107 protein-coding genes, 2 tRNA genes and 1 other RNA gene (2 of these 110 only partly in view) are annotated in these 115,343 nt (G+C 45.3%); 85 read left to right on the forward strand and 25 right to left on the reverse strand.

Going from position 1 to position 115,343, the window contains the following annotated elements; genetic code table 11:
* Positions 1 to 33 carry the 3' end of a hypothetical protein gene (locus tag IH982_02900; protein MCH7828778.1) on the forward strand. It extends 276 nt beyond the left edge of the window, so the window shows 33 of its 309 coding nt (coding positions 277-309); the start codon falls outside the window, past its left edge; it ends in the stop codon at positions 31 to 33.
* A 109-nt stretch (positions 34 to 142) separates the two neighbouring features.
* Here the strand turns inward: IH982_02900 and IH982_02905 are convergent, their stop codons facing one another.
* The gene (locus IH982_02905; protein ID MCH7828779.1) at positions 143 to 2,065 is read right to left on the reverse strand and encodes a transglycosylase domain-containing protein; all 1,923 of its coding nucleotides are present in this window, start codon (positions 2,063 to 2,065) and stop codon (positions 143 to 145) included.
* Positions 2,066 to 2,167: 102 nt separating this feature from the next.
* On the opposite strand from IH982_02905, the gene tyrS reads away from it, so the two are divergent.
* Entirely contained in the window at positions 2,168 to 3,337 is a 1,170-nt protein-coding gene (gene tyrS / locus IH982_02910) for a tyrosine--tRNA ligase (GenBank protein MCH7828780.1), read from the forward strand.
* Positions 3,338 to 3,647: 310 nt separating this feature from the next.
* Here the strand turns inward: tyrS and IH982_02915 are convergent, their stop codons facing one another.
* The 6 genes from IH982_02915 to IH982_02940 form a co-directional block, all read right to left on the reverse strand.
* A complete protein-coding gene (locus IH982_02915) occupies positions 3,648 to 3,884 on the reverse strand; it encodes a hypothetical protein (protein ID MCH7828781.1) in 237 nt (78 codons plus the stop codon).
* A gap of 88 nt (positions 3,885 to 3,972) precedes the next feature.
* Entirely contained in the window at positions 3,973 to 4,449 is a 477-nt protein-coding gene (gene ruvC / locus IH982_02920) for a crossover junction endodeoxyribonuclease RuvC (GenBank protein ID MCH7828782.1), read from the reverse strand.
* 61 nt (positions 4,450 to 4,510) lie between these two features.
* Positions 4,511 to 5,233 (reverse strand): YebC/PmpR family DNA-binding transcriptional regulator, encoded by a 723-nt coding sequence (locus IH982_02925; GenBank protein ID MCH7828783.1) that lies wholly within the window; start codon positions 5,231 to 5,233, stop codon positions 4,511 to 4,513.
* Between the two features lie 75 nt (positions 5,234 to 5,308).
* Entirely contained in the window at positions 5,309 to 6,298 is a 990-nt protein-coding gene (ruvB, locus tag IH982_02930) for a Holliday junction branch migration DNA helicase RuvB (GenBank protein ID MCH7828784.1), read from the reverse strand.
* A 246-nt stretch (positions 6,299 to 6,544) separates the two neighbouring features.
* The gene (locus IH982_02935) at positions 6,545 to 7,861 is read right to left on the reverse strand and encodes a type II/IV secretion system protein (GenBank protein MCH7828785.1); all 1,317 of its coding nucleotides are present in this window, start codon (positions 7,859 to 7,861) and stop codon (positions 6,545 to 6,547) included.
* On the reverse strand, positions 7,858 to 8,391 hold the full coding sequence (locus tag IH982_02940) for a hypothetical protein (GenBank protein ID MCH7828786.1): 534 nt from the start codon (positions 8,389 to 8,391) through the stop codon (positions 7,858 to 7,860). Before IH982_02940 ends, IH982_02935 begins: the two co-directional genes overlap by 4 nt.
* Positions 8,392 to 8,417: 26 nt before the next feature.
* Here IH982_02940 and tsaE point away from each other — a divergent pair, with 26 nt between their 5' ends.
* The 6 genes from tsaE to holA all read left to right on the forward strand — a co-directional run bounded on the left by tsaE (position 8,418) and on the right by holA (position 14,376).
* The gene (gene tsaE / locus IH982_02945; GenBank protein ID MCH7828787.1) at positions 8,418 to 8,924 is read left to right on the forward strand and encodes a tRNA (adenosine(37)-N6)-threonylcarbamoyltransferase complex ATPase subunit type 1 TsaE; all 507 of its coding nucleotides are present in this window, start codon (positions 8,418 to 8,420) and stop codon (positions 8,922 to 8,924) included.
* Positions 8,925 to 8,942: 18 nt separating this feature from the next.
* Positions 8,943 to 11,159: a hypothetical protein gene (locus IH982_02950; GenBank protein ID MCH7828788.1), complete on the forward strand. Its 2,217-nt coding sequence runs from the start codon at positions 8,943 to 8,945 to the stop codon at positions 11,157 to 11,159.
* A 78-nt stretch (positions 11,160 to 11,237) separates the two neighbouring features.
* Entirely contained in the window at positions 11,238 to 11,843 is a 606-nt protein-coding gene (locus IH982_02955; GenBank protein ID MCH7828789.1) for a HAMP domain-containing protein, read from the forward strand.
* Positions 11,803 to 12,990, forward strand: coding sequence for a PAS domain-containing protein (locus tag IH982_02960; protein MCH7828790.1), 1,188 nt, complete (start codon positions 11,803 to 11,805; stop codon positions 12,988 to 12,990). Before IH982_02955 ends, IH982_02960 begins: the two co-directional genes overlap by 41 nt.
* Before the next feature lie 54 nt (positions 12,991 to 13,044).
* A complete protein-coding gene (locus tag IH982_02965) occupies positions 13,045 to 13,413 on the forward strand; it encodes a response regulator (protein MCH7828791.1) in 369 nt (122 codons plus the stop codon).
* A 9-nt stretch (positions 13,414 to 13,422) separates the two neighbouring features.
* On the forward strand, positions 13,423 to 14,376 hold the full coding sequence (holA, locus tag IH982_02970; protein ID MCH7828792.1) for a DNA polymerase III subunit delta: 954 nt from the start codon (positions 13,423 to 13,425) through the stop codon (positions 14,374 to 14,376).
* Here the strand turns inward: holA and rpsT are convergent.
* Positions 14,373 to 14,639 carry a 30S ribosomal protein S20 gene (gene rpsT / locus IH982_02975; GenBank protein MCH7828793.1) on the reverse strand — a complete coding sequence of 89 codons (267 nt, stop codon included), beginning with the start codon at positions 14,637 to 14,639 and terminating at the stop codon, positions 14,373 to 14,375. The genes holA and rpsT overlap by 4 nt on opposite strands.
* Before the next feature lie 3 nt (positions 14,640 to 14,642).
* Entirely contained in the window at positions 14,643 to 16,604 is a 1,962-nt protein-coding gene (uvrB, locus tag IH982_02980) for an excinuclease ABC subunit UvrB (GenBank protein MCH7828794.1), read from the reverse strand.
* Between the two features lie 94 nt (positions 16,605 to 16,698).
* Here uvrB and ruvA point away from each other — a divergent pair, with 94 nt between their 5' ends.
* The 8 genes from ruvA (at position 16,699) to IH982_03020 (ending at position 21,826) form a co-directional block, all read left to right on the forward strand.
* Entirely contained in the window at positions 16,699 to 17,274 is a 576-nt protein-coding gene (gene ruvA / locus IH982_02985; GenBank protein MCH7828795.1) for a Holliday junction branch migration protein RuvA, read from the forward strand.
* A 41-nt stretch (positions 17,275 to 17,315) separates the two neighbouring features.
* Positions 17,316 to 18,599, forward strand: a complete 1,284-nt coding sequence (locus IH982_02990) for a UDP-N-acetylmuramoyl-L-alanyl-D-glutamate--2,6-diaminopimelate ligase (protein MCH7828796.1) — start codon at positions 17,316 to 17,318, stop codon at positions 18,597 to 18,599.
* A 44-nt stretch (positions 18,600 to 18,643) separates the two neighbouring features.
* Positions 18,644 to 18,874 (forward strand): hypothetical protein, encoded by a 231-nt coding sequence (locus IH982_02995; protein ID MCH7828797.1) that lies wholly within the window; start codon positions 18,644 to 18,646, stop codon positions 18,872 to 18,874.
* Complete coding sequence (locus IH982_03000; protein ID MCH7828798.1) at positions 18,871 to 19,806, forward strand: NGG1p interacting factor NIF3; 936 nt, start codon at positions 18,871 to 18,873, stop codon at positions 19,804 to 19,806. Before IH982_02995 ends, IH982_03000 begins: the two co-directional genes overlap by 4 nt.
* Positions 19,807 to 19,815: 9 nt before the next feature.
* Positions 19,816 to 19,890 (forward strand) — tRNA-Arg (locus IH982_03005).
* A gap of 231 nt (positions 19,891 to 20,121) precedes the next feature.
* On the forward strand, positions 20,122 to 20,355 hold the full coding sequence (locus tag IH982_03010) for a hypothetical protein (GenBank protein ID MCH7828799.1): 234 nt from the start codon (positions 20,122 to 20,124) through the stop codon (positions 20,353 to 20,355).
* 45 nt (positions 20,356 to 20,400) lie between these two features.
* Positions 20,401 to 21,546 (forward strand): amino acid permease, encoded by a 1,146-nt coding sequence (locus tag IH982_03015; GenBank protein ID MCH7828800.1) that lies wholly within the window; start codon positions 20,401 to 20,403, stop codon positions 21,544 to 21,546.
* Positions 21,536 to 21,826, forward strand: a complete 291-nt coding sequence (locus IH982_03020) for an acylphosphatase (protein MCH7828801.1) — start codon at positions 21,536 to 21,538, stop codon at positions 21,824 to 21,826. The genes IH982_03015 and IH982_03020 overlap by 11 nt, the downstream gene beginning before the upstream one ends.
* A gap of 120 nt (positions 21,827 to 21,946) precedes the next feature.
* On the opposite strand, the gene IH982_03025 is transcribed toward IH982_03020, so the two are convergent.
* Positions 21,947 to 23,014: a quinone-dependent dihydroorotate dehydrogenase gene (locus tag IH982_03025; GenBank protein MCH7828802.1), complete on the reverse strand. Its 1,068-nt coding sequence runs from the start codon at positions 23,012 to 23,014 to the stop codon at positions 21,947 to 21,949.
* 108 nt (positions 23,015 to 23,122) lie between these two features.
* Here IH982_03025 and IH982_03030 point away from each other — a divergent pair, with 108 nt between their 5' ends.
* The 7 genes from IH982_03030 (at position 23,123) to argG (ending at position 28,541) form a co-directional block, all read left to right on the forward strand.
* A complete protein-coding gene (locus IH982_03030; protein ID MCH7828803.1) occupies positions 23,123 to 23,503 on the forward strand; it encodes a hypothetical protein in 381 nt (126 codons plus the stop codon).
* Positions 23,504 to 23,505: 2 nt separating this feature from the next.
* Positions 23,506 to 24,297: a VIT1/CCC1 transporter family protein gene (locus tag IH982_03035; protein MCH7828804.1), complete on the forward strand. Its 792-nt coding sequence runs from the start codon at positions 23,506 to 23,508 to the stop codon at positions 24,295 to 24,297.
* Positions 24,298 to 24,299: 2 nt separating this feature from the next.
* A complete protein-coding gene (locus tag IH982_03040) occupies positions 24,300 to 24,611 on the forward strand; it encodes a hypothetical protein (GenBank protein ID MCH7828805.1) in 312 nt (103 codons plus the stop codon).
* 170 nt (positions 24,612 to 24,781) lie between these two features.
* Positions 24,782 to 25,522, forward strand: a complete 741-nt coding sequence (locus IH982_03045) for a PD-(D/E)XK nuclease family protein (GenBank protein ID MCH7828806.1) — start codon at positions 24,782 to 24,784, stop codon at positions 25,520 to 25,522.
* Positions 25,519 to 25,866 carry a hypothetical protein gene (locus IH982_03050; protein ID MCH7828807.1) on the forward strand — a complete coding sequence of 116 codons (348 nt, stop codon included), beginning with the start codon at positions 25,519 to 25,521 and terminating at the stop codon, positions 25,864 to 25,866. Before IH982_03045 ends, IH982_03050 begins: the two co-directional genes overlap by 4 nt.
* 74 nt (positions 25,867 to 25,940) lie before the next feature.
* Complete coding sequence (locus IH982_03055) at positions 25,941 to 27,200, forward strand: DNA helicase UvrD (GenBank protein ID MCH7828808.1); 1,260 nt, start codon at positions 25,941 to 25,943, stop codon at positions 27,198 to 27,200.
* Positions 27,201 to 27,275: 75 nt separating this feature from the next.
* Positions 27,276 to 28,541, forward strand: a complete 1,266-nt coding sequence (gene argG / locus IH982_03060; GenBank protein ID MCH7828809.1) for an argininosuccinate synthase — start codon at positions 27,276 to 27,278, stop codon at positions 28,539 to 28,541.
* Between the two features lies 1 nt (position 28,542).
* Here argG and IH982_03065 read toward each other — a convergent pair whose 3' ends face one another.
* Together IH982_03065 and IH982_03070 are read right to left on the reverse strand one after the other, a co-directional pair.
* Positions 28,543 to 30,027 carry a UDP-N-acetylmuramoyl-L-alanyl-D-glutamate--2,6-diaminopimelate ligase gene (locus tag IH982_03065; protein MCH7828810.1) on the reverse strand — a complete coding sequence of 495 codons (1,485 nt, stop codon included), beginning with the start codon at positions 30,025 to 30,027 and terminating at the stop codon, positions 28,543 to 28,545.
* Between the two features lie 16 nt (positions 30,028 to 30,043).
* Positions 30,044 to 31,006, reverse strand: coding sequence for a hypothetical protein (locus IH982_03070; protein ID MCH7828811.1), 963 nt, complete (start codon positions 31,004 to 31,006; stop codon positions 30,044 to 30,046).
* A 128-nt stretch (positions 31,007 to 31,134) separates the two neighbouring features.
* On the opposite strand from IH982_03070, the gene hisG reads away from it, so the two are divergent.
* From hisG to IH982_03105, 7 genes are all read left to right on the forward strand, one after another.
* Positions 31,135 to 32,289, forward strand: a complete 1,155-nt coding sequence (gene hisG, locus IH982_03075) for an ATP phosphoribosyltransferase (protein MCH7828812.1) — start codon at positions 31,135 to 31,137, stop codon at positions 32,287 to 32,289.
* Between the two features lie 364 nt (positions 32,290 to 32,653).
* Positions 32,654 to 33,127: a GreA/GreB family elongation factor gene (locus tag IH982_03080; GenBank protein MCH7828813.1), complete on the forward strand. Its 474-nt coding sequence runs from the start codon at positions 32,654 to 32,656 to the stop codon at positions 33,125 to 33,127.
* An 8-nt stretch (positions 33,128 to 33,135) separates the two neighbouring features.
* Positions 33,136 to 34,533, forward strand: a complete 1,398-nt coding sequence (locus IH982_03085; GenBank protein MCH7828814.1) for a hypothetical protein — start codon at positions 33,136 to 33,138, stop codon at positions 34,531 to 34,533.
* 66 nt (positions 34,534 to 34,599) lie between these two features.
* Positions 34,600 to 35,517, forward strand: coding sequence for an isoaspartyl peptidase/L-asparaginase (locus IH982_03090; protein MCH7828815.1), 918 nt, complete (start codon positions 34,600 to 34,602; stop codon positions 35,515 to 35,517).
* A gap of 79 nt (positions 35,518 to 35,596) precedes the next feature.
* A complete protein-coding gene (locus tag IH982_03095) occupies positions 35,597 to 36,586 on the forward strand; it encodes a flippase-like domain-containing protein (GenBank protein ID MCH7828816.1) in 990 nt (329 codons plus the stop codon).
* Positions 36,587 to 36,591: 5 nt separating this feature from the next.
* On the forward strand, positions 36,592 to 38,319 hold the full coding sequence (gene polX, locus IH982_03100; GenBank protein MCH7828817.1) for a DNA polymerase/3'-5' exonuclease PolX: 1,728 nt from the start codon (positions 36,592 to 36,594) through the stop codon (positions 38,317 to 38,319).
* Between the two features lie 4 nt (positions 38,320 to 38,323).
* Positions 38,324 to 38,770 carry an NUDIX domain-containing protein gene (locus IH982_03105; GenBank protein ID MCH7828818.1) on the forward strand — a complete coding sequence of 149 codons (447 nt, stop codon included), beginning with the start codon at positions 38,324 to 38,326 and terminating at the stop codon, positions 38,768 to 38,770.
* A gap of 12 nt (positions 38,771 to 38,782) precedes the next feature.
* Here the strand turns inward: IH982_03105 and rplT are convergent, their stop codons facing one another.
* From rplT to smpB, 5 genes are all read right to left on the reverse strand, one after another.
* The gene (rplT, locus tag IH982_03110) at positions 38,783 to 39,133 is read right to left on the reverse strand and encodes a 50S ribosomal protein L20 (protein ID MCH7828819.1); all 351 of its coding nucleotides are present in this window, start codon (positions 39,131 to 39,133) and stop codon (positions 38,783 to 38,785) included.
* Between the two features lies 1 nt (position 39,134).
* Entirely contained in the window at positions 39,135 to 39,335 is a 201-nt protein-coding gene (rpmI, locus tag IH982_03115; protein ID MCH7828820.1) for a 50S ribosomal protein L35, read from the reverse strand.
* Between the two features lies 1 nt (position 39,336).
* Complete coding sequence (gene infC / locus IH982_03120; GenBank protein ID MCH7828821.1) at positions 39,337 to 39,846, reverse strand: translation initiation factor IF-3; 510 nt, start codon at positions 39,844 to 39,846, stop codon at positions 39,337 to 39,339.
* A gap of 119 nt (positions 39,847 to 39,965) precedes the next feature.
* Positions 39,966 to 40,321, reverse strand: a transfer-messenger RNA (tmRNA) gene (ssrA, locus tag IH982_03125).
* 91 nt (positions 40,322 to 40,412) lie between these two features.
* Complete coding sequence (smpB, locus tag IH982_03130; protein ID MCH7828822.1) at positions 40,413 to 40,859, reverse strand: SsrA-binding protein SmpB; 447 nt, start codon at positions 40,857 to 40,859, stop codon at positions 40,413 to 40,415.
* 41 nt (positions 40,860 to 40,900) lie between these two features.
* Here smpB and argS point away from each other — a divergent pair, with 41 nt between their 5' ends.
* The 11 genes from argS (at position 40,901) to IH982_03185 (ending at position 56,405) form a co-directional block, all read left to right on the forward strand.
* Positions 40,901 to 42,658, forward strand: a complete 1,758-nt coding sequence (gene argS, locus IH982_03135; GenBank protein MCH7828823.1) for an arginine--tRNA ligase — start codon at positions 40,901 to 40,903, stop codon at positions 42,656 to 42,658.
* A gap of 58 nt (positions 42,659 to 42,716) precedes the next feature.
* Entirely contained in the window at positions 42,717 to 45,596 is a 2,880-nt protein-coding gene (locus IH982_03140) for an isoleucine--tRNA ligase (protein MCH7828824.1), read from the forward strand.
* 120 nt (positions 45,597 to 45,716) lie between these two features.
* Positions 45,717 to 46,355 carry a hypothetical protein gene (locus IH982_03145; protein ID MCH7828825.1) on the forward strand — a complete coding sequence of 213 codons (639 nt, stop codon included), beginning with the start codon at positions 45,717 to 45,719 and terminating at the stop codon, positions 46,353 to 46,355.
* 179 nt (positions 46,356 to 46,534) lie between these two features.
* A complete protein-coding gene (recO, locus tag IH982_03150; GenBank protein ID MCH7828826.1) occupies positions 46,535 to 46,996 on the forward strand; it encodes a DNA repair protein RecO in 462 nt (153 codons plus the stop codon).
* A complete protein-coding gene (locus IH982_03155; GenBank protein MCH7828827.1) occupies positions 46,993 to 48,657 on the forward strand; it encodes a hypothetical protein in 1,665 nt (554 codons plus the stop codon). The genes recO and IH982_03155 overlap by 4 nt, the downstream gene beginning before the upstream one ends.
* A 3-nt stretch (positions 48,658 to 48,660) precedes the next feature.
* The gene (locus tag IH982_03160) at positions 48,661 to 49,998 is read left to right on the forward strand and encodes a glycine--tRNA ligase (GenBank protein ID MCH7828828.1); all 1,338 of its coding nucleotides are present in this window, start codon (positions 48,661 to 48,663) and stop codon (positions 49,996 to 49,998) included.
* The gene (locus IH982_03165) at positions 49,982 to 51,244 is read left to right on the forward strand and encodes an insulinase family protein (protein ID MCH7828829.1); all 1,263 of its coding nucleotides are present in this window, start codon (positions 49,982 to 49,984) and stop codon (positions 51,242 to 51,244) included. The genes IH982_03160 and IH982_03165 overlap by 17 nt, the downstream gene beginning before the upstream one ends.
* A 40-nt stretch (positions 51,245 to 51,284) precedes the next feature.
* Complete coding sequence (locus IH982_03170; protein MCH7828830.1) at positions 51,285 to 52,316, forward strand: AI-2E family transporter; 1,032 nt, start codon at positions 51,285 to 51,287, stop codon at positions 52,314 to 52,316.
* Positions 52,317 to 52,406: 90 nt separating this feature from the next.
* Positions 52,407 to 53,087 carry a 16S rRNA (cytidine(1402)-2'-O)-methyltransferase gene (rsmI, locus tag IH982_03175; protein MCH7828831.1) on the forward strand — a complete coding sequence of 227 codons (681 nt, stop codon included), beginning with the start codon at positions 52,407 to 52,409 and terminating at the stop codon, positions 53,085 to 53,087.
* A 327-nt stretch (positions 53,088 to 53,414) separates the two neighbouring features.
* Positions 53,415 to 54,857 carry a methionine--tRNA ligase gene (locus IH982_03180; protein ID MCH7828832.1) on the forward strand — a complete coding sequence of 481 codons (1,443 nt, stop codon included), beginning with the start codon at positions 53,415 to 53,417 and terminating at the stop codon, positions 54,855 to 54,857.
* 609 nt (positions 54,858 to 55,466) lie between these two features.
* Positions 55,467 to 56,405: a TatD family hydrolase gene (locus IH982_03185; protein MCH7828833.1), complete on the forward strand. Its 939-nt coding sequence runs from the start codon at positions 55,467 to 55,469 to the stop codon at positions 56,403 to 56,405.
* 31 nt (positions 56,406 to 56,436) lie between these two features.
* Here IH982_03185 and IH982_03190 read toward each other — a convergent pair whose 3' ends face one another.
* Positions 56,437 to 57,246: an A/G-specific adenine glycosylase gene (locus IH982_03190; protein MCH7828834.1), complete on the reverse strand. Its 810-nt coding sequence runs from the start codon at positions 57,244 to 57,246 to the stop codon at positions 56,437 to 56,439.
* A gap of 56 nt (positions 57,247 to 57,302) precedes the next feature.
* Between IH982_03190 and IH982_03195 the strand changes: the two genes are divergently transcribed.
* The 11 genes from IH982_03195 (at position 57,303) to IH982_03245 (ending at position 69,928) form a co-directional block, all read left to right on the forward strand.
* Complete coding sequence (locus IH982_03195; GenBank protein MCH7828835.1) at positions 57,303 to 59,714, forward strand: leucine--tRNA ligase; 2,412 nt, start codon at positions 57,303 to 57,305, stop codon at positions 59,712 to 59,714.
* Between the two features lie 47 nt (positions 59,715 to 59,761).
* Positions 59,762 to 61,594: a glutamine--fructose-6-phosphate transaminase (isomerizing) gene (gene glmS / locus IH982_03200; protein ID MCH7828836.1), complete on the forward strand. Its 1,833-nt coding sequence runs from the start codon at positions 59,762 to 59,764 to the stop codon at positions 61,592 to 61,594.
* A gap of 51 nt (positions 61,595 to 61,645) precedes the next feature.
* Positions 61,646 to 62,113: a GNAT family N-acetyltransferase gene (locus tag IH982_03205; GenBank protein MCH7828837.1), complete on the forward strand. Its 468-nt coding sequence runs from the start codon at positions 61,646 to 61,648 to the stop codon at positions 62,111 to 62,113.
* A gap of 61 nt (positions 62,114 to 62,174) precedes the next feature.
* Complete coding sequence (locus tag IH982_03210) at positions 62,175 to 63,290, forward strand: hypothetical protein (GenBank protein ID MCH7828838.1); 1,116 nt, start codon at positions 62,175 to 62,177, stop codon at positions 63,288 to 63,290.
* Positions 63,287 to 64,261 carry a phosphotransferase gene (locus IH982_03215; protein MCH7828839.1) on the forward strand — a complete coding sequence of 325 codons (975 nt, stop codon included), beginning with the start codon at positions 63,287 to 63,289 and terminating at the stop codon, positions 64,259 to 64,261. The genes IH982_03210 and IH982_03215 overlap by 4 nt, the downstream gene beginning before the upstream one ends.
* Positions 64,262 to 64,292: 31 nt before the next feature.
* On the forward strand, positions 64,293 to 64,985 hold the full coding sequence (locus IH982_03220) for an NTP transferase domain-containing protein (protein ID MCH7828840.1): 693 nt from the start codon (positions 64,293 to 64,295) through the stop codon (positions 64,983 to 64,985).
* 437 nt (positions 64,986 to 65,422) lie between these two features.
* Positions 65,423 to 66,013 (forward strand): threonylcarbamoyl-AMP synthase, encoded by a 591-nt coding sequence (locus IH982_03225; GenBank protein MCH7828841.1) that lies wholly within the window; start codon positions 65,423 to 65,425, stop codon positions 66,011 to 66,013.
* Between the two features lie 6 nt (positions 66,014 to 66,019).
* Positions 66,020 to 67,222 (forward strand): MFS transporter, encoded by a 1,203-nt coding sequence (locus IH982_03230; GenBank protein ID MCH7828842.1) that lies wholly within the window; start codon positions 66,020 to 66,022, stop codon positions 67,220 to 67,222.
* On the forward strand, positions 67,215 to 68,549 hold the full coding sequence (locus IH982_03235; protein MCH7828843.1) for a serine hydroxymethyltransferase: 1,335 nt from the start codon (positions 67,215 to 67,217) through the stop codon (positions 68,547 to 68,549). Before IH982_03230 ends, IH982_03235 begins: the two co-directional genes overlap by 8 nt.
* Before the next feature lie 94 nt (positions 68,550 to 68,643).
* A complete protein-coding gene (locus IH982_03240; protein ID MCH7828844.1) occupies positions 68,644 to 69,480 on the forward strand; it encodes a bifunctional 5,10-methylenetetrahydrofolate dehydrogenase/5,10-methenyltetrahydrofolate cyclohydrolase in 837 nt (278 codons plus the stop codon).
* Positions 69,473 to 69,928 carry a phosphatase PAP2 family protein gene (locus IH982_03245; protein ID MCH7828845.1) on the forward strand — a complete coding sequence of 152 codons (456 nt, stop codon included), beginning with the start codon at positions 69,473 to 69,475 and terminating at the stop codon, positions 69,926 to 69,928. The genes IH982_03240 and IH982_03245 overlap by 8 nt, the downstream gene beginning before the upstream one ends.
* A 265-nt stretch (positions 69,929 to 70,193) precedes the next feature.
* Here IH982_03245 and IH982_03250 read toward each other — a convergent pair whose 3' ends face one another.
* From IH982_03250 to topA, 3 genes are all read right to left on the reverse strand, one after another.
* On the reverse strand, positions 70,194 to 72,233 hold the full coding sequence (locus tag IH982_03250; protein MCH7828846.1) for a fibronectin type III domain-containing protein: 2,040 nt from the start codon (positions 72,231 to 72,233) through the stop codon (positions 70,194 to 70,196).
* A 10-nt stretch (positions 72,234 to 72,243) separates the two neighbouring features.
* Positions 72,244 to 72,327: transfer RNA gene (locus IH982_03255), tRNA-Leu, on the reverse strand.
* A 12-nt stretch (positions 72,328 to 72,339) separates the two neighbouring features.
* On the reverse strand, positions 72,340 to 74,436 hold the full coding sequence (gene topA / locus IH982_03260; GenBank protein ID MCH7828847.1) for a type I DNA topoisomerase: 2,097 nt from the start codon (positions 74,434 to 74,436) through the stop codon (positions 72,340 to 72,342).
* A 135-nt stretch (positions 74,437 to 74,571) separates the two neighbouring features.
* Here topA and IH982_03265 point away from each other — a divergent pair, with 135 nt between their 5' ends.
* Positions 74,572 to 75,765, forward strand: coding sequence for an aminotransferase class I/II-fold pyridoxal phosphate-dependent enzyme (locus IH982_03265; GenBank protein ID MCH7828848.1), 1,194 nt, complete (start codon positions 74,572 to 74,574; stop codon positions 75,763 to 75,765).
* 44 nt (positions 75,766 to 75,809) lie between these two features.
* Here the strand turns inward: IH982_03265 and IH982_03270 are convergent, their stop codons facing one another.
* The gene (locus IH982_03270) at positions 75,810 to 77,774 is read right to left on the reverse strand and encodes a DEAD/DEAH box helicase (GenBank protein MCH7828849.1); all 1,965 of its coding nucleotides are present in this window, start codon (positions 77,772 to 77,774) and stop codon (positions 75,810 to 75,812) included.
* A 133-nt stretch (positions 77,775 to 77,907) separates the two neighbouring features.
* Here IH982_03270 and IH982_03275 point away from each other — a divergent pair, with 133 nt between their 5' ends.
* A complete protein-coding gene (locus IH982_03275; GenBank protein ID MCH7828850.1) occupies positions 77,908 to 78,471 on the forward strand; it encodes a hypothetical protein in 564 nt (187 codons plus the stop codon).
* Positions 78,472 to 78,537: 66 nt separating this feature from the next.
* On the opposite strand, the gene IH982_03280 is transcribed toward IH982_03275, so the two are convergent.
* Complete coding sequence (locus IH982_03280; protein ID MCH7828851.1) at positions 78,538 to 79,098, reverse strand: aminoacyl-tRNA hydrolase; 561 nt, start codon at positions 79,096 to 79,098, stop codon at positions 78,538 to 78,540.
* Between the two features lie 207 nt (positions 79,099 to 79,305).
* Between IH982_03280 and lepB the strand changes: the two genes are divergently transcribed.
* The 7 genes from lepB to IH982_03315 are packed head-to-tail and all read left to right on the forward strand — an operon-like array spanning position 79,306 to position 85,318.
* Positions 79,306 to 79,875 carry a signal peptidase I gene (gene lepB, locus IH982_03285; GenBank protein MCH7828852.1) on the forward strand — a complete coding sequence of 190 codons (570 nt, stop codon included), beginning with the start codon at positions 79,306 to 79,308 and terminating at the stop codon, positions 79,873 to 79,875.
* 7 nt (positions 79,876 to 79,882) lie between these two features.
* Entirely contained in the window at positions 79,883 to 81,223 is a 1,341-nt protein-coding gene (locus IH982_03290; protein ID MCH7828853.1) for a histidine--tRNA ligase, read from the forward strand.
* Positions 81,220 to 81,570: a histidine triad nucleotide-binding protein gene (locus IH982_03295; protein ID MCH7828854.1), complete on the forward strand. Its 351-nt coding sequence runs from the start codon at positions 81,220 to 81,222 to the stop codon at positions 81,568 to 81,570. Before IH982_03290 ends, IH982_03295 begins: the two co-directional genes overlap by 4 nt.
* Positions 81,567 to 81,791, forward strand: coding sequence for a hypothetical protein (locus tag IH982_03300; protein MCH7828855.1), 225 nt, complete (start codon positions 81,567 to 81,569; stop codon positions 81,789 to 81,791). Before IH982_03295 ends, IH982_03300 begins: the two co-directional genes overlap by 4 nt.
* A 37-nt stretch (positions 81,792 to 81,828) precedes the next feature.
* A complete protein-coding gene (locus IH982_03305) occupies positions 81,829 to 82,323 on the forward strand; it encodes a GatB/YqeY domain-containing protein (protein ID MCH7828856.1) in 495 nt (164 codons plus the stop codon).
* Between the two features lie 59 nt (positions 82,324 to 82,382).
* Positions 82,383 to 84,842, forward strand: coding sequence for a peptidoglycan-binding protein (locus tag IH982_03310; protein ID MCH7828857.1), 2,460 nt, complete (start codon positions 82,383 to 82,385; stop codon positions 84,840 to 84,842).
* An 11-nt stretch (positions 84,843 to 84,853) separates the two neighbouring features.
* A complete protein-coding gene (locus IH982_03315; protein ID MCH7828858.1) occupies positions 84,854 to 85,318 on the forward strand; it encodes a hypothetical protein in 465 nt (154 codons plus the stop codon).
* Here the strand turns inward: IH982_03315 and IH982_03320 are convergent.
* Together IH982_03320 and IH982_03325 are read right to left on the reverse strand one after the other, a co-directional pair.
* Positions 85,288 to 86,289 (reverse strand): CapA family protein, encoded by a 1,002-nt coding sequence (locus tag IH982_03320; protein ID MCH7828859.1) that lies wholly within the window; start codon positions 86,287 to 86,289, stop codon positions 85,288 to 85,290. The two genes, IH982_03315 and IH982_03320, sit on opposite strands and share 31 nt — an antisense overlap.
* A gap of 83 nt (positions 86,290 to 86,372) precedes the next feature.
* The gene (locus IH982_03325) at positions 86,373 to 88,097 is read right to left on the reverse strand and encodes a hypothetical protein (GenBank protein MCH7828860.1); all 1,725 of its coding nucleotides are present in this window, start codon (positions 88,095 to 88,097) and stop codon (positions 86,373 to 86,375) included.
* 101 nt (positions 88,098 to 88,198) lie between these two features.
* Here IH982_03325 and ybeY point away from each other — a divergent pair, with 101 nt between their 5' ends.
* From ybeY to IH982_03445, 24 genes are all read left to right on the forward strand, one after another.
* Positions 88,199 to 88,591, forward strand: a complete 393-nt coding sequence (ybeY, locus tag IH982_03330; GenBank protein ID MCH7828861.1) for an rRNA maturation RNase YbeY — start codon at positions 88,199 to 88,201, stop codon at positions 88,589 to 88,591.
* On the forward strand, positions 88,588 to 89,790 hold the full coding sequence (gene ftsA, locus IH982_03335; protein MCH7828862.1) for a cell division protein FtsA: 1,203 nt from the start codon (positions 88,588 to 88,590) through the stop codon (positions 89,788 to 89,790). The genes ybeY and ftsA overlap by 4 nt, the downstream gene beginning before the upstream one ends.
* The gene (ftsZ, locus tag IH982_03340) at positions 89,787 to 90,734 is read left to right on the forward strand and encodes a cell division protein FtsZ (GenBank protein MCH7828863.1); all 948 of its coding nucleotides are present in this window, start codon (positions 89,787 to 89,789) and stop codon (positions 90,732 to 90,734) included. Before ftsA ends, ftsZ begins: the two co-directional genes overlap by 4 nt.
* On the forward strand, positions 90,734 to 92,176 hold the full coding sequence (locus tag IH982_03345; GenBank protein MCH7828864.1) for a ComEC family competence protein: 1,443 nt from the start codon (positions 90,734 to 90,736) through the stop codon (positions 92,174 to 92,176). The genes ftsZ and IH982_03345 overlap by 1 nt, the downstream gene beginning before the upstream one ends.
* 98 nt (positions 92,177 to 92,274) lie before the next feature.
* The gene (locus tag IH982_03350; GenBank protein MCH7828865.1) at positions 92,275 to 93,582 is read left to right on the forward strand and encodes a hypothetical protein; all 1,308 of its coding nucleotides are present in this window, start codon (positions 92,275 to 92,277) and stop codon (positions 93,580 to 93,582) included.
* Between the two features lie 21 nt (positions 93,583 to 93,603).
* Positions 93,604 to 94,311, forward strand: a complete 708-nt coding sequence (locus IH982_03355; GenBank protein MCH7828866.1) for a class I SAM-dependent methyltransferase — start codon at positions 93,604 to 93,606, stop codon at positions 94,309 to 94,311.
* Positions 94,312 to 94,332: 21 nt separating this feature from the next.
* Positions 94,333 to 95,313, forward strand: a complete 981-nt coding sequence (locus IH982_03360) for a beta-galactosidase (protein MCH7828867.1) — start codon at positions 94,333 to 94,335, stop codon at positions 95,311 to 95,313.
* Between the two features lie 10 nt (positions 95,314 to 95,323).
* Entirely contained in the window at positions 95,324 to 95,920 is a 597-nt protein-coding gene (locus IH982_03365; protein ID MCH7828868.1) for a class I SAM-dependent methyltransferase, read from the forward strand.
* Positions 95,917 to 96,669, forward strand: a complete 753-nt coding sequence (locus IH982_03370; GenBank protein MCH7828869.1) for a glycosyltransferase — start codon at positions 95,917 to 95,919, stop codon at positions 96,667 to 96,669. The genes IH982_03365 and IH982_03370 overlap by 4 nt, the downstream gene beginning before the upstream one ends.
* A complete protein-coding gene (locus IH982_03375) occupies positions 96,666 to 97,847 on the forward strand; it encodes a cysteine desulfurase (protein MCH7828870.1) in 1,182 nt (393 codons plus the stop codon). Before IH982_03370 ends, IH982_03375 begins: the two co-directional genes overlap by 4 nt.
* A gap of 15 nt (positions 97,848 to 97,862) precedes the next feature.
* A complete protein-coding gene (locus IH982_03380; GenBank protein MCH7828871.1) occupies positions 97,863 to 99,191 on the forward strand; it encodes a trypsin-like peptidase domain-containing protein in 1,329 nt (442 codons plus the stop codon).
* Between the two features lie 114 nt (positions 99,192 to 99,305).
* The gene (locus IH982_03385) at positions 99,306 to 102,014 is read left to right on the forward strand and encodes an AAA family ATPase (GenBank protein ID MCH7828872.1); all 2,709 of its coding nucleotides are present in this window, start codon (positions 99,306 to 99,308) and stop codon (positions 102,012 to 102,014) included.
* Positions 102,015 to 102,734: a serine protease gene (locus IH982_03390; GenBank protein ID MCH7828873.1), complete on the forward strand. Its 720-nt coding sequence runs from the start codon at positions 102,015 to 102,017 to the stop codon at positions 102,732 to 102,734.
* A gap of 262 nt (positions 102,735 to 102,996) precedes the next feature.
* Positions 102,997 to 103,422: a hypothetical protein gene (locus tag IH982_03395; GenBank protein ID MCH7828874.1), complete on the forward strand. Its 426-nt coding sequence runs from the start codon at positions 102,997 to 102,999 to the stop codon at positions 103,420 to 103,422.
* A 269-nt stretch (positions 103,423 to 103,691) separates the two neighbouring features.
* A complete protein-coding gene (locus IH982_03400; GenBank protein ID MCH7828875.1) occupies positions 103,692 to 104,825 on the forward strand; it encodes a hypothetical protein in 1,134 nt (377 codons plus the stop codon).
* Between the two features lie 241 nt (positions 104,826 to 105,066).
* Positions 105,067 to 105,699 (forward strand): hypothetical protein, encoded by a 633-nt coding sequence (locus tag IH982_03405; GenBank protein ID MCH7828876.1) that lies wholly within the window; start codon positions 105,067 to 105,069, stop codon positions 105,697 to 105,699.
* Between the two features lie 170 nt (positions 105,700 to 105,869).
* Positions 105,870 to 106,049 carry a hypothetical protein gene (locus IH982_03410; GenBank protein ID MCH7828877.1) on the forward strand — a complete coding sequence of 60 codons (180 nt, stop codon included), beginning with the start codon at positions 105,870 to 105,872 and terminating at the stop codon, positions 106,047 to 106,049.
* A gap of 223 nt (positions 106,050 to 106,272) precedes the next feature.
* Positions 106,273 to 108,162 (forward strand): GerMN domain-containing protein, encoded by a 1,890-nt coding sequence (locus IH982_03415; GenBank protein ID MCH7828878.1) that lies wholly within the window; start codon positions 106,273 to 106,275, stop codon positions 108,160 to 108,162.
* Positions 108,163 to 108,364: 202 nt separating this feature from the next.
* On the forward strand, positions 108,365 to 108,583 hold the full coding sequence (locus IH982_03420; GenBank protein MCH7828879.1) for a DUF2007 domain-containing protein: 219 nt from the start codon (positions 108,365 to 108,367) through the stop codon (positions 108,581 to 108,583).
* A gap of 331 nt (positions 108,584 to 108,914) precedes the next feature.
* Positions 108,915 to 109,718: an MBL fold metallo-hydrolase gene (locus IH982_03425; GenBank protein ID MCH7828880.1), complete on the forward strand. Its 804-nt coding sequence runs from the start codon at positions 108,915 to 108,917 to the stop codon at positions 109,716 to 109,718.
* A gap of 221 nt (positions 109,719 to 109,939) precedes the next feature.
* Positions 109,940 to 110,872 carry an NADP-dependent oxidoreductase gene (locus IH982_03430; GenBank protein MCH7828881.1) on the forward strand — a complete coding sequence of 311 codons (933 nt, stop codon included), beginning with the start codon at positions 109,940 to 109,942 and terminating at the stop codon, positions 110,870 to 110,872.
* A 122-nt stretch (positions 110,873 to 110,994) separates the two neighbouring features.
* Positions 110,995 to 111,423, forward strand: a complete 429-nt coding sequence (locus tag IH982_03435) for a hypothetical protein (protein ID MCH7828882.1) — start codon at positions 110,995 to 110,997, stop codon at positions 111,421 to 111,423.
* Positions 111,424 to 111,715: 292 nt separating this feature from the next.
* Entirely contained in the window at positions 111,716 to 112,378 is a 663-nt protein-coding gene (locus IH982_03440; GenBank protein MCH7828883.1) for a hypothetical protein, read from the forward strand.
* Between the two features lie 20 nt (positions 112,379 to 112,398).
* Positions 112,399 to 115,343, forward strand: partial view of a lamin tail domain-containing protein gene (locus IH982_03445; GenBank protein ID MCH7828884.1) — the 5' portion only. It continues 1,465 nt past the right edge of the window; the window shows 2,945 of its 4,410 coding nt (coding positions 1-2,945); the start codon lies at positions 112,399 to 112,401; the stop codon falls past the right edge of the window.

The raw sequence follows: 115,343 nt of genomic DNA on the forward strand, positions 1-115,343 counted from the left end.
ATTGGAATTATACGATGGAAAAGAGGCCCTTAAGGAAGAACAAGTTTTCCGAACTCTGAATATTTTCAACTCACCCAAAAGCCCAAAAGCTTGAAGGCCGTCCCACCCGGGGAGTCGTTACTGCTTAAACGAAATTTAAGCACTATTTATTGAAGCCAGTAGTTATGAGGGGGAGCGCCTCTTTCATGAACTGGTTCCAGATGGGAGAGGCAACAACAACCCCAGGAGCCTCTCGCATTGCCGTGTTATCATTGTTGCCGACCCACACGCCAGCAACGAGAGCGCTGGTGTACCCTATCGTCCAGGCATCTCGGTACTCTTGGGTGGTGCCGGTTTTTACTGCGGTTTCAAACCCCGGGACCAAGAGCCAAGACTTGCTTCCAAACACCGGGGCCCGTGTCTCATTGTCTGAAAGGATATTGGTAATGAGCCTTGCAACCTCAGGCTCCATAATCTGGAATGCCCCGTTCTCGTTGCGTAAAAGCTCTCTTCCCCTAGAATCTTCCACCCAAAGAATGCTCAAGGGGTATACCCTTTTTCCCTCGGAAGCGAAGACGCTGTAGGCTACTACCATGTCTAGTAAATACACCTCACCTCCTCCCAGCACCAAAGAAGGCCCATAGTTTGAGGGATCTTTGAGTGTGGTAATGCCGAGTTCTTTTGCCCTGGCAATAGCATCCTCCAATCCAGCCAATCCAAGCAGCACCTTTACGGAAGGAACATTCAAAGACTGTGCTAGGGCCTGCCTCAGAGTCACTGTGCCCCGAAACAGCCCGTCATAGTTTTGTGGGATGTATTCTTCGTTTCCCCATACTCCAAAGTTGGTTTCCACGTCTTCTACAACAGTTTCGTCGTCAGCGCCTTTTTCAAAGGCAACAGCGTACACAAAGGGTTTGAACGCAGACCCGGGCTGGCGCCCTTGAAGATACATTGCAACATTTACCTTTGGGTCAAACAGGCAGTTCTTCCCCGGAGCACATCCTTTAGGATATGGCTCCCCCGACCAGTTCTTGGAGCCCACCAGAGAGAGGATTTCTCCCGTAGAGGGGTTTATTGCAACCAAGGCTGCGTTGTACGCGTTAAAAAACTCGTTTCTTGCGGTATATGCATCCACCGCGTCCTCTGCTGTCTTTTGAAGCTCCCAGTCCAGGGTTGTTATAACTCTCAAGCCGTTCTCTCGCAAAAACTCTTCCCCATACCTTGAAAGCAGGGAGTCTAACACGGAAAGCACAAAGTGGGGGGCCTTAATACTGGCTCTCGATTCCGCAAACGCAACCTCTTTGCTCCTTGCTTTTAAAAGCTCCTCTTTTGAAACAAGATCAAGCTCTGCCATGCGAGAGAGCACAAAGTCCTTTCTCAAGAGAAGCTCGTCTTGGTGAGGGCCAAAGGGGGAGTAATAGGTGGGAGCCTTGATCATGGCAGCAAGCACCGCAGACTCTTCTAAGGTAAGGTCTGAGGCCGGCTTCTCAAAGTATGCTTGAGCTGCCGCTCCCACCCCGTAGGAGTTTCCTCCCCAGGGAATCTGGTTTAAGTAGAACTCCATGATTTCATGTTTGGAATACCGGCGCTCCAACTCCAAAGTTAAGATAAGTTCTCGCACCTTTCTGCCCAATGTTTTCTCTCTGCTCAAAAGGGTAGAGCGTGCTAACTGCTGGGTGATGGTAGAAGCCCCCTGAGCAGGTTTAAGCAAGGAAAGGTTTCGCAGCACGGCCCGCACCACGGCCTTCATGTCTACCCCAAAGTGAGAATAGAAGTTCTGGTCTTCAGCGGCAATGACGGCCACGGAGAGAAAGGGAGAAATATCATTGAGGGGGACAAACTCCCGCTTTTCATCTCCGTGTATTTCATACAAGAGTACTTTTCCTGTTCGGTCGTAGATTTTGGTTGGCCTCGCAAAGGAAACCTCGCTTAAGTTCTCTGGCCGAGGCAAATCTTTTGCGTAGTACAAAAAGACTCCACCCCCCAAGAGTAAAAGCAAAAGAAGAGAAAAAAAGAGTACCTTCCCAATGCGGAGAGCAAGAGAGGAGTTTTTTTGGTATGTTTTTTTGTAGTGGCGCTTTGCCATGGGGGTTTTAAGATGTAAGATAGCATGAAATTGCCTCTTTTACAACGAGAAAAAGTATCCTACAATAAGAGAACAAGGCCACACAGCTTCCAAAGAAATTTTATGAAAAAACTGACAACAAACGAAGTGCTCACGCGGCAGGTGGCAGAGATTCTTCCTACCAAGAAAGGCCTCGCAGCTGTAATGAAAAAGAGAAAGATTCGCCTCTATCTCGGTATTGATCCTACCGGGGGGAACCTTCACTTGGGGCATGCCATTGCTTTAAGAAAGCTCCAGCAATTTGCAGACCTTGGGCATGAGGCAATCCTGCTTGTGGGGACCGGGACCGTTCTTGCAGGAGACCCTTCCCAGCGGGATACTGCCCGCCCAACGCTTACAAAAAAAGAAATAGAGAAGAACACGAGAGATTGGAAGAAACAGGCGGGAAAGGTAATTGATTTTTCCAAGGTAAAGATGAGATACAACGGGGATTGGTTGCTTAGGCTTAAGCTTTCGGATATTTTAGAGATAGCGTCCAATATTTCTGCGGTGCAGCTGTTTCAGCGAGATATGTTCCAGCGAAGAATCAAAAGAGGAGACACCGTATGGATGCATGAAACCTTGTACCCCCTGCTGCAGGGGTATGATTCCGTTGCCTTAAATGTGGACCTGGAAATCGGAGGAACCGATCAGGTGTTTAACATGCTCATTGGGAGGGAACTTGAGCGAAAGATGAAAAACAAAGAAAAGTTTGTACTCACAGTTTCTATGATCCTTGGGTTAGACGGAAGAACCATGAGCAAGACCTCGGGCAACACAGTGAACATTGCAGACCCCCCAAAGGAAATGTACGGCAAGTTAATGACCCTGCGAGACGAGCTTGTATCGCAGTACTTTGAGTTGGCAGCCGATGTCTCGCAAAAAGAAATCACGAAGCTTAAGAAAAGACTTTCTCCGAGAGACTTTAAAGCTCGCCTTGCCAAGGAAATCGTAGCCCTGTACCACGGGGTGAAAAAGGCACAAGGAGCAGAAAAAGAGTTTGTGCGGGTGTTTCAAAAAAAGCAGCTGCCTTTACGCATACAGAAGGCAAAAATAAGCCGCCAAGGGCCCCTTCCCCTGTACAAAGCCACAGCAGAATTGTTTTCTATTTCTGGGTCAGAGGCGCGTAGAGTCATAGAGCAGGGTGGAGTAAAGATTGACGGTATGGTACAAAGAGATCCCAGCCTGGTTCTCAAGCCAAGATCCGGAATGATTATTCAACTGGGAAAAAGAAGAACTTTTCAAATTATGTAGGAGTGTAGGATCCGAACAAAATCAATTGAGCGGAACGAATTTGGTCAAGCTTCAAGGCACGAGGAGCGATGCGTATCTTTAGATACATGAGCGACGAGAAACGCAGAAGATTGGTCAAATTCGCCCGCCCTGCGGGAAGCTCGGAAATGGCCGATTTCTTCGTTGCTCCTCCTCAACGTACCTTATAGGTACACTTTTGTCGTCGCGCCTTGAAATCGTCTCATTTCCGAGCTTCTCAAGCTGATTTGTGTTCGGATCCTACACTCCAGGCGTTGAACAAAAAACCCCGGAAAATCCGGGGTTTTTTGTGTTAGTTAGCCTCTCCTCCTTCCTTGGGAGACTCAGATCCTTCCTTGGGAGACTCAGAAGAGTCGTCGCCGTTCTTGTCCTCTTGCGTGGACGTTTCGGCGTCTCCATCTCCGTCGCCATCCAACAGGGTGGCAGAAGCTGAGGATTCCTCAGAAGAAGAAGGAGTTTCCCCTTCGGGCTTCTCTTTTTCCTCTCCGTCCAAGACGGTGGAAGCCAATTTTGTTTCGTCGAGAATCATGTTTTTTTCGGTTTCCGTTTTTAGTTTTTATTAAAAGGGGCATAGCCCCCAATGTAAACGGTCAGACCTTTCACCGTCCTAGTGTATGCTATTTGTCCTTCCTTGTCAAGACTGACGAGGCAATAGCAAGGGATAGGGCATCGGCAGCATCATCTGGCCGGGGCAGGGTGTTTAACCCCAGGATGTACTGCACCATGCGCTGCACCTGTTTTTTTTGCGCCCTCCCATACCCGGTCACCGCCATCTTAGCCTGCAAAGGGGTGAGTTCTTCTAAAAGAACCTTGTTTTTGGCAGCTAGCAAAAGCACAATGCCCCTGGCTTCAGATACTGGGAGAGCAGTCTTGATATTTTTGAAAAAGTACAGTCGCTCAACACATAGGAGTTCCGGCTTGTATTTCTTGAATAACTTTTTTAGTCCCTGCTCCAAAAGCAAAAGGCGTTCCTGGCTGGGCTTGTCTTTGGGAGTATCAATGGTTCCGTGGGCGACCCAACACAACTTTGGAGTTGTTTGCACAACACCAAACCCCGTGGTCGCTGTTCCTGGGTCTATGCCAAGTATTATCATGAAACGCACAACGTAAAACGCGCAATATGAAAGCAATCAACAAGGTTTTGCGTTCCAGGTTTCATGTTGCGAGGTTTGCGTAGATTTCCTGTACCGTATCGCTTTCGTCTAAGGCCAAAAACAGCTTTTCTGCGGATGCCGTGTCTTTCTCTGAAAGGGCGACCCGCTCTTTAGGAACCCATTGGAGCGAGGCAGATTCTACCAGAATACCCCGCTCTTCCAACACTTTTTTTACCTGTTCTACTTGAGTGGGTTTTGTATAAATCTCAAGCGTACCATCTTCTCGCCAGTACATATCTTCTGCACCAGCTTCAATAGAGAGGAGCTCAAGGGCATCTTTGGGTTTATCTCCCGGGGGGAGGCTGAGGGTTCCTCTCCTTGCGAACATCCAGCGTACAGCTCCTTCTCCTGCAAGCTTTCCCTGGTTTTTCTCAAATGCCCGCTTTACCTCTCCTAAGGTTCTGTTCTTGTTGTCGGTGATGCCCTCTACCAAAACAGCAATGCCGCCCGGGCCATATCCCTCAAAGAGCACCTCTTCTAAAGCAGCTCCTTTTTCTTCCCCGGTTCCTCGTTTTATTGACCGCTCAATATTGGCGGTGGGCATGTTAACTGCGCGCGCCCTGTCTAAAATGTGCCGGAGTCGGGGATTTGTTCCAGGATCTCCGCCCCCCTCTTTTGCCGCAATATACAGTTCACTTCCAAGCTTGGAAAATATCTTTGAGCGCTGCGCCGCGGTAGCCTCTTTCTGATGCTTTACTTTTTTTGCGTGAGAATGACCGCTCATGTTTGTAGTTTGTATTCTGTAGTTTTTAGCTTGTATTCAGAGCTAGTATACAAGATATGAGATACAAAATACAGGCTAAAGAAGACCTTTTTGAGGCAGGGCAATGTTAAGGTGTTGGTATGCTCTCTTGGTAGCAATCCTCCCGCGTGGGGTTCGCTCCAGAAATCCCAGCTGCAGGAGATAGGGTTCGTACACATCCAGAATGGTTTCTTGCTCTTCTGCAACCATGGCGGCTAATGCCTGGATGCCAACCGGCCCCCCAGAGAACTTCTGGATAATGGCCCGCAGAATCTTTCGGTCGTCCGGCTCCAGCCCCAGCTCATCAATCTCAAGGAAGCCAAAAGCTTGCTCTGCAACCTTTTCATCAACCATTGGAATGTTTTTAACGGTCGCAACGTCTCTCACCCTCTTGAGTATTCTGTTCGCCACTCTTGGGGTAAAGCGGGAACGTGAAGCAATGGCAGCTATTGCCTGCGGGGAAAGCTGAACCCTAAGAATGGCAGCAGATCTTTCCACAATCCTTTCAATGTCTTTTTGCTCGTAGAAGTTGAGCTGGAAAATGGCGCCAAAGCGGTTGCGAAAAGGAGAGGGGAGCTGCGCCATCTTAGTGGTTGCAGCAATCAGTGTAAAGCGGGGGAGAGAAAGCTCCATGGTTCTTGCCATGGGGCCCTTCCCCAAGACCAAGTGAAGTTTGTAGTCTTCCATGGCAGAGTATAGGGTTTCTAGGGTTGCTCTTGGCAGGCGATGGCATTCGTCAATAAACAATACTTCTTTGTCTTGAAGATTGGTGAGCAACGAAGCAACGTCTCCCGCGCGTTCCAAAGAGGTCCCAGAGCAGAAGGTCATCTTGGCTCCCATTTCCCTTGCTATCACCTGGGCAAGCGAGGTTTTCCCAAGGCCAGAGTTGCCGTACAGTAAAAGGTGTTCTAAGGACTCCCCTCGTTTCTTTGCAGCTTCAATAATCACCCGAAGTGTTGTCTTGAGCTTTTCTTGGCCAATGTAATCTGACCACGTCTGGGGGCGGAGCGTGGTGTCGAGAAATTGTTCGTTGTCGTGTTTTTCCATATCTCTTGACCCCGCACATAACTTGTTTATATGCGGGGTTGACAGTCATTACATTATATATTATACTAGATTCGATAAAGAAACAGAAGAATCTAGATATTTATATCCATACGACCAGAATGTCAATTCAGCTGGGGACCTGGAGTTATCCGTCTTGGAGGGTGGCTCGGGTCATGCTGAACCATACCCCGGGGTAATTTCACATTTGCGTTCCAAACACCAAATGGTCCCCAGCTGAGATGACATTCATTCTGCAGTCACGCGCTCCACCTCCTGGAGCGTTGTTGTTTTCTCCAACACTTTAAGCAGGCCGTCTTGGTACATGGTCACCATTCCGGCTTTTTCTGCATACATCCGGAGTTCTGCGATGGAAGGTGACTTTGTCACAAAGGTTTCTAGGGCGTCATCTGCCACAATTGCTTCAAAGATGCCAACCCTACCTTTGTACCCGGTATTGTTGCATTCTCTGCATCCTTTGGGTTCTGACACCTCAAAAGCCGCAGGAATCTTTGGCCTAATCTCCTTGGGGAGATTTTTTAATCCCTTCTTTACTGCATCAAGTTCTTTTGCACTCGCCTTCCTGGTTTTGCTGCATGCACCGCACACTTTTCTCACCAAACGCTGGGCAATGATAAGGTTTAAGGCGGCAGAAACATTTGCTGCATTTGCCCTAAGAGAAAGAAGCCTGGCAATGGTTCCGGCAGCATCGTTCGTGTGCAGAGTGGAAAAAACCAGATGCCCCGTTAATGCTGCCTGAACGGCAATGGCAGCGGTCTCTTCGTCTCGAATCTCACCCACCAAGATAACGTCTGGGTCTTGGCGCACAATGGCTCGAAGCCCCAAAGCAAACGTGTATTGCTTGCCGGACGAAACCTGGGTTTGAGAGATTCCCCCCAAACGGTATTCAATAGGGTCTTCAATGGTAATAATCTTGATCTTGGGACTCTGCACTTCTTTTAAAAAGGCATAGAGGGTAGTGGTTTTCCCAGAGCCCGTTGGCCCAGTTACCAAAATCATGCCGTTTGGTTTTTTGATTTCTTTTTGAAACAGCAAAAGCAGATCCTCTCTTAGCCCAAGGTCTTTGACGGTTTTTAAACTCTTTGGGTTGAGCAGGCGAAGCACCAGGGATTCTCCGTGTTCAGATGGCAGAGAAGAAACCCTGATCTCAACAGGCAGAGTTTCTTTAAAAAGAAAGGTGAATCTTCCGTCTTGGGGACGGTCTGAAACATTGAGTTTAATCCCCGACAGCAGCTTGATGCGAGAAAGCAGGGCTTCATAGGTGGTTTGTGAAAGTTCAGCCACGTCGTGCAGCATGCCGTCAATCCTTGCCCGGAGTTTTGCACCCTGTTCCTCTGCCTCCAGATGAAGGTCTGAAACCGCAAGAAAGACAGCTGAGCCCAACAAGGTCATGACAAGGTGGCTTGTGTCGGCCGTTTCCCAGGAGGGGAGCTTTTCAGCTAGGTCTTTTAAGTTTTGTACTTCCTTTTGAAGTTTAAGGGCAAGTTCTTTGGGGAGAGAGATTTCCCCGGTAATCTTTTTTCGAGTTCCTACAGACGGACTCATAGCTTTGCCTTGAACGTTTCCCGCAGAGAAGCAAGGGTACCCGTGGCCGCAAACAGTACCCAGTTCCCCTTCTCTGTTCCTTTGTTGAGCGCTTTTACTTTCTCTCTGATCTCAGGCCTCTTTGACCACAGGAGCCCCCGAGTTCCCCCAGCTGCTTCAAAAAGTATGAGCAGAGAAGAGTTTTCTCCTCCACATTGTTTGAGCTCTTCCACAGCGCCCTTTAAAGCAAGAGAGGTTGCGCGGCATTCTTCAAAGTCTTTTCTTTGAAGCGAGGTAATGTACAGGTCTGAGTTTGGTTTGTATTCAACGTTGGAGATGAGTTTTTGCGAAAGAGGAGCTAAAGGAGCTGCAATCGGAGAAAGCAGCTTGCCCCTTGTCTTGCCATCTTCTACAATAATGTTGACTTCAGCATTTTTCTTGAGCGTAAAGTAGAGGGTAAGGTCCAACTCCTCTTTTTCGTACTGGATTTCAGAAATCCAAGGAGCCAAACCCTTGAGTTTTACCGCAAATGTTTTCTTTTGCTGCCCCATAATATATTCCAAACTAGCTTGTTTTCATGAAAAAGTCAATCCAAACCTTGAAACATAAAACGCAAAACATGAAACGTCCCACAAGGCATAAATCCTTTCAGAGCGTTTCTGTCCAGCAGACAAAAAAACGCGCAGCTGAGCTGGGGCGCAGAATTCTGCAGGGGCCTCTGGGCAATCACGCTCTGGTCATTGCGCTGCGGGGGAATTTGGGTAGCGGCAAGACAACGTTTGTACAAGGACTTGCAAGGGAGTTTGGGATAAAAGAAAAAGTTTTAAGCCCAACGTTTCTTATCATTAAGAGGTTTCACGTTTCACGTTCCAGGTTTCGGGAATTTTATCATATTGATTGCTATCGTTTAAAAAGCGCAAAAGAGCTTCTGGGGCTTGAGTGGAAGGAAATCATACAGAATCCCAATAATATTGTGGCAGTAGAGTGGGCAGACCACGTAAAATCCATCATTCCCAAACACGCCCTCTGGATTTCTTTCTCCCACGGAGGGAGAGAGAAGAGAACAATTCGTTTCGGACTATGAGAATGGTAGAATGAATCCATGGCACAAAAGAAGCGTCTGCTTATCATTGACGCAAACTCCTTAATTCACAGGGCTTTTCATGCCCTGCCTCCTTTAAGCACAAGCAAAGGGGAGATGGTAAATGCGGTGTATGGCTTTTTGCTGGCTTTTTTTAAGGCCATCAATGAGTTTCATCCAGACTATATTGCAGCTGCCTTTGACCACCCTGCTGTAACGAAGCGAGAAAAGAAATTCAAGGAATACAAGGCAAAGCGGGAGAAAGCGCCAGATGAGCTGTATGATCAGATTCCCAGGGTAAAAGAGGTGTTGGAAGCATTTCACGTCCCTGTGTTTGAGAAAGCAGGATTTGAGGCAGACGATATCATTGGAACCGTGGCAAAACTCGCCCCCCAAAGGCAAGCAGTTCCTCCATTGGAAACCATAATTCTTTCCGGAGACATGGATTTGCTGCAGTTGGTTGATAAAAACACCAAGGTGTACGCCATGCGAAAAGGGATTCAGGATTCTGTGCTCTTTGACATTAAAAAGGTGCAAGAACGCTTTGGTGTGGGCCCCGAGTTGGTTGCAGACTGGAAGGGGCTACGCGGAGATCCTTCAGATAACATTCCGGGTGTAAGGGGAGTAGGAGAAAAAACCGCAACCCAACTGCTTTCTTCTTTGGGCTCTTTGGAATCTTTGTACTCTGCCTTGAAAGCAAAAGAAGAGATTCCCGGTGTTTCTGCAAAGCTTAGAGAAACTCTTTTGGGAGAGAAAGACATTGCTTTTTTAAGCAAGGAGTTGGCCATCATTGAACGGGACGTTCCCCTGGATTTTAGCTTGCCGGATCTTGCCTGGCAGGGGTTTGACAAAAAAGAAGCAGAAAAGGTTCTGTTACGTTTTGAATTCCGCACGTTAGCCTTGCGCATACCAGACGTTGGAGAAAAAATAGAGAAACAAAAAGAAGCTTCAGAAGAGGACCGCGTTGAAGAGAAGCTCAAGCGCTTGTATGAGGAAGGCGTCTTTTCAGAAAAGGTGTATGAAATGGAGCAGGAACTTTCTCCGGTACTCCGAATGATGGAGAAAACCGGAATTCAAATTGACAAGAAGTTCTTTGAAAAGCTTTCAAAAGAGTTAGATAAGAATTTGCAGAAGCTGGAAGCCAGCATCACAAAAAAAGCAAGAACTGCGTTTAACATCAACTCCCCAAAGCAGCTGTCTGAAGTATTGTTTGAAAAACTCGGGCTTTCTCCGAGAGGATTGCACAAAACTCCAGGCGGGGTTGTTTCCACTGCATCCTCTGAGTTAGAGAAACTCAGAGACAGCCATCCTGTGGTGGCAGAAATCCTCAGCTACCGGGAGTTAGCAAAGCTCCAGAATACGTACGTTGTTCCTTTGCCTCAGCTAGCTGACAAGCAGTCGAGAGTGCACACGCATTTTGACCAGCTGGGAGCTGCAACCGGGAGATTGTCTTCTGCCAACCCAAATCTCCAGAACGTTCCTTTGCAGGGAGAATGGGGGCAGAAGATACGTCGCGGCTTTGTTGCAAAGAAGGGATTTGAGCTTGTTTCCCTGGACTATTCTCAGGTAGAGCTTCGCATTGCATCTCACATTGCAGGAGAGGAGAAGATGCAGAACGCCTTTCTGGAGGGGAGAGACATTCACCGGGAAACCGCCGCAGCGGTGTTTGGAGTAAAAGACAAGGATGTTACTCATCAAATGAGATTTAAGGCAAAGGCCTTAAACTTTGGGGTTCTCTACGGCATGGGGGCCCGCGGCTTTTCCCAATCAGCCGGCATCCCATTTGAGGAGGCGCAGGATTTCATTGAAAACTACTTTGTGCAGTTTCCCCACATTGCAAAGTACATGCAAGATACCATTGAGTCAACACGAGAGCTCGGGTATGCAGAAACCCTGTTTGGCAGGAAGCGCTATCTTCCCGACATTCATTCCAACACTCCGCATATTCGTGCTGCTGCAGAACGGGTTGCCATCAACCACCCGATTCAAGGAAGCCAAGCCGACGTCATTAAGATGGCCATGGTGAAGATTGTAAAAGAGCTCTCTTTGCAACAAGAAGAATGCCGCATGCTCCTGCAGATTCATGATGAATTGTTGTTTGAGATACGCAGTGATATAGTAAGAAAGCGAGCAAAAGAGATTAAAGCGCTCATGGAAAAAATAGTTTCCCTCAAGGTCCCGTTGGTAGTAAAGGCAAGTTCGGGGCAAAGCTGGGGAGCCCAAAAAAGCATTCCATGACCCCTGTTAGAAGTTCAGCCACAAAAACACAGAGACCATCTATGAACAACAATACTAACAGTTTTAACTTCTAACAGGGTGAAATTCTCCATTCAACTTGCAGTCATCCTCATCATCGGCCTGTTGTTCTTGGCCTCGTTAATTTCCATCTACTTTGCCCTGGGCGAAGAACAGACCATACCCCTGATCTTAGTGGCATCAGCCAACATCGTGGCCGTCATTTTTCTTACTTTTTTGATTACCAGGGGGATCATGCAGCCCTTAAAGCACATTCGGGAAATTATGAAACGGGTAGGAGAGGGAGATCTCACCAAGCGTATTAACTTTAGGGCCACAAAGGAGATGGAGCAGGTTGGAGGGGCCTTCAACGACATGATCTCCAGGCTCTCCAACGCGAGGCAAGAAATTGAAGATGCTAACAAGATTTTAGAACAGCGGGTAAAGGAGCGCACCCGGCAGCTCCGAGAGCTCGCCCTTTCCTTAGAAGGAAAAGTGCAAGAGCGCACCAAAGAACTTGAAGAGAAGGTAAAGCAGCTTGAGCGCTTCCAAAAGCTTGCCGTGGGGAGAGAGCTGCGCATGGTGGAGCTTAAAGACGAAATTCGCGCGCTTGAAGAGCAGCGCTTAAAACACAAACCTTCAAATAATGGTTCAGCAACAAGAAAAAGAGAACCCAAAAACACTTAAGGACCAGACAAAAGAGCTTGAGGAAACCAGGGCTGCCCTCCTTAATATGTTAGAGGACACCGAGGAGGCTAGGCGTGAGGCCGAGGAGGGCAAGAAGCGAACGGAACTCATTATTAAGAATCTGTCTGACGGGCTTTTGGTATTTGACGCAAAAGGCACCCTGGAGATTATGAACCCCTATGCAGAGCACCTTTTTAAAACAGAACAGGCAGCAGTCCTTCAAAAGAGCGTACAAGACCTCAAAACCTTCCCTGCCTTCAAGGAGTTAGCAGAGCTCTTAGGGGAGAAGCGAGGCCAGATTTTCAGAAAGGCGCTGAACATTGGAGAACAGACCGTAGTTGAGGCAACAAGCACTCCTTTTCAGCTAGGAAGAAGAGCTCCTGGCGTCATGGTTACGCTTCACGATATAACCCGCGAGCGCGAGATTGAGAGAATGAAAAGCGATTTCGTGTCTCTGGCAGCCCACCAGCTTAGAACCCCACTGACCGCCATTAAGTGGTCGACGCAGATGCTCTTGGACGGAGATGCAGGCAAGCTTGCAAGAGAGCAAGAAGAACTTTTGAGAAAGTCCTCTCAGTCAACAGACCGTATGATTCACCTAATCAACGATCTCTTGAATGTGACAAGGATTGAGGAAGGCCGCTATCTCTACCAGCCCTCATTTGAGCAGCTAGGCGACATTGTCAAAAGTATGGTACGATCATATCGGGACACGGCAAAACAAAAAAAGATACGTCTTGAGCTTAAACTCCCCAAAAAAGAGATTCCTCTAATCTTGCTGGACGTGGAGAAAATCCGGCTGGCAGTGCAAAACCTTTTGGAAAATGCCCTCCACTACACCCTTCCAGGGGGCAGGGTGACAGTACGGGTTTCGCATGATACAAAAGAAGTGCTGGTTTCTTTAACGGACACGGGTATTGGTATCCCCCAAAAGCAGCAGCCTCGGGTTTTTGAGAAGTTCTTTCGGGCAGCCAATGCGCGCAAGGTAGATACGGAGGGCTCGGGCCTCGGGCTCTACCTGGTGCACAACATCGTGGAGGCGCATGGAGGAACAATATGGTTTGAATCAGAGGAAGGGAAGGGAACCACCTTTACCTTTTCTTTGCCCATCAAAGAAGAGACTACTAAGTTTAAAAAAAAGTTTTAACATATGAACCATTCGCGTAGCTTAAAACCATATATTTCTTACTAGCGCGCAAATATGGCAAAGATTCTCATTATTGAGGACGACAGGTTTTTGAAAGAACTCATCACGCAAAAGGTGAGGCAAGCAGGGTATGAGGTGGTGGGAGCAATGGATGGGGAAGAGGGGCTTACATTGGCAGGTGAAGAGCTTCCCAACCTCATTCTTTTAGACCTTATCTTACCTACCATGGATGGGTTTGAGGTATTGCGTAAACTCAAGGAGCAGGAAGCCACAAAAAACATTCCTGTCATTATCCTTTCTAACCTGGGACAGAAAGAAGATATTGATAAAGGAATGCAGCTTGGGGCTATAGACTATATGGTAAAAGCGCACTTCACTCCTGGGGAAATCACTGAAAAGATAAAAAGCATTGTGAAGCAGTAGATAGATTCCATGCTTCTCTTGCTGTATGGTCCCGAGACCTATCTTGCCAGAATAAGACTCCAGGAACTCAAGGAACAGGCTCGGGCCCAGGGCGCATTCATTTTTAACATTGACTGCAAGGAAGCTAATCTAAGAGAGGTATTCCAAGAATTGAATACCCCTTCTCTTTTTGATTCTAAAAAGTTCCTGGTGCTGCGACATCCTTTTGGACTAAGCCAATGGGGAGAAAAAGAATTTCAAGATGCTCTTTTAAAAACAGATCCTCATACCCTAGTTTTTATGGCAAGAGAGGAGAAGAGGACCGACCCCTTATTCAAGTTTCTTTTAAAGCACGGGAAACTTGAGGAATTCCCAAAGCTCAAGGGTTCACAACTCAAGAGTTGGATAGCAGGCGAGCTTAAAAAACATACGGTCTCTTTTGCACCCGGAGTAGATGATCTTTTGCTGTTCTCTTGCGGGGATGATTTGGAGCGCCTTTCCAGGGAAGTTGCAAAGCTCGCAGCTTTCAGGCGTTTCTCTTTAAAAAAGCAGATAACGAAAGACGATGTGCTATTGCTTGTAAGCCAACAGCTAGAACCGAAGATTTTTTCCACCATTGATGCGATTTCAGCAAAAGACAAAAAAGGTGCAACCAAGCTACTCCAAGAGCACTTGAACAAGGGAGAGGCGCCCCTCCAACTCCTTTCGATGTTTGCCTGGCAGTTTCGCCTGCTTCTTTCCATAAAAGACTTGGAGGCAAGGGGAGTTTCAAGACAGGAGATTACAAGGAAACTCAAACTTCAAGCATTTGTGGCTCAAAAGAGCTTTGCTGCAACACAACGTTTTTCTTTAGAAGAATTAAAAGAGTTATACAAAAAAGTATTCTCCTTGGATCTGGCATTTAAAACCAGCAAGGGGAATCCAGACCAGTTGCTCTATCTATTCGTAGCAAGCGCTGGTGCAAAAGAAAAACAGCGGCCCTAACCGCTGATTTTCTGGAGGAGCTTGGTCAGGCGCGACTTCTTTCTGGCAGCAGTGTTCTTTTTGATGATTCCCCGCTTTGCTGCCTTGTCAATTGCTTTGTAGAGTTTGGGGAGAAGTTTTACTGCCTCCTCTTTTTTTTGTGCACTGGCCAGTTTCTTTGTTTGCTTCACCAGGGCCTTCATGGCGTTCTTTCGTTTTAAGTTTCTGATTTTCCCCCTTACATTCTGGCGCAGCGCCTTTTTCGCAGACTTTGTTATTGGCATATTTTACAAGGTAGCATCTTTCCTCTCCTTTATCAAGTCCCGAATCTCGGCTGCACGTTCAAAGTCCAGATTCCCTGCAGCAATCTTCATTTCTTTTTTAAGGAGCTGAGGGTCATCAAGACCCGCAAATTCTGCTGCAACTTCTTTTTCTTTTTGCCCAATCTTCCAGTCTCGAATTTCTTTTACGATAGGCAAAGGGGTTATGGCATGTTCTTTGTTGTATTTCTCTTGGATGGCCCGCCTTCGTTTTACTTCCTGTATGGCATTTTTCATAGACAGAGTTGTTTTGTCTGCGTACAAGATGACCCTTCCTTCCTGGTGTCTTGCTGCTCTTCCCATGGTTTGAATTAAGGTGGTCTCGTTTCTCAAAAACCCTTCTTTGTCTGCATCCAAAATGGCAACCAGGGCAACCTCTGGGAGATCAAGGCCTTCTCTTAAAAGGTTAATGCCGACAATGGCGTCGAGCTCTCCCTTTCTCAAACTCTGAAGAAAGGCAGGACGCTCCAAGGTTTTTACTTCTGAGTGGAGCCATTGGATTTTGAGGCCCTGCTCTGCAAGGAAACTTGCGATTTCCTCTGCCAACCTCTTGGTTAAGGTGATAACCAGGGCGCGCTGTCCCTTTGCTTTTAACTCTTTTAATTCTTTGGTCAGGTCTTTAAGCTGGTTCTTGGTTTTTTTGATTTCAATCTCTGGTTCCAAGAGGCCGGTGGGGCGGATGAGCTGCTCCACAATATATTCCTGGCCACCCTCCTTAATGGCGAGATCCTGTTCAAACTCTCCCGGGGTGGCAGAAACATGGATTCTCTGTTTTGTTTTGCCAAAGAATTCCTTGAAGTTTAAAGGCCGATTATCCACCGCAGAAGGAAGGCGAAACCCAAAGTTAATCAACGATTCTTTTCTTGCCCTGTCTCCCACCGACATGGCGCGCAGTTGGGACAGAGTAAGATGGCTTTCGTCTAAAAATACAAGGAAGTCATCTGCGAAGTAATCGAGCAAGGTGAAAGGAGGCTCTCCCGGGGCGCGAAACTCCATGTGCCGAGAGTAGTTCTCAATGCCGTGGCAGTACCCGGTTTCCTCAATCATTTCCAGGTCATAGTTTGTCCGTTGCTCCAAACGTTGTGCTTCTAGGAGCTTGTTTTGTTTTTTTAGTTCGGCCAACCTGTCTTGCAGCTCTTTTCTAATATTCTGCATTGCAATCTTGAGCTTGTCTTCTGAAGTAATCCAGAACTTTGCAGGATAGAGCTGGTAGGTTCCCTCCCACGCTTGGTATACTGGATTGAGATGGTCTTCGGCGGTTACAATACTCTCTATGGTGTCGCCGCCAAACTCCACCTTGAGGACTTCTTTTCCTGTAACCAAGAAAACTTCAACAACTGGGCCACGGACCCGGAACTTGCCTGGGGTAAAGTCAATATCGTTTCTCTCATACTGTAGGGTTGTTAAAGCAAAGAGAAACTCTTTTCTTTTGAACCTTTGCCCCTGCGCAATGCCCAAGGAAACTTTTTGGTATTCTTCTGGGTTTCCAATGTTGTAGATGCAAGAGACCGAGGCCACTACGATAGAGTCGCGGCGACCCAAGAGATCCTGTACTGTCTCGTGTCGCATGCGATCTAGGGTTTCGTTAATCTGTGCGTCTTTTTCAATGTAGGTGTCGGTCTGGGGGATATATGCCTCGGGCTGGTAATAGTCATAGTAGGAAACAAAGTAATGGACTGCATTGTTGGGGAAGAACTCTTTGAATTCTTGGTAGAGCTGGGCAGCCAAGGTCTTGTTGGGGGAGATGATAAGGGCGGGTCTTTTTGTTTTTGCAATAACATTTGACATGGTAAAGGTTTTGCCACTTCCTGTTACGCCCAAAAGCACCTGGTTTTTAGCGCCAGACTTAAGGTTCTTTGCCAGCTTTGCTATGGCTTGCGGCTGGTCGCCGGTCGGACGGAATGTTGATTGTAGGTTAAACTGTTGCATGAAAGAAGCTATGGACGGTTTGCCTGCCCGCCGAAGCCCGAGGGCGAAGGCGGGAAATTGGAAACTAACTGAAAATCCATGCTAGAATAGAACCATGATTTCTTACCTTAAAGGAAAAGTCATAGCCCAAGGCCCAGATTATATCATAACAGAGACCGGGGGGGTAGGGTACAAGGTTTATATAGCAGAGAGCCGCCTTTCTTCTTACCCCGTGGGCAAGGAGACGGAGCTGTACTGTCATTTGCATATGAAACGAGAAGAAACCTTAGAGCTTTACGGCGTGGAGTCGCCTCAGGCGTTGGAAGTGTTTGAAACTCTAAACAATATTTCTGGTATTGGGCCAAAAGCTGCTTTGAACATTGCTTCCTTGGGTACCATGGAGCAGTTAAGGGGGGCAGTTGAAAAAGGGGATGCAAGCTATTTTGCCAAGGTTCATGGGATAGGGCAAAAAAGGATACAAAAGATTATCCTGGAGCTTACCGGAAAGCTAAAAAGCCTGGACCAACAAAAGAATGGCAGACCAGAAGAAAAAGAGGCAGTAGATGCCTTGGTTGCTTTGGGATTTTCTCGGAAAAAGGCAAAGGAAGCGCTCTCTGAGATTTCTTCTGAAATCTCCCCTGTGGAAGAACGGGTGAAACAGGCCTTACGCCACATTCGCATATCTCCTTAATGAGATTAAGGATGCCTTAACGAGAGTAAGGATAGCTTTGCATGCTGAATATTCTTAGAAAAGTTACCCCAAAGTTTCTCTTGAGCTGGTACCATTTTGTGTGGGCGTTAGCCGGGGCTTTGGTGTTCCGCTTTCCTGCCCGTGGCATGGTTGTTATTGGTGTGACAGGAACCAATGGGAAGTCTACCACTGTGGACATGATTTCCCGTATTTTTAAGGAAGCTGGTTTAAACAGCGCCTCCATGTCTTCGGTTCGTTTTCAACTGAAAGATACAGAGTGGCGAAATACCATGAAAATGACCATGCCAGGGCGTTTTGTCATCCAACAGTTCTTGCGCCAGGCAAAGACTAAGGGATGCACTCACGTGGTTTTAGAAGTGACGTCAGAAGGAATGCTCCAACATCGCCACCGCTTCATACCCTTTCACACCGCCGTCTTTACCAATCTTTCGCCAGAACACATTGAACGTCATGGTTCTTTTGAAAACTACAAGAAAACAAAAGGCAAGCTCTTTTCTCTTGCACAGGGAGTGCATGTTATCAATATAGATGATAAGCATACCCCATTCTTTCTTAAGTTCCCCGCACAAGAGATATATACCTATGGCATATATCCTAAACGAGATTTAGGAATTCCTAAATCTCGTTTGAGCACCACACATATTCAAGGAGAAGATGTGAGAGAAAATGGGGGGCTGGATTTTAAAGCGCTGGGAACTAAATTTCATTTAGGACTTCTTGGTAGGTTTAATGTGTACAATGCTTTAGCTGCAATTGCAGTGGCACGATCTCAGGGAATCTCTCTTAAAGTTTGCAAAAATGCCCTAGAGAAAATGCAGGTGGTTCCAGGAAGAATGGAAGAAGTGATTTCTTCCCCCTTTCGGGTGGTGGTAGATTACGCCTTTACCCCGGCTGCCTTAGAAAAAGTATACGAAACGCTTAAGCCCGCTTCTGGAAAGTTGCTCTGTGTTTTGGGAGCAGCCGGCGGAGGACGGGATGCTTGGAAACGCCCTATCTTGGGTAAGATTGCATTGCAACATTGCAACACAGTCATCGTAACAGATGAGGATCCGTATGAAGAAAACCCAGAGAAAATCATGGATGAGGTGATTGCGGGGGCCAAGGGAGAAGCAGAGAAGGTGCAAGATAGAAGGCAAGCTGTTGCAAAGGCATTGAGCATGGCACAAGCGGGAGACACCGTTGTTATTACCGGAAAAGGGTCTGAGGATTCCATGGCAGTTAAGGGAGGAAAGAAAATTCCTTGGGATGATAGAGAAGTGGTTAAAGAGGAGTGGACGAAACTCAAAGAACGTGGTACGCTTTGAAGGTATTATTATGCGAGAAATGATAATATTTGCCGCATTTTTCTATGACAAAACCTCTCTTTTCAAAGAGCATACGAAAGCATATTCGTTTTCAGAAGGCCCATATTCGGAGGGAGATTTTGGATTTTAAAAAGCAGCAAGAGCTTATACAAGAACTCTATCAGAGATTTGTTAGGAAACCCGAGAAGAAGGAAGAAAAGGTAAAAGAAGAACCCGCCTCATCGGCGGGGGTGCAAAAGAGGCGCAAAAAAGAAGCAGAAGCTGTTGTAAAATGAAAATACAAGACATCTACAATAAAGCTATTCAAATGGGCATAGACGCTGACTTTCGCAGCAATGAGTACGTTGCTAAGCTTTTAGAAAGAAAAAAGCAGAAGTTTGAAAAGCTTTCTGACAAAGAAAAAGAAGAGTTTGACCGAGAGTCCTTAGCCAACCCCTATTCTGACACCAGAGTTTTACATATTGCAGACGATAAGGAGATAAAGAAAGTTCTTGTCGGCATTGATATTGATGTAGCTGAACTTCTTTTAGCAAAAAAGTTGGGAGATATTGACCTTGTTATTTCGCACCATCCAATGGGTAGGGCTCTATCTGATATGCATGAAGTAATGGAGCTTCAGGCAGATGTGTTTAACCAGTATGGAGTGCCTATTAATGTTGGTGAAGCTTTAACGCGAGAAAGGATTGGAGAAGTTGAAAGAGGATTTAATCCGAGGAATAATTGGCGCGTTATTGACGCAGCAAAACTTCTAGGAATTAACCTTATATGCCTCCATACTGTTGCAGATAATATTTCTGCAAAGGTTGTGAGAGACAAGCTAGCTAAAAGCAATCCAGAACGTATAGAGGACTTGATGGGGGCCCTTGGAGAAATTGGAGAATATAAAGAAGCAATATCGCGAGGAGTAGGTCCGAGGATTTTTGTCGGTAGCTCAGAAAACCGTTGTGGTAAGATTTTAGTTGAAATGACAGGTGGCACGGAACCTTCCCCAAAGGTGTTTGAAAAGATAGCGAGCGCTGGCATTGGCACCATTGTAGGCATGCATATCGCAGAAGAAGGGAAAAAAGAAGCTGAAGCAGTTTACCTCAATGTAGTTATTGCGGGGCACATGTCTTCTGATTCTATTGGAATGAATCTAATTTTAGATGAAATGCAAAAGCAGGGAGTTGAGATTGTGTCTTGCGGAGGACTTTTTAGTGTTTCTTGAGCGAAGTAAGCTCTCGTAGTTTAACGGATAGAACGCGGGCCTCCGGAGTTCGCGATACAGGTTCAATTCCTGTCGAGAGCACCATTGATGTTTCGTTTTTCCTTCTTTCCTGGTGTGGTATAATTGGAGTATATGAAAAAGAAAACAACAAGGGCAAAAAAGTCTACCAAAGTTGCCTCAACGGTGACCCGCCGAAGAGGCGGGAAGGTGGCGCCAAAGAAAAAGAAAAATCTAGGCCCGGGGCGCTCTTCGACCTCTCGCCGCGGAGGGCTCAAGGCACGCGCCCGCGAGAGACAAGCAGTTGTCTCTCGCCCCATCGGCAGGGTTTCTCATTATTTTGACAACATCAAGGTGGCAGCCATAAAACTCAAGGCCCCCCTAAAGAAAGGAGACACCATTCGTATTGAAGGGGGGACTACCCTGGTAAAAGTAAAGATTTCTTCAATGCAAAAGAACCACAAGCCCGTGGCCTCTGCCAAGGCCAGAGACGAGATTGGCATTAAGGTTTCAAAGAAAGTCCGTGAGGGGTACCGCGTCTTTAAGGTGTAACTAAATCTCATTTAGTTGTTAACAACTAAATGAGATTTAAGCAACGTGAATCATTCTTTTGTTCTGGCGCTCTCTGTCCTGATGGGCACGATTATTGGAGCTGGTATTTTTGCTATCCCTTTTGTGGTGGCAAAGAGCGGGTTTTTGCCCGCTATTTTTTATTTCCTTGTTTTGGGGGGAGCTGTTATGTTGTTGCACCTGTTCTTTGGGGAGGTTGTTTTAAGAACAGAGAAGAAAGCACGGCTTATTGGGTATTGCGCGACCTATCTTGGAAAACCAGGAAAGATTGCAGCTGTTTTTTCTACCCTTTTTGGCATTGTTGGAGCTTTGCTTGCTTATACCATTATAGGGGGAAGCTTTTTGCACATTTTGTTCGGTGAGTTTTCTGGCATTTCTACAACTTGGTTTTCTATTCTGCTTTGGGCATTCCTATCGTTGTTTATCCTGCGTGGCATTCAGCTCATTGCCCGGGCTGAATTTTTCATGAACATTGCATTGTTTGCTGCGGTCTTTCTCATCTTTTTCTTTGCTGCTCCTCATGTAAAGTTAGAGAACTTTTCTCTCATTAACACAAGCAACCTCTTTTTGCCCTACGGCGTCATTTTGTTTGCTTTGGCTGGATGGACTGCCATTCCTGAGATTGCAGATTTCTTCAAGAGCAGCCGCGACAAGAGAACCTTAGACAACCTCATTGTCTGGGCTGGCATTATTACCACCCTGCTCTTTCTTCTGTTTGCCTTCTTTGTGGTGGGAGTTTCAGGAGCGGCGACTTCTCCCGATGCCTTGCAAGGATTAATTCCTTTCTTGGGCAAGGGGGTGGTTGCCTTGGGAGCTGTGTTTGGGCTGGTTGCCATCGCAGCTTCCTTCTTGGTTTTGGGTAACTACCTAAAAAACTCTTTGCGATACGATTTTCGTCTTCCGTACCGTGTTGCAGCTGGCATTGCAATCTTTTTCCCCATAGTTTTGTTCTTGCTTGGGTTCCGAGAGTTCATTGTGGTGTTGGGTTTGGTGGGGATTGTCATTGGGATAATTGAAGGGACTCTTATTGTATTGGTATACCACAAGGCAAAGCGCATGGGAGACAGGGCTCCCGAGTATAGTTTGCGCCTTCCCCGAGTTCTTCCCTACCTTGTTTTGTTTATCATTGTAGGGGGAGCCATGGCCGAACTCTTTTTCTCCTATGTTAGATAACAAAAGAGTTCACCTCTTGATTTCAGGAAGGGTGCAGGGAGTATTATTTCGCCAGCATGCCAGAACAAAGGCGTTAGAGCTTGGTTTAGCGGGCTTTGCAAAGAATCTTATTGACGGCAAAGTGGAGATTATTGTTGAAGGCCCAAAAGGAAAAGTGGAGGAGTTTGTAGAGTGGGCAAAGAGCGGACCTTTACTCGCCAGGGTGGACAATGTGGAAATGGCAGAAGAGGAATATACCGGGGAGTTTGAGGATTTTGTTGTGCGTGAGTTTGGCTTTTAACCAGAGAAACGCAGTTCTCCTAAATGAAATTAAAGAATCCTTAATTTCATTTAGGAGGTATTGGCATAAAAAAAGAAGAGGGACGTGTTCTTATGGGAACATCCCTCTTTTCGTTGCGCCCTAAAGACTCGGCGACGCGATTCTAGAAGGAGCAAACTTTACTCCCCGTGCTATCTTTCGCGGAAGGGAGGGCCCTTCGTAGATCAGCCCTGTGTAGAGTTGCACGAGGTCAGCTCCCGCAACTTCTATCATGCGTCGGGCATCGTCAATAGTGAAGATGCCCCCAACGCCAATGATGAGAAGATTGGGAGCTTGTCTCCGTACATGGCGCACTACCGAGAGTGCCTTGTCTGTGAGAGGTCTCCCGCTCAAGCCACCAGAAACGTCGGTTGGAGAACTGAGCCCTTCCCTGCTCAGGGTGGTATTGGTTGCGATTATTCCTGGAACGCTCTCATCCGCACACACCTGGAGCACATCGTCTATGGCATCTGGCGTGAGGTCAGGGGCAATCTTGACGAGCAAGGGCTTTGGCTGTTGTCCTTGCGCCAAGGCAATCAACTTCGCTTGGAGGGCTTTAAGGAGTGTTGAGAGCTGTTCTTTGCCCTGGAGTCCTCTTAAGCCCGGGGTGTTCGGAGAGCTGACGTTTAAAGCGAAGTAATCCCCGAACTGGTGGAGCAGCAGAAGCGAGTAGAGGTGGTCTTCGATAACTGCCCCCAGGTCTTCTGGGTCCACCACCTTTGACTTGCCCAAGCTGATGCCTATGGGAATGAGTGGTTTTCCCGAGCGAGACAAGGTTTGCATCATCTTTGCTGCTCCATGGTTGTTGAATCCCATGGCATTGATGAGTGCCTCGTCTTTCGGGAATCTAAAGATGCGTGGCCTCGGGTTCCCCGCCTGCTCCTTTGCAGTTACGGTGCCAACTTCCAAAAACCCAAACCCAAGAGCTGAGAGCGCCCATATGGCACGGGCGTCTTTGTCAAGACCCGCTGCCAGGCCCACGCGGTTCGGGAAGCGAATCCCGAGCAGCTCAACAGGGTCATCTACCCTGAGGAAGTTTCCTACGGCCTGGGAGAGCACATGTGGCGTCCCAAGGTAGTGAAGCAGGGTGATGACCAGCTTGTGTGCCCTCTCTGCATCTCCTGTTGAGAGCGCAAATAGGAGCGGCCGGATCAGTAATTTGTACAGCATGACTCTCCTCTCTATAGTTTTCAGGGTGCTTACTCTGTGATGGAGTTCTAGCAGGCGGCAAGGTTGCTGTCAACTTGACTATCTGGTACAATAGGGGGTGCAGGAAACATGAGGAGGATTGTTGCGAAAATATCGCGAGGGCAGATTATGCAAACCGTTCCCAAGGCATCTTTGGGAGTTTTGCCCATGCTTATTTCCTTTGAGCTGGGGTTTGCGTTGTTTGCAGGATACTTTGCAGCGTACTTTTTTGCAGGGCAAAAGACCTCAGAGCAAGGACGCATTCCTTCACTGGTTTTTGACATGGGGGACTGGAGGGTGCACCTTCATCACTGGCTGGTGTTTTTAGGTATTTTTGTTGGAGCAGCCATAGCAAGCTTTTTCATTGTTTCTCCTTTTTTGTTCTACGGATTCTTGGGTGGAGTCATTGTGCAGGGGCTTTTGCACTACGATGACTGGCCTCGCATTGTGAGTAAGCAAGAAAAGACATAATCATGGCGGGGGACAAAGACCAGCTTCGCTCCGAAGAAAAGAAAAAGAAGCAGTACTTTAAGTTAGTAGAGAACAAACAGTACCAGGAAGCAGAGAAGGTATGGCACAGATTGCACCAGGGTACCTATATTGGTGATCTGGTGTTTGGGGCCAATGACGGCATCATTACCACCTTTGCTGTGGTTGCGGGAGCTGCGGGAGCCCTGCTTTCCCCGGGGATTATTATCATTCTTGGGTTGGCAAACCTCATTGCAGACGGGTTTTCCATGGGAGCTTCAAATTTTCTTTCCCTGCGTTCACAGCGGGATTTTGTGAAGCTCCAGCGCAAAAAGGAAGAGTGGGAAGTGAAGCATTTCCCTGAGATTGAGCGGGAAGAAATTAGGAGCATCCTGCTCCACTGGGGGATTCCGAGAGAGCATGTGGAACCTGCCACGAACGCCATCACAAGAGACGAGAAACGCTGGGTTGATTTAATGATGCGAGAAGAGCTGGACCTCAAAGAAGAAGAGCCCGGTTCTCCTGCACAGCATGGGTTTGCAACTTTTCTTGCCTTTATCATTGCAGGATTCTTTCCCCTAATCCCCTACCTTTTGCCGCAGGTTCCCAACCAGTTTTTGCTATCAAGTGTGGTAGCGGGAGTCGCCTTTTTTGGAGTGGGAGCTGCCAGGAGTTTGGTGACTGCAGCCCCACCCTTGAAAGCAGGATTGGAAATGCTTTTGATTGGAGGACTTGCCGCTGCCGTGGCATTCGGCATCGGGTTTGCGATAAAGACACTATTTGGCATTGTGGTATAACTATGGAAGCTGTACTGCTTGCAGGATTTGGCGGAGGAGTGATAAGAGGATTGGTGGGATTCTTAAAACACAAGTATTCCTACAAAGAGACTTCTTTCTCTTTGCCAAGCTTTCTTTCCACCGTGTTGATTGCAGGAGGTATTGGTGTGGTAACAGCTATTACGGTTAGAGAACTGGGATTAACCTTTCTTGGTTCTCCCCTGACTCCTGCCATGGCTCTTATCGTGGGCTATGCCGGAGGTGACTTTTTGCAAAACGTTTGGAAAATCATTACCAAAAACCCAGAACTCTATTCCTTTTCAAAGAAGCAATAAAATTTACTACATAAATTTTCAGTTTCCCCCGTGTAGGAAATTATTCAAAACCGAGGGGTCAGAGTGAACTACTTCACTCTGACGGGCGATTTCACGAGGCGTCCCTGCCGAGTGTTAAAAATCGCACCGGGTCTGGATAGTAAAGGGGGGTCGGGGGAAACTGTGTGACCATGACTCTTGATTATTTCAAGCACAAGTATGGATACGAGGTGGAGGGCGTATGGATGCCAAGGGTGACCGCCATTACCTCGCTTACGTCCAGGCCTTTTTTTGTTGGAAGTTATCGTTCAGCCGACTGGGGGAACATGGTGCACTCTGCCATTGAGAAAATCTTAAAAGGAGAACCTCATGATGGTGAAAAGAAGATTGGGCCTTCCCTTCACGCTTTTGAGAAGTGGAGAAGGGCACACGCAGTACATATTACAAACCCCGCAGCAGACATTGAATGCAGGGTATATGACTTTGAGAACGGGTATGCAGGAACCATAGACATGATAGCTGAGGTTAAGGGGAAAAGAGGTATTGTAGATTTGAAAACGGGAAATGGCATAAGAGACGAGTATTCTTTGCAGACCGCGGCTTATCTTAACGCGTATAACAAAGGGGCCTTAAAAAAGCTGCAGGCTACTACAAGATGGATTCTCAGAATTGATCAGTACGAAGAATGCAAAGGATGTTTTGCAAAAAAGAAAGAAAAGGATGGGAAAGAGCGAATTTCCGGAGGAAATGAATGGTGTAATCATCAATGGTCTCTTCCAACCGGAGAAGCCGAGTTTCTGGAACTGGAGGGGCAGGAAGAAGACCTTAAAGCATTTCTGGCAGCAAAGGAGGTATGGGAATGGTACCACCGCTCCTTCTTGAGAAAAGTTGCAAACTATCCAAAAAACAGCGTGCAAAAGGTACTAATATGATAACGCAACGGATTCTTGGTTTTTTACTCCTTGCAGCAGGCCTTGCTATTATCTTTGGCACCCTCTTTTTGTCCTACCAGATTTTCACGGGAGTGAGCCCCGCGCCAGAACTCTTTTCTCCTACTCAGACAGAACGCGAGGGTTCTTTGCCCCTTTTGCCCGGATCTCTTCAAGATTTGCAAAGACAACTGCCAGATCTTTTGGGAGAACAGTTGCAGGGGTTGCTGCCAGCTGACGTCATTCCACAAATGCTCAACTTCGCTATCTGGTCTATGCTAGCAGGCCTCTTTTTGTTCGGCGGTTCTTTGGTTGCCGGCATTGGAGTAAGGTTGTTGAAGGGATGAGATTAAGAAACAATCCAATAGTTCTTAAATGAAATTAAGGAATCCTTAATTTCATTTAGGAGATATGTTGTAGTATGCGAATTGTTGCTGATTTCCACATTCACTCTCGTTTTGCGAGAGCCACCTCAAAGAGCATAAACCTGGAGAATCTTGACCTGTGGGCTAAAAAGAAGGGCATTTTAGTCATGGGGACTGGGGACTTTACCCACCCCATGTGGATTAAAGAGTTAAAGGCAGAGCTGGAGCCAGCAGAGCAGGGTCTGCAGAAAAGAAAAGGAGGAGGAGAAACAAGGTTTGTCTTTTCTGCTGAAATCAGCTGCATCTACTCAAAGGGAGGACAGGTAAGAAAGATTCATCTTCTTTTGCTTGTTCCCTCGCTTTCTGCGGTAGAGAAAATCAACACGCAGCTTTCATGGATAGGGAATCTAAGGAGTGACGGCAGACCCATCTTGGGCATTGATGCAAAGGAAGTGGTAAAGATTGTCTTGGATGCTGACCCCTCTTCTTTGGTAGTTCCGGCTCACGCTTGGACCCCCTGGTTTTCGATATTTGGGTCAAAATCGGGATTTAACTCGCTTAGAGAATGTTTTGATGAATATACCAAGTATATCTATGCCATTGAGACCGGGCTTTCCTCAGATCCCGCAATGAATTGGAGGTTGTCTGCGTTGGATACTATCACCCTGCTTAGCAATTCAGATTCACATTCCTTAGAAAAGATTGGAAGGGAGGTGAATGTTTTTGATACCGAACTAAGCTATCCTGCAATAAGGGAAGCTATTGTAAAGAAAGACCCAAAGAAATTTTTGTTTACTGTTGAGTTTTTTCCCGAGGAAGGAAAATACCATTATGACGGACACCGTCTATGCAATGTTTCCCTGAGTCCAGAAGAGTCAAAAAAACAAGGAAACCAATGCCATGTATGCAAGAGGCCTTTAACCATTGGGGTATTGAACCGAGTGGCGGAGCTTGCTGATAGGCCCGCCTTCAATAAATCTTCGGCGGATAAACCAGAAGGTGCAATACCGTACAAATCCCTCATTCCTCTACAAGAAATTATTGCAGATGCACTGCACCAAGGGGTTGGCACCAAGCAAGGAAAGACAGAGTATGAAAAGCTTATCTTGAGATTTCAAACCGAGTTTGCAGTGCTTTTAGATGCAAAGGCAGGGGAATTAAAAGAAGCAACGCTTCCTGAAATTGCAGAGGGCATTGTATGGGCGAGGGAAGGAAAGGTGCAAATTGAACCTGGGTATGACGGGGAGTTTGGCAAGATTAAGATTTTTAAAGATGACGAGCAAAAGGACAGTGCCATCCAAAAAAGTTTGTTTTGAGATTCTGTTGACAACGTTTTGCTTGCATAATATGATAAATGCGCCTTTTTAGTTTAAAAAAATAAACTCATTATGATAACGGTAGCGGATTTAAAGGGTAAAACAGTAGCAGCTGCGGTCTCCGGAGGGCTAGACTCCTGTACTTTAACCCGTTGGCTGACAGATAACAGTGTTACGGTTATCTGTTTTGTAGTTGATCTCGCGCAACCAGATGAGGTGAACTTTGATAACGCGAAAAAGAGACTGTTAATAGCGGGTGCCAAAGAAGTTGTAGTTGTAGATGGGAAAAATGATTTAGCGCACATTGGGATTTTGGGAGTACAAATGCAAGCAAAATATGAGGGGGGGTATTGGAATACCACAGGTTTAGCTCGCTATGTAATCACAGAACTGGTACTTCGGGAAATGAAAAAAAGAAGAATAACTATTCTTACCCATGGTGCAACTGGAAGAGGAAATGATCAAGTGAGATTTCAACTTATCGCCAATATGCTTGACCCGAACATCGATGTTTATGCGCCCTGGAGAGACGATGCTTTTCTCGATGCCTTTGGGGGAAGAAAAGAAATGATTGCCTTTTGTAAAAAGCGAAATATCCCAATTACAGCAACCATACACAAGTCCTATAGTACAGACGCCAATATGCTTGGCCTGACTCATGAGGCAGGAAAGTTAGAATCACTAGCTACCCCCGCTGACTTTGTTGTTCCCGAAATGGGAGTTCTTCCCCAAAATGCTCCAGACAGAGAGGAGAAGTTTTACGTGACATTTAAGAAAGGATTTCCGGTCAAAGTGAATGGCAAAAAAACAACGCTCCTTGAAGCATTTCTCCTGGCGAATAAAGTTGGGGGAAGAAATGGAGTAGGTATAGGAATTCATGTTGTAGAAAATAGGTTTGTGGGTATAAAATCGCGAGGGGTTTATGAAATGCCAGGCATGGAGCTCTTGGGGAATTGTTATGAATTTCTTCTGCAGCTTGTTTTAGAACGCCGTTCTCGAAAACTCTTTCAATCTCTTTCGGGATTCCTTTCTGAACAAATTTACCAAGGTTACTTTTACGACCCCGCATCTCAAGCTGCAATGTCTGCGGTCAAGTACATTTCCTCTCTTATCAGCGGCACTGTATACGTAAAGCTTTATAAGGGGAATGTTTTCTACCAAAAAATCGAAGATGCAAGGCACTCTCTTTACTCAGAAGAAACAGCCTCTATGGAAAAGATTGGGACCTTTAACCATGCTGATTCTGAAGGACTTTTGAATATACTCGGTATTACTGCAAAGGCTCAGAGCGTGGCAAAACAGATTAATCTTACGCCCACAAAGGCAAAGCCCGGAGCTTAGATTAGATTTGGTTTAGATAGTTAGTAACTACTTGTTCGTCACTCCATTTAAATTGTTTATCTCTAATCTCAAGAAACTTTTCGTCACCCTTTCCCGTAATAACCACAAAATCTCCTTCTCTCGCATACTCTAAACCCTTTTGTATTGCTTTTTTTCTATCAATTTCTACCATGAAATTGTTCTTTTTTATTCCCCTCACTATCTCTTGAACGATCCTTCTTGGATTTTCATTGCGGGGATCTTCAGATGTAATGATTGAAAAATCTGCTAATCTGGTAGCGACCCCTCCCATCTCTGCTCTTTTTTTAGGATCTCTATCGCCGGCACAACCAAAAATTACTATCAAGCGCTTGGGAGAGTTCTTTTTCAGTGTTTTGAGACAAACCTCAAGGGATTCGGGCGTGTGGGCATAGTCTATTAGTACTCTGAACCCCCTATTATTTTTGACTTCTTGTGCCCTACCTGGTACCCCAGAAAATCTCGCCAAGGAATTCTTGATTTTTTTGTAGGAGATTCCAAAATGAGAAGCAACGGCGATAGCAGCACATACGTTATAAACGTTATGCAGCCCAATCAAAGACGATTCGAATGTTTGGTTGCCTACTTTGAACACTGTTCTGTTGTTTTCTATCTTAATCGATCTGGCGTTAATATCTGCGTGATTACGAACTCCGTAAGTTATTATTTTTGAGGTCACTCTCTTTTTTAGAAACTGGCAACTTTGCATGTCATTATTTATCACGGCACACTTTTCAAGGTTTTTGTTTTGGGACGTAGATAACAAATCAAAAAGTTTTGCCTTCGCGAGATAATAGTCCCTTTTGCTTTTATGGAAGTCAAGATGTTCGCTTTGCAAGTTGGTTATGACGGCAACGTCATACTGGCACTCTTCAGCTGCTCTGCATAGTTTTAAGGCGTGCGAAGTAGCCTCGATTATGGCAACCTTTGTACCCAGCTCCACCATTCGTTTGAGGCTTTTTTGGAGCTCTGGTGCTTCGGGGCAGGTTAGGTGCGTTTCATTGACTTTGTCTGTGTAGTTTGAGATTGAATGTGCCCCTATTTTAAAATCAGCAGTTGAAAAAAACCCTGTCTTTATTCCTGCGTCTTCTAGCAGGTGACTTATTAAATACACTGTTGTAGTTTTGCCTTTTGTTCCGGTTACACCTATCGTAAAGAGCTTTTTTGCTGGGTAAGAATAAAAGAAAGCAGAGAGTCTTTCTAAAACTTTTCTAGGGTTTGAGTTAATAATCTGACAAACATCTTCATTGATGTTCTGTCTCTTTTTGAGAATTAAAGCTTTTGCCCCATTTCTTATAGCTTTCCTAATGAATACATGACCATCTCTTTCTTTCCCCTGATGGTTAAAAACGTCGATTGCGGCGTAAATATTATTGGGTCTTACTTTACGGTAATCATAACTCACCCCACTAACCCTGAAGTCTTTGTAGTTTAAAATTAAAGAGTCTTCTCTTAGAACAGATGACATGACGCTAAATCTCATTCTAGAACGCAGGAATAAAAGCTCTTTTAAGGGACGATGACCTCCGAATTGCTTTTGAGAGCCCGAGATTAGCTATAAGACGCACAAAGGGAAGGACTTGTTTGCTATACCTTTTTGAGCATTTTAATGGCGCAAGTCCTGGAAGGCTATATATGCACATGTGGTAAATTTCTCTTCCGTTAATACCCACAGAGTAATAAGGCTTATCGAGGGTGGTTGGCCTGCAGGTTTCAATACAGCTTATAGGGTCCGCAGAGAGGTCTAAGACCAAAGATTCTTTGTTTAAAAGCACGAGTTGCTCTTTTGTTATCAAGTATTTCCCAACTTCCTCTGCTTTTCTAAGAGTAGCGTTGACGACCACCTCTGCGTTTTTTAGGTGCTTGCCCATATTTTTCTTAGACGTTTGTTTTTCTCCAAGAACCGTTACTGAGGCCCCAAACTTACAAGCCGTTTGTATCGCTGGAATTGCCAAGTTGCCATACCCCATGATTACAATATTTTCAGGAGTTTTTTTATAGATTTTTTCAAAGAGTTTAAAGCCTGTTTTTATGCCTTCTGAACCAGAAATTTCAAAGGCTTCTACGAGCCTTTTCCCATCACTATTCTTAATCTCGTTTAATTCAATGACGTTTATCCTTCTTTTTTTGAATTCTGCAACCATTTCTGGATGAGTGTCTCTATGAACCATGCAGATAAGGACACTATTTTTTTTCATGAGGTCTAATTCATCAAGGGTAGGGATTCTTATTCTTAAAACAATATCTGAGGAATACACCTCTTTTTTTGAAGATATTATGGCCCCGGCCCTTTTATATTCTTCGTTTGTAAACTTAAGTTTCCTGCCAGCATCTTTCTCTACTCTCACGGTATGGCCGTCTTTTACAAGACGTTGAACAAATTGGGGGAGTAAGAGTACTCTTTTTTCTGTTTTTTCTCTATTTTCTTTTGAAACACCAATAAGCATATTAGTAACTCTAGTAAGGCCCCTATATCTCGTACTGTAAAGGCATGAATACTTTTGTCAATGCTGTACTTTAAGGCAAATTGACATTGCCCCCCTTTGCACATTAGAATGAAACGGTAGGAAGAATCATGGCAAAGAAAAACAAGCTAAACTTTGGCTTTCCATTTGGTGCGCTCCAAGATGAGATAATAGAGCTTTTTGAGGCCGCAGGGTACAAGGTAAAAGTTGATCAGACGCTCCAGAAGATTGAAATCAGCGACCCCGACATCACATGCCTTTCTGCCCGTCCCATTGCCATATCCTCCATGGTTGAGAGGGGAATTTTGGATGTGGGCATTTCTACGGAAGCATCGGTCATAGAGGCAAAGACAAAAAGGGTGAAAGAAGTATGTGATCTTGAGTATGAAAAATCCCTTTGGGGAAAGACCAATGTGGTGTTGGCGGTCCCCAAGGATTCCAAGATTGCAAGCGTGAAAGGCCTTCGGGGCAAGAAAATCATCACCAGGATTCCCGAAATCACCAAAGAGTTTTTGCGAAAAAACAAGATTCAGGCTGAAATTCTGTATTCTGACTCCCTGGTGAACGAATCTAAGGTTGGGGTGACTGCAGATGCCATTGTGGAGTTTTCCAGAAGGGGGGATGTGCTGGCAGCCTACAGCTTAAAAGTCCTCAAAACCCTGTTTGAGAGCTCGGTGATTTTGATTGCAAACCCAAAGGCGCTGCAGGATGCCACAAAGAAAAAGAAGATTCAAGAACTCGCAACCCGTCTCAGGAGAGCCCGTTCTCAGCAGGAGCAGATGGTGAGTCCCTACACTCCATCTGGGAGTACAACTCATCTTGATGATATTGACCTCAAGATTCTCCAGGAGCTTTTTGAAGATGGGAGAAAGTCCTTTGTGGAAATCGCCAAAGATACAAAACTGAGTTCGGTTGGTGTTAAAAAAAGAATAGAGAAACTGCTGCGAGAAGATATTGTACAGGTTCGGGGGTTCATGAACATTGAGAAGATGTATGCCATGAGTGCTGTAATCGGGGTGGAGGCAGACAGCAAGACTTTAGCAGAGCTTGTAGAGCGGTTCCAACGCTCTCACTTTGTATATATGCTTGTGAAAACTTCGGGGAGATACAACCTTGCTGTGGGAGTGCTTGCCTCAGACCTCGGGAGTCTTGAGAGTTTCATCACGAAAGAGATCCGGGAGAAGAAAGGAGTAAAACAAGTAGAGGTGAGTGTTGGAGAACTGCCCCTTATCCCCAAGTGGGTTTCCCCACCTTTTTATAAATAGTAAGGCAGGGCTTGACAAGGATCCTTGCCACGAATATAATATACTCTGGTAGCAAAGTCAGATATTGAACAGTATTTACAGGATTGGTTAATATTTTAAACTCTTTTAGAAGATTTGGTTCAGAAAGTAAACCGCTAGCCATTGACAAGGTTGTTTGATAAACATACAATAAACTCCCCAGGACTGGGAGAACTATAGAGAAAAAATATGAAATTTAAATATCAATTATTCGGAACCTTTGTAGGATTGATTTACGCCAAGAAGATTATTGGCCGGATTTATTGACCCATTCAGCAGTTCAGTGGAGGAATGTCAATAAATCTGGTCCCCGCAAAGGACTAGTTTTCATCACAACAACATTACCATGACAGAAACCAAATACTACGTTACAAAGCAAGGGCTCCAGAAGATTGAGAAGGACTATCAGAATCTTTTGGAATTCAAGAAGAAAAAGACCACGGGAGAGGGGGTGCCGAGCATTTGGCATTCAGAGGAAGTAAATCCAGATTATCTTGCCTTCCAAGAAGACATGAGTCTTTTGGAGACAAAGCTGACAGAGCTTGAGGTTATCTTAAAGAATATTGAAATCATTACAGTCCCCAAAGGGGAAGAACGTAACCTTGTTGGCCTGGGAGCTACCATTACCGTTGACCTAGGAGGAGAAATTGATGAGTTCACCATTGTGGGGACTCTTGAAGCTGACCCTCTGCAAAAGAAAATCTCCAACGAGTCTCCTCTTGGAGGTGGGTTATTGGGAGCAGAAGTAGGAGACGTAGTGAAGGTGAAAACTACTCTGGTAAACCACGACTGCAAGATACTGAAGATTGTCTACCGTTGATAGATAGAATGAAGGCGTTTTTGCGGTTTTCAAAGGGGCACCCGAAACTCTCCCCGCAGGAGAGGAAAGTTGTTCAAAAACTTACCGAAGCGGCAAAGATCATATCTTCTCTCTATCTTATGCAAAAGAACCCCAGATACCTGGGGGCGAATTTTTATCCGCATGATGCAACAAAAAAGGAAATTCAAGAGGCAGCAAAGAACAATCCTGATATCCTCAGCCCCTACACCTTTGTGGAGCGGAAGAAAGGAAAACTTATTGCTGTTTTCTATCACGTAAAGTTCAAAAAGGAGGTTGGGCAGATTGCAAAGCTGCTTCGTGAAGCGGCCGCCTTGAGTTCTGACAAAAAGCTTAAGGCGTACCTGAAAGCAAGAGCAGAGGATTTTCTGAAGGATAACTATGACAAGAGCAACATTTTGTGGTTGCAGACCGAGTACTCAAAAATTGGTGTGGTGATTGGCCCTTTTGACCGATACCTTGACCAGCTCTTTTTTAAGAAGCGAGCCTATATGGCATGGGTTGGAGTGTTAGATGAGAAAACGACCAATGATATGACAGCGTTCAAAGAACTCATTCTCACGAGTGAACGTATCTATCTCCCAGGTTCCAAACGTGTGAAGATTTCTCAGGTGAAGGTCCGAATTGAGGATACTCTGCTGTTTTCCGGGCTTGTAGCAGACTTTGTTTTTGTTGGAAACAACCTCCCCTCTTCTGCCGACACCTCTCTTATTAAGAAATACGGCACTATCTTTACAGTCTTTGAGCCGACGCTTGCGTGGCGTTTTGAGCAGTCGGTTCTCCCTATTTTTCGGCGGGTATTCGCTCCTGCAGTCCAGCAAAAATACTCGTCTGAAGAGATAAAGAAAGCATTCCTTCAGATTTCCGTGCTCCACGAGGCCTGCCATTCTTTGATGAGATACGAGGATGCCCCAGCGAGGCTCGAGGAACTCTTCCCGTACTTTGACGAGCTTTTTACGAATCTCCTGGGAATTAAGGGATGCGGTGCTCTTATTTTAAAAAATGCGCTCACCGAACGAGAGCTGGAACTCATTACGCTTGTTGCCATCTGTCAGAGTCTGTATTTTTATGCCTCTCTTCAAGAGCGACCCCATATTAAGGCTTATGCAACGGGTGGAGCCCTCATGTTGGAATTTTTGCAAAAAGGGAAAGCGCTTTCGAAACGCCCCGACGGTTTTCACTTTGATCCCTACCGTGCCCTCATTGCGCTCAATCAGCTCACCTCAATCATTGAGTACTACATTGCCCTTGGGAATCACAACGAGGCGGAAGAATTCTTAAAGAAATTTCCTCTTGGCAGAATCTTTTCTCCCTTTAAACCATACTTGAAAGGCATTCCAAGAAAGAAGATACTCTTGTTGACAAAAAAGAAAAGTGATATAAAGTAGCAACACCTTCAAGAAGAGAAGGAAACTAGCTCTTACAAAAGAGCAACAATAGAGGGGAGGGGAACTATGAGATACGGCATCGTCGTTCATGGCGGTGCTGGCGGCATCTCTCCTCCAACAAGGAAGGGATGTCGTCAGGCTGCCGAGGTTGGTATGGAGACTCTCCGGCAAGGAGGTTCTTCCCTGGATGTTGCGGTGGCAGCGGTACGCTGGATGGAAGACAGCGGTCGTTTCAATGCAGGCACGGGTTCTGTTCTCCGGATTGATGGAACCATTGAGATGGATGCAGTGGTCGCAACCTCCCAAGGACTTCAGGGAACGGTGAGCGCTGTGCCCGAAGTCAAGAACCCAGTACTGCTTGCCCTTGAGGTGGCTCGCAGCAACATGCGGCACATCAGTGGACCCGGAGGCAGTCGCTTCGCACAGGAACAGGGCTTGGAATCTCATCCAGGAGCAACCCGTAGGGCGCGACAGCGCTTGGGGGTGCTCAAGGCAGAAATCAGACAGGCCTTGGCCAAGGGCGAGGTTCCTCAGGGGTGGACAGAAGAGGAACTCCGAAGATTCGTTGGATCCGATGGGGCACATCCTTCCCGCTGTCTCCAGGCTGTAGAGATGCAGCACGATACCGTAGGCGCAATTGCGCTTGACAGGAATGGTGTAGTTGCACTGGCAGCATCCACCGGCGGAAACGGTCTCATGCGGAGCGGAAGAACAGGAGACGTATCGCACCGAGGCGATGGATGGGACATTAAACCAGAAGAAGGTGTCCTTGCCACCGGTGTTGGGGAGGCGATCATTGACGAAAGAGGTGCCGACGTCGTGCTAGGGCTCTTGGGTCTTGGCTTTACGCCACAGCAGGCGTGTGAACAGGCACTGGAGCGCTTTTCGCCCCAAACCAACGTTGGGTTCATCGCCCTCGCAAGGGATGCCATTGGGATAGCAGCAAACTGCCCCATGGCGTCTCACAGCATAACAGAGGGATAACAACTCTGTGTGCTTAGGTCCTTACCTGCCAGGTAAGGACCTTTCTCTTTGTTTTTCTTGCGTGATATAATGGCAGATTATGAAACGGCTCCTGGCATTCGTTGTATTCCTTGTCTTGGGGATTATCCTTTTTTCAAGCGTGGTGCGGGCTGTAGGATGGAGTGAGGTGTGGAGTGCCGTTCAGGAGTTCTGGGGAGGAAAGGGGGTGCTGCTTTTAATTCTTACGTTTTTGATTCTCGCCTTGGGGAATTGGCGCTGGAAAGAAATCTTGAAGTCCCAAGGATATCACATTCCTTTCTTTTCTCTTTTTAAGGTATATCTTGGAGGGTTCTCCGTGGCTTTTTTTATCCCTACGTTGCCTTTTGGATCAGATCTGCTCCGGGCGTATACCATACAAAAAACATATAACATCCCCTTTTCAAGGATTTTTGTTTCTGCTCTCATAGAACGAATTTTAGAAATCACGGCATATCTTGTTGTGATTCTGGGAGGGGTTACCATTTTTCTCTTTTCCACGCAGATTTTCCATACCATGGTTTTGATTTTATTTGGGGCGGCTTTACTGTTTATAACAATTCTCTCTCTTTTTTATTTCAAAAGTTTCAAAAGAGAAAGCATTGTCAGAATGATTCTGCCAAGTATTAAAAAGACAAACAACATTCTTGAGATAGAAAGGGGGGTATTTAATTTTTTTAAGTTGCGCAATTCTGCGCTATGGAAAGGATTCCTATTCTCTTTTCTTAAGAGCTTGAGTGCCTTGTTGCGTGCCTGGGTTCTGGTATTCTTTCTTTGGAAAACCATAGGATTTCTTCCCACCCTTTCTGTTTTAGGGTTTTCATACTTAGCTTTGTTGGTGCCCATTCCAGCTGCGCTCGGTTCTCATGATGCGCTTCAGGCCCTACTCTTTCAATCGTTGGGAGCGGGCGCTCATATGGGAGCTGCATTTGCTCTCCTCATTCGTGCAGCAGAATTCGCCTTTGCGCTGGTTGGCATACTCTTCCTTATATGGCTGGGTATAGTATTATTCAAAAACACAGTGGTAAAAAAAAGAGAGAGATTCCTCTCTTGAGCTATATGAAAAACCAAGAACTCAGTCATCTTTTTTCTCAACTCGCAACGTACCTCAGAATGGATGAGGTTTCTTTCAAACCCCAGGCCTTTTTGAAAGTTGCAGAAACCCTAAAAGTTCTTGGAGAGGATGTGGGGGAGATATATGAAAAAGCAGGACTCAAGGGATTGGAAGATATCCCCGGTGTGGGGAAAGGCATTGCAGGGAAGATGGAAGAATATTTGAAGACCGGGAAAATCAGGGAACTTACGGCGTACAAAAGAAAGATGCCAGTGAATATTGAGGAGTTGACTCTCGTAGAGGGCATTGGCCCCAAAATGGTAAAGGAACTGTGGAAATACCTTAAGATAAAAAACCTCAAAGATTTAGAGAGAAAAGCGAAAGCAGGGAAGGTGGCAAAACTTTCCGGGTTTGGCGCAGTAAAGGAGCAAAATATTCTTGAGGCCATTACCTTTCTCAAGCGCTCTTCCGGAAGGGGGCTGCTCGGGGAAATCTATCCCATTGCGCAAAAGTACGCGGAAGAGCTGAAAGGTTCAGGGTTGGTGCAGCAGGCAATTCCTGCCGGCTCCCTTCGGCGTATGAAAGAAACTATTGGGGACATAGATATTCTGGTTACTACAAAGCAGCCAGAAAAGGTCATGGACTTTTTTGTGCACATGATCCCCCATGAGAAGGTGTGGGGCAAAGGAAAAACCAAGACGTCCTTGCGTAGCAAAGAAGGGTTTGACGTGGATGTGAGGGTGGTTGAAGAGAAAGTGTTTGGGGCCTCACTTCAATATTTTACCGGCTCAAAGGAGCACAATGTGAAAATAAGAACCCTGGCTGCAAAGAAAGGGTTCAAGCTGTCTGAGTATGGATTATTCAAAGGCAAAAAGCTTATTGCCTGCAAAACTGAAGAGGCAATCTACAAGGCCCTGGGTATGGAATACATAGAGCCAGAACTCAGGGAAGACCGGGGAGAAGTGGAAGCTGCTCTCAAAGGAAATCTTCCAAACCTCATTTTGTATGATTCCTTGAAAGGGGATCTTCAGGTGCAGACCAACTGGACCGACGGGAAACATTCCATTGAGGAAATGGCAAAAGAAGCAAAAAAGCAAGGGTTAGAATACATTGCCATTACCGACCACACCAGAGATCTTGCCATGGTAGGAGGGGCAGACGAGAAAAAGCTCATGGCGCAAATGGCAGAGATAGACAAGGTGCAAAAGAAGGTATCTGGCATCAAGATTTTGAAAGGGGCTGAGGTGAACATTCGAAAGGACGGCACCTTAGATATTGAAGACAAAGCACTAGCAAAGCTGGACGTGGTGGGAGTTGCTGTGCACTCATACTTTAAGATGGCAAGAAAAGATATGACCAAGAGGATCATTCAGGCAATGGAAAACCCCAACGTGGATATTCTTTTTCACCCAACAGGAAGACGTCTACTCTTGCGCCAAGAATATGATATAGATATGGACAAGATTATTGCAGCGGCAAAAAAGACTGGGACAATTCTTGAGGCGAACGCTTCCTCGCGCATGGACCTGAGTGATATCAACATTAAAAAGGCAACGTACGCCGGAGTAAAGCTCGCTATCAACAGTGACGCCCATGACAAAAGCCATTTTGCATTCCTTAAGTTTGGCATTGCACAGGCAAGGAGAGGCTGGGCAAGGCGGGAGGATATCATCAACACATGGTCTCTGGAGAAGATGCTGTCGTTTTTGAAAGACCGAAAAAATAAAAAGTAGGATTATGCCAAAAGAACAATCAGCCGGAGCTGTCATATTCCGCATCGAAAACAAAGAACCTCGTTATTTATTACTTCATTATCCTACGGGGGCACGCACCAAAAAAGAGTATTGGGATTTTCCCAAAGGACACCTAGAAAAAGGAGAAACCGAAAAACAGGCTGCGCTAAGAGAGGTTGCAGAAGAGACTGGGTTGCGCGACGTCTTCTTTGTACCTGGGTTCAAACAGCGCATTCAATACTACTTTCGTATAGAGGGGAAAACCATATTTAAAACGGTGGTGTTCTTTCTTGCCTTTACCAAGAAAAAGAAGGTGAAGATTTCTTTTGAACACAAGGGATTTATATGGTTGCCTTTTGAGGAGGCAATGAAGAAACTCAAGTTTACCAATGCAAGAAGAATTCTTACCAGGGTGCACCACTTCTTGAAGAAGCAAAAACAGGACTTGTAAGTCCCGCTTTTGTTACTTCTCCTTTACCTGCTCCACAATCTTTTGGAAGACTTGAGGATGTTTTTCTCTGAGTTCTGCAAGTATCTTTCGGTCCAGGGCAATACCCTGTTTTTTTAACAGAGGGAGGAATTTGCTATAGGTCAAGCCCTGCTCACGTACCCCTCCTGAAATCTTGGTTTCCCAGAGCTTTCGGTATGATCTCTTTTTGGTTTTTCGGTCGCGGAACGAATACACCCAGGCGTGACGGAGGGCGTCTTTTGCCAGACGGTACTTTTTGCTTCGGCCCCAGCGAAAACCCTTGGCCTTTTTTAAGATATTCTTTCTCCTCTTTTTTGCGGTGGTTCCTCGTTTTACCCGTGCCATGTTATGAAGTCAACAAGCTCTTGATTTTTTTTGCGTCAGGTTTACTTAAGGCTGTCCACTTTTTCATGTGACGCCGCTGCTTTCCGGTGCGTTTCATTCGGTAGTGGTCTTGTCCCGCAGAGCGCTTCAAAATCTTTCCACCTTTAGTGAACTTAAAACGTTTTATAATGGATTTCCTCGTTTTTGTCTTTTTCCTTGCCATACTACTTTTTTGTGATAACCATGGTAAGTCCCCTTGGTTCCAACTTCATGTCGCGTTCCGTTCGAATGGGAATTAAGGCGTTGAGTTGTTCTGTGAACTTCAGGATCTTTTCTTTTGCGTGTTCCAGTAATGCTTTCTGTCGTCCCCTCAGCCTTAGGTTGATTCTGACGTTGTCCCCTCGCTTTAAAAACTTTGCTGCCTGTCTTACCCTTGTCTCAAGGTCGTGGTCTGAGATGTTGAAAGTGAGACGGATTTCTTTTAAATCTCCCCCCGTGTGCTTTTTTGCCTCCCGTTCCTTCTTACCCTGCTGGTAGAGATACTTTCCGTAGTCTGCAATTCTTACTACGGGAGGGGTTACCTTCTCGGTTACCTGAATGAGGTCGAGCCCAGCTGCCTCGGCCCGTTGTATGGCCTCCGCCAAGGGAACCATGCCTACCTGAGTTCCTGCCTCGTCAATTAAGCGAACTTCGGTTGCCCGTATTTGGTTGTTTATGTATGTTTGTTTCGGCAATATAATTTGTCGCGAGTGTCAAACTTGTTTTGCACGAGCGACACCTTGGTGTTCTTTTACGGTTGGAACTCCCCTCCAAATTTGCAAAAGCAAATTTGGAGAATAAAAAGGGTCCAAATTAGTGGAGGTGGGGGCGGTGAAGCCCCGTCTAGAAGATATTCTACCAGTACTTCTACAGGCATAGTCCCATTGAAAGAGAAAGAAGGCGGGAATGGGACGAAGTTCTTCTTTCTTATGATTCTGTTTGTGTCGCAGCGTTCCCGAATCGCGAAACGATGCCTTTCTCGATGGTTGACACCTGTTTTGCCTATCGAGAGTCAGCAAACAGATGGCTTACGGTATTATGCGTAGGCAAACGCCGGTTGTGCCGGCTTGAAAACGTTGGCATTTGTGGTGCCCCAGGTTTTTTTATGAGGAGCCTGGAACCTCAGCCTGCATACTGGTGTCCTTTCCTCTATCGAAACAATTCACCCCCGTCCTTCGCTTTCCTTCGTCAAGCTTCGGACGGCAAGCCGTTCAATGCATAAGGGCGAAGGACGCCCTTTCAAAGCTTTAGCGAAGGAGGGCTATCTTCTTTTCAGTGCCCGTTCCATCTCTCTTTGGGCTTCTCTTTTTTTCAAGAGTTCTCGCTTGTCTCCTTTTCTCTTTCCTCTGGCAATACCAAAGGCAAGCTTAAGCTTTGCCTTGCTAGTATACACCCTTAAGGGCACAAAAGTCAATCCCTCCTGCTTTGATCTTCCGTACAAAGAGCGCAGCTCTTCTTTCTTCATTAAGAGCTTTCTTGCCCGGTCAGGATCGTAGTCAGACCCTGCGTTCTTTGGCTGGTACGGAGGTAGGGTAGAGCCCAAAAGATAGAGTTCTCCGCCCCGAAAGGAAACAAAAGAGCCCGCCAGCTGCAGCTTCCCTTGACGTATTGCCTTTACCTCTTGGCCTTTCAGCACCAACCCTGCCTCCAGGGTTTCAAGGATTTGGTAGTCGTGATGCGCCTTTCTGTTTTCAGCTAAAGTTGGCATAGCTTCATTCTAAAGGAAAATGTGCTACATTAAAAACAGGTATGATAGTTAAGCATCTAGAAAAACTTGTCCAGAGTGCGCTCAAATCCCTTAAAACCGAAGGTCTCCTTAATGAGATTAAGGATTCCTTAATTTCGTTTGAGCATCCGGAGAACCCAGAACACGGGGATTATTCCACCAACGTTGCCCTGGTGCTAGGGAAGCAACTGAACCAAAACCCAAGGAAAATTGCAGATTTAATACACTCAAGACTAAACATCAGAGACACAGGGTTTGTAAGCGAAATTAAGGCAGAAGGCCTCGGCTTCATCAACTTTTTCTTAAAGCAAGAGTACCTTATAGGAGAGTTGCAGGAAGTGATTAAGAAGAAAGAAAAGTATGGTCAAGGCGATGCTCAAAAGAAAAAGGTAATGGTTGAGTTTACCGACCCCAACCCCTTCAAGGAGTTTCACATTGGGCATTTGTACAGCAATACCGTTGGGGAGAGTTTGTCTCGACTCCTTGAGGCGCAGGGAGCTCAGGTAAAGCGGGTGAACTATCAAGGAGATGTGGGGTTGCATGTTGCAAAGGCAGTCTGGGGCATGCAAAGGAATCTTGAAGAACAGCATCTCTCCCTAAAGGAGTTGGCGAAAAAAGATCTGTCAGTAAGGATGAAGTTTCTCGGGCAGTCATATGCAAAGGGGAACCAAGCGTATGAAACAGGAAACGCAAAAGAGGATATTGAAAGCTTGAATGCAAAAATCTTCGCCCTAGACAAAGAAATTAAGGAGCTTTATCAGCAAGGCAGAAAATGGAGTCTTGAATATTTTGAACAAATCTACAAGCGCTTGGGAACCAAGTTTGACTATTACTACTTTGAAAGCGAAGTAGGAAAGGTAGGGGAAAAGCTTGTAGAAGAAGGAATGAAAAAAGGAATCTTTGAGAAAAGCCAGGGAGCAGTTATTTTTCCTGGAGAGAAATACGGCCTCCATAGCAGGGTATTCATTACTTCTCAGGGATTGCCAACCTATGAGGCAAAAGAGCTTGGGTTGGCTCCCACAAAATACAAAGACTTTAAGTATGATCTTTCCCTCATTATTACTGGGAATGAAATCATTGATTATTTTAAAGTACTACTGGCCGCATTAAAGGAAATAAATCCAGAGCTTGGGAGAAAAACCAAGCATCTTTCCCACGGCATGGTACGTCTGCCAGAAGGCAAGATGTCGAGCCGTACCGGAAACGTTGTTACAGGGGAAGAGCTGATTGAAGAGGTAAAAGGCAGAGTACAAAAGATTATGAAGTCCTCGGGAAGCGAGATTCCCGAAAAGGAGCAGGAAGCTGCAACAGAAAGCATTGCAGTTGGGGCAGTAAAATATTCTTTGTTGAGGATCGGTCTTGGTAGAGATATCACTTTTGATTTTGATAAATCTCTGAGTTTAGAGGGGGAAAGTGGTCCATATCTTCAATACACGTATGCCAGATGCCGCAGCATCCTCCGCAAGGCAAACTTAAAGAGACTAAGTTATTCACACCTTAAAGAAACTAAGTTGCTCCCAGAGGAGATGGCTTTGTTGAGGTTGCTGTATAGATTTCCAGAAATTGTTAGAGATGCAGCAGACAACTTTTCTCCTAATCTTGTTTGCAGCTTTGTGTTTGATATTGCCCAGGCCTACAACAACTTCTACAACACCCACCGGGTTTTGCAGGCAGAAATTGAGGAGCAAAAGAACTTTCGCCTTGTGCTTACTGCAGCCACAGCCCAGATTATTCAGAATTCTCTCAAACTCTTGGGCATTAAAACCCCAGAGCGCATGTAAACTTAGTTTAACTAAGGACGCATTGAAAAGCGCCTCAAAAGGTGATACTTTACTATATATGGAAGTGAATTTTCCCAAGCTGGAAGAGCAAATCCTCAAGCGCTGGAGACGAGAAAAAACCTTTGTAAAATCCGTGGCAAGGAGAAAAAACTCTCCTCGCTTTGTGTTTTACGAAGGTCCTCCCACCGCCAACGGGAAACCAGGTTTGCACCATGTGGAGTCCCGGTCTTTTAAAGACGTTGTGCTCCGCTACAAAACCATGCGGGGATTTTTTGTTCCGAGGCGTGCTGGGTGGGATACCCATGGTCTTCCTGTGGAGCTGGAGGTGGAAAAACAACTGGGGCTAAAGTCCAAAAAAGACATTGAAAAGTACGGCATAGCAAAGTTTAACGAGGAGTGCAGAAAGTCGGTGTGGAAATACAAGAAAGAGTGGGAAGAGCTCACAAACAGGGCGGGAGTATGGCTGGATACGGATAATGCGTATATTACCTATGAAACCCCGTACATTGAAACCCTGTGGCAGATAATCAAAACCTGGTGGCAAAAAGGTCTCTTGTACAAAGACTACAAGGTAGTGCCTTTTTGCACGAGGTGCGGCACTCCCTTGTCTTCCCATGAGCTGGCCCAGGGGTACAAAACCGTAAAAGACCTTTCTGTCTATGTGAAGTTCAGGGCAAAAGGAAAGAAGCTTCCGCAAAAGACCTTCTTTCTTGCTTGGACCACCACGCCCTGGACCTTGCCTGGTAACGTTGCCTTGGCAGTAGGCAGGAATATTTCCTATGTCTTGGTAAAAAAAGACAATGAGCATTATCTCATGGCTAAAGGTTTGGCAGAGAAAGTGCTTCTAAAGTATGACGTTGTCAAAACGTTTTCTGGCAAAGACCTTGTGGGAATGAAATATGAGCCCCTGTTTTCTTTTAAAAAGCCAGAACAAGGAAAAAAGGCATGGGAAGTTGTTGCAGCAGACTTTGTTTCTACTAAGGAGGGAACCGGCATTGTGCATACCGCAGTTGCCTACGGAGTAGAGGACTTTGAGCTGGGGAAAAAAGAAAATCTTGCCATGCTCCACCTTGTGGACGAGCAAGGGAAGTTTGTAAAGGAAGCCACTCCTTTTAAAGGAAAGTTTGTAAAGGATGCTGACCCCTTGATTATAGCCGACCTGAAAAAGCGAAACCTCTTGTTCAAAGAGGAGTGGTATGAGCACGAGTATCCTTTTTGTTGGAGATGCTCCACACCATTGCTGTATTATGCAAAGGAAACATGGTTTATAAACATGCAGAAGGTGAAAAAACAACTCTTGGCAAACAACAGGAAGATAAACTGGATTCCAGGACACTTAAAGGAAGGCAGGATGGGAGAATGGCTAAAGGAGGTGAAGGACTGGGCGTTTTCCCGAGAACGGTACTGGGGAACTCCATTGCCCATTTGGGAGTGCACCATGTGCGAAGAAAAAGAGGTTATCGGCTCTGTAAAAGAACTGCTTTCAAAGAAGCTTTTGCAAAACCCCTACAAAGGAAAGAAAGATATTGACTTGCACCGGCCGTATGTAGATGAAGTGGAGTTTCCTTGCACAAACTGCAAGGGAATCATGAAGAGGGTAAAGGATGTGGTGGATGTTTGGTATGATTCTGGTGCCATGCCCTTTGCCCAAAACCACTGGATGGGAGAAAAGAAACCAAAAGAGTTTCCTGCAGACTATATTGTAGAAGCCATAGACCAGACCAGGGGTTGGTTCTATACCCTGCTTGCAGTATCCACGCTTCTTGGTTTTGGTCCCCCGTTCAAGAATGTTATCTCTTTGGGTCATCTGTTGGACGCAAAGGGAGAAAAGATGTCTAAGTCCAAGGGTAACGTGGTGAATCCTTGGGATGTGGCAGACAAATACGGCATGGATGCGGTGCGCTGGTACTTCTTTTCTGTAAATCATCCCTGGGACCCGAAGCTTTTTTCCGAGCGAGACCTTCAACAGACCTTAAGAAAGTTTATCTTAACCCTGTGGAATTCCCTGGCGTTCTATGAAACGTATAATCCTAAACGAGATTTAGGAGTTCCTAAATCTCGTTTAAGCGAGAATGTGCTGGATCAATGGATCGTGTCTCGCTTAAACACAACCACAGCAGACATGACAAGGAAGATGGACGAATACGATATTACAGGAGCTGCCCGCGCCTTGGAATCTTTTGTTATTGAAAATCTTTCTCTGTGGTACATTCGAAGATCGAGAAGCAGGTTTCAGAACCCCAAAAGCAAGAAGGAATTGCAGGATGCGGTTTCAACCCTTGGATATGTACTTTTTCAGACAAGCTTGCTTTCTGCCCCGTTTATTCCTTTTTTGAGCGAGGTTGTGTTTGAGAAAAGCAATGGAAAAGGGAGCGTACACTTGCAGGATTGGCCCTTCGACCCAGCTCAGGATAAACCAAAAGCCCCAAAACAAGATAAAAAATTAGAACAGGAGATGGAGAAAGTACGGCACATTGCAAGCAAAGGGCTGGCCTTGAGGGCAAAGGCGGGTCTTCGGGTGCGCCAACCCTTGGCAAAACTCACCATAAAAGAAAAACTTCAAAAAGAATTGCTGCTTTTGCTTCAAGATGAGTTAAACGTAAAAGAAGTGGTGGTGAGCTCAAAGCTTAAAGGGGATGTGCAGTTGGACACCAAACTTACGCCTCAATTAAGAGAAGAGGGGCTGGTGCGGGAGTTGTTGCGCCATATTCAGGGCATGAGAAAAGATGCAGGGTATAAGCCGCGCCATCGCGTTCGGTTGCGCTATGCCGGGACAGCCGACGTCAAAAATCTGTTTTCTCGCCACAAAGAAACCCTTGTAAAGATTGGAGGCATCACAGAACTTTTGGAAGGAGACCGCCCCAAACAGGTGTTTGATATTGAGAAAACAATAAAGATTGGAGGAAAGAAGCTGTGGCTCGGCATCCGCAAGATTTGACTTTTTAGGCAACTTGTGCTGTATATATTCTTGGATGCAGCAAATCTATAACATAGCTGCGCGAGCACCTAGCAAGGGCCCGCTGAAAGGCGACGCCCCAAAAGAAAGGGAGGACTTGCAATGGAAATAGCAACCCTCGATCAGGCAACGAAGATACTAGCCCACTTTAAGGATGAGCCAAGGGACCAAGTTCAGGCACTTATTGAGTCTGGACTTCTAGCTGACCTTCGGGATGCCAATTTCAACGAGGAGATTGACCGAGACGCAGTTCGGAAGCTTCTTGGCCTTAAGCCACTCAACCAGCCGTTTCTGGAGGAGGGCGGCACGGCCATGATTCCGGCGACTACTGAGCAGTTTGTGGTCCGAGAGAAGTTTGTGAGGGGCAATACCTTGTTTCTTGGCATGAATTTCGAGGGGTGGTTTGAAGGCAAGACCGAGGAAGCAGTCATGGAGACAGAGCTTCGCTACGCGACGCTTACAGGATCTTTGGTGGGCAGGCCAATTCTCGCCGAACTCGGCGACAAGGCCGAAACCACACTTGCCCAGATTTGGGCTCTCATGGAGCGCCAGCCCAACGGCGAGGAAGGCGTTTTGCTCACCGGCGGGTGGGAGAATGTCTTCTATGTCCGTGATGTCAACGGCGAGCTCCGTGTGGTGTACGTCAGCCGGGGCGGTAGCAGCTGGCTCGTGGATGCTGACTTGGCCACGCGCATGCGTAGTTTGAGCGTTGGCTATCGGGTGTTCTCCCGCAATTCCTAGAGCTTTGTCTCTTGGAACCTTTGCCCTCGGCTTGCGATTGTGCGAGCTGAGGGCATTTCTTTATCTCATGGAAATACGAACAAATTAAGGCAAGAAATCGCAAAAATACTGCTGCTCTGCCAAGATGACAAAGAGGGGACTGTAAGATATAATGGGGAACGTTAAGCGAATTTGAGCCAATGGCATTTCATTACAAAACCCAAGGCATTATACTAAAGAAGCAAGATCAAGGTGAGGCAAACCGAATCTTTAAGGTGTTTTGCAAAGAGTACGGCAAACTTACGATGTTTGCGGTATCAGAGCGAAAGATCACCTCAAAGCTAAGAGGCGGATTGGAGCTCTTTTCTCTTTCGTACTTAGAGTTTGTGCAAGGGAAACAAAAAAAGGTACTGGTGGAAGCAATTTCACTCAGACAGTATCTCGCTTCCCCTCAGGATCTTTCTTACTTGCGCTCGGCCTTGCAAATTGCAAAACTTGTTGATCAACATATGGCAGAACAAGAAAGAGACGAGAAGGTGTGGGATTTGCTTCTCCAATCTTTTTCTGAACTTAAAGAGGGCACTGCTCCAGAAAAGGCATACCAGTCATTTGTGCCCCGGTTCATGACCTTGGCAGGATATGGAAAAGAAGTTGTTGTATGAGAATCTCTCGATTTCAATTAATTATTATCTTTATCGCAGTTCTCGTGGGAATAGCCGGGTTTTGGCTGTGGCAGAAAAATAGCTACTCAAAGGAAATCTTAAAACTGGAGATTATAGCTCCTTCTGAAGCAACAATGGGAGAGGAGATTACCTATGTTGTGAAATACAAAAACAACGGAAATGTGCGTTTGCAAAACCCCGTCTTAATCTTTGAGTATCCAGCGGGAGCTGTGCCGACAACAGACCAAAACACCAGAATCACTCAGTCCTTAGATGATATCTATCCGGGGCAGGAGAGAAACTCCTCTTTTTCCTCTAGGCTTTTTGGCAAGGAGGGAGAGATAAAAGAGGCAAAGGTACTGCTGCAATACACCCCAAGAAATCTCAATGCCCAGTTTGAGTCCGAAACCACTGCAACCACGCTCATTTCCCACGTTCCCTTGACCTTTGAGCTGGACCTGCCTTCTCGCATGGAAGCCGGCCAGGAGTTTTCTTTTGCCTTAAACTACTTTTCCAACTCAGAATATCCCTTATCTGACCTTAGAATTACCATAGAGTATCCAGAAGGGTTTTTCTTTACTAAAGCTACTCCTTCTCCCATTGGTGAGTCGGAATGGAACGTTGGTCTTTTAAACAAGGCAGAAGGGGGCCGCATTTCTATTACAGGCTCTTTGGAAGGAGAGGTTCAGGAAGCCAAGATTTTCAAGGCGACCCTGGGAACCTGGAAGGAAGGTAAGTTTACCCTGCTCCGTGAAGCAATCAAAGGAATTGAGATTACAAGGACCCGTATCTTAATCTCCCAAGAGGTCAATGGCGTTGCAGATTATGTTGCCTCACCCAAAGATACCCTTCACTACGTTATCTCTTTTAAAAATGTTTCAGAAAAGACCTTGGAAAACCTGTTTTTGGTGGTTTCTCTGGAAGGGCGCCCCTTTGATTTAACAAGTATAAAATCAGATTTTGGGACCTTCCAGCTAGGAGACAATTCCATCATCTTTGAATCAAAGAAGGTTTCAAGACTGCGGTTTCTTGGGAAGGGTGAGGAAGGAAAGGTAGAGTTTTGGGTGAATGTAAAAGAAGAATGGGAAACCTTTAGTTCCCAAGACAAGAGTTTTGTTGCACGAAACCGCATTATTCTTTCTGACGTTACCGAAGAGTTTGAGCTCAAGGTGAACTCAAAGCTAGAAATTGGCCAGGCAGCCTATTTTCAAGACGAGGTGTTTGGCAATCAAGGCCCCTTGCCCCCGCAGGTTGGAGTACCCACAACGTACACCGTAGTATGGCAGGTAAAGAACCTGTACAATGACGTTCAAAACGCAAAGGTGAGAGCGGTTCTTCCTCTGGGAATAAGTTTAACTGGAAGTGTGTTCAAAGAAGGAGAATCCCTAACCTTTGACCAGGTATCCCGGGAGGTGGTATGGGAAGTGGGAGATCTTTCAGCTGGTACAGGACCCTTTGAAACTGCCCCTTCAGTGGCTTTTCAGATACGCTTGACCCCTTCAGAATCCCAACAAGGAAATGTTGTCCAGTTAATTGGTGAAGCAAACATACAGGCAGACGACCTGTTTACCGAGCAATCTTTGTCTGCCGCCGACTCTCCTATTAATACCACGCTCCCAGACGACGATTCCGTTACAGCTCAAATGGGAGTGATACAATAATCTATGGATGATCTTATGCAAAAAGTCATATCTTTGGCAAAGCGCAGGGGCTTTGTGTTTCCTTCTTCTGAAATCTATGGAGGCGTGGAAGCTTTGTATGACTACGGCCCCCTGGGTTCTTTGTTTAAAAACAACATCAAGCGAGAGTGGCTCAAGAGATTCGTGCAGCAAAGAGAAGAAGTAGCCCTGATTGATGCCTCCATTTTAATGAGCCCCAAGGTGTGGGAAGCCTCAGGACACTTGGAAAACTTTACCGACCCTTTAGTTGAATGCAAAAAGTGCAATACCAGACTCAGAGAAGATTACATACAAGATGGCAAGTGTCCCAGTTGCGGAGGCAAAGATTTTACACAGCCCAAAAACTTCAACCTCATGTTCAAGACCTTTTTGGGTCCGGTTGAGGATGAAAAGAACGCAACTTATCTTCGTCCTGAAACCGCCCAAGCCATGTTTACCAACTTTCGTCTGGTACAAGAATCCCAGCGTCTGCAGGTTCCCTTTGGGATAGCTCAAGTTGGCAAAGCATTTCGAAATGAGATTACCACGGGAAATTATCTGTTTCGCTTAAGGGAGCTGGAACAAATGGAGATTGAGTACTTTGTAAAGCCCGGTGAAGACGAGAAGTGGTTTGACTATTGGGCAAAACAGTGGTGGCAGTTCTTTTTGGACATGGGGCTCAAAGAAAGGAATATGCGGTTGTACGAGCACCCAAAAGAATCTTTGTCCCACTACTCAAAGCGAACCGTGGACATTGAGTACAAGTTTCCTTTTGGATGGGGAGAGCTGGCAGGTATTGCCAATAGAACCGACTTTGATTTAAAACAGCACGCTGAACATTCCGGCCAAGACTTAAGGTATACAGATCCTGAAACCAAAGAAAAATATTATCCTTTTGTAATAGAACCCACCATGGGTGTGGATAGGCTGTTTTTGGCTTTGTTGCTTGAAGGTTATGAAGAGGTAAAAGGGGCAAGGACCAAAACTACAGAGGCTACAAAGGAGGTGGAGACGGTTTTGAAACTAAAACCCTCCTTAGCTCCTGTGCAGGTTGCAGTATTCCCCTTGGTGAAAAACAAAGAAGAGCTGATAAAGAAAGCGCGAGAGGTCTTTGACTCGCTCAAGATGCACTTTTCCTGCCAGTACGATGAAGCTGGAGCTATTGGAAGAAGATACCGGCGCCAAGATGAGATTGGTACGCCCTTTTGTGTGACTGTTGATTTTGATACCGCCAAAGAAAACTCAGTTACTTTGCGCGACCGAGATACCATGGAGCAAGAGCGAGTTTCTTTGGATTCTCTTGCAATAACTATTAGGAAGCAGTTGGATGATAAAGACAACTAAACTCAAAAGTGGACTTAGGGTCCTTACCATTCCCCAGCAGAATACCAGGACCGTGACGGTGTTGGTATTGGTGGGAACCGGTTCCAAATACGAGGAAAAGAGGGTGAACGGCGTGTCTCACTTTTTGGAGCATATGTTTTTCAAGGGGACAAAGAAGCGCCCCACCCCCTTGAAAATTGCAGGCCCCATTGAGAATGTTGGAGGAGCCCTTAACGCTTTCACATCCCAAGACCTTACCGGGTACTATATTAAAGTTGATGCCTCGCACCTTAAGTTGGCATTGGATATGGTGGCAGACATATTCTTAAACTCTTTGCTTGCCCAAAAAGAAATTACAAAAGAGAAAGGGGTGGTGATAGAAGAAATCAACATGAGGAAAGACATCCCCATGATTCATGTGGCAGACCTGCTGGAGCAGTTCTTGTACGGAGACCAGCCAGCTGGCTGGGATACGGCCGGAACAAAAGAAACGGTTCAAGGTCTTTCTCAAGCTGACCTCCTCTCCTACATGCAAAGCCAGTATGTTGCATCAAACACGGTGGTGTGCGTGGCAGGAAACATAAAAGAAGAGAAGGTAAAGGAAAGAGTGGGAAAGCTCTTTTCTTCTATCTCCTTAAAGAACTTCAAAGATAAGGTTGCGGTACATGAGTCACAAGAGAAGCCCAAAGTGCTCTTGGAACATCGAGCAACCGACCAGACTCACCTTGCGTTTGCAGCACGCGGTTTTAACCTTTCCCATAAAGACAGGTTCGTGCAGGAGATTATTGCCGCAATCTTAGGGGGAGGAATGAGTTCCCGCTTGTTCACTGAGGTCAGGGAGAAGCTTGGCCTTGCCTACTACATTTCAACTTCTAGCGAGTCAAACCCGGACACCGGCTTTCTTGCAACCTTTGCTGGGGTTAAAAACGAGAACGCACAAAAGGTTGTGGGGATCATTGCCAAAGAATACAAGAAGCTGGCAGTCACCAAGATTACCTCCACACAACTGCGCAACGCAAAAGACCGCATCAAGGGAAGAATGGCGTTGTCTTTGGAATCTTCAGATGCCAAGGCCGAGTTTTACGGCATGCAGGAGATTTTAGAGCACCGATTTTTCACCCCAGAGCAACTTTATGATAAAATAGAGAAGGTGAAGGTTTCAGACATTCAGAGGGTGGCAAAAAATATGTTCACGCCCAAAAATCTCAACCTTGTAATACTGGGACCTTTTACACATAAGCAGAGATTTCAAAAGTTTCTCTCATGATCCTTTGACAGACTCAGGGTCATGGTGAACAAGTTGAACCATGAACAATCAAGGAAAAATGTTGGATATTTCCTGGGGCACCATTTTAAAGCTTGCGGTGGCAGGTCTTGTGGTCTATGTTTTGTTCTTGGTTAAGGATATTTTGGTATGGGTCCTGTTTGGCTTGATTATCTCTATTCTCTTTGACCCTGCCATTGATTTTCTGCAGCGAAGACGAGTCCCCAGAGTGCTGGGAACTATTGGAGTGTACTCGGTTATTTTTGGCATTTTGGCCTTTATCATCTGGAGCATAGCACCCTTCTTTGTAAGCGAGATTCAGAGATTCTCCCAGCTTTTCCCTCAGTACTTTGAGACGTTTTCTCCTGTTCTGCGAGGCCTTGGCATTGCGGCTTTTAGCGACGTTCAGACCTTCTTTGATGCCTTGAGCTTGGGGGTGGAAAAGCTTGCAGGCAACATCTTTTCCGCCTTATTTGTGGTGTTTGGTGGAATCTTCTCTACCATATTCGTTCTTTCTATTGCCATTTTCCTTTCCATTGAAGAAAAATCCATTGAAAAGACCATAGGGCTTTTGTTCCCTAAAAAGTACGAGGCGTTCGCTTTAGATTTGTGGGCACGCTCTCAACGCAAGGTTTCAGGCTGGTTCGCCGCAAGGCTCATTACCTCCATTTTTGTTGGTGTTGCAACCTACCTTACCTTGTTTTTGTTCAATGTGCAGTACCCCTTCTCTTTGGGACTTTTGGCAACCATCTTAAACTTTGTTCCCATTATTGGCCCCTTGGTGACAGGCCTCCTGCTGTTTATCATTGTTGCCCTGGATTCTACCTTAAAGGCAGTCTTTATCCTCCTTGCCTTTACCTTAATCCAGCAGATTGAGGGGAACATCTTAACTCCCTTGCTCACCAAGAGATTTTTGGGCATTCCCCCCGCCCTGGTGTTAATAGCTCTGGCCGTGGGGCTGCAACTTTGGGGGATTATGGGAGCCATTTTGGCAATCCCCTTGGCCGGAATCCTCTTTGAGTTCCTGCGGGATTTCTTAAAGAAGCGTAAGGAAGAAAACAATACCATTGTTTAATTGTTGATATTGCCTAAACGTGTTGATATTGCCTAAACGAGATTTAAGCATGAGTGCTTAAATCTCGTTTAGGAGAACTTCGGTAGAACTATGGGGACTCTGTATATTGTTGCGACCCCGATTGGGAATTTGGGGGATATAACTTTGAGAGCGCTTGAAACCTTAAAAGAGGTTGATTTTGTCTTGGCAGAAGACACCAGGGTGACAAAGAAACTCTTATCCCATTACACTATCCAGACACCGTTAATGAGTTATCACCAGCACAGCAAAGAAAGTGTGACGGAGAAAGTGTTTCAACTTCTTTTGGAAGGAAAGAATCTTGCCCTGGTCACGGATGCTGGCACTCCAGGAATTTCTGACCCAGGAAATGAGCTTGTTTCTTTTCTCGTAAAAAAGAATCCTGAGATATCTGTTGTGCCCATTCCAGGCCCCTCGGCCCTCACTACTTTAGCGAGCATTGCAGGTATTCCAATGGATAAGTTCTTGTTCTTGGGATACCCGCCCCACAAGAAGGGAAGAAAGAAGTTTTTTCAAGAAGTTGTTTCCAGTAAACATCCCGTATTATTCTATGAATCCCCCCACCGTATTATCAAAAGCTTACAGGAATTGGAAACACTGGATAGTAACCTTTCTCTTGTTGTGGGACGAGAGCTTACCAAGAAATTTGAGACCATATATCGGGGGGCTCTTGACGAAGTTCTGAAAATGTTAGAGAAAGGGAATACAAAAGGTGAGTTTGTAGTACTCGTGAATCCAAGCAAAGTTCCTTGAGGAGATGTGACGTGTATATACCCAAAGTAGAAGAGGCTCGGAATTCTCTCGTGACCGGCAGTGCGGTCTATTGGCGAGAGGCTGGAAGGGGTGAGTTGTACAGGGGCGTACTGAAGAAGGAGAGGCAGGGAGGGAGAGATCCGGAGTTCTACTTTGAGAGCACCGAAGACAGAAGGGGAGCTCATGTGTGGGCCCAACTCTCACATCTCCTCATCGAGGTTGAGGTAAGGAGTCCTACAGCATGAACTGCTTAGGGACTTCCAGGACTTCGTTTTGTGCGGAGTCTTTTTTATTGGAAAAGCAAGGATTTTGTGCTACAAGAACAGCATGGCAAAGTTTTATATTACAACCGCAATCCCTTATGTGAATGCAAAGCCGCACATTGGCCATATTTTGGATTTTGTGCAGGCAGACGTGGTTGCACGTTCTCATCGCCAGAAAGGCGAGGAGGTTTTGTTGTTGTCTGGAAGCGATGAGAATGCCTTAAAAAACGTGCAGGCAGCAGAACAGGCTGGCGTGCCAATACAACAGTTTATTGATGAGAATGCCGAGCTGTTCCGCAAACTGGCTGAAGCCCTAGGCGTGCAGTTTGATGTGTTTCAAAAAGGCAGCAATCCAAAGCACCATGAGTCCAGCCAGAAGTTATGGGAGTTGTGCAATAAGGCAGGAGATATTTACAAGAAGTCCTATGAAGGCCTCTATTGTGTTGGGTGCGAAACCTTTTATAGCCCAAACGAACTCACAGAAAATCTGGAGTGCAAAGAACATCCGGGCAAAAAGCTTGAGACTGTTTCTGAAGAAAACTACTTTTTTAAGCTCTCAAAGTATCAAGATGTATTGGTGCAACTTATTGAAAAAGATGAGCTTAAGGTTATCCCTGTTTCAAAAAAGAATGAGGTACTAGCTTTCTTAAAGCAGCCTTTACAGGATATTAGTATTTCCCGTTCCAACGAACGAGCCAAAAACTGGGGAGTTCCTGCTCCCGGAGACGATTCTCAGAGAATGTATGTTTGGTTTGATGCACTCAATATCTACCAGTCAGGCATAGGTTTCGGGTTTGATGAACAAACATACAAAAAGTGGTGGCCAGCAGATGTTCATGTGATAGGCAAGGGCATTACTCGTTTTCATGCCATTTATTGGCCGGCCTTTCTATTGTCTGCAGGCCTATCTCTTCCTAAAACCATTTTTGTGCATGGATATATCACGGTAGATGGGCAGAAGATGTCCAAATCCTTGGGTAATGTTATCGACCCTTTTGAGTTGGTAGAAAAGTATGGCACCGATGCCGTACGCTACTTTTTCTTGCGAGAAATTCCTTCTACGGAGGATGGCGACTTTAGCTATGAGAAGTTTGAGACTAGGTATAATGCAGACTTGGCAGGAGGATTGGGTAACCTGGTAGCAAGAGTTCTTACTATGGCAGAAAAGGCTGAGCTTAAGACTCCAGATGAGTTTTACGGCAAGGATTTCAAAGAACTTTTGTCAAAGAAAGAACAGGAAGTTTCAGAGCTTCTTGGTGATTTTCAGTTCAGCCAGGCTTTGGAGCGGATCTGGGAGGTGATTCAGTTTTGTGACAGATACATTGAAAAGAAACGCCCCTGGGAAGAGTCTGAGAGACAGAAGGAAGTAATAGGGGATTTACTTCTTGCAGTTTCCCACATAGTTGAGCTTTTGCAGCCCTTTCTTCCCGAAACCTCAAAGAAAATCATCCAGCAACTTGAGCAAGGCAAAGGAGAGTCTCTCTTTCCCCGTCTTCGCGGGACATAGCCCGCTTCAGCGGGCGACGGCCCGCATATCTCCTAAATGAAATTAAAGAATCCTTAATTTCATTAAGTTTTTATAGGGCTTGACGTATTTCTTTGTATGGTGTATATAGTTTTATTATGAACAATTTTCCAGCCAGGAAGTTTATTAGCATCTTGGTCTTGGACCTCCGTAAACGGTTGGGAGATTTTGTTGCATAGATTCACCTCTTTGAAAACAAACGAAACCTCCCAACCACGGGAGGTTTCTTCTTTTGCCCTGAAAATTGTTTATTGCGACGTAGATAATTTTCAGGCCAAAACAGTGGTCTGAGAAAAACTGTACCTTCAAGGAGAGGGAAAGCGATGGAGTCTAGGGATCCCGTTCTTATACAGAGGTTTGGTAATCAAGTCTCAGAGGTTGAAAGTCTTCGGCGTAAATCACAACGCCCAGGACTCTCTCTTCATCAACGGAAAGGCCTTGGGTTTCACTTACAACGCGCAGAAAGAAACATGCAACACACCAGAGACCTGCTGGGGTCTAGTCTTCCTTAGGGGCATGTTTTTTCTCCTTACGAGGAAGGGCTCGCCTAAAAAGCGAGCCCACTTTTTTAGCTCATGGTACAATGTGGATATGCTAATAGATACCCACGGACACGTCAACTTTGCCGCTTTCAAGAATGACGCAAAAGAGGTTCTGCACCGTACCTTGAAAGGAGATACCTGGGTTATAATGCCAGGCACCCAGTATGCTACCTCAAAGAAAGCAGTAGAAATGGCAGAGCAGTATAGAGAAGGAGTGTATGCCGCAATTGGTCTGCACCCTATTCATCTTTCAGAAAAGCGCAAGGTTGATGTATTGGAAGTGCAGTCAGAAAACACCAAGGAGGAAGAATGGATGACCTTTGAAACACAAGAGGAGGAGTTTTTGTATGAAAAGTACAAAGAATTGGGACAAAGCAAAAAGGTGGCGGCAGTCGGTGAGTGCGGCCTGGATTATTACTATGAACCAAAGAGCAAAGAAAGAAGAGAAGCTCAACGGCGTAAACAAAAGGCAGCGCTTGCCTTGCAACTGAAGTTGGCAGACGAGCTAAACTTGCCGATTATTTTCCATTGCCGCAAGGCACATGATGATTTGATTGAATTTCTAACAAACTACAAACTACAAACTAAAAATTTGAGAGGTGTCGTGCACTGCTACACTGGAGACTTAAAACAGGCAGAGCAGTTCTACAATATTGGCCTCTCTTTTGGGTTTAACGGCCTTATTTTCAAAGATGTTCCTGCGCTTCCCAATCCAAAGGAGATTATTGGAGCTTTACCCTTGGAGCGAATTGTTCTGGAAACTGATTCTCCCTACTTACTGCCGCCCTTGCCCGCCGACCCGGCCTCCGTAGCCACTTCGGCGAAGGGGGCAGCTTTAGCGAAGGCGGGACAGGCAGGACGCAACGAACCCCTGTTTGTAAAATATGTAGCAGAGGAGATAGCTCGTATTAAAGGTATCTTAGTAGACGAAGTTTCCTCTGCGACAACCAAAAACGCCAAAGCCTTATTTCGCTTAAATGAGATTTAGGTGTGGATAACTAAATCTCGTTTAAGCGAGATTAGAGGGAATAGAAGTTTCTTTTCTTTTTTATGAGGCCATCTTTTTCTAAAGAGGCAAGAATCTTTTCTGGCACATAGGGGCTCTTCGCTTTTTTGAGCAGTCGCTGGATTTTGCTTGCAGTGGCAGTTTGATTTGGCTGGTCTAAGAGAAAGCGCATTACTTTGGTGCGAAACGAGCGGAGAGAACCTTCAAATCTGCTTTGCTTTGCATAGTGCTTGCTTTGCTTGTTTATCTTTTTGTCTTTGAGAACCGTTGCCCCGTAGTCAAAGAGGGCATAGTGCCATTGTCGAGGATTCTTTTTCCACACTGCCTTTTCTGCAATATGCAGAATCTCTTTGTCTGACACGTCTTTCTTTTTTGGAAAGAAAAAGTGCAGGTATACTCTTCTGATGTTTGTATCTAAGAATGCGTCTTTGTTTTGAAAAGCAAAGCAGGCGATAGCCCCAGCAGTGTAAGGACCAATGCCAGGGAGTTTTTGTAAGTCCTTAGGGTTTTCAGGAAACTTTTCTTCATGACTCTTTATTATCTCCTTTGCAGCTTTCTTTAAAGAAAGGGCACGTTTCCAGTATCCAAGGCCTCGCCAAACTTTAAGGAGTTTTCCATCTGGAGTTTTTGCAAGAGATTGCAAGGTTGGGAACTCTTTGAGAAACTCTTTGTATTTGGGAAGGACTCTTGCAACCTGGGTCTGTTGAAGCATGACCTCAGACACCAATATCTTGTAGGGGTTGTCGGTTTCTCTCCAGGGCATATCCCTTTGGTTCTTTTTGCGGGAATCTAAGATGAGTTTTTGGAACTTGGGAATGGTCATGAACCCATTTTAGCACAATGGACAAATAAGGGGGGATTGGCTACAATCTGTGTATTATGACGCGCTACGAGCATGAGAAAATAGAGGCAAAGTGGCAGAAACGCTGGGAGAAAAAGAAGGCCTGGGAGGTGGATTTGGACAAGGCAAAAAAGCCCTACTATAACTTAATGATGTTCCCCTATCCTTCAGCAGAGGGGCTGCATGTAGGGAATGTCTATGCCTTTACCATCTCTGACATTCATGGAAGGTTCCGCAGAATGCAGGGATATGATGTGTTTGAGCCCATGGGGTTTGATGCCTTTGGCATTCATTCAGAAAACTTTGCCATTAAACAGGGGACGCACCCAAAAGAGCAGACTGCAAAGAACATTACGCACTTCACAAAACAGCTCAAGCAATTGGGAGCTCTTTTTGATTGGCAAAGAGCAGTTATTACCAGTGACCCCGAATACTACAAATGGACCCAGTGGCTGTTTGTGCAACTCTACAAAGCAGGTCTGGCATATAAGGGGAAAGCCCCTGTTGACTGGTGTCCTTCTTGCAAGACCGTGCTGGCAGATGAGCAGGTTATAGAAGGGCAATGCGAACGATGTGACACTCAGGTTGTGCAAAAGGAATTGGAGCAGTGGTTTTTTCGCATTACCAAGTATGCGGACCGCCTATTAAAAAACTTGGAGTGGATTGACTGGACCGAAAAGACCAAACTCGCGCAAAGAAACTGGATTGGAAAGGCAGAAGGCACAACCATAAAATTCAAAGTTCCCAATTCCAAGCATGAGGTTGAAGTCTTTACGACGCGTGCCGATACGCTTTACGGCGCAACGTTTATTGTTTTAGCACCAGAACACCCCATGGTAGCTTCCCTCCAAAACTCAAAAGAGGTTCAAAAGTATGTAGAGAAATCAAAGCAGAGAACCGAACTGGAAAGAAAAGCCGAGGAAAAAGAAAAAACAGGCGTTTTCTCGGGCCTGTACGCGATAAACCCGCTCAACAAGGAAAAAATTCCTGTTTGGATTGCTGATTATGTGTTAATGGGTTATGGAACAGGTGCCTTGTTTGGAGATGCTCACGACGAGCGTGATGTCGAATTTGCTAGAAAGTATAACATTCCACTCAAACCCACCGTAATCACAGGAGATAAAGAGAAAGACCGGAAGATCTTAAGCCTTGAAGAATGTTTTACAGGTTATGGCACCTTAGTGGACTCTGGTCCATTTACAGGCTTGACCTCAAAGGAAGCAATAGCAAAAGTGATGGAGTGGCTTATCAGGAAAGGACAGGGCGGGCGGAAAGTAACGTACCACCTCAGAGATTGGCTTATCTCTCGTCAGCGCTACTGGGGGTCTCCCATCCCTATTATCTATTGCGCAAAATGCGGCACGGTTCCGGTTCCAGAAAAAGACCTTCCGGTAAAGTTACCCGAGGTAAAGGATTTTCGACCTTCTGGCACGGGTAAGTCGCCCTTGGCTTCCGTTGCGAGCTTTGTGAAAACCAAGTGCCCTCAATGTAAAGGGCCAGCTGAGAGGGAAACAGATGTTTCAGACACGTTTTTAGATTCAGCCTGGTATTTTTTCCGCTATCCCTCAACCGAGTTTAAAACAAAACCTTTTGATAAGGTAAGGGTAAAGAAGTGGCTTCCTGTGAATATGTACATTGGAGGGCACGAGCACGCTGTCTTGCACCTCTTGTACACCAGATTCATTACTATGGCCCTAAAAGACATGGGACACATTTCTTTTGAGGAACCCTTTGAGAAATTCCGCGCCCACGGTTTAATCACCAAAGGCGGGGTAAAGATGTCCAAATCCAGAGGGAACGTGGTGAACCCAGACGAGTACTTTGTAAAGTACGGCGCAGACACGGTGCGTACCTATTTAATGTTTCTGGGTCCTCTGGCAGATGGGGGAGGTTGGTCAGACAGGGGAATCGTTGGCATCTCCCGGTTTTTCAACCGTCTCTGGGTATTTGTGCCTAAATCTCGTTTAGGAGATCCTAAACGAGATTTAGGAAATGAGGCCTTGCGGCATAGAACAATCAAGAAAGTTACTGAAGACCTAGAGAATCTGCGATATAACACCGCAATTGCAGCTTGCATGGAATATTTTAATGCCCTTCAAAAATCCAGCAATCCAACAAAAGAAGAGACAGATACTTTACTCATTCTTCTTTCGCCTTTTGCCCCTCATTTAACGCAAGAACTCTGGGAAAAACTTGGCAACAAGGGAAGTGTGCATGACCAACCTTGGCCAAAGCATGACCCAAAGGCATTGCAGGAAAAAGTTGTTCGGCTTGTGGTACAGGTGAATGGAAGAGTCAGAGAAGTTCTTTTAGTTTCTCCCGGCATTTCAGAAAAGGAGGCTGTTGCTCGGGCGCTGCAGCAAGAAAAGGTAAAGAAATGGTTCCCCACGGGAAAGCCAAAGAACGTGGTGTTTGTGAAAGGAAGATTACTAAATCTTGTATCGTATTAAACTTAATGAAATTAAGGAATCCTTAATTTCATTAAGGAGATATTCATATGTGTGGAATTGTTGGTTACATTGGTCACAGCACAGATATTCGCATTGGCATGGAGGCTTTAAAGCGCCTGGAGTACCGGGGGTATGATTCAGCTGGCATGGCGGTGTACAACAAAGACAGAAAAGAGGTGGATTCGGTAAAAGCGGTAGGAAAGGTGGCGAACCTTGAAGAAAAGCTCCAGGGAATGAATCTGAAAGGCAGCCCTTTTCTCTTCTATACCAGGTGGGCCACCCACGGGGGAGTGACAGAAGAAAACTGTCATCCTCACACTGACTGTAAGCAAAATATATGGGTGGCGCACAACGGAATTATTGAGAACTACCGCCAGCTCAAAGAAGAGCTTTCAAAAGAAGGCCATGTTTTTGTTTCTGAAACAGACACCGAAGTAATTCCTCACTTAATAGAAAAGTTCTTTGAAGGAAATCTGGAAGAAGCAACAAGAAAAGCCTTGTCTTCGGTTCGGGGAGCGTACGCCTTGGCAATCATTGCAAAAGACGATCCAGAAAAACTGGTCTTAGCAAAATACTCCGCCCCCCTGCTCATTGGCCTGGGAAAAGACGAGTATCTGGCAGCCTCCGACCCTTCTGCGGTCATTACCCATACCAACAAGGTGGTGTATTTGGAAGATGGTGAGCTTGCGGTATTGACCCCAGAAAGCTTCTCTATTCAGGACTACCGACAAAACCATGTATCAAGGCAAGCAGAAAAGATTGATTGGAGCTTGGAGGATGCCAAAAAGGGCGGATATGCGCATTTCATGCTCAAAGAAATTATGGAGCAGCCAGAGAGCATTCAAAATGCCTTACGAGGGAGAATGGTTGCACAAGAGGGTACTGCAAAGCTTGGTGGGCTTGAGGATATGGAAGAAAAGCTCAGAGAAATTGAGCGCGTACAGATTTTAGCTTGTGGCACTGCTTCTTTTATGGGGAGAGTTGGGGAGTACATGATTGAAGAGTATGTAGGCTTATCCTGTGAGGTGGACATTGGTTCTGAGTTTCGGTATCGAAAACCAGTTATCGACAAGAGAACACTTACCATTGCTATCTCTCAGTCTGGGGAAACAGCAGACACGCTAGCTGCCCTTAAAGAAGCAAAGCGGAAAGGGAGCCCTACGGTGGGAATCGTAAACGTGGTGGGCTCTTCTGTTGCAAGAGAGGTGGATGTAGGCGTGTACACTCATGCTGGACCAGAAGTTGCAGTTGCCTCTACCAAGGCCTCTACTGCCCAGCTTGCGGTTCTTTCCCTTCTTACTTTGTTTTTGGGAAGACAGCGCCAGCTTTCTCTTGTGATGGGACAACGCATTGCAAAGGAACTTTCTCGCATACCCGAACTTGTCAAAAGTATTCTGGAGCGAGACGAGGAAGTAAAAAGAATCGCAGAAAAATACAAAGAGGTAACGAACCTTTGGGTTATAGGACGCAAGTACAATTATCCTATTGCCTTGGAAGGCGCTTTGAAAATCAAGGAAACCTCTTATGTACACGCAGAAGGCATAGCTGGAGGAGAGCTGAAACATGGCGCCTTGGCTTTGGTTGATGAAGATTTTCTCACCATAGCCATTGTTCCCTCAGATTCTGTGTATGAAAAGATGATTTCTAATATTCAAGAAATAAAAGCAAGAAAGGGGCCGGTGGTTACAATTGCCACTGAAGGCAACAAAGATATTGCATCCATTGCAGATGACGTAATCTATATCCCAAAAACCCTAGAAATGCTTACCCCTATTCTTTCTGTTATTCCCTTACAGCTCTTTGCCTATTATATGGGAGTATTGAAAGGATACGATGTAGACAGGCCAAGGAACCTTGCAAAGTCAGTGACGGTAGAGTAAGCTGATATATCCAAAAGAAAGGGGGGACACTTAATGTTTACCGTGAGGTCAATGCGGAAAGAAGACCTTGGCATCGTCGCCCAGCTGAACAAAGAGTGCTTCCCCGAGGATAACAGCACCTTGACGGATGCACGAGAGTGGATTGAGGCCAATTGGAAAGCTGCGCCCCGGACCTCCTACTTTGTTCTTATAGACGAAGAGGGGCAGGTTGAAGGATACATCCTCTGGTTGGAAAAGGGAGGATTCCGCAAGGAGGCAGTGCTCGAGCTTGAGCAGATAGCGGTTATACCCTCTCAGAGAGGAAGGGGTGGAGGTAGGACACTTATCCAGCAAACCCTTCCCCAGCTCAAGGAGAGGCTTGCGCTCCAAGGGCGCACCATCAAGCTCATTGAGGTGACTACAGCCGCAGACAACGAGGCGCAACGCCTCTATCGTGATACTCTTGGGGCTGAGGTAGAGGCTACGATTCACGACCTATTTAGGGGAAACGAAGTCATCATGGTCGCGAGAAATCTGTAGTTGTTTCGCATAAAGAACTGGGGCCCCCCACCCCAGTTCTCATTCTATCTGGGTATTTTTCATGATTACTCCAAATCTCAGGAAAGTTATCGCAAAGCTTGGCTTCCAGGACGCATACATTCAAAGAAAAGCTGAAGAGGTTTTATCTATTGCACGTACAAAGGGGTTGCACATAGAGCACGATGCTCTCATACTTGTTTGTTATGATATGAATGGTCCCCTGACAAGTACGCGAGATACGGCGCTCCATCCAATTACGGGAATCCAGGAAGCAATCGGCGTACTTGAAAAAGACAACATACAAAAAGCTTTGGTGTCTGGTTGGGACATGACGACTCTTGCGCGTTTTCGCGACCAACGCCTCCAGGCTCCTTATTTGCATATTGTTGGGGAGCTTGGCATGGTATGGGACTGGAAGGGAGAAGTACAAGAAGTAAGCCCCATTGCAATGCAGGAGGTGTATCGCATGAAGGAAATCCTTTATCGGGAAGTGGCACGAGAAAATTTAAAGATTGGGGTACAGGGAAATAAATCCTCAAGAATTACCGGTGTTTTTTTTGAAGCGGAAGGTTTTCGGCGTGCGAATCTCGTAAACCATCTTTTGCTCAAGGGCAAGAAAATTACGACTAAGGATATCTTCCAATCTTTGCAAAACGAGCAGGATTTTGTCTGGGATGACGACAGGATCATATTTCCCTGCAAGCAACCATATATTCAAGAAATTGATAGAGTCCTTCGCACTGTGTTCACACTGCATTCGGTGAGGCTGGCGCTTGAAAAAGACAGGATCGCACTTTGGGTTGATCACATTGATAAAGAAGATTACTCACCTAAAGACATGAAGAGTTTTTTCAGTAAGATTCTGCCAGCTCCATGGGAAGTTTTTGTTCACGATGACTTTGGGGCAGAAATTATGTTCCGCGACGAAGAAGGGAAGAAAATTAGTAAGGAATCAACCGCGCATCTTTTAGGGGAGAGATTATTCAATGACAAACCCTTCATACTGACCCATGTTGGGGATAGGTCCTCTGACGTATTCATCGGAGATGACAGCATCTTTTTTGCACAAAAAGGCACCTCAGCTGAAATGTATTGTATAGAAAACAACATTCCTTATATATCAGTCATGCACGGTGGAGATTATAGCTTAATCCTTGCGGCGTTGCTAAAAATATGAAAGAAGAGGTTGCAGTGCAATTTGGGTTGACACCGCCCCTTGGAGTGATTTCTGCTCCCCCTGGCTTACTTCATCAAACGTTTTTTGTACAGGCAAAAGAGGGAGATTTTGTCTTTCAGCGATTGCATCAGATCATAAAGCCAGAAACTTGCCAAGATGCAAAAGTAATCACTGATTACGTGAGGGTGCGGGGAATGGCGGTGCCAGAGTTTTTTGTAACAAAGGAAGGGAATCCATGGTATAGGACCTCTGATGGTTCCTTGTGGCGCGCAATGTCACGTTTGCCAGGTTCCAGTCACTCTAAAGTTCAGTCTGCAGAGGAGGCCTATGCGGCAGCGCAGTTCTTGGGAGGGTTTCATACATCCCTTGCGGAATTCTCTTACGAATGCAGTGGAGCAATTCCTCGTTTTCATGACACCCCCTACCTTTTTGAGCAATTCAATGAAGTTGTTTTGAAATACAAAGAGACTCCGCTCTTTGTACCTGTTGCCAAAGACACAGCATACATTACAGAGCATATGCCCAAAGAGTTCCTGCCGTCCAATCTTCCTCGCCAGATTGTGCATGGAGACCCCAAGATCTCCAACTTTCTCTTTGATAAAGATAGTGTGTGTGGTCTTATTGATTTTGACACTTGCATGAATCACACCAAATTGGTAGATATAGGGGATGCGCTGCGGAGCTGGTGTAACCGAGAAGACGAAGATACCAAGCCTGTCTTTGACCGCACTTTCTACAATGCTGCCGTGGAAGGATATAGGAGTTCTGCAATACTTACCGAGATGGAACGCCAGCTTATCCCTCAGGCATTGAGGTTGATTACAACTGAGCTTGCAATGCGTTTTTTGCAAGATTATTTTGAGGATTCCTATTTTGGCTGGGATGCAGCGCACTTTGCAACAAGACGAGAACACAATCTTACGCGCGCCCGAAACCAAATAGAACTACACCACCAGATTATGCAGTCATGAGTTACTAGATCCAAAAAGCTAATTACAAACTATGCAAGCAGTAATTCTGGCAGCAGGAAAGGGTACGCGCATGCGGCCCTTAACCTCAAAGCTTCCAAAACCTCTTCTGCAAATTGGGGGGCAAAGAATTTTAGAGCACACCATTGACCAGCTGCAAGGCATTGTGGACGAAGTGATTCTTGTGGTGGGATACAGGGGTAAGCTCATCCAGAAATCTTTTCGGGACAATTACAAGGGGATAAAGATTACCTATGCGTGGCAAAAAGAGCAACTGGGCACGGGGGACGCTGCGCAAAAAGCCCTTCCGTATCTCAAAGGCCCTTTTCTCTTATTATATGGAGATGATATGTATTATAGGCGCGATATTCTTGAGGTTATAAAATACTGTCCTTCCCTATTGTTGGGGAAGATGAAAAATGCTTCTCAATTTGGAGTGGTTCAAACAAAGGGCAAATGGGTTACGGGTATTGTAGAGAAGCCAAAAAATCCCAAGAGTAGTTTTGTGAACGCAGGCATGTATTTTTTAAATCCTTCTGTTTTTCGCACAAAGTTAAGGAAATCAAAAAGAGGAGAATATGAGTTTACCGACTACATCAAACACCTTTTAAAAAAGGGCAAGCGCCTTGCGTTTCATGTAACCGACCGTTGGCAGCCCATTTCCAACCCAGAGAATCTGCGTGAAGCCCGTCTTACGCTCAACCCGAGCAAACAAAGATTGATATAGTTTGTCAGGGGGTATCTTTGATCTTAAGCCCTATGAAGGGCCCTTATTTTGCCTAAAAGTTTTCCACCATTGACAGGGTTATTTACTACGGTAAAGTGATATAACGCTTGTTCACTTGATTAGTTTCTGAGATGGCCCCTGGCCGCGAGTCCTTTCCACCTTCCAGACAGGCCAGGTCGGATGTTTGAGTTCCCGTTCGTTTGGCGGGGGCCATCTCTCGTCCCTTTGAAGGCGCGCACAGGTGTGCGCCGTATAGAGCCCCGCTGCAAAGCGTCCGCGCGGGGCCCCCGATCCCGGGCGTCGTTTCTCTCGCTCCCCCGAGCGCAGACGACGCCCCTTTTTCTTTTCCAAAGAAAACTGATATACTAAAAAAGAAATCATCGCATATCTCCTAAACAAAATTAAGGAAAACCTTAATTTTGTTCAGGAACTACTGTATGCAATCCTCCTTACTTTCTCAACAGGATTTTCCAAGAGTAGTCAAGAAAGCAACAGCGGCGCTTTTGAAAGGAAAGGTGCTTGTTTGCCCCACGGATACGGTCTATGGTTTGTTGGCAGACGCCACGAGCAGGAAAGCTGTACAAAAGGTGTTTTTAGTGAAGGGAAGAGAGAAGGGAAAACCTCTGCCCATCTTTGTAAAGGACATTGCCATGGCAAAGACCCTTGCAAAGGTCTCTTTCTTGCAAGAAAAGTATATGAGAAGAGTGTGGCCGGGAAAGGTGACTCTTGTGCTGAAAAGCAGGGGAAAGCTGCCCAGAGAAACTGGGACTGCAGAGCGTATTGGTCTTCGCATTCCAAAGTATGCCTTTGTTCAGCAGCTTTTAGCGAACCTTAGTAGACCTCTTACCGGGACTTCAGCCAACCTTGCAGGGAAACCTTCTTTGTTTGAGAGCAAGAAGGTGATAGTGCAGTTTCAAAAAAGAAGGCAGCAGCCAGATATAATGTTTGATGCCGGTAAACTCTCTCGTTCTCACCCCTCAAAAGTGCTCGATATTACAGGAATAAAGCCAAAAGTCTTACGTAAATAGTTTCTTATGGTTCTTCCTTTAGATTTCCATCATTACTTTGAGTACCTCTTAAAGCGCGACGTTACGAAGCTCTACATTGCTATTGCTATTCGCAACCTGGCTTTGGGCATGGTGCTTTTGTTTGAGCCAATTTATATCTATCTGTTTTTTGGAGAATCCTTGCCCCTTACCATTTTGTTTTTTGCCGTTATCTATGGCATGTATGGAGTATTAGCTCCGTTTAGTGGAATGATTATGGGAAAAATAGGGCCCACCAAGACTATTCTTATCAGTCTCTTTTTATACTTTAGCTATTACCTTGCTTTGTTTTTCTTGCCGCAGTCCTTATGGCTTCTGCCCCTTGCCATCATTTTGGCGGTTTTCGCCATGCTTTTGTTTTGGACTGCCTTTGATACGGACTTTGCCAGGTTTTCCTCAAGGCAGAGCAGAGGAGGGGATGTGGGAAAGCTCAACGTCATGAAACTGTTTCCCATGATTGTAGCTCCTGTTATTGGAGGATGGATACTTGTTGTGTTCGGGTACCCCGTGCTTTTTATGATGGTTCTTGTAGTACTTTTGGCTTCTACTATTCCCCTGTTTTACTCTAAGGAAACCCATGAGGTATACACCGATTCTTACAAAGAAGCCTGGAAAAGGATGTGGAAAAAAGAGAATGTACTTCCCAGTATTGGATTTGCGGCAAACTCAGTGGAGACTGTCATTGCCTTTTTATTCTGGCCCTTGTTTATGTTTCTTTTGGCAACCTCTTTTGATGCAATGGGAGCTATTTCCTCCTTTGCCTTGGTTATCTCGGCCCTGTTTATGTTATATGTTGGCAAGGTGTCAGACACACAAGAGCGCCCCTGGCTCTTGAACGTTGGAGCTTTGTGGACTGGGATTTCTTGGGTTATTAAGTTCTTTGTGGGTACCACTTTCGATGCCCTCCTTGCGCACACCCTCTATCGCATTTCCAGGTCCGCTGCCGCTGTGCCCTTTGGAACCTTCTTTTACGAACGAGCTGCAGCAAAGGGACCGGAGACAGATGAGTTTGTGGTGAATAGACAAATCATACAGGGCGTCTCCAGGGGAGTATTTTTGCTTCTTGCCGCCGCCGCGTTTTGGATTGTTCCGAACCTCCCTCTTCAGGCTGTGTTCTTTGTAGCAGCAGTTTTGTCTCTTGGGTTCATGTTTTCTGGAAAGCTCCCATTTTCTTTTAATCGCCATGGATAAAAAAAACTTACAACAACAAGACCCAAAAATTGCAGGATTCATTAAAGAAGAGCTGCAGCGGAGAAGAGACGGCTTGGAAATGATTCCTTCAGAAAACCATACCTCGCTTGCGGTGCTGGAGGCTTTAGGTTCCATACTTACCGACAAGTATTCAGAAGGATACCCTGGTAAGAGATACTACGCGGGAAACGAGATTATAGACAAGGTGGAGAGCTTGGCCCAAGAGAGAGCAAAAAAGGCCTTTGGTGTGCCCCATGCTAATGTGCAGCCTTTGTCTGGGGCTCCTGCAAACAGCGCCGTATATCTTGCGGTATGTGAGCCAGGAGACGTTATTATGGGCCAGAACTTGGCTGACGGAGGTCACCTTACGCATGGAGCAAAAGGCACCTTTTCCGCACGATTCTACAAAAGTGTCCCATACTATGTTGAGCAGGATGGCTCTATTGATTTTGAGAGAGTTCGCAGCGCAGCTTTAAAGAATAAGCCAAAGTTAATATGGGTGGGAGCTTCTGCCTACCCCAAGCTCTTTCCTTTTAAAGAAATGGCAGAGATTGCAGATGAAGTGGGAGCGTATTTGGTAGCCGACATTGCTCACGTTGCAGGGTTGGTTCTCGCTGGGGCTCATCCAAGTCCCGTTCCTTTTGTGCATATCATTACCACCACCACGCACAAGACCCTGCGTGGTCCTAGGGGTGCCATTATTATGGTGACCCAGAAGGGGTTGGATAAGGATGCAGATTTGGCAAAGAAGGTGGATAAAGCAGTGTTTCCGGCTGGTATTCAGGCCGGTCCCCACAACCACCAGACAGCAGCCATTGCCGTTGCCTTGAAAGAAGCAATGACCCCGGAGTTTAAAGAGTACGGCCAGCAGATTGTGAGAAATGCAAAGGCGTTAGCTGAATCCTTAAAAGAAGAAGGGCTGCACCTGGTTTCCGGAGGGACAGACAACCACATGATACTCGTTGACCTTACCCCATTTGGAAAGGGGACTGGGGTGTTTGCGCAAGATGCCTTAGATAAGGCCGGAATCACAGTAAACAAGAACACCATTCCCAAAGATCCTTCCTCTCCCTTTTATCCAAGCGGTGTTCGTTTGGGCACTCCTGCCATTACGACAAGAGGCATGAAAGAAAAAGAGATGGCACAGATTGGAAAATGGATTGCAGAGGTTATCCATGAAGTAAAAGGTTATCAGCTTCCAGAAACAAAAGAAGAACGCATTGCGTATCTCAAGCAGTTCAAGAAAGACATTGCAGAGAACCAAAAGCTTAAGGATGTAAAAAAGCAGGTAAAGAAACTTTGCAGCAAGTTTCCCCTTCCATATTAATTCTTTAATCTCGTTTAGTTATCCACGCCCCTTCGGGTCTGAAGCCCTTCAGGGTCTGAACGACTTAATGAGATTAAGTTTAGGATACTGCATTATGGTCCACATTCTTTCTGGTGAAACAATAGCTCGGCGGATTCTCAGTAATCTGAAAAAGAAGAAAACGAGGGAAAGACTCTCTCTTGTTGTAGTTCAGGTTGGGGGGAATCCAGTGTCTTTAAAGTATGTGGAAGAGAAGCGAAAGGTTGCCAAAGAGCTTGGTGTTACATTCCATTTCGTTGTTCTCCCCTCAAATGTCTCTCAAACGAAATTTGAGCAACAGATAAAAAAGATGGGCAAAGACAAAAAGGTTTCTGGCATGATAGTGCAGCTTCCTCTGCCAAGGCGGTTGAATACCCAGCGTGTTTTAGACTGTATCCCCATAGAAAAAGATGTGGATGTGCTGTCTTCAGCTTCCTTCTCGGATTTTGTCCTGGGAACTCTGCCCATTTTGCCTCCCACAGTTGCTGCAATTGGTTTATTGCTTAAAAAAGCCAAGAAAAACCTGGAGAGTACAAAGGTTGCCGTGGTGGGAGTTGGCAGGTTGGTGGGCTTGCCTACTGCTCTGTGGCTGGTTCAACAGGGAGCCACCATTTCTTTGGTTCAGAAAGGGACAAGGAACGCTTCCCAGTTGATTTCAAAAGCGGACATCGTCATTTCCGGAGTAGGAAAGCCAGGTTTGATAACAGGCAAGATGATAAAAAAGGGAGCTGTGGTGATTGATGCTGGAACCTCGGTGGAATATGTTAGACCTCCGAGGTCTAACATGATAAAGGGGGATATAGATTTTGAGAGTGTTTCAAAAAAGGCAAGCTTCCTGAGCCCTGTCCCGGGAGGCGTTGGCCCTTTGACCGTTGCTTGTTTATTTAAAAATCTTTTCTTACTCAATGACTGATATCATCGTTTTTCTTGGAGAATATCTTTCACATATCCTCATTGCCGGGATTTTGGTGTTTTGGTGGGAGAATAAAAAGAGATACCCCAAATTTTTGTGGGAGTCTTTTCTTGCAGCCTTACTTTCCAGAGGCATTATCACCGAGCTCATACGGTTCTTTTGGGAAAGACCAAGGCCGTTTGTTGAACAAAACATTACTCCCTTAATTGAACACGCAGCTTCTGCTTCTTTTCCCTCTGGCCACGCAACCTTCTTTTTTGCGCTTGGAACCATTCTCTTTTTCTATAACAAAACAGCAGGAGCTTTGTTCCTACTGGGAGCCGCAGTTCTTACTTCAGCTCGGGTATTTGCCTTTCTCCACTGGCCCTCTGATATTATTGGAGGAGCTGTAATCGGGATTGCCTCAGCATTTCTCGTTGTTCAGCTCTCTCGGAGGTTTTTTAAATAGTGCAGTATTCATTGCTCAACCGAGTCTAGCAATCTATAACCCCTAAAAAATAAGGTCCTGATAAAAGTTACCACGACCAAGTGAGGAACGAGGAAGGGTTGAGACAAATAAGGGACCGATTGTTTCCACCGGGATCCCCATCATAATGTCAACCATCAGGATATTCAAACCCAACCCCCTTGTTTTTATACGTTTTCCAATTTGCGGTTTTATCTTTCACTCTCTTTTCTGCCTTCGGAAACTCTACGGGAGTTGTTACTGTTGGCTACTCCTGTGTTGGTGGATCAGAAGGTTTGTTTCGGAGTATTCGATATGCCAACGCCGCTCCAGCAACTAAAATTATAATCACAATACTAATGCCGATGATTGTCGGCAGCCAGCGACGCAAAGGAGATTGGGCTGGCTGGGATTGATTGGATTGCTGGGGCTGAGTATTCAATTGTGGATCTTGGTTGATTGTGGGCGTAGGTGCAGGCGTAGGTGTGGATGTAGGTGTGGTCGTATCATATCCTGCAGAGGAGGTAGCTGCTACGGAGAATGAAATAGAATAATCACTTGTATTTTTGTTGCCCGCTGTGTCTTTGCAGCGTACATAGAAAGTGTAAGAACTTTTGTCGGTAAGGCTGGTGATGAGAGTTGAATAGATATTCCCCCAATGCCTGCGAAAAGTATTTGTCATTGAATCATATGCTGTGCCTGCGGCTGCTGAATATCGGCAGGTTGCTGATTCATTGGTTGTAAGGGAAATATTTGTCTGTGTAATTCCAGAAGTCAGTGTTCCCGATGGTAATGCACTTGAGCGCACCGGAGGAAGAATGTCTTGGGGAGGAGGAACTGCAGCCGTCTTAAATGTTTGTGTTGTGCTTATAATAAGGTTTCCCGCGGTATCCTTTGATTTAATCCTGTAGTAATAGGTTGTGTTTGCGGTGAGAGTGAAGAGATTGATGACATGGGTTGTGATGAGACTTGAAACAAGGGGTGTGTTGTTTGAGCAGGGACAGGGAGAAGTGCTAAATTCAATTTGGCCATCTGCGGGCTCATTGGTACTCCAGTTAATACTTGCAGTAGATTCTGTAAGATTGGAAATACTGATGTTGGAGATTGAGTCGATGGTGAATGGGTCTACGGTCGGAGCGGGAGGAGGGGGAGGAGGAGCATTTGGATCAACTAATGGATTTGTACCGTTTTGTATTTCAGTTAAATCATCTACTCCATCGCCATCAGTATCGGCGGTTAAAAAGTTCGTTTTGTATCCTAACACACCCTGTAATTCAGCCCAGTTCAATATACCATCTCTATCGCTATCATGATTACTAGGAAGTACTCCTTCTTTCATTAGTGCATTGTCTTTAGGAAAAACCTCGTCAATTGTGAATGATTCAAAAGAGCAGCCCGTTAAGTCGCATGTAGTTACTTTATCTATTGCACTTACTTGGCCTCTGTCTATTAGACCCATCTGGAACAGAGTCATATCATGCCAGCTGGCAGCTTCAAAGAACTGTTGGTAAGTTAGCCCAAGATTTTCATATTTTCCATTTGTATTCTTTAAATAAAAATCTTTACCTAGATTTAAAAAGTCATTTGCGACTGTATTACGACCATAATGAGAACCCAAGCTATCCGTAAGTCCAAGAGGATTAGAATTTGAAAAATCCCCCATAATTACACCCCATTGGTGGACAGTTTCCCGCATTAAAACGCTGGCTTTCCAATAAATATCTTGGACTAATGCACCACACAGCTTATTTATGTTCGCTAGCCAGTTCAGCCCCTTAAATCTACACGTGTTTACACCGTCACCGCAAAAGTTTTCTGAAGATATCTCGACGTCAAGACGATGAGGTATAATCTTATGGTCGCAAAACCATGTTCCTTCTGTCCAAGTGTCTGCAATAGTTATGAAATCATAAGTATCTTTTTTGTCTGGATTCTCTCTGTAAAACTGGGGGATTGCAGCACGCCAGTATCCAGGACCTGTACCACGTTCAGGAGTCGGTTTATATTCAAACTGATAAAAGTCTGTTGCATCTATTTGACTTCCGGGAGTTATGCTGTTCCATTTACCTTCAAACAAATTTACAGCTGTTTTCAAATCTTGAATATTGCCCTCTGTTGCTGGAAAACCAGGAATACTAATCAACAAAGTAGCCATCTTGAATTTGCAAGTGCCAGTTTCGCATTGTGTTTTTGGGGCAATGGCATAAACACTTGATGGCGACAAGCTAGTAAATATAAATCCCAGAGCACCCGCCAACACGACGATCAAAATAATGAACGCTATGTTTACAAATCCTTTTTGATTCATATGGTAGTTGTGCCCGGGGTGGGAGTTGAACCCACACGGTGTTGCCACCACGGGATTTTGAGTCCCGCATGTCTGCCAGTTCCATCACCCAGGCATTTTCTTACAATTATACTGATTTTTTCTTTTTTTGCAAACCAGAACACCCTTTATTAGAGCACTTAATTGTGTCTTTTGTGCCTTGTACCAGCAAACTTCCACAGTTTTTGCATATTTCTCCCGTGGGTTTGTACCATAGGGCATAATCGCAGTCAGGATACTGATTACAGGCATAGAATATCTTGCCTCGACGAGTTCGTTTTTCCACTAATTCACCCTTCTTACACTTGGGACAAATAATGTCTAGAGACCTTGGTTTGTTCTTTTCTAAGGGCTCCGTGTGCCGGCATTCAGGGAACTTAGAGCAGGCATAGAACTTGCCGTACCTACCAAAACGTATCACTATAGGGGCTCCACACTCTGGGCAGTCCTTGTCTTTAACAACTTCCACCAGGTCTTTTTTTTGAACCTCCTCATACTTTTTTTGAAGGTTCACGTCAAAGGGCTTGTAGAATTCTTGTAGCATGGGAACCCAGTCTTTTTTTCCCTCTGCAATATCGTCTAAGCCCTCTTCCATATTTGCAGTAAACTTTAGGTCCACGATGTCGGGGAAATGTTGCATTAAGAGATCGTTAACTGTAGTTCCAAGCTCGGTGGGAAACAGTCTTCTTTTCTCGTCTTTTTCCACATATCCTCTTTCTTGAATGGTAGAGAGAGTAGGAGCGTAGGTTGAGGGTCTTCCGATGCCGTGTTCTTCCAAGATTTTAATTAAAGAGGCCTCCGTGTATCTTGCAGGGGGTTGGGTGAAGTGCTGCAAGGAAAGCAGTTCTTTTAAAGAAAGGATATCTCCTTTTTGCATTGTGGGGAGGTCTGCTTCCTCAAACTTCATTTCATATACCTTAAGATATCCTTCAAATTTCAACATCTGTCCTGTTACGCGAAAGATGTAATTACCCCCTCCAGAGGCGGGTCCGCCTTTGGCAGAAGCCAGAATATCTATACTGGTAGCATCTACCAGCGCAGAAGACATTTGAGAAGCAATGAACCTTTGCCAAACAAGTTCATACAGTTTTAACTTGGGGCCCACGAGACCCGAGGATTCAAGAGTTGCAAAGGCGGGCTTGCCCGTCGAAGCCTTGGCGAAGGCGGGGCGTATTGCTTCATGCGCTTCTTGGGCACCCCGGGATTTGGTTTTGAAGGTTCTCTGAAAGCCTGGCCAGTAATTTTTACCGTAGGTTTTCTGGATAAACGCTTTTGCAGAACTCAAAGAAAGTTGGGATAGATTCAAAGAGTCTGTTCTATGATAGGTAATGAGTCCTTGCTCGTATAACTGCTGGGCAAGCTGCATGGTAAACTTTGCTGGGAAATGGAACTTTTGTCCCGCGGCCTGTTGCAGTGTGGAGGTGGTAAAAGGAGGCAGGGGATTTCGTTTCACTTCTTTTCGCTCAACTTCCTGGACCTTGTATTCTGCTTTTTTGAGATCCTTTAAAATTGCATCTGCTTCTTTCTTGTCTTGGATGCCGAGCTTTTCGAAGATTTTTTCTCCTCTTTTTTGCAATATGGCTCTGAACACTTTCTTTTCTTTTTGAAGGTCAGCTTCAATGCTCCAATATTCTTGCGCCTTGAATTTTTTAATTTCCTGTTCTCGGTCAGCTAAAATTCTGACTGCAACAGACTGTACCCTTCCGGCTGATAATCCTCTTGAAACCTTTTTCCAAAGAAAAGGAGAAAGTTTGTATCCTACCAGTCTATCTAATATTCTCCTTGCCTGCTGGGCATTTACTCGGTCTTCATCAATTTTCCGCGGGTTTTTTAGTGCTTCCTGAATGGCGGGTTTGGTAATCTCATGGAACACAATACGTTCTGGCTCTTTTAACTCCAGGATTTCAGCCAAATGCCAGGCAATGGCTTCACCTTCTCGGTCTTCATCTGTTGCCAGGATTACCTTTTTTGCCTTCTTTGCAGCATTTTTTAAAGAGGTGACTGTCTTTCTTGCCTTGGTGGGGATGACATAGGTTGGCTCAAAGTCTTTTTCAACATCAATGCCAAGCTTCCCTTTTGGAAGGTCTCTTATGTGTCCAAACGAAGACTGCACGTTATATTCTTTTCCCAAGAAGCCCTCCAAGGTTCTCGCTTTTGTTGGTGATTCTACTATGACAAGGCGCATAATGGTTTTAGTATAGTATCATTTTATCCTTGTTGACAAATCAGAGGGTTCTCGGTAAGCTTCAACCAGTTTTGGTTCGTTGTCAACTGAATACAGAAAGGGAAGCTTCGAAAAGAACATTCTGGAGGTGCAACGATGACCCAAAAGACTATTGAACGGCGGTCATGGCTGCCCGAAGGAAAACAAAATCTCTTTCAGGCAGTCAAGGCCAAGCGGGCCGAGGCTGAAGCGCGCGGGATTAAGGTGTTGAACCTTGCCATTGGGCAGCCCACGGGTCCTGCGTTTTTGGTTGCTAGGATGGTGGCGGCCCAGGCGGTGATGAGCAAGGAAGAGTCCATGCACGAGTACCAAGACAACGGAAGTCCTGGTGTGCCGGACTTTGCCAGGAAGTTTGTTCAGCTCCACGTCAAGCGAGATCTAGGCGGAGAGGACGTCACGTTCCTTCCAATCCCTGGTATCAAACCCATGCTTGGGCTCATTCCATTGGCATGCGGCGCTGCCGGACGCGATATCAATGTGGGCACCATGACCAGACCTGGGTACCCAACGCCTGCTGACTGGTGTTCCTACCTTGGTGTGGAAACTACGCAGCTTCTCCTGACTCCCGAGAACGAGTTTCGGTTCGCTTCCGAGGACATCACAGCGGAGCTCTTGATGCTCAACTATCCGCATAACCCGTCAGGGCAGGTGGCGACCCGCGAGTGGTGGCAGGAGATCTGCGCCTCTTGTCAGAAGAACGGTATACGCATCTTCAACGATGCTGCATACGCCATGCTGGCCCACACCAAGGAAGCGTGCACGCTCTCTGAGGTGGCGCCTGACTACCCGGACCTTTCGTGGGCGGAGGCGTTCTCTGCTTCCAAGGCAATCGGCAACGGCACGGGGTGGCGAGTTGGGGCCATCGCGGGGTCCCCGGATTTTGTTAAGGATATTGCCACCATCAAGGGGAATACAGATAGCGGGTTTGTGGCCCCTATGGCAGCGGGCGCGCTGGCCGCCCTTCAAGACGGCATGGCGAGCGTGGTCTCGGTTCGTGAGACCTATGCCAGACGTATCTCTCTGCTCATCTCCGCACTCAAAGCACAGGGCATGGAGCTGGCGGTGCAGCCAGGAGCCGGGTTCTTCACTCTATGGAAAGTGCCCAAGATAGCGTTCGGAGAACCGGTGCTGGATGCAGAACAGTTCAACTTCCACATGATCGAGGAGACAGGCGTCACCGGAGTGCACTTCAACCCCGACTATATCCGCTATGCGGTGTGCGGGGATGTGGAGGCGATGCTCCCCGACATCGTGAGGGGATTCCAAAAGGCCGCTGTTTCCTACGAGTAGCACACTCGTCGGCACGGCTATCGACACAATGGGCAACCAGCGTACTACGTTGGCTGCCCTTTTCTTTTGAGTTTTTCTACCGCATCACTCAACATTTGGCAATATAAGTTTAAACCGACGGCGTTCATGTTGCCGGATTGTTCCTTTCCCAGAATGTTTCCTGCTCCTCTAATCTCCATGTCCCGCAGGGCAATCTTGTACCCAGAACCAAGCTCTCCTGCCTCTTTTAAAGCTTGCAATCTGAGCTTTGCCTTGTCTGTGAGTTTTGCGCCGTGCAGGAAGTAAGCAAAAGATTCTGTGTGTGACCTTCCAATGCGTCCCCTAATCTGGTAGGCCTGGGAAAGCCCCAACTTTGTTGCGTCTTCCACAATTAAGGTATTCACATTGGGAAGATCCAGCCCATTTTCAATAATGGTGGTGGCAAGCAGAATATCATATTTCCTTTGCTGGAAATCCTCCATGACGCGTACCATTTCTTTTTCTGGAAGCCTGCCGTGTATAATTCCAATCTTTGCTTTGGGCAGAAGCTTTTGCAAAGCTTTCTTTACCATGCCAATGGTCCCAACCCGGTTGTGGAGGTAATAGACCTGCCCGCCTCGCTTAAGCTCTCTTTCTATTGCTTCTTTTACGATCTTGCTGTTCCTTTTTTGCACAGACATTTGAACCGGAAACCTTCCCTCGGGGGGCGTCTGTACCATACTCATACCTTTCAAAGAAGACAAAGACATATACAGGGTTCTTGGGATGGGGGTTGCAGAAAGGGAGAGTACGTCCAGAGAAGTTCTAAGTTCTCGCAGCTTTTCTTTTTGCTTCACCCCAAATCTTTGCTCGTCGTCAATGATAAGAAGGCCGAGGTTTTTGAACTTCACGTCCGAGGAAAGAAGCCGGTGAGTCCCAACAATAATGTCTACCTTCCCCTCCTGTATTTCCTGCAGAATCTCTTCTTGTTCTTTTTTTGTTTGCAGGCGCGAGAGCAACTGCACTTTTAAGGGAAGATCTTTTAAACGTTCTTTGAAGTTCTGGAAATGTTGGTGAGCCAAAATGGTGGTAGGGGAAAGCATTGCTGCTTGGTACCCTTGTTCTGTTGCATGGACCATGGTGCGCAAGGCAATCTCTGTTTTGCCAAACCCTACGTCTCCCAATACGATTCTGTCCATGGGTTCTTCTTTTGAGAGGTCTTGCTCAATATCCTTTAGTGCTTGGAGCTGGTCTGGCGTTTCTTGGTAGGGGAAAGAAGACGCCACCCTGCGCGAAAGTTCGTCTGGAGGATTGTAGGAAGGCCTTAAAGAAACCTCCCTTGCGGCATACAGCTCTAAGAGTTCTCTTGCGAGTTTCTCTACCTCTTCTCTGATTCTTCGTTTGGTCTTTATCCAAAAAGGAGAACCCAGACGGGATACCTTGGGTTCTCTGAAGCCAACATATCTTGAGAGCTTTTTTTCCAATCCTTTGGGCAAAAAGAGCTTGTCTCCTGCTGCATATTCAAGAATATAGTAGGGCTGTTCTCGTATTTCTGTAATGCCTGTGAACTTTGCTACCCCATGGTCTAGGTGCACCACGTACTCATTTTCTTTAAGTCCGGTAATGTCTGAAAATGCCCTTTGGGACTGGAGGCGCTTTTTGAGAACTGCGAGGGAAGATTTTTCCTCTGTGGTAACGGGAAGTTCTTCTATCTCTTCAATCTTGTTTCCTATAAACTCAATTCGCAGGGCATTCTTTCTGCTTAAAGGGAATACCTCTACGGTTCCACCCTGGTGTGAAAACTCTCCGGGATCTCTAACCCCAAACACCTTCTCATATCCCAGTTCGTCCAACCGCCTCAAAAGGGGGGTCAGACCCCCCTTTGAGCCTTGTTCTAGGAGCAGGGTGTTTTCCTGGAAAAAGGGTTGGGTCTGTCGTGCCTTGAGAATGCGAGAAAAGTTTTCTTCAAACCAAAGCCACCCCTTTTCTACAAAGTATGGGGTGATAGCTACTATTAATACTCTATTGATTGATTTGGATGTTAGTGGCATCCGTACCATGTATAACAAAAACCCCCATATTTTCATAGAGGGGCTGGTTGACAATCCCACACATCTCTAGTGTAATAAAAGAGCAAGGGAAGTCAATTGCACCTTGAAAATCACAACGGAAAGGAGGAAAGGCATGAGCAACAGAATACTTGTTTTCAGTGGATCCAACTCTCCCCGCGTACGCCGAGCCTTCCTCCTTATTGCTGCAATTGCAAAAACGCAATGGGAGATAATAGGAGAAAGCTTCTACGTCTGGGTGGGAGACGATACGAGAACATCAGTGAAACAGCTTGCAGACCAGTTCCAACTACAAAGTAGACTGCCAAGCAGAAAAACAGAACAGGGAGGCACAGCCCTTCAGCTTTTGCCGACTCCTGAGCAACGAAAGCTTTCGTTCAATCTTGACCACCCAGTTTCTCTAGCAATTCCTGTCGCAAAAGAAACAAGAAGGAGGAAAGTCCATTCTTATCTTGGCAAACCAATTCCCATTAAGTCTCTTCTGGAGGAGGAGAAAAGAGGAAGGAGCAAGAAGCTATCTGATGGCGACTTGCGTAAATCTCTGCGAAAACGTGGGCTTGAGGGAACTGCTAAACATTACGGAGTAATGCCCAAAACAGTAAAGAAATGGGCAAAGAAAGTCCCAGGCGCTTCAGATTTGATTCCTGATAAAGAGCGGTCTAAGAGAAAGACAAGGTGACAAAATGTTCCGGCAGCCTAAGGCTGGAACCCAAAAGAGCCGGGATCTTTCGAGATCCCGGCCTTTCTATTGTTCCAGTAATTTAAGGATGGCTTGGCTCGCAACGGCAATGCTTGATTTGAGAAGTGCTTTCTCTTCTTGAGAAAAAGGTTTTAAGACAAAAGTCTCAACGTTGCTGGGTTTTCCTTTTGCGGGCTGAATGCCAACTCGCATTCTGGTAAAGTTCTTTGTTCTTAAAGCTTGGATAACGGAATCAACTCCCTTGTGTCCTGCAGACCCCCTATTTTCAGAAACCTTCACTTTTCCCAAAGGAATATCAATATCATCATGTATCACGATGAGGTTTTGAATGTTTCCTAAATCTCGTTTAGGAGCTCCTAAACGAGATTTAGGCAAGAGGGATCGCACTGCCTTGCCAGAATTATTCATGAAGGTCTGCGGTTTTGCCAATACTACCTTAGTCTCGTTAAGGATGCCCTCAGAGACCAAAGAAGCATGCTTCTTTGAAAGAGAGAATTCGGGGAAGCCATATTTTTTTTGAAACTCATCCAATACCAAAAAGCCAACGTTGTGACGGGTCTTTGCATACTTCTTTCCTGGGTTTCCCAGTCCTACAATGAGATACATAAAAAATTTAAAGTATTTAAATTTTCAGTTTCCCCCGTGTAGGAAATTATTCAAAACCGAGGGTTTTGAAAAGAAGGGGGGTCGGGGGAAACTGTGTGACCGTATATATAATGTATCATTATTTCCTTAGCAAGACTAAGGATTCCTTAATTTCCGTTAAGGAGCACTTGAATTCACCATAATGATACAGTATAATGAGGCACAGCTATGAATATGAAAGGACTTTTCCAGTTTGGTTTTGAGGTGGCCAAGGTGGTTATCATTGCCCTGGTTATCGTGGTGCCCCTCCGGGTTTTTGTGTTCCAGCCATTTTTGGTTAGGGGAGATTCCATGGAACCAAACTATCACAGCGGAGACTACCTTATAGTAGACCAGCTTTCCTACCGCTTGCGCTCTCCTGAACGGGGCGAGGTTATTGTCTTGAAGTTTCCTTTTGACCTTTCCCAGCGTTTCATTAAGAGAATCGTGGGACTGCCAGGAGAGACCGTGGAGGTGAAAGACGGTAAGGTGCTGGTATATGGAGAAGAGGAGGGTCAAAGAGATGCCGTTGTTTTGGATGAATCAATATATCTTCCTCTTGACCTTACAACCCCGGGTTCTGCGCGCATTGACTTAAAAAAACAAGAATACTTTGTATTGGGAGACAACAGGCCCTTTTCTTCAGATTCCCGGAAGTGGGGAGTTCTTTCAAAAGAACTCATTGTGGGCAAGGTACTCTTTAACGTCTTTTCTCTGGAGGCTTTTGCAAAAGAGATTGTTCCAAAAGAAGCTTACTAAATACTATATGGCAAGAAGACCAAAGTTTCAGCGCCCGACTGGCATGCGAGACATCCTGCCAGAGGAACAGCCATACTTTGAGAAAATCTACCGCACCGTGGACGATATCGCAAGGTTTTATGGCTTTGGGAAAATAGATACCCCCATGGTAGAGGACTTAGAATTGTATGAAAGGGGTACGGGGCAGTCCACCGACATCGTGGAAAAACAGATGTATACCATGAAAACCAAAGGGGGAGACGCCTTGGCGATGCGCCCTGAGTTTACCCCGGGAATTGTTCGAGCGTACAATGAGCACGGCATGCTTAATCTCTCCCAGCCAGTAAAACTCTATACCTTTGGACCCTTGTTTCGGTATGAACACCCTCAGGCAGGAAGGTTTCGCCAGTTCCACCAGTTTGACTTTGAGGTATTTGGAGAGGAAAGTGCTGCCATTGATGCTCAAGTAATCCAAATCTTCTACGCCATTTTAAGGGAATTGAAATTCAGCCACCTCATTATTGAGGTAAACTCCATTGGAGACGTCCAGTGCCGTCCCTACTACAAAAAGGTGTTGGTGAACTACTTGCGTCCCCGCCAAAACTCTTTGTGCGCTGATTGTAGAAGGAGAACGAGAGAAAATCCTCTGAGGGTTCTGGATTGCAAGGAAGAGAAATGCCAGAGAGTAAAGGCCCAAGCTCCCCAGATTTTAGATCATCTGTGCGACAACTGCAAGGCGCATTTTAAGTCCCTGTTGGAGTTTTTGGACGAAACCGACCTCCCCTATCATCTAGACCCCTATATGGTTCGAGGATTGGACTACTATACCAAGACCGTGTTTGAGATTTTTTCTGAGGCAGAAGTGTCTCCCCCGGGGAGATCCTCCGAAGGAGAAGAGCAAAAGGAAGGAGAAGAAACGCTTTCTCGAAACGCTCTGGTGGGAGGGGGAAGGTATGACAATTTAGTAAAGCTCTTGGGAGGAAAAGATGTCCCTGCCACGGGGGCTGCTGCCGGTGTTGAGCGCATTATTACCCTAATGAAGGAAAAGGGATTTCCTGCAGCAGAGATACCCGATCCCAAGGTGTTCCTGGCCCAGCTGGGAGATTTGCCGAAGAAAAAGAGTTTGAAACTTTTAGAAGAACTGCGCAAAGCAAAGATTTCCATTGCAGAATCTCTTGGGCGGGATTCTTTGAGAACACAGCTTGCACGGGCAGACAAGCTTGAGGTTCAATACACCTTGATTTTGGGCCAGCGGGAGGTATTAGACGAAACCATTGTTATTCGAAGGATGGATACGGGCGAGCAGGTGACCGTGAAAATGGAGAAGATTGTAGATGAATTAAAGAAAAGACTTAAAAAAACCGCATGAATGCCGTAGAAGATTGTTTATTTTGCAAGATAGCACAAAAAGAGGCATCCTCCGACGTTGTCTTTGAGGATGACAAGTTTATTGCGTTCCATGACGTTCATCCACAAGCTCCTCTTCATCTCTTGATTATCCCGAGAAAGCACATTCATTCCATTGATCATATTCAGGAAGAAGACAAAGAACTAATGGGAGATTTAATCTTGACCGCCCAAAAGGTCGCACGCCAGCACAACCTTGCCGGATACAAACTTCATTTCAACGTTGGCAGGGAAGGAGGACAGGTGATAGACCACATCCATCTTCATTTATTGGCAGGTCTGCCTGCGCAAACAGGTAAGAAACCATGAAAAATTCCAAGTTCGAAATTAAAAGACAAGAACGGGAAACTAATCAAGCCCTTATTCGTCGTTTCAGCAGAAGATTGAAAAACAGTGGGATTTTGATAAACGCAAAAAAGTCCCAGTTCAGAAAGCGGGTAAAGTCAGCTCAAATGAGAAAACGAGCGGTGTTAAGAAAGCTGGAGATACGAAAAGAGTACGAGAAAAAGAGAAAATTGGGCGCCGCATAATGAACCCCGTTAGAAATTAAGACAATGTTTATTATGTATGAAAAGCGAAATTTCTAACGGGGTGGACCTCAAAAAACAATTAAAAGAAGACCTGAAAACCTCCCTCAAAGAGGGGGACGAGGTTAGAACTGGCACCTTGAGAATGTTGATGGCTGCCATGGTGAACAAAGAAAAAGAAGCCCTCAGGCAAGCTCAGGGTAAAGATGAAGAACTTTCAGACGAGGAGATACAGGCAGTGGTGGCAGCTGAGGCAAAAAAGAGAAGGGAGGCAGAAGAAGCCTTTTTGAAAGGAGGAAGGCCCGAGCTTGCAGAAAAGGAAAAGCAAGAACTCAAGGTTCTTTTAACATACCTCCCAGAGCAACTCACACAAGACCAGATCAGAACCCTTGCGAAAGAAGCCATTCAAAAGACCGGAGCTGCAAGTATAAAAGACATGGGCAAGGTGATGGGTGAACTTACCCCCCAGATTAAAGGAAAAGCAGATGGCGCCTTGGTGGCAAATATTGTAAAAGACCTGTTGACTTCAAAATAGGAGGGGGTACCATGAATAAAAGGCGAGTTTGGAGAATACTACCATTCTTTAATATAATTATGAGTTTTAAAAAAATAGTCTTTCTCGCAGCGTTTTTTGCTATTTTGAGTGGAGTTTTCGTTGTGAATGTTCACCCCGCAAAAGCAGTAACAGTGGATGAACTTCAAGCTTTGATTATTCAACTTCAAGCCAAGATAGCTCAACTCCAGCAGCAGCTTACAGGAGCCCCGGGTCAACCGGCAGCTTTTTGTTATGATTTTAATATTAATCTTGGTTTTGCTCAGAGCACCACTGCCGCCGTAAAAGCGCTTCACACAGCGCTTCAGAAGCAAGGATTTAGTGCTGGAAGCGATATTACTACGGGCGTATTTACAGAGAACACCGCTTCTGCAGTTGTTGGATTTCAACAGAAATACAAAGCAGACGTGCTCGCTCCCCATGGACTACAATTTGGAACCGGGTTTGTAGGAACAACCACACGGGCGAAGTTGAACGAGTTGTATGGATGTAAAGGTATAACGCCTCCACCCACTGAAAAACCAGAAGAAACACCAGTAGAAATTCCAGAAAAACCTCTTTGGGATTGGGCTTACTGTACTGCAGCGAGCCAATGTACCGTTGAGCAGGGTGATTGCGATACCGATGCTGACTGCGCTGCAGGTTTGTACTGCGCCCAGAATGTGGGAGTAAAATATGGCCAAGTTAGCTCCATGGACGTTTGTGAAGTGAAATCAGAAAAATCCATCACCGTTCTTTCTCCAAATGGATGGGAAATCTGGCAGATTGGAGCGACTTATACAATTCAATGGAGCGCAACGGGATATCCTTCATATACAGCAGTTCAAATAGGGTTGCGGGATAATAGATACAGTACAGAGCTGGGAAGCGGAGAAGCGGTTATTGTTAACACTACTAATACGGGCAGTTACAGTTTTACCGTTCCAGCCTCGTTGGGAGCATTATCTGGAGGTTTATTGGGGGGTACAAATGTCTATTCAGCTATTATATATGTTGATGGAGGGGGTCCAGGAAAATCTGATACAAGCAATGCACCATTCAGCATTGTTTCGGCAACGACTGCAACTCCTTCTCTCATCATTACTTCTCCTGGCATCGGAGAAACATGGGTTGGAGGATCACAGCAGACGATTCGATGGCAAACTTCTGGAATTTCTTCTCAAGGGAACATTAACGTGATTGAGCTTTACAATATCGGAACGGATCAAGCATGGGCCCTAAAATACAATACCCCAAACGATGGGAGTGAAGTAGTCACTGTTCCAATCTTTGAAAAACCGGCAGATCTTCTTATGCAGATAGATGTTACCGTGAGCGGTATAAGCGAAGTTTTTCGCACCAGATACACCGTGCGTATAAACCCTCCTTCTACCCCCTTCATCACCGTCTCTTCTCTTAATCCAAACGGTGAAACCCTGGAAAAGGGGACCACGAGGTATATAAATTTGAAGTTTTCGCCTTCTGTGCCGCTCGGCGGATTTGTCATCAATTTGCTTCGTTCAGACATAGACGTGGCAGTTGCAGTTCTTAAGTTTTGTGGGACCGCAAGTGATTATATTGCAGATAATGTCGTTCCACCCAATGTAAGCTGGCAGTGGAAAGTTGGGTATGCTGCAGATGGGAAGGAAATCCCCACCGGTTCATACAGAGTTTTTGTGTATGACTGTGGGAGCAAGATTGACAATGTTTGGACTGGAAGTGTTGCCCATACAAAAAGCAATGTATTCAGCATTGTTTCGGCAACAACTACAACTCCTTCCGTTACCGTTCTTTCTCCCAACGGAGGGGAAAGCTGGAAAGTCGGCGAGATCAGAAGAATATCCTGGATTGCCAGTGGTGTGAATTATGTCAGAATCTATATTGAAGATGATACCATTACTGGTTCTGGTTCAACCAACTATACTTACGACGGAGTCATTTCTGCTGTCCAAGGATATTACGATTGGACAATTGTCCAAAACCAATTACCAGGAGGCAGCACTCTGCCAAGAAATTACAAGATAAGAGTAGATGGTGTTAATACTGTAGCAGTGGGGGCAGATGTGGTTGCAAGAGATTGGAGCAATAATACCTTCAGCATTGTTTCACTGTCCATCACATCATTCAACTACACAGAAACCGATGCTTATGGTGGATCAATACAATTCTCCTGGACAAGCGCTGGGGCCGATGGTGTTGAGTTGCAAATAGCTTGCCATTCAGGGCTTACTAGCACCGATGCTATTACCGGAGCAAACTTCTTTTGTGGTGATATTGATAGAAGTCTCGCGCCAAACAGTTCTACATATCTAAAGTTTACCAACACTTCTGGTGCCTTAATTAATGTTACAGCTACTTTAACTCCGGTTATTGGAAACATTGGTTACGGTACTTATTCTAAAACCCTTAACTTCAGCATAGTTTCGGGATTAGGACTAGAAAATATAGAAAATCAGTTAGCTTCTATTTCTGATGCTGCTGCGAATCTCCTTTTTGAGATAAAGAAACTGTTGGGAAAGTAGAATCTATATTTGTGGAAGAGCCACGATTTTTTAACAAGAGCGCATGGAAAGGCGTTGCCATAGCCATTATTGCAGTGGTGGCAGGGCAGCTTGTGCTTGCCTGGCAGTACTATCGCTTGGAAGAAAAGCGCCTGCCTTTAATTGAACAGCAGTTAGCCGAGCAAAAGGAAGAGATTGAAAGACAGTCTGCAAAGACAACCATCACGTCTTTTCTTAATGCATTAGAAGAAGGAAACTCAAAGCTTGCTCTTCGCTTTCTCACAGAAAACGCAGTGGTGCAAGAACAGCAAGGCGTCTTTTCTTTAAAAGAGCGCATCTTGGGTTACAAGGTAGTAAAACTGGAGCAGGTGGGTACAAACGAGTTCAGGGCGCAGGTGGAGATTGAGAACGCGGCATTGCTCCCGCAGGTTCGGCTCTTGCGTGTTCTCAAGGTGCTCGACACCTATTACATAGATTCTGTAGAGATAGCCGGCTGAAACTCAGAAGAGATTTCTATCATAAGAGGCATAACTTGGGTTATGCTGTTTTCGTGCAGAAGAACTTTGAGTATCATTCCTTCCATGGTTTCTTTTGAAAAGCCCTGGTCAAACACAAAGTTTCCCAGGCTGTAGACAATCCACCCCTGCTTGTAGCGTTCTATGGGTTGTATGACATGGGGATGGTGGCCAATAACAAGGTTGGCGCCAGCATCAATCGCGGTCCTGGAAAGAAGCTGCTGCACGGCGTTTGGCTTTGTTTGATACTCTTCTCCAAAATGAAAAGAAACAACAACAATATCTGCCTGCTGTTTTGTTTTCTTGATGTTTAGCTTGAGTTGTTCAAGCAAAGAGGAATCTATCCATGCAATACCAGGAGTCTTTTCTCCGGCCTGCCAGAAAGGGGAGCCAAGAGCGGTGTAGGCAAGAATTCCAACGGTTGTGCCTCCCGCGTCATAGAGAACAGGAGCCCTGGCTTCCCTCTCCGAGTTCCCTGCACCCACAGGAGTAATCCCGGCTTGCTGTAGCCGTTCTCCAGAGTCCAGCAGCGCTTCAATGCCGTAGTCCAAGCTGTGGTTGTTTGCGACAGAAACAACATCGATGCCAGCAAACACTAATCCTTCCAGAGTTCTTGGATCTGCCCTGAAAGAATAGATACTTCCTTGTTTTTCTCCTTTATCTGAAATGATGCTTTCCAGATTTGCAAAGACAAGGTCTGCGCCTTTTAAGTAATTACCTATCTTTAAGAAGGGCCATTTCCAGTCCTGGTGTTCTTTTATGTAAAACTCTACGCCTCGGTCCAGCATAATATCCCCAACAAAAAGCAGGGTTATTTGTTCTTTGTTTGTTTCTTGCGTTAGTAGGGGAGGAACCAAAGAGGCTTGAAACTTGTCTTGCCAAAAGAGAAAGGAGCCCCCCAGGATTGAGGCGTAGAAAACAGCCATAAAGAGGATGAGGAGAAAACGATTCATTGTTTCTTAGAATAGCTAAATTGAATAGAAAAGAGAAAAAGAGGCTGCATGGGAAAAATAGTCCCTATTTTATCCCAATTTTCTCAGAAAGTAAGACTTTTACCTTTACTTAATGCCCCATCAAAATCTCCTATAAACTCCCACCAATCTCTCATTTGGCTACCCAGATATGTCAAGACGTTATTTTTACCTGGGATATTCTGCATCCACCACTTCTTAAATTCAACTCCGCCATTCGCAAGGCACGTTGTCCCATACCATGTATGGCAGCTGACATCCTTTACTTCACCGCTTCCATCCGGGCGCCAGTCCTCGCAGTTGGATTTTACTATTGTTTCGCTGGTCCATCCTGGGTCGTATTCTTCTTTGGAATTAGGGCCAGTGTGTGTCCACCCGCAGCTGTTGACAGTAGGAGAAGGTTCTCCATAGGGAAGCTGGAATTTGTTCCAAAGTGTTGCATCGACAAATCTGAAGATTGATTCGATATGATGACCGTGATTTTCAAGCGCTTCAGCAAGTCCACGTGCATAATTATAATTGTAGAGTGTGTATGATTGCGTACAGGTGGGCAAATCGTCAATTTGCTCGCTGTTGCTTACATCTCCATATGTCCCATGGTTCCACTGGACTTGCGACGTGGTACCCATTGCCATGTTACTTTCAACTGGATTGATGTTGCCAAAATGGTAACCCCATATCCACACCTCCCTGACACCAAGATTGTCCACATAGTTGCATATACTAACATCAGTAGTCAGTATGAGATTATAATCAGGCCTAAATACACCTGGATCCCAGGGGATTGCATTGGTCGAAATAGGCTTGGGTTTCAAAAATTCCTTATCCTCTATAACACTATATTGCAAAGAAGGTGTAGCAGCGGCATCTTTGTATCCATGATAGGTGCTTGCGCTCCCAAGCGAATTCACTATATCCGTTGTTAGCTGATTTACTTTTGTCCTTATAGAAACGAGGCTGTCGTTCATTCCGGTTATTTCGGGGTCAAGGTTGCCGTCCCCGTTTTCGGCAGGGAAGTATTTCAAAACGAGAACGGAAACAGAAATTGCGGGTGGAGAAGAGAAAGTGGTTGGAGCTGAAACAGTATAGCTTACGTTTGCATAGTTGTTACCCTCATTGGATTCGGTGATTGTGCATGCCATGTCGACAAACATCCTTGCGGCATAAGTTCCTTGAGATACTGGTACTTGGAAACTTACCGACCATGAATCAGAACTGCTCGGCGAAAAACTATATGGCGTCCAGTGGTCAATACCGCCCGGGGCGCTGCACCCAGGGTTTGAGTTTGTGTTGGAGTAAAGGTGGGTGTTGAATGCGCTTGAGTCGCTCTGTCCCAAGTTGGTAACGCTTATGGTGGCAGTAGCTGTTTCTCCAGGTGTGTAGCTTGACCTATTAAGCGAAAAAGAAGAAATGACAAGGTCTGGTTGTCCTAACGAAGGGGTTGAAGTGGAAGTTGGTGTCGGCGGTGGTACGGGCGCTGGTGACGGCTCCGAACTTGGTTCGTCTGTTGGTGTGGCTGTGGGTGTTGGGATAGGACCCGGAGGTTGTGCTGGTTTTAGGATGGGTGAGGTTGGGGAGGTAGTTTTCTCAGGCGCTTGAGATGATTTTGTAGCAGTGGGTGGTGTACCAATCTTATTCTCAGATGGAGGCGTGGGTTCTTCGCTCTGTTCCGTTGACGTCTCTTTGGACTGTGATAGCCGCTGATATACTATGACAATGTCGACAACGATGAACGTTATCAAAGCTACGAGGATTGAGATAATTTTGATTTGTCCCCTTGACTGTATCATGTATTATTGAATGTCTTCCTTAGAGTATAATATCATCTAGAGGGCCTTGCTGAAACAGGTTGAAGAGAAGGAGAGGGAGGAGTACAATACAGCATTATCCCATGGTCGAAATACAGAATTCCACCAAAGAGCGAATAAGGGTCAAACAACTCAAGACCCTTGCAGAACGCATCTTGAAGAAAGAAAAATCGGGGAAGAAAGACCTCTCGGCAGTTCTGGTGTCTCCCCAAAAGATGCGGGAGCTTAATAAAGTATGGCGAGGCAAGGACAAGGCAACCAACGTGCTTGCTTTTCCCGGCGGCAAAGAGGCCCTGGGAGAGGTTGTTTTGTGCCCTTCTGCAATACGTAAAGATGCGCTAGAATACAAGATATCCTTTCAAAGGGCTGTTTCTTGGATGTTTGTGCACGGCCTCTTGCATCTCTTGGGGTATGACCACAAGACTTCAAACGACGAAAAGAAAATGACTCAAAAAGAACAGCGATATCTTTCATGAAACAGCGTACCCTTGCGGCATTAGACATTGGAACAAAGTCTTTAAAGATGGCAGTGGCAGAAGTTGGAGAAGATGGGGCTCTGGAGATTTTGGGTGTGGCCGAGGAACCCTCATTTGGAGTGAGAAAGAGCGTGGTGGTCAGGCCCGAGGAAACAACAAAACACATTGAAATTTTGGTGCGTAGGGCAGAGCAGATGACCTCTTCTCGTATCGAAGAAGTATCGGTTTCTTTGGGAGGGAGCAGATTGTTTGCGGTTTCTTCCCATGGTCTGGTTGCGGTATCCCGGGCCGACGGCAATATTTCAAAAGAAGACGTGGACCGAGTTTTACAGGCTGCCCAGACCTTTTCTCTTTCGCAGAACCAGGAGATTTTGGAGGTATACCCCACCCAATATGTGGTGGACGGGGAGCAGGGTATTCGAGAACCCATCGGCATGAAGGCTGTGCGCTTGGAAACAGACATTATTGCAGTATGCCTGTTTTCCCCTGATTTAAAAAACCTGACCGATGCTGTGCTAGAAGCAGGGCTTGAAATTGTTGGCGTGGTTCCAAGTCCCTTGGCGGCAGCTACCGCAGTATTGAGCCCGCAAGAAAAAGAGATGGGGGTTGCCGTAGTAGAGCTGGGAGCCGGAACCACGTCCCTGGCGGTGTTTGAAGAAGGAGATTTAAAACACATTGCGGTTCTTCCTGTGGGGGCAGAAAATATCACCCATGACATTGCCATTGGTTTGCGGATTGAACACGACCTGGCAGAGCGCATCAAGACCGAGTTTGGGACGGCCTCTTTAATAAAAGGAAAAAGAATGGAAAAGATTGAGCTTGGCAGCGGGGAAACCTTTACCTTTTCTTCAAAGTTTGTCACCCATATCATTGAAGAGCGGGTAAAAGAGATCCTGCAGCTTTTAAACAAGGAGTTAAAGAAATTGGGGAAACAGGGTCAGCTGCCAGGAGGCGTGGTACTGTGCGGCGGGGGAGCAAAGTTGCCGAAAATCGCAGAATTTGCCAAAAAAGAGTTAAAGCTTTCTGCAAAGGTAGGGAGTCCTCGGGGTTTGACCACCTCAAAGGAAGACCCCGCGTTCCTGGGGGTTTTTGGCCTCCTGGTGGATGCAGCAAAAGAGCAGGAATCAGGAGGCAAGATACAAAAGCCTGCCCGCGTAGCAGGATTTCTTAAAAGATTGTTTAAGTCTTTCATTCCATGACAGCAAAAACAGTAATTAAGGTGTTTGGGATAGGGGGAGCCGGAAACAACGCGATAGACAGAATGGTACAGGCCAAGATTCGGGGAGTCGATCTCATTGCCATTAACACGGACGCCCAGGACTTAAAGAAAGTCAAAGCTCACCACAAGATTCGCATTGGCAGGGAGAGTACCAAGGGGCTGGGAGCTGGCATGAACCCGGAGCTGGGAAAACGGGCTGCCTTGGAAAGCAAGGAAGAACTTGAGAGTGCGCTTAAGGGAGCCGACATGGTGTTTCTGGCAGCAGGCCTTGGAGGAGGAACAGGGGGAGGTGCCATTGTTCCTATAGCTGAAATGGCAAGAGCGCAAAAGATTTTGAGCATTGCCGTGGTGACCAAACCCTTCACCTTTGAAGGCTCCTGGAGAAACAGGCTGGCTGACCGGGCATTGCAAGAACTTCAGGGCAAGGTAGACACCCTTTTGGTTATTGAAAACGACCAGATTCTAGAGCTTGCAGGCCAAGACACCACCGTACTTTCTGCCTTTTGGCAGGTAGATGAGATCCTGCGCCAGGCAGTGCAGGGCATTTCAGATCTCATTGCGGTTCCTGGCATCGTTAATGTGGACTTTGCGGACGTGAGAAGAATCATGGCCTCTGCCGGACAGGCGGTGTTTGGGGTAGGCAAGGCAAAGGGTGAGCAGCGTATTGAGCAGGCCCTGGAAGCAGCTCTCCACTCACCGTTGTTGAACATGTCCATTCAAGGGGCCCAGGCTGTGCTCTTTAACGTGGCAGGAGGAGACGACCTTTCCTTAACCGAGGTGAATGAGGCAGCGCAAAAGATCAAAGAGAAGCTCGCACCAGGAGCTACCATTATCTTTGGTGCCGTGTATGACAAGAGTTTGAAAAAAGGTGAGGTAAAGATTACCCTCATTGCCACGGGTTTTAAAAAAGGAATGTTTTCTTGATGCTGTTTTCTCAGTTTGTGTTTGGTGTTGTTCTGGCCTTTGGAGCCGGAATTTTTTTCGCCTCGTTTTTCTCTTCTTCCTACTTTTTCATCCTTCCCCTCCTTGTAGTCGGCATTATACTTGCCAGTGTCTTTTGGAGAAAGTGGAGCGTGGTGCATATGGGGGTATTGATTGCGGTGTCGGCCTTTAGCATGGCGTACTATCTTACTGCAGCAAAGCTTCCAGAGCCGCTCTCTTTTCCCCAGGACGTTTCCTTTGAAGGAAGGATTGTGACGTCACCAGAAAGAGACGAGCAGGCAATGAAAGTAATAGTGAAACCCGCACACATGAAAGGCAGGGTGCTGCTTTACGTTTCTTCTTTTGAGGAACTCAGGCAAGGGGATAGGGTTTTGGTTTCTGGCAAAATCCTTACGCCCACGGTGTTTGAGGATTTCAACTATCCTTTATATCTAGCAAAGGAAGGAATTTTCTGGGTCATGTTTCGTCCCAGCATTGAAGTTCAACAAAAAGGAACATCATTTCTTTTTAACCTCAGGGAAACACTGCAAGAAAGAATTGATACATCCCTTCCCCTGCCTGAATCCTCTTTATTGGCCTCCATGCTTTTGGGAAATAAGGCGGGCCTGCCAGAAGAATTGAAAGAAGACCTGAATGCCACGGGCACAAGGCACATTACTGCAATCTCTGGAATGCATGTTGCCATACTCTCTGGCATGCTTTTTGTCTTTTTGTTACATCTTGGAATACCAAGAAAGAAGAGTTCGCTTGTGGTTTTGGGGTTTCTGCTCTTCTTTGTGATGTTCACGGGTTCTCAAGCTTCAGCCCTGCGCGCCGGGATTATGGGAAGCGCCTTTTTGATTGCGGGTCTTTTTGGGAGGAGAAATGTTGGTTTGCGCGTTTTGGTGTTTGCCGCGGCCTTTATGCTGTTTTTTAACCCTTTGCTCTTGGCGCACGACATTAGCTTTCAGCTTTCCTTTCTTGCGGTATTTGGCATTCTCTTGTTTCTTCCTTTGTTTAAGTATGTATTTGGGCGCCTGCCCAACCCCCTTGGGTTAAGAGATGTGGTTTTTATGAGCATCACGGCTCAGATTTTCACTCTACCCTTGGTGCTTTACCACTTTGGCATACTCTCTTTTGTTTCTTTAGCGGGCAACCTCCTCATTGTTCCCTTAATTCCCCTCGTGCTCTTTCTCGGCGTTCTCTTTCTTTTGTTGAGCATGCTTCTTCCTTTTTTAGCCTACCTTTTTGCCTTTCCCGTGGGGCTGCTCCTTTCCTATCTTTCCTTTGTTATTACAGCGCTCTCTGAGTTTCCTTTTGCAGCGGGCAGTGTTGAGGGGTTTCCCTTGTGGGTGTTACTTCCCTTATTGCTGCCAGCTTCCTTTTTTGCATGGAGAGTGCAACAGGAAAAGCGATTTCGATTCCGAGAGGAAACAATGATATGATATATTTGAATAGTTTTCACCACGGGCCTTTGCCCGCCGAAGCGGGCTACTGCCCGCGAAGGCGGTGGAAACCGCAATTTTATGAATAAAATTGGCATATGAAAAAGGCGTGGGTTGTTGCAGTGGACATGGGATACGGGCACCAGCGGGCCGCGTTTACCTTGCGGCGCATTGCTCTTAAAGGGAAAATAATCACGGCAAACGATTATCCTGGCATTCCAGAGCTTGACCGCACCCTGTGGCGGGAAACCCGGAGGGTGTATGAGTTTATCTCAAAGTTCAAGAAAATCCCGGTTTTAGGAGATTTGGTATTTTCCTTAATGGACAAGGTGCAAGAGATAAAGCCCTTTTATCCAAAAGAACGCCCCTTGGAACCCCCAGGACTCCAACTAAGAACCATCTATGGATTAATCGAGAGAAAGGAGTGGGGCAGGCATTTAATAGAAAAACTGGATGAGCACCCATTACCCATGGTCTGCACCTTTCCGGTTCCAGCTTTTATGGCAGAGCACTGGAAATACCGGGGAGACATCTATCTTTTGGTGACCGACAGCGATGTTGCCCGTGCTTGGGTCCCCTTCTTTCCCAAAGAGACCAAGATTCACTACCTTGCTCCCAGTCAGCTGGTTGCAGAGCGCCTTTTGCAGTATGGAATCTCAAAGAAAAAAATTACTCTGACCGGGTTCCCATTACCAGAGGAGTTCACAAGCTCTGAGGGATTCACCCAGACAAAAGAGGACTTAAGGAGAAGGTTGGTGCGCTTGGACCAAAAGAGAAAATACATAACCCGGTATGCTGATGTGGTGCGTTCATACCTTGGCAAGGTGCCAACAGGCCGCAACGGAGCTCCAGTTATCACATTTGCCGTAGGGGGAGCGGGTGCTCAGCAAGCTCTGGGCCAGAGCATGATTCACCACCTAGCCCCTCTTTTGAAAAAAAAGAAGCTCAAGTTGCAGATGGTAGCCGCCACCCATAAAGATGCAGCCACAAGATTCAAGGAAGCTGCAGCAAAAGAGGGATTATCTAAAAAAGAGGTTCAGGTGGTCTTTTTAAAGAGCAAGGACAAGTACTTCAAAAGATTTACTGAGGTTTTACGCGCAACGGATATCTTGTGGACCAAGCCTTCCGAACTCTCCTTCTATGCCGCCCTCGGCATTCCTTTGCTTCTTGCCCCTCCCATCGGGTCTCAAGAAGTGCAGAACCAAAAGTGGCTGGCGCGCTTGGGGGTTGCCATACCACAGCTCAAGGTGGAGCATGCCGATGAATGGATTCCAGACTTTTTAAATCAAGGCTTGTTTGCAGAAGCTGCCATGCAAGGATTTGTAGAGATGGAGAGAAATGGCGCCAAAAATATTGCGAGTGTCATAGAATCCAATAGTTCCTTAATGAAATTAAGGAATCCTTAATTTCATTTAAGAGGTATGCGTATGCAATTTTCTTTTGATTCTTTCAAACGATATATTCAAAAGGTAGAGCGACTTATTCCCGAGGGTTCAATCTCTAAGAAAGAGTTTGATTTTTTTGTTTCCTTGTTAAAAAAACATGCAGACATACAAGACGTAGGAGAAATTGGGTTTAATGTAGGATTTTCCAGTTATGCCTTTTTGTCTGCTAGAGATAACATACAGGTTACCTCCTTTGACATCGGAACTCACAAGTATGTGAAGCACGCCAAAGAATTCATCGATGCCCGATTCTCAGGGAGACATACGCTCGTGCGGGGAAATTCTCTTAAAACAGTCCCCAGTTTTGTAGAGCACAATCCCAATACAAAGTTTGGCCTTATCTTTATTGATGGGGGCCATGATTACCATACGGTTATCACCGATTTGCATAATATGAAGAAGTTGGCGACTCAAGATACGATTGTAGTCATGGATGACCTGACTCCATGGGAAGGGTGGGGAAGAGGACCGACAAAGGCATGGAGGGAAGCGGTTGGGACGGGACTGATACGAGAAATTGGCGTGTATAAAAACGGGGTGTCCGTCAAGAGCTTAGAAGGAGGTTCTCCGGATCGAATTTGGGGAGTTGGATGCTATCAAGAGCTAGAGAAACAGGTCTTAACATCATCTCGCAGGCGGAGATATTCTTTAGAATCCAATAGTTCCTTAATGAAATTAAGGATTCCTTAATTTCATTTAAGAGGTATGCGTATGGCTAAGAAATTTATTGTTATTACAGGAATTGTTCTTGTCTTGGTATTTGTGTTTTTGTTTGTGGGAAGCGGCAAGGAGGCAGAGAATATTACCTGGGGGGTGAACTTCTCTCAAAAACAGGCAACGTATTTAAACTTAGACTGGCAAGAAGTGTACCTGGCGTTGCTTGAAGACCTGAACGTCAAAAATCTGAGGATTGCTGCCCATTGGAATTTACTGGAGCCAGCAGACCAGCAGTTTTCCTTTGAAGGTTTAGACTGGCAGATGGACAAGGCAGCATCTTATGGAGCTAAGGTGCTTTTGGCAGTAGGTATGAAAACCCCCAGGTGGCCAGAGTGTCATATCCCAGAATGGGCAGAGAAACTTCCAAAAGAAGAATTGAGAGCGCAGGTGCTCGAGATGCTTAAAGCAGTAGTTTTGAGGTACAAAGAGCACGAAGCTCTCTTTGCCTGGCAGGTGGAGAACGAGCCCCTGCTTCCCTTTGGAGAATGCCCTTTTCGGGATTTCTCGTTCTTGCAAGATGAGGTAGAGCTGGTACAATCGTTGGATGCAGAGCATGAAGTCCTTACCTCAGACTCAGGTGAGATGTCCTTGTGGTTCAATATGGCTCGCCTGGGAGATAAGGTGGCGGTCACCTTGTACCAAAAGGTGTGGTCAGAGGAACTGAACACCTATCTTTCTCTCCCGCTTCCTTCAGTATTTTATGCAAGAAAAGCATGGTTGGTGAAACAGTTGTTTGGCAAGGAGGTGGTGGTAGGGGAGCTGCAGGCAGAGCCCTGGGTGCAAGGGGAGCTAGAAAACTCCACATTTCAAGAACAAGAAAAGACCATGACTCTCACGCAGCTCCAAGAGAACATTGCATTTGCAAAAAGTACTGGACTGGATACTTTCTATTTGTGGGGCGGCGAATGGTGGTACTTTATGAAAGAAACCCACAACAGAGAAGAGTTTTGGCAAGAGGTAAAGAACATATTTTAGAAGTTTATTCATGATTATTGCAAACTTCGTACGCTGGTTGGTAGACAGTATTGGGAGGAGGCGAGCAAAGCAACTCGTTGGCAAGCTTGAGCATTTCCTTCAAGACGGAGAGAGCGTGCTGGATATTGGAGCTGGAGGAGGATGGAACGGAGAGCGAATCCACCAGGAAAAAAAGTGTAACGTCACCCTGCTGGACATTAGTAGTAACCTGAACCGAACTCAGCTCCCTCTTTTGCTGTACGATGGAACCACAATTCCTTTTGCCGACAATTCTTTTGATACCTCCCTGCTTTTGTTTGTGCTTCATCATTGCCAAGATCCAGCCAAGGTGTTGAAAGAAGCGGTCCGAGTGAGTAAAAAGCGCGTTATTATCATGGAAGACACTTTTGGTTCTTGGTTCGGACGTATCCTGCTGTGTTGTTATGACACGTTTGAGAATTTCCCTGCTTTATTGGTAGAACCCTCATACAAGATGAATCTTCCCCATAACTTCAAGAAGGTTCCTGAATGGAAAGAAGCATTTGAACATCTTGGCCTTAAGCTTGTGCACACAGAACACATTCAGCGTTTTCCCATTACTCAGATTCTGTTTATCCTTGAGAAATGATCAGCGTTATCATCCCCACCTTAAATGAGGAAGAGTATCTTCCTATCGTGCTGCGTTCTGTCAGAAGGCAGGGGATTAAAGATCTTGAAATTATTGTTGCAGATGCCAGCTCAAAAGATAGAACGGTGAAGATTGCAAAATCTTTTGGGTGTAAGGTCACGAAAGGAGGCATGCCGGGAAAAGGACGAAACGAAGGGACAAAGGTTGCAAAGGGAGACATTCTTGTGTTCTTGGATGCTGACGCCAATCTTCCCCCAAACTTTTTGAAAAAGTTCTTAAAAGAGTTTGAGCGGCGTCGTTTAGACGTTGCAGGGTGTGTAATGAAACTTCCTGGCAAGAAAAAGATTTATCGTGTTTTTGAAAAACTCTACAAACTCTATTTTAAAAACACCGAGAAGTTTTACCCCCATGCGACCAACTGTATTGTGGTGAAAAAGTGGCTTCATGAAGAGGTAGGAGGTTTTGATGAAACTGTGAAGCTTGGGGAGGATTTCAAATACATTCAGGCGGCGTCAAAGAAAGGAAAGTTTGGATTTTTAGCCAACGTTTGGTTCTACAGTTCCCCGCGCCGCGCAGAAGAAGATATGACAAAGATTATTACCCAATACTTTTTGGCCGAGGCATATATGACCTTTATTGGCCCCATCCGGACGGACATATTTAAATATCGTTTTAACCATCTTCCCAAGGGATGGAAAAGCAAATCGCCTCAACGGCGGTCCGCCGACGAGGCGGTAAAGAAACCATGAGGAAAAAGCTCGTCTATCTAGATTACGCAGCTTCCACGCCTGTAGACCAAAAGGTGCAAAGAGCAATGACGCCTTTTTTACGTTCTGAGTTTGGCAATCCTTCTTCTGTACACCAGCTGGGACAACGCTCTAGAGTTGCAGTGGAGACCGCAAGAGAGCGGATTGCCACATTTCTTGGTTGTTCTGCAAACGAGGTTGTGTTTACCTCGGGGGCTACGGAGGCAAACAACCTTGCAATTCAAGGAATTGTTGCAAGGGAGTCTCCCTTGCAAAGACCACATGTTGTTACCTCGGCAATTGAGCATGAGTCAGTATTGGCCCCTATTCAAGCGTTAGAGAAAGAAGGCACGATTGAAGCCACCTACGTTAAGGTTGGCAAAGAGGGAATTGTAAACCCTCAAGACGTAGAAAAGGCAATACAAAAGAACACTATTCTCGTATCCATTCAATATGCAAATAGTGAGGTTGGTACCATCCAGCCCATACCTCACATTGCAAAGATAATCAAGAAATACAAAATACAAGATACAAAATACCAGATACTATTTCACACAGATGCCGTGCAGGCAGCGTTGTATCTTGACTGCAGCGTGGAGAAGCTCGGGGTTGATATGCTTACCTTAAGTTCTCATAAGATATACGGGCCAAAAGGAGTTGGTGTCTTATATATAAGGAAAGGGATTTCAATTCACCCCCTGTTCTTTGGTGGAGGGCAAGAACAAGACATTAGGTCCGGCACAGAGAATGTTGGAGGCATTGTTGGCATGGGAGAGGCGATACGAGAAATCCAAAATCCAAAATCCAGAGTCCAAAACATTAGGATACGGCAGTTAAGAGACAGACTCATGAAAATTATCCCACAAAGAATCTCTGGCGCAAAACTAACGGGTTCTTTATTGCAAAGGCTACCAAACAACGTGCATGTTTTAATTAAGGGAGTTGAAGGAAAGGATGTTGTTTTGCTGCTTGATCAAAAAGGGATTGCGGTTTCCACTGGTTCGGCATGCTCGGAAAGGTCTCAAGAACCCTCGCACGCGCTCTTGAGTATGGGGTATGAACAAGCAGAAGCCCGCTCTGCTTTGCGCATAACCTTGGGAAAGCATACAAAAAAAGAAGAGATAGAGAAAACCGTGAAGATTCTGGAAAAGACGGTTGAACAACTCAGGGCAAAGAAGTAAAGTAGAGGATACGATATGGAGAACACTAGAAGGCCTCAGATGAATCCACTGCAAAAACTCATAAAGAAACTAGGGCACCGTGAGCTGATTTCTCTTTTGATTTTGGTGGTTGCGGTTTCCTCGTTGTCTGGTTTTGCGGGAGGAGCTGTAGTTGGGGGAGTTTTATATCAACAGGTTGCCTCTTTGCTTAAACAGGTTGAATTTGAGTTGCCAGACCGCATCATACAAGAGACGGTGGTAGAAAAAGAGTATATCCCCCAGACTTCGCAAGAGCAAAAAATTATTGACGTGGTAAAGAATGTTTCTCCTGCCGTGGTAAGCATCATTATTACCAAGGATGTTCCGGTCATTGAACAGTTCTTTGTTGACCCTTTTGGAGATTTCTTTGGGGGGCACAGCCCATTTGAGTTTCAGGTTCCGCAATTCCGCCAGCAGGGAACTGAAAAACGCGAGGTGGGAGGAGGATCGGGATTTATTGTTTCGCAGGATGGGTTCGTCATTACCAACAAGCACGTGGTGTTAGATGAGGAGGCAGATTACACGGTTTTTACAACAGATGGACGCTCTTTTCCTGCTCGCGTTCTGGCAAAAGATCCTTTGCAGGACCTTGCGGTCTTGAAAATTGACCAAGAAAACATTATTGACGCTCAGGGCAACTTTACCGCAAAGCCTTTTCCTGCGGTAGTCTTGGGAGATTCTGCAAACCTTAAAATAGGCCAGACCGTCATTGCCATTGGAAACGCATTAGCTGAGTTTCGCAACACGGTTTCCGTAGGAGTTATTTCTGGGCTTGGGCGCACCATTACAGCTTCCGGGGGAAACTTTGTTGAAACCATAGAGGATGTCATACAAACCGATGCCGCCATTAACCGGGGCAACTCAGGAGGCCCCTTGCTTAACCTGGCAGGTCAAGTTATTGGTATTAACACCGCAACCGTGCTAGACGCGCAAAACATCGGTTTTGCAATTCCTGTAAACAGGGCAACGCGTGATATTGAGCAGGTAAGGACACTTGGCAAAATAGTGTACCCCTTTTTGGGAGTACGCTATGTTGTAATAACAGAGGCAATAGCGCGCAAAGAAAATCTGCCGGTCACGCACGGGGCATGGATTAGGCCCGGCCCCAGTGGGGAAGCTGCTGTTACCCCAGGGTCAGCTGCAGAGGAGGCAGGGATTCTTTCTCAAGACATTCTCTTGGAAATGAACGGGGAGCGCATCACGCAAGAGAATTCTTTGGCAAAGATTATCCAGCAGTACAACCCCGGAGACCAGGTTGTGCTTAAGGTGCTGCGCTCGGGGCAAGAACGCATTCTCAATGCCACCTTGGGCGAACGCTCAGAATAGCTTGCCCCCACACTAATCGTGTTGTGTGCTGTGCACAAATCCAGCAAATGCTGCGACACAATTAGTGTGGGAGCTTGCGCCGCCCCCTTTTTTGTGGTATGAAGAACCCATCCTATGAACTCAGGCAATTTTACCCATAAGGCGCAAGAAGCCTTGTTTCAAGCGCAAAATCTCGCCCAAGAGCGCAGCCAACAGCAGGTTGATGCTTTGCATTTGCTGTTTTCTCTGCTTTCGCAAGATGAAAGCGTGGTGTTAACACTGCTGCAAAAGATTGGGGCAGATGTTGACGGTTTAAAACGCAAGGCAGAAACGGCCTTAGAACGGCTCCCTGTGGTAACAACCGTAAACCCCCTTGGCCAGTTTTACCTTACCCAGGATTTAGCAAAGGTGCTGGAACGGGCTCGCCAAGATGCCTCAAAGATGGGAGACGAGTATGTTTCTGTAGAACATTTGTTTTTGGCATTGCTAGACACGGATTCAAAAGCAAAAGAAACCTTGGAGCGCACCAGCTTTCTCAAACCCAGTATTGGAGGACCAGAAACAGTAGAGTTTGGCCGCTTAAATTATGAAACGGCCTTAAAGATTTTAGCCCAGATTCGGGGGGGAGTTCGCATTACAGACCCTACTCCAGAGAGCAAGTACCAGGTGATAGAAAAGTATGCCAGAAACCTCACTCGTTTAGCCCGTCAGGGCAAACTTGATCCTGTTATTGGCAGGGAACAGGAAATCCGAAGATTAATGCAAGTGTTGTCACGCAGAACAAAGAACAACCCAGTGCTCATTGGAGAGGCTGGCGTTGGGAAAACAGCCGTTGTGGAAGGCCTGGCGCAAAAGATTGTAAGAGGGGACATTCCAGAATCGCTGAAAGAAAGGGAAATCATCGCCTTGGATATTGGGGCTTTGGTGGCAGGAACCAAGTACCGGGGCGAGTTTGAAGACCGAATTAAAGCTTTGTTAAAAGAAATTGAGAGAGCAGCGGGGAAATATCTTTTGTTTATTGATGAGCTTCACACCTTGGTGGGAGCTGGGGCAGCCGAGGGAGCAATTGATGCTTCCAACCTGTTAAAGCCGGCTTTGGCACGGGGAGAATTGAGGGCAATTGGAGCCACCACGTTAAAAGAATATCAAAGATACATTGAAAAAGACCCTGCTTTAGAACGAAGGTTTCAGCCTATCTTGGTGGTAGAACCCAACATTGAAGATGCCATTTCAATCTTGCGGGGCATTAAAGAAAAGTATGAGCTGCACCACGGGGTGAAGATTAAGGATTCGGCCTTGGTGTCTGCTGCAAACCTGGCAGCCAGATACATTTCAGACAGGTTCTTACCAGACAAGGCAGTGGACTTAATGGATGAGGCAATGAGCTCTTTGCGTTTGGAAATGGAATCTGAGCCCGCAGAGCTTGATTCTTTAAAACGGCAGATTCAAAAACTTGAGATTGAACAGGAAGCATTTAAGGCAGAGGGAGTCCAAGAAAAAAAGGTAAAGGCCAATGCCAGGGCCTTGGCTGATTTTAAGGAAAAGGCAAAGGCAATTGAGTCAAAGTGGAGGTCAGAAAAAGAGGTTATCGACGCCATAAAAGACATTAAAAAGGACTTGGAAGATGCAAGGTTTAGGGTAGAAAGGGAACAGACAGCAGGAAACTCACAAAAGGCAGCTGAGATAAAGTATGCAACAATCCCGGATTTGATGAAGCGCCTTAGCGGAGAAGAAAAAAAGCTGGCACGGTTTCAAAAGACCAACCCCCTGCTCAAAGAAGAGGTGGTGGAAGAAGACGTTGCCAGGGTGGTTTCAAGTTGGACCGGCATTCCCGTTATGCGTTTGATGGAAGAGGAGGCAAAGAAACTGGAAAAGATGGAAAACGTGTTAAAGCGCAGAATTATCGGGCAAGAAGAGGCGGTTGTCGCCATTTCAAATGCGATTAGAAGAAACAGGGCAGGATTATCTGAAGAAAACAGACCCTTGGGTTCTTTCCTGTTTTTGGGTCCTACGGGAGTAGGCAAGACCGAGACCGCAAAGGCATTGGCTGAGTTTTTGTTTAATGATGAGAATGCTTTGGTTCGTCTGGATATGTCAGAGTACATGGAGCGCCACACCACCTCACGCATGATTGGTTCTCCTCCGGGGTATGTGGGATATGAGGAAGGAGGTCAGTTAACTGAGAAAATCAGAAGACGACCTTACAGCGTCATCTTGTTTGACGAGATTGAGAAGGCTCATCCCGAGGTATTCAACGTGCTCCTGCAGATAATGGAAGATGGCCGTCTCACCGATGCCAAAGGCAGGACTGCCTCTTTCAAAAACGCTATTATTATTATGACCTCAAACGTTGGCTCCCAGCACATAGCTGAAATGTCTCCCCTGGGCTTTATGGGAGACAACCTTCAAGAAAAAAAGAGCGCAGTTAAAGACAAGGTTATGGAAGCCCTCAAAGAAGAGTTTCGGCCCGAGTTTTTGAACCGCATTGACGAGATTATCATCTTTAACTACTTAACAAAGCCAGAAATCAAAAAGATTGTGGAGTTGGAATTAACTAAAGTTGCCTCGCGCATCTCTCTTAAAGGAATTACAATGGATGTCACAGAAAAGGCAAAAGAACTTTTGGCAGAGCTGGGGTTTAACCCTTCTTTGGGCGCCCGGCCTTTAAAGAGAATCATTCAGCGTAAGGTGTTGGATCCTCTATCTTTAAGAATTGTGGCAGGAGAGATACAGCCAGGGAGCAGAGTTCGGGTGGATGCAGAAAACAAAGAGATTGTATTGCTTTCGTCTATGGATTCTTTAAAAACCTCTCCAAAGGGAAAGTTCGCAAAAACAGCACGGTAAATGCCAAAGCGTATTCTTTTACTCTTGCTTCTGTTTTTGGCGGGAGCCGTTGGAGGACTCTGGTCCCAGGCCTTTTTGTTGCCCTCATTGGCAGCAAACCCTGCTTTTCAGAATTGGCAGTTTCTCAAAGACTGGAACGCAAGAACCCAGGTAATAGCCCCGGTAGAGCAGATTTTTGTGCGTGAGAACGAGGCAGTACAGCGAACCATTCAACAGATAAAAGGTACTGTGGTTGCCTTAAAGAGTGCCGGCGCCAGACAGGGCTCAGGTCTTGTGTATACCTCAGACGGTTTAATTGTTACCCTCTCTTCTTTAGTTCCGGATGGTTGGAAGGTTACGGTGTATCCTGAAGGGCAAGATTCCTTGCCAGCAAAGATTCTTAAGCGAGACGTTGCAAGCAACCTTGTGTTATTGAAAATAGAAGATGCAGGGCTTAAAACAGCTGGCTTTGTTAAAAATGGGGGAGTTGAGCTTGGAGAACGAGTGGTGTTGTTGGCAAAGATTGTTGAGGCGGACGAGAGTACTTTGACTGTGAACGTAGGGGTTGTAAAGAAAATAGAAGAGGATTCTTTGGTAACTTCAATTGTAGAACAGGAGAATGTTGACGGAGCCCCTTTGTTTAACGTAGAAGGCAGGGTAGTAGGGCTTGCAGATGCCGACCTTCAGGGCAATATCTTTGTCATTCCATCCTTAGTTTTAAGGGAATTCCTCGGCCTCTAATTCTTATTAATTAATACATCCTAAACGAGATTTAAGCAGCACTGCTTAAATCTCGTTTAGTTATCCACAGGTTTTTCTCAACAGCTCTTTTTTAAATCATCTCGCAATCTGTAGACTAGAAAATTAAGATAGTCAGTTCGAATTCTACCCGCGGAGCTCGTAAAGTTGAACCAAAGAATCGCCAAGAAGGCGGTTTTTTGTTAGACTTAAAATAGAATGAAAAGTCGAATATAATAGTTATTAAAATAACCAAAAAAATATTATGAAAACTCTCATTGAGAAGGGGATCGTCTTCTTCGGCGCTCTCACGGTGTTCCTGCTGCTTCTTCACGCCACGGACGAGATTGCGCGCGGCGCGGCCGCCCAGCAATACGCGATCGTCGGAGCCGGAGTGGCCGTCCTATTCTTCATCCTGCTGATGATCCTTTACGTCTTCGGCATCGGATGGGCCTGGAAGCAACGTAGGCTGGGCTACGGGATCGTCCTCGTGGCGTCCGCCGCCGCCTTCTTGCGGACCTTCGCCGTGATCCTCGGCTTGGGCAACCCGGATCTGGAGGCCCTCTTCGCTGCCTACGCCAGCGAGGCCGTAGGCGTCTTCTTCGTCTTCGTCTACCTGGCCATTGCCCTGACGAGCCTGATGGCTCTCTTCCTCTCCATCTACGCACTGGTTATCCGGAAGCGGGAATAAGGTTCGCAGGCCGAGGCAAAGCTGTTTACTGAACCAGTAGAAGTCCTCGTCGAAGTCAGGACTCTGGAGAATTACTGAGAAGTTACTATCGACCCCTGACTTTTTCGTATGGTTGAATTTCCGAACGCCTTCGCAAGCATTAACCGCATGGTTCGCCCAGCGGCCTTTATCTTTGCACCAAACAGGTTCTAACGTCGTCCAGTAGGGGGAGCTCGTAAAGTTGAATCAAAGAATCGTCAAACAGGCGGTTTTTTGGTAGAGTAGGAGACATGAAATACCTTCTATTCGCACTCATTGGAATTGTTGTTCTGGCAGGTGGGTTTTTCTTTTTCCATTTTCAAGGAAACCCTGGAGAAGAGGAACCCTTATTTCCTCAAAAGGAGGAGTCAATGCCTGGAGAAAGCATTGAAACTGGGGCATCAAAAAAGGAAGTCTTGGAACAAGAGGAATCTTCTGCGTCAGAATCAGCCCCTGCAATTTCTCAAGTTGAAGAAGCAACTGAAGAGGTCGTACAAAAAGATTTTAGGATGGCCTTTGTGCTTTTAATTCGTAGTTCTTCTGATGCAACGCCAGGAAGAATAAATAAAATTAATGAAATCAAAAATGCCTTTCCGAATTCTTTCAAAACGGCAACAAGAAATTTAGCAACGATGGATACATCTTCAGACATTGTAATAATGACTGTAGACTCGGGTCCTGACATTACTTCATTTCTATTTGATTGGGGTAAATATCCACAAAAGTTTTATGAAGATCACGAAGACAACTTTGACTTTATAAGTTTCTATACAGCATTCGAAGATCAACAATCTCAAGCTCATTTACCAGTAAGCAATGCCATAAAGGGTATTGGAAATGTTAACTTAATGAATTCAGCAAGAGGATATGGTTCAGGGGGTAGGCTAAAAGGATTAAATTTTATGGGTGATATTACAATATTCGAAAGATTGCAGCTTTTAACTATAGAATCTGCATTAAATGCTTTAAAACATGAAACAGGTCATCAGTGGTGTTGCTATATAATGGACAGTAGAGAAGAAAATGGCAATGTGCCATTAATACAGGAGTATGTTCACTGGAACTTCTTTTTGGACTTAAAAAGTATCAATGATGGCTATATTGATCCATTAGGGGGAACTGATTGGATTGAAGTAGAGAAAAATAAATTCAAAGTATCAGATCGGTTAAGATATATAGAAGCTCGGTATTCACCGCTTACCTTGTACTTAATGGGACTTTTGTCAGCAGAAGATGTGCCACCAATACCATTAATAAGACCCTTTGATTCAGTTATAGAAAAATCAACCTATCCTCCTAATGAAGTTGATGGGATTAAAGAATTTGTTTCCATGGAAGACATAATTGCAAGAGAAGGAAAGTGGAGATGTTGTTTTAGTCCTTAACTTTCAATGTTCTTACGTGAACATATCGAGTAGCAGAAGAGGAGGGAACATTCTAGGTAGACGATATCATCCGTAGGGGGGGTCTCTTTTGGGGTGTAGGGGGGATCTAAGGAACGAGTTCTGGAGTATGGAGAATCTCCTGGTTCTCTCTTATCCAGGTTCTAACAGCCTCCACGCTCCGGAGCTCGTAAAGTTGAGTCAAAGAATCGCCACGATGGCGGTTTTTTGGTATACTAAAAATATGAAGAAGACTATCTTGGTTCTTTTTGGAGGTACAGCTATTATTGTAGGTGGACTCTTTGTGTACGATAGTTATATTGTTGATCAGAGACAGGATAAGGAAGAAAGGATCCAGGAAAGTTTAACACAAGAGATAGTGAAGGATCTTGGTATTAATATCGCAGACTGGCAAACCTACCGCAACGACGAGTTCGGATTCCAGATGAAATATCCTGAAGAATGGGAGGTGAAAGAATTTGAGACAAAAATTGATATTGGTATTTTTGGATTGCCTAAACATTATTTCGTTACTGTATCTAAAAGCGAAAACCCAGAAGGTCTAAATGGTAAACAATATGCTCAACAATGGCTAAGGAGGTTAATTCGTACTCTTCCAGAACAGACAATTATATCAACAAGCACTGAGGCGATTGAGGTAGGTGGATATGGTGGGTCTATAGTTCGAGATTTTCATATAGAGATAGAAGATGAGCCAAACCTTGATGTGATTTTCGTAGTCTTACCTGATCAAGAACTAATCTACCAAATCCAATTCCCAATAGGTGAAGGGCAATTAAGCAAGCGTATTCTAGATCCTGAAAAAAATTACAGAACTGCAAATCAAATCCTCTCTACGTTTCAGTTTATTAAATAGAAGCAGGTTCTAATAATCCTCCGACTTGTTTTAACACAGACTCAGGATATTTGATTTCTTCTATCCACCTAAAAGTTCGAAAATCGTCCCACCCGCGGAGCAATCTTGACAATATCACAAAAATGTGGTATTGTTTTAGTAGACTGAATTTGTACAGTAAGGAGCTAAGGATGGCAAAGAAGATTGTTGTAATTCAGCGTGGTGACCCAGGCTACACAGACTGGTATGCTTCCACAGAGGAGGGGGGAGGAATTGGAGCGGGAAGCAATGGTAGTACAGCAGCAGAGGCAGTTGGGAATCTTATACTCAACCATTCTAAGCTGTTCGACTGTGAAGTCGAAATCAAATAGTCCCGTAGCAGAAAAGTTCCATTAGGTTCAATTCTGTATGGGACTTTTCTGTTAGGAAAATATAAAACAGGTTCTAACATCGTCTCGTCAGTAGGACCATTTCTCGATTTAAACCAGCCATATATTCTGAGTCCTCTAAAAGTATAATAAGCTTTGGACTGGGGAGCTCGTAAAGTTGAATCAAAGAATCGTCAAACAGGCGGTTTTTTGGTAGAATATATCCATGCAAAAGAATGATTTTGAACACACTCAACGAGAAACATCCGAGCCCACTTCTTTGGGCTGGAAGAGTGCTTGGAAGGTTACAAAGGAGGTATATATATGGATCATTGGAGTTAATCTCCTTCTCCTATTGTTCAGTGTGGTATTTGGGGGTGTGCTCGATCCATTACTCGCATTGCTTTCTATAGTTTTGCCGATTGCTGGTATTGTTGTTGGAATCAAAAAATCATTTCCTCAGGCACAGAGAGGATTTCCAATCTTCCGTACAGCCTTTCTTATTGGAGTAATACCACTGGCTGCATTGTTTTTGTTTGGGCTATGGGCTATTCTCATAAATCTAGATCATCTAAGAACAAATGGTCTAGCAGCAGTTGTCCTATTGGTTGGACAAATTTCTGAGTTTGCTTCCATAGGACTTTTCTCTTCCTTGGTTTTTGGTACTGTATCCTACTTTGTTCTCTTAAAGAAAAGAATTTCCACGGATACCTCTTTTAAATCTACATCTTTAAAATTTCTCGGATTATTTTTTCTCTTACTATTTATTTATATTTTCATAGGAGCAGTGTTTGCTTCTCTTCTTTTCATAACTTCTGCAGCTTGGTCTAAAGATAGCAAGTCTCAAGAAAATATATCAGAAGTTGAAATTAGCAAGCAAGATGAAACAGCCGATTGGCAAACTTACCGAAACGAAGAGTTTGGGTTTGAAATAAAATATCCTGATCAATGGGGAATAAGAGAGACAGGCGATGGTTCTTTTGAAATTTATATTCAACAAACAGGTGTAAGTGATATTGGCTCAATAGTCTTTACAGGAGATTCAAATATCGATACAGCAATACAAAACCATCTGGCAAGGTATGTTGTTGGAACGCTAATTCAGAGAGAGGAAAATATAAGCTTGGATGGGAAATATGGAAAGCTTGTATATCAAAATACAGGTGGACGGGATTTGCAGGAGGATGATTTGAGTAAATGGTACTTTGTTGTAAATAATGGACAAATACTTAAACTTGGTCTTTATTTCCGCCCAAAAGGTTATGACTATGATGAATTATTTGATTTAATGCTCTCCACGTTTCGGTTCATTGAAAATGCGAGGGTAACTCTACCAACTACTTGTAAAGACGAATTAGATGGGGTTCCTGTTATTACTTCAATCTCACCAGCTTCTGGGTTAGTAGGTACAGAGGTTGAAATCAGAGGATGTAATCTTGGAGGATTTGAAGGTGACCTCGATGCTGTATTTGTACGGAGCGACGGGGAAGAAATCCCGCTTTATGGTGGAACATGGTATCCAGGATATGGGGGAGCAGAACCAGGAAAACTTATCAAGATAATTGTACGGCCATACTGTGAATCTGGCTCTGTAACTGGACGTTATTCTGGAATTACCTCACCATGCGAAACAGTAAATGTAACCCCAGGTACGTACAAAGTTTATACAGAAGCTTGGGGGAAGAAGAGCAATGAAGCTCTTTTTATTATTAAGTCTTCAGAGAATATGCAAACGATTAAACTTTATTATTATAATGAAGAACATGATCCTAACTTTGATTGTATAGCTGAAGCAGTTATTTCGGTTGAGCGAGAGATTCCTATAACAAATACACCCATTCAAGATACAGTCAAACTTCTTATAGAAGGAAAATTAACAGTAGAAGAAAAAGCCGCCGGATTTTCAACAGAGTTTCCTCACCCAGATTTCGAACTTCTTGGTGCAAACCTTACAGATGATGGAATTTTGACATTAGACTTTCCAGAAGTCTTTGGATTTACTAGTGGAGGATCATGTAGGGTTGGTATATTGAATGCAGAGATCGAAAAAACAGTTAAACAATTCTCACAAGTTAAAGAAGTTAAGTACACAAACATAGGGATATTTCAGCCATAAAAATTGCAAAGCGAACAATATTTCAGCAAAAACAGGTTCTAACTTCGTCCAGTAGCCCCCAGCAATTCCTCCATTTCTTTCATTTCATTCTTAATATTTACCCAATCAAGAGTTCTAAACTCGTTCAATAGGGGGATTTGATTAGCCTTATTATACTTTTTCAAGAATCGCCACGGAGGCGGTTTTTTGATAAGGTAGAAATATGGGAACTTTGATAACCATTAAAACCTACCCAGATAGGACAGAGGCAGAACTTGTAAAAGGAGTTCTTGAGTCAAAAGGTATCAAAGCTATGGTTTCTGCAGATGATGCTGGCGGGATGAATCCCGCCCTCTTATGGGCCACAGGGGGAGTGCGCTTACTCGTTAAGAAGAAAGATATTCAGATGGCAACTGAGGTTTTAGAAAGTTTTAGTAAGTAGATAAATCCACGAAACAGGTTTTAACTTCGTTCCATAGACGACTCAAGGCGATATTGTTCTTTCAAGAAGTGTGTAGTATCATTTAATATAGTCATAATTCCTTAATCTAATACAATACAAGATGAATAAAATCATTGTAGTTATACTTGTGGTGGTGGCAGCGATATTGCTCATCAGTACTATTACGGGGTCACCAACTGAGTCTCTTACTAAGACAACGTATGCCTCTATTCCTGATTCAGCTTTTGGGCCAGTTATTCCAGAAAAAGGATACCGCGTTGAAGAAATAGGCGATGGCCTTTACTGGGTAACTGAAGGAGTCTACCATATGATGTTTTTAACAACTGGAGAAGGGGTTATCGTTGTTGATGCTCCGCCATCCATTGGAGAAAATATATTGAAAGCCATTGCAGAAACAACTGACGAACCCATAACTCATGTTATTTACAGTCACTCGCATGCAGATCATATCGCTGCAGCAAGTATGTACCCAGAAAATGCAATATATATTGCTCATGAAGAAACTGCTTTGAGATTAGCTCAAGATAGACCTTTTGAATTTGGTTTGTTTGTGGGAGGCTCTGATGTTCCAGATCCTACGGTAACCTTCTCAGACACCTATACATTAACTGTCGGCACGCAAACATTAGAGCTCGAGTACAAAGGACCTGCCCATAGACCAGGCAATATCTTTATCTATGCTCCTCAGCAAAAAGTGTTGATGTTTATTGATGTTATCTTCCCCGGATGGACACCGTTTAAATGGTTAGCCGTTGCGGAAGACGTGCCTGCCTTTGTTGATGCTCATGATTGGGTATTAAGCTATGACTTTGATGCATTAATCAGCGGGCATGTAGGACGTTTAGGAACAAGAGAAGATGTTGAAATGCAAAAAGAGTATATCTTAGATACTCAAGCTAATGCAGCGAAAGCACTACAAACAGTTGATTTTAGTGCTATTGCGGCGGAAATTGGGTTTTCAAATGTATGGTTACTATTTGACACCTATTTAAATGCTGTCAGCGAAGAATGCGCAAAACTAACAGAGGAAAAATGGGTAGATAGATTAGGTGCGGTTGATGTATTTACCAAAAGTCATTGTGATAAGTTAGTTGAGAGCTTAAGAATTGATTAGTCTTATGGGGCTAGTAATCCTCAAAATACTGTAATCATAGTTTAATTTTAAAAGCGTTGACTCTCTGTTTTATTGAGAAAACAGGTTCTAACGTCGTCCAGTAGGGGGGAGCTCGTAAAAGTGAACCAGAGAATCGCCAAGTAGGCGGTTTTGAGTTTACACTGAGTACTCGAAGTGGTAGAGTGAAGTAAAGAGTTTCTTAAACCAATATCTACACGTTTATGAAAGCAGTTCAAATTAATAAATATGGCGACAACAGTGTCGTTGAAGTCAATGAGAAAGCAGCCAAACCAGAGGTGTCTGCTGGTACAGTTTTAGTGGAAGTCCACGCCGCAAGCGTTAATCCTGTGGACTGGAAAATCCGGGAAGGATATCTTAAAGAGATGATGCAGCTTGAGTTTCCAGCCACCCTGGGGGTTGATTTTTCAGGTGTAATAGCAGAGGTTGGTGAGAGTGTTTCCGGGTTTAAGCCAGGGGATGAAGTCTATGGCATGGCCAGCGCCATGACTGGCGGTTCGTTTGCTGAATTTATAATTGTACCATTTGCATCAGTAGCCCTTAAGCCAAAAAGCGTCTCGCATAGTGAGGCTGCGGCCGTCCCACTTACGGGATTAAGTGCGTTGCAAGTCTTAAAGGACCAGATGAATATTTCCAACGGACAAAAAGTACTAATTCATGGCGGTGCTGGTGGAATCGGCACGTTGGCAATTCAGATAGCAAAACAGCTTGGCGCTGAAGTTGCAACAACCGCAAGTAAAGAGGATAGTGACATTGTGAAAGAATTGGGTGCGGATACGGTTATTGATTATAAGAATGAAAAGTTTGAGGATATGGTGAAAGACTACGATGCGGTTTTTGACACTATCGGCGGTGAAACATATCAGCGATCATTTCAAGTACTCAAAAAGGGTGGAGTTATCGTTTCCATGGTCGAGAAGCCGAATGAAGAACTGATGAAGCAATACGAAGTTGAGGCGAAGATGCAATTTACTCAACCCAACGGCGCGCAGCTTGCAGAACTTGCCACCTTGGTTGATGAAGCGAAGATGAAAATAAAGATTGACCGCGCATTTCCCTTGGATGCAGTAAAAGAAGCACTTGATTATTTACAAAACAGCCACCATCAAGGCAAGGTGGTGATTACTGTTAAATAATAAGTAAGTTTTTTTGATTGTTATTTGCCTATAAAACAGGTTCTAACGTCGTCCAGCAAGGGGAGCTCGTAAAGTTAAGCCAAAGAATCGCCATGCAGGCGATTTTTTGGTAGCTTTAAGATATGCAGACTAAGCTTTTCTTGAAAGAAACGGTTCTTCTTACAAAGTCTTTTGATGCACATCAAGATTGGGAGGTTCCAATCCCCGGATTTTTTATAATTGCCTCAAAAGATACTACAAAAAAATCAATAGCTGAGTTTACAAGTGAAGAAGTAAAAGAGCTTGGTAGTGTAATCCATAGAGTACGGGTGGGGATGCGAGAAGTATTAGACATAAAAGATGTATATCTATTACAGAACGAAGCTTCCAAACACGGGTTTCACGTCTGGATGTTTCCTCGTTATTCATGGATGGAGAAGTTTGGATGGAGCCCTAAGTCTATAGCTTTGATTATGGAACATGCAAACAAACACATGAAAACAGACGGTAATATTAAAGAAGTAAAGGATGCGGTTATTCGGGTAAGAGAATATCTTGAAAACAGGTCCTAGTATCATTTCACCAACAATTCTTCTATTTCTCTCATCAAGTTTTCAGGGTTTTCAATAGCTTCTATCCACCTAAAAGTTCTAAACATGTCCCATAGGGGGGAGCTACTTCCGCTTAAACGAGATTTAAGCAGCACTGCTTAAATCTCGTTTAGTTATCCACAGGTTTTCCTCAGCAGCTCTTTTCAACCCAACTCAAAACCCTGTACAATAGAAAAGGTGTGTCGAATACCTCCTTAATGAAATTAAGGATGCTTTAATTTCATTTAGGCACTATTAACCTTTTGGATTTTGTATGCAAAAACAAGTGCTTATTATAGGGGCAATCCTTCTAGTGATTGTTATTGGAGGGATTTTTTTGTTGGTGAATCAAACAGAAACTAAATCTCGTTTAGGAGAACCTGAATACAGTACCACCCCAACCCAGTGGAGCCAAGCCGAAGATTACAAAATAGAAGAAACTCCCACCGGCACCGTTGTGGCGAACGAAAAAGCTGGCTTCAGCTTCAAAGTCCCTGAGGGGTGGAGTGTGGAAGGAGAGGAGGGGATTACGGTAGGAGAATATGCACTTGTAATCCTTTCTTCTGAGGCAGAATTTGAAGAAGATCAGTATGGCAATAAAACTACATTTCTCAGAGGATGTGCTATTAGCTTAGAAACCTTATATCAGAAAGACGAGGTTGTTTCTGTCAAGAATTTAATTGATACTTATAATGAGAAACCCGAGGCAAAACCAGAAGACGAAAGCATTATTATTGTTGATAATCAGTCAGCTCTTAGGGCGATTTTCGTACCAGAAGACCTAGAGATTTTAGAAAAAATCGGAGAGTTTATTCAAATACGAGTTCCAATTTCTGAAGAAACTCTAATAGGGTTTGGGATAAGGATGAAGCCAGAATACAGATCTGATTGCATTGCTGAATTCGACAGCTTTATCTCAAGTTTCTCCATTAACTGAGTATAATTTTGTATCTACTAATGGAGAAAGGATCTCTTCTATTCATTGGCATCTCCTTAGTTCTTGGGTTATCTCTCTTTTTCTTAGCTTTTGCGCAGTATGAAGAGACGTTTGCTTTGTCAGAAAAAGATATTAAGGACGCACTCATACTATCTAAAAAAGATACTACTCTTATCCTGGGCGTTGCGCAAAGCGAAACCTCTAAACTAGTACCTAATGGTAGAATTTTTGCTTACTCATCTCGAGGACAAGCCGCACTCACACTTTTTAGAAGCTCTTCTAGAAAAGCGGTACTGGATTTTCTCCCCGGATTTGCTGCTACCGAGACCGTAAAAGTTGTTATTAAAGCAGCCTCCTCGTTCCAGAAGCTTTCAACAGTAACAGCAAAAGAAGTTTTAGAAGAAATAGAAAAACAGACGGTTCAAAAAGCGGTAGAAACTGGAGTCAATTGGCTTTTTCAAAATAAGATAAAGATCGGGAGTGGGAGTATAACAAAAACGTACCGTAACTATGAAGGCGTTCAGACAGAAGCAATTTTCCAGTACGTAGTGGCTTATGAGAGTATTGATTCAGAGAGCGCTAAGGCGATGGTGGAGTTTTATTCTCCAGATTTCGTTGATGCCCCAGAGGCAAAGAGTTCCATTTCGGGTTTTATCGGATTTGTCGGTGATTCGCCTCACAGTGGCACCGTAGATCCTTTTGTGATCCATCTAGAGACTCAAGTTACAAAATCCGCCTTAGGCTGGGTAGTCGATTCGTCTGCTCGAACAAAAATCACGGTCGAGTTTCCCGATGAGGTGCCGAGGTTGGAGCTGACAAAGGAATTGCCCTACCCAATAGAAGAACAAAAGATTAATCTCCTCAATAAGCTTACTGCGATAAAGAAAGTTTTTGATACACTTGGAAATGCTGGAATTGAGATATTTAACATTCTTAGCAAGGGGGTGGGAATGGTACAAGGAACTGCCGAGGATTTTTTTTCCTTTATATCCAAGGTAATCTCTCTTGGTGGCGCCGGTTTAGTAGACCCTGCTGTTGAATCTCAACTTAACGAGATTAAGGAAGAGTTAGATGTAAAAGAGAATCAAGCGCAACTTAGTTTAACTAAGGATGAGGGCGATGAGCCTTTCCTTCAACCCCAATCTGAAGTTAACCAAGTAGAATTAAGCGAGACTAAGGAGGATTTGAAACTACAGGAAAACCAGGAGGGTGAGGAGAAACTTAGTCTCGTGAAGGAGATATGCGTCATTAATCCTCTGAAATCTCCTGTTTTTGGCGGTGTAATTTTAAGCGAGATCGCTTGGATGGGTACTGTTGCCTCGGCAAATGATGAGTGGATTAGATTGCAAAATGTTTCCCATCTGCAGAATATCTCAAATGTGTCGGTAAACCTGCAAGGGTGGCAGCTCATTGATAAAAATGGGGATATTGAGGTGATTTTTGAACAGGACCACCTTATTTCTTCACGGGGAGCATTTCTTTTGGAGCGTACCGATGATACCTCGTTGCCGAGTGTTTCAGCAGACTTCATTTACACAGGGGTTCTCAATAATACAAATGAGGCATTGTATCTTTTTGACAGCAACTGTGTGTTGCGAGACAAGGTGGAAGCTAGTCCTAACTGGCCAGGGGGCGATAATGATATCAAGCAACCTATGGTGCGTCTTTCAGATTTAAGCTGGGAGCAGGCAAAACTTGATTTAGTCAAGGATGAAGAGGTGCAAGAAAGGGTGTTTGCAGGATGCCTTGATGGACAAATAAATATTAACGCGGTAAATAACGACTTGCTGCAAGAGATTGTTCAGATTGGAGACGTCACAGCAGAACAAATTATTGAGGCGCGTGTTTTGCAGGCCTTTTATACGATAGACGAGCTTGAGAGAATTTCAGGAATTGCAGAGAGAACCGTTGCAAAAATTAAAGAGCAAGGGTGGGCCTGCGCAGCAGACGCGAAGGATGTCAGCTTTAGGTCCTTTCAAAAGCCAGTTTCATACGGAGGAGGGGGAGGTGGCTCTTCAGGCTCTCAATCTTCGCAGGAGAATCAAAGCGAAGAAGCGCAACTTTGTTCTCAAGCAAATATAGGTAGTCCCAGCAATACTCCCGTTATCATCAACGAGATAGCTTGGATGGGCACTACAAATTCTGCAAATGACGAGTGGATAGAATTAAAGAATGTTAGTGAAGAAGAGGTTACACTTGAAGGATGGCAATTACTTGATGCCAGCGGTCAGATTGAAGTTATTTTTACAAACCAGGATATCATTGCTGCATCTGGCTTTTATATTCTGGAGCGCACAGACGATACTACTCTTTTGGGTATCACAGCAGATACTATCTATGTGGGAAGTTTGGGTAATAGCGACGAATCTTTAAGACTTTTTGATAATACCTGTACTCTTATCGATGAGATTATAGCTGATCCGGATTGGCCAGGGGGTGATAACGATACGAAATATACTCTTGAAAGAGCAGAAGATTTATCCTGGCAGACCCATTATGGAGAGGATAATAGCGGGACCCCGGGTGCAGAGAATAGTACGGCTCCAGAGGATCCACCGACGCCCGTTGTCTTGCCCCAAACCGTGGTTATAAATGAGGTAGCTTGGATGGGAACAATAGCTTCTGCAAACGAGGAGTGGTTAGAACTTTACAATACCACGGCTGCAGATGTTGATCTCATTGGGTGGAAACTGCAAGCAGAAGATAGTGCCCCAACCATTGAGTTGATAGGTACTATTGCAGCGAATAGTTACTTTTTGTTAGAGCGGACTGATGATACTACAATTTCTGACATCGCTGCAGACCAGATATATACAGGTGCTCTAGAAAATGAGGGAGAAATTTTGAAACTCTATGATGCAGAAAATAATCTTATTGATATTGTTGATGCGTCCGCTGGCTGGATTGCAGGAGATAATGCAGTAAAACAGAGTATGGAGCGCATAGATGCGGCAAAAGGGGGGTC

The organism is Patescibacteria group bacterium (assembly GCA_022563395.1).
GTDB lineage: Bacteria > Patescibacteriota > Minisyncoccia > Minisyncoccales > UBA10102 > 01-FULL-49-22b.

What these genes read in the sequence shown, in the direction of transcription:
- IH982_03440 (MCH7828883.1), top strand. Translation starts at nt 111,716, where the DNA reads ATGCAAAAACAAGTGCTTATTATAGGGGCAATCCTTCTAGTGATTGTT.
- IH982_03265 (MCH7828848.1), top strand. Translation starts at nt 74,572, where the DNA reads ATGACCCAAAAGACTATTGAACGGCGGTCATGGCTGCCCGAAGGAAAA.
- IH982_03370 (MCH7828869.1), top strand. Translation starts at nt 95,917, where the DNA reads ATGATCAGCGTTATCATCCCCACCTTAAATGAGGAAGAGTATCTTCCT.
- IH982_03385 (MCH7828872.1), top strand. Translation starts at nt 99,306, where the DNA reads ATGAACTCAGGCAATTTTACCCATAAGGCGCAAGAAGCCTTGTTTCAA.
- IH982_03210 (MCH7828838.1), top strand. Translation starts at nt 62,175, where the DNA reads ATGATTACTCCAAATCTCAGGAAAGTTATCGCAAAGCTTGGCTTCCAG.
- IH982_03215 (MCH7828839.1), top strand. Translation starts at nt 63,287, where the DNA reads ATGAAAGAAGAGGTTGCAGTGCAATTTGGGTTGACACCGCCCCTTGGA.
- IH982_03325 (MCH7828860.1), bottom strand. Translation starts at nt 88,097, where the DNA reads ATGATACAGTCAAGGGGACAAATCAAAATTATCTCAATCCTCGTAGCT.
- IH982_03390 (MCH7828873.1), top strand. Translation starts at nt 102,015, where the DNA reads ATGCCAAAGCGTATTCTTTTACTCTTGCTTCTGTTTTTGGCGGGAGCC.
- smpB (MCH7828822.1), bottom strand. Translation starts at nt 40,859, where the DNA reads ATGCCAACTTTAGCTGAAAACAGAAAGGCGCATCACGACTACCAAATC.
- IH982_03420 (MCH7828879.1), top strand. Translation starts at nt 108,365, where the DNA reads ATGGGAACTTTGATAACCATTAAAACCTACCCAGATAGGACAGAGGCA.
- IH982_02925 (MCH7828783.1), bottom strand. Translation starts at nt 5,233, where the DNA reads ATGAGCGGTCATTCTCACGCAAAAAAAGTAAAGCATCAGAAAGAGGCT.
- IH982_02940 (MCH7828786.1), bottom strand. Translation starts at nt 8,391, where the DNA reads ATGGGGCAGCAAAAGAAAACATTTGCGGTAAAACTCAAGGGTTTGGCT.
- IH982_03405 (MCH7828876.1), top strand. Translation starts at nt 105,067, where the DNA reads ATGAAGAAGACTATCTTGGTTCTTTTTGGAGGTACAGCTATTATTGTA.
- IH982_03435 (MCH7828882.1), top strand. Translation starts at nt 110,995, where the DNA reads ATGCAGACTAAGCTTTTCTTGAAAGAAACGGTTCTTCTTACAAAGTCT.
- IH982_03220 (MCH7828840.1), top strand. Translation starts at nt 64,293, where the DNA reads ATGCAAGCAGTAATTCTGGCAGCAGGAAAGGGTACGCGCATGCGGCCC.
- IH982_03355 (MCH7828866.1), top strand. Translation starts at nt 93,604, where the DNA reads ATGCAATTTTCTTTTGATTCTTTCAAACGATATATTCAAAAGGTAGAG.
- IH982_03170 (MCH7828830.1), top strand. Translation starts at nt 51,285, where the DNA reads ATGAACAATCAAGGAAAAATGTTGGATATTTCCTGGGGCACCATTTTA.
- IH982_03410 (MCH7828877.1), top strand. Translation starts at nt 105,870, where the DNA reads ATGGCAAAGAAGATTGTTGTAATTCAGCGTGGTGACCCAGGCTACACA.
- IH982_03280 (MCH7828851.1), bottom strand. Translation starts at nt 79,098, where the DNA reads ATGTATCTCATTGTAGGACTGGGAAACCCAGGAAAGAAGTATGCAAAG.
- IH982_03305 (MCH7828856.1), top strand. Translation starts at nt 81,829, where the DNA reads ATGAAAAGCGAAATTTCTAACGGGGTGGACCTCAAAAAACAATTAAAA.
- ftsA (MCH7828862.1), top strand. Translation starts at nt 88,588, where the DNA reads ATGAAACAGCGTACCCTTGCGGCATTAGACATTGGAACAAAGTCTTTA.
- IH982_03430 (MCH7828881.1), top strand. Translation starts at nt 109,940, where the DNA reads ATGAAAGCAGTTCAAATTAATAAATATGGCGACAACAGTGTCGTTGAA.
- IH982_03000 (MCH7828798.1), top strand. Translation starts at nt 18,871, where the DNA reads ATGAAAATACAAGACATCTACAATAAAGCTATTCAAATGGGCATAGAC.
- rsmI (MCH7828831.1), top strand. Translation starts at nt 52,407, where the DNA reads ATGGGGACTCTGTATATTGTTGCGACCCCGATTGGGAATTTGGGGGAT.
- IH982_02915 (MCH7828781.1), bottom strand. Translation starts at nt 3,884, where the DNA reads ATGATTCTCGACGAAACAAAATTGGCTTCCACCGTCTTGGACGGAGAG.
- hisG (MCH7828812.1), top strand. Translation starts at nt 31,135, where the DNA reads ATGGCAAAGAAAAACAAGCTAAACTTTGGCTTTCCATTTGGTGCGCTC.
- IH982_03180 (MCH7828832.1), top strand. Translation starts at nt 53,415, where the DNA reads ATGGCAAAGTTTTATATTACAACCGCAATCCCTTATGTGAATGCAAAG.
- IH982_03290 (MCH7828853.1), top strand. Translation starts at nt 79,883, where the DNA reads ATGGCAAGAAGACCAAAGTTTCAGCGCCCGACTGGCATGCGAGACATC.
- IH982_03025 (MCH7828802.1), bottom strand. Translation starts at nt 23,014, where the DNA reads ATGCTGTACAAATTACTGATCCGGCCGCTCCTATTTGCGCTCTCAACA.
- IH982_03045 (MCH7828806.1), top strand. Translation starts at nt 24,782, where the DNA reads ATGACTCTTGATTATTTCAAGCACAAGTATGGATACGAGGTGGAGGGC.
- IH982_02935 (MCH7828785.1), bottom strand. Translation starts at nt 7,861, where the DNA reads ATGAGTCCGTCTGTAGGAACTCGAAAAAAGATTACCGGGGAAATCTCT.
- IH982_03240 (MCH7828844.1), top strand. Translation starts at nt 68,644, where the DNA reads ATGGTCCACATTCTTTCTGGTGAAACAATAGCTCGGCGGATTCTCAGT.
- IH982_03225 (MCH7828841.1), top strand. Translation starts at nt 65,423, where the DNA reads ATGCAATCCTCCTTACTTTCTCAACAGGATTTTCCAAGAGTAGTCAAG.
- ruvC (MCH7828782.1), bottom strand. Translation starts at nt 4,449, where the DNA reads ATGATAATACTTGGCATAGACCCAGGAACAGCGACCACGGGGTTTGGT.
- IH982_03105 (MCH7828818.1), top strand. Translation starts at nt 38,324, where the DNA reads ATGCCAAAAGAACAATCAGCCGGAGCTGTCATATTCCGCATCGAAAAC.
- IH982_03020 (MCH7828801.1), top strand. Translation starts at nt 21,536, where the DNA reads ATGTTAGATAACAAAAGAGTTCACCTCTTGATTTCAGGAAGGGTGCAG.
- uvrB (MCH7828794.1), bottom strand. Translation starts at nt 16,604, where the DNA reads ATGCAACAGTTTAACCTACAATCAACATTCCGTCCGACCGGCGACCAG.
- IH982_03375 (MCH7828870.1), top strand. Translation starts at nt 96,666, where the DNA reads ATGAGGAAAAAGCTCGTCTATCTAGATTACGCAGCTTCCACGCCTGTA.
- IH982_03190 (MCH7828834.1), bottom strand. Translation starts at nt 57,246, where the DNA reads ATGACCATTCCCAAGTTCCAAAAACTCATCTTAGATTCCCGCAAAAAG.
- IH982_03250 (MCH7828846.1), bottom strand. Translation starts at nt 72,233, where the DNA reads ATGAATCAAAAAGGATTTGTAAACATAGCGTTCATTATTTTGATCGTC.
- argS (MCH7828823.1), top strand. Translation starts at nt 40,901, where the DNA reads ATGATAGTTAAGCATCTAGAAAAACTTGTCCAGAGTGCGCTCAAATCC.
- IH982_03095 (MCH7828816.1), top strand. Translation starts at nt 35,597, where the DNA reads ATGAAACGGCTCCTGGCATTCGTTGTATTCCTTGTCTTGGGGATTATC.
- IH982_03080 (MCH7828813.1), top strand. Translation starts at nt 32,654, where the DNA reads ATGACAGAAACCAAATACTACGTTACAAAGCAAGGGCTCCAGAAGATT.
- IH982_03195 (MCH7828835.1), top strand. Translation starts at nt 57,303, where the DNA reads ATGACGCGCTACGAGCATGAGAAAATAGAGGCAAAGTGGCAGAAACGC.
- IH982_03270 (MCH7828849.1), bottom strand. Translation starts at nt 77,774, where the DNA reads ATGCCACTAACATCCAAATCAATCAATAGAGTATTAATAGTAGCTATC.
- IH982_03085 (MCH7828814.1), top strand. Translation starts at nt 33,136, where the DNA reads ATGAAGGCGTTTTTGCGGTTTTCAAAGGGGCACCCGAAACTCTCCCCG.
- IH982_03185 (MCH7828833.1), top strand. Translation starts at nt 55,467, where the DNA reads ATGCTAATAGATACCCACGGACACGTCAACTTTGCCGCTTTCAAGAAT.
- IH982_03040 (MCH7828805.1), top strand. Translation starts at nt 24,300, where the DNA reads ATGGAAGCTGTACTGCTTGCAGGATTTGGCGGAGGAGTGATAAGAGGA.
- IH982_03395 (MCH7828874.1), top strand. Translation starts at nt 102,997, where the DNA reads ATGAAAACTCTCATTGAGAAGGGGATCGTCTTCTTCGGCGCTCTCACG.
- IH982_03230 (MCH7828842.1), top strand. Translation starts at nt 66,020, where the DNA reads ATGGTTCTTCCTTTAGATTTCCATCATTACTTTGAGTACCTCTTAAAG.
- IH982_03070 (MCH7828811.1), bottom strand. Translation starts at nt 31,006, where the DNA reads ATGCTTATTGGTGTTTCAAAAGAAAATAGAGAAAAAACAGAAAAAAGA.
- rpmI (MCH7828820.1), bottom strand. Translation starts at nt 39,335, where the DNA reads ATGGCAAGGAAAAAGACAAAAACGAGGAAATCCATTATAAAACGTTTT.
- IH982_03300 (MCH7828855.1), top strand. Translation starts at nt 81,567, where the DNA reads ATGAAAAATTCCAAGTTCGAAATTAAAAGACAAGAACGGGAAACTAAT.
- IH982_02965 (MCH7828791.1), top strand. Translation starts at nt 13,045, where the DNA reads ATGGCAAAGATTCTCATTATTGAGGACGACAGGTTTTTGAAAGAACTC.
- IH982_03320 (MCH7828859.1), bottom strand. Translation starts at nt 86,289, where the DNA reads ATGAATCGTTTTCTCCTCATCCTCTTTATGGCTGTTTTCTACGCCTCA.
- IH982_03160 (MCH7828828.1), top strand. Translation starts at nt 48,661, where the DNA reads ATGGATGATCTTATGCAAAAAGTCATATCTTTGGCAAAGCGCAGGGGC.
- recO (MCH7828826.1), top strand. Translation starts at nt 46,535, where the DNA reads ATGGCATTTCATTACAAAACCCAAGGCATTATACTAAAGAAGCAAGAT.
- IH982_03165 (MCH7828829.1), top strand. Translation starts at nt 49,982, where the DNA reads ATGATAAAGACAACTAAACTCAAAAGTGGACTTAGGGTCCTTACCATT.
- IH982_03380 (MCH7828871.1), top strand. Translation starts at nt 97,863, where the DNA reads ATGGAGAACACTAGAAGGCCTCAGATGAATCCACTGCAAAAACTCATA.
- polX (MCH7828817.1), top strand. Translation starts at nt 36,592, where the DNA reads ATGAAAAACCAAGAACTCAGTCATCTTTTTTCTCAACTCGCAACGTAC.
- IH982_02905 (MCH7828779.1), bottom strand. Translation starts at nt 2,065, where the DNA reads ATGGCAAAGCGCCACTACAAAAAAACATACCAAAAAAACTCCTCTCTT.
- IH982_03295 (MCH7828854.1), top strand. Translation starts at nt 81,220, where the DNA reads ATGAATGCCGTAGAAGATTGTTTATTTTGCAAGATAGCACAAAAAGAG.
- glmS (MCH7828836.1), top strand. Translation starts at nt 59,762, where the DNA reads ATGTGTGGAATTGTTGGTTACATTGGTCACAGCACAGATATTCGCATT.
- IH982_03360 (MCH7828867.1), top strand. Translation starts at nt 94,333, where the DNA reads ATGGCTAAGAAATTTATTGTTATTACAGGAATTGTTCTTGTCTTGGTA.
- holA (MCH7828792.1), top strand. Translation starts at nt 13,423, where the DNA reads ATGCTTCTCTTGCTGTATGGTCCCGAGACCTATCTTGCCAGAATAAGA.
- IH982_03400 (MCH7828875.1), top strand. Translation starts at nt 103,692, where the DNA reads ATGAAATACCTTCTATTCGCACTCATTGGAATTGTTGTTCTGGCAGGT.
- IH982_03050 (MCH7828807.1), top strand. Translation starts at nt 25,519, where the DNA reads ATGATAACGCAACGGATTCTTGGTTTTTTACTCCTTGCAGCAGGCCTT.
- IH982_03055 (MCH7828808.1), top strand. Translation starts at nt 25,941, where the DNA reads ATGCGAATTGTTGCTGATTTCCACATTCACTCTCGTTTTGCGAGAGCC.
- IH982_02995 (MCH7828797.1), top strand. Translation starts at nt 18,644, where the DNA reads ATGACAAAACCTCTCTTTTCAAAGAGCATACGAAAGCATATTCGTTTT.
- IH982_03425 (MCH7828880.1), top strand. Translation starts at nt 108,915, where the DNA reads ATGTTTTTAACAACTGGAGAAGGGGTTATCGTTGTTGATGCTCCGCCA.
- IH982_03415 (MCH7828878.1), top strand. Translation starts at nt 106,273, where the DNA reads ATGCAAAAGAATGATTTTGAACACACTCAACGAGAAACATCCGAGCCC.
- IH982_03030 (MCH7828803.1), top strand. Translation starts at nt 23,123, where the DNA reads ATGAGGAGGATTGTTGCGAAAATATCGCGAGGGCAGATTATGCAAACC.
- IH982_03155 (MCH7828827.1), top strand. Translation starts at nt 46,993, where the DNA reads ATGAGAATCTCTCGATTTCAATTAATTATTATCTTTATCGCAGTTCTC.
- IH982_03145 (MCH7828825.1), top strand. Translation starts at nt 45,717, where the DNA reads ATGGAAATAGCAACCCTCGATCAGGCAACGAAGATACTAGCCCACTTT.
- ybeY (MCH7828861.1), top strand. Translation starts at nt 88,199, where the DNA reads ATGGTCGAAATACAGAATTCCACCAAAGAGCGAATAAGGGTCAAACAA.
- tyrS (MCH7828780.1), top strand. Translation starts at nt 2,168, where the DNA reads ATGAAAAAACTGACAACAAACGAAGTGCTCACGCGGCAGGTGGCAGAG.
- ftsZ (MCH7828863.1), top strand. Translation starts at nt 89,787, where the DNA reads ATGACAGCAAAAACAGTAATTAAGGTGTTTGGGATAGGGGGAGCCGGA.
- IH982_02990 (MCH7828796.1), top strand. Translation starts at nt 17,316, where the DNA reads ATGCTGAATATTCTTAGAAAAGTTACCCCAAAGTTTCTCTTGAGCTGG.
- IH982_03035 (MCH7828804.1), top strand. Translation starts at nt 23,506, where the DNA reads ATGGCGGGGGACAAAGACCAGCTTCGCTCCGAAGAAAAGAAAAAGAAG.
- lepB (MCH7828852.1), top strand. Translation starts at nt 79,306, where the DNA reads ATGAATATGAAAGGACTTTTCCAGTTTGGTTTTGAGGTGGCCAAGGTG.
- IH982_02960 (MCH7828790.1), top strand. Translation starts at nt 11,803, where the DNA reads ATGGTTCAGCAACAAGAAAAAGAGAACCCAAAAACACTTAAGGACCAG.
- IH982_03235 (MCH7828843.1), top strand. Translation starts at nt 67,215, where the DNA reads ATGGATAAAAAAAACTTACAACAACAAGACCCAAAAATTGCAGGATTC.
- IH982_03140 (MCH7828824.1), top strand. Translation starts at nt 42,717, where the DNA reads ATGGAAGTGAATTTTCCCAAGCTGGAAGAGCAAATCCTCAAGCGCTGG.
- ruvA (MCH7828795.1), top strand. Translation starts at nt 16,699, where the DNA reads ATGATTTCTTACCTTAAAGGAAAAGTCATAGCCCAAGGCCCAGATTAT.
- IH982_03310 (MCH7828857.1), top strand. Translation starts at nt 82,383, where the DNA reads ATGAGTTTTAAAAAAATAGTCTTTCTCGCAGCGTTTTTTGCTATTTTG.
- IH982_03245 (MCH7828845.1), top strand. Translation starts at nt 69,473, where the DNA reads ATGACTGATATCATCGTTTTTCTTGGAGAATATCTTTCACATATCCTC.
- IH982_03350 (MCH7828865.1), top strand. Translation starts at nt 92,275, where the DNA reads ATGAAAAAGGCGTGGGTTGTTGCAGTGGACATGGGATACGGGCACCAG.
- rplT (MCH7828819.1), bottom strand. Translation starts at nt 39,133, where the DNA reads ATGGCACGGGTAAAACGAGGAACCACCGCAAAAAAGAGGAGAAAGAAT.
- IH982_02950 (MCH7828788.1), top strand. Translation starts at nt 8,943, where the DNA reads ATGGCACAAAAGAAGCGTCTGCTTATCATTGACGCAAACTCCTTAATT.
- tsaE (MCH7828787.1), top strand. Translation starts at nt 8,418, where the DNA reads ATGAAAAAGTCAATCCAAACCTTGAAACATAAAACGCAAAACATGAAA.
- IH982_03365 (MCH7828868.1), top strand. Translation starts at nt 95,324, where the DNA reads ATGATTATTGCAAACTTCGTACGCTGGTTGGTAGACAGTATTGGGAGG.
- IH982_03275 (MCH7828850.1), top strand. Translation starts at nt 77,908, where the DNA reads ATGAGCAACAGAATACTTGTTTTCAGTGGATCCAACTCTCCCCGCGTA.
- rpsT (MCH7828793.1), bottom strand. Translation starts at nt 14,639, where the DNA reads ATGCCAATAACAAAGTCTGCGAAAAAGGCGCTGCGCCAGAATGTAAGG.
- IH982_03205 (MCH7828837.1), top strand. Translation starts at nt 61,646, where the DNA reads ATGCGGAAAGAAGACCTTGGCATCGTCGCCCAGCTGAACAAAGAGTGC.
- topA (MCH7828847.1), bottom strand. Translation starts at nt 74,436, where the DNA reads ATGCGCCTTGTCATAGTAGAATCACCAACAAAAGCGAGAACCTTGGAG.
- IH982_03065 (MCH7828810.1), bottom strand. Translation starts at nt 30,027, where the DNA reads ATGTCATCTGTTCTAAGAGAAGACTCTTTAATTTTAAACTACAAAGAC.
- IH982_03345 (MCH7828864.1), top strand. Translation starts at nt 90,734, where the DNA reads ATGCTGTTTTCTCAGTTTGTGTTTGGTGTTGTTCTGGCCTTTGGAGCC.
- IH982_03090 (MCH7828815.1), top strand. Translation starts at nt 34,600, where the DNA reads ATGAGATACGGCATCGTCGTTCATGGCGGTGCTGGCGGCATCTCTCCT.
- ruvB (MCH7828784.1), bottom strand. Translation starts at nt 6,298, where the DNA reads ATGGAAAAACACGACAACGAACAATTTCTCGACACCACGCTCCGCCCC.